Origin of the sequence: Globicatella sp. PHS-GS-PNBC-21-1553, assembly GCF_033564055.1 — a bacterium.
GTDB classification, from domain to species: domain Bacteria; phylum Bacillota; class Bacilli; order Lactobacillales; family Aerococcaceae; genus Globicatella; species Globicatella sulfidifaciens.
This window is the reverse complement of sequence record NZ_CP085470.1, coordinates 1,441,784-1,557,126: the sequence shown is the minus strand read 5'-3', so window position 1 is coordinate 1,557,126 and position 115,343 is coordinate 1,441,784. Positions and strand designations below refer to the sequence as shown.

Genomic DNA, 115,343 nt, shown 5'->3' with positions numbered 1-115,343 from the left:
ATTTAAACTATCACCAAAAGCCATCACTTCTTCCGGTTTAAGTTGGTAACGTTCTTTGAAAAATTGGATAGCACTTCCTTTGCCACCTTCGTAATGATAAGCATCAACCCAATCATCACCGCTCGTTACCACTGATAAATCTGCAAATTGATCACTTAACTCTTTCGCAATGACTTTATTGCGAGCTAATGAACGTGGACTAAAAATAGCAATTTTAGTTGCCACTTGTTCTTCAGGAATTTCTGAAAAATCTTGAACAATTTTATATTCATTGTTATATTTCAATATTTTTTCAAAACCGATTCCCTCTGAGACATTCATATAAGAAACCTCGCCAGTACTGATACAAATAAAGAAGTTATCTTTTCCTTCAAAGTAATCACAGAGCTTTAAAAATGTTTGACGTTCGATGCCGATTACTTGCTCAACTTCATGGTCACACATTATAAAGTTGCCATTATCACCCGCTAAATGAAGCTTTTCTAAAACGGATGCAGAGAAAAACTCCACAATCTTATGATAAGAATTGCCGGTGGCGATACAAACCATCACGCCTTGTTGGGTTAATTGTTCCACTACCGCTTCAAATCGTTCGACATTATAAGTCTTATCAGCTCTCAATAATGTTTGATCCAAATCAATTGCTACTAATTTAATCGACATTCATAATCCTACTTTCTTCTATGGTAATTCATTGCCAGCACTCAAATAAATATCATACCATTCTGGTCTAGATAACGCTACTTCGGTTCCGGCCGCCATCTTCGTAATTCTATCAGGGTTCATTGAACCAACAATCGGTTGCATATTAGCTGGATGACGTAAAATCCAGGCCATGACCATTGCTTCAAATGAAACCTCTTTTTGCTCTGCATACATTCCTAAAGTGGTCGTTAATTTTTGATATTTTGGATGTTTCATAAATAATCCTTGCCCCAAGTCCACTTGGAATGGTGACCACGGTTGAATTGTCATTTGTTGTAAACGACTGAATTCCAATAAGCCTCCTGTATGATTAACTGATGGTTCATTTAGCATATTGACATTGAGTCCTTCATCGATCAGCGGTGTATGGGCCGGCCCAAATTGTAATTGATTCACATCGAGCGCTTGATCGACATAATGTTGTAATAATTCAATTTGTGCACGATTTTGATTACTTACACCAAAATAACGGACCTTACCACTTTCATATAGATGATTAAACGCTTCAGCTACTTCTAATGGTTCCACTAATGTATCAGGACGATGTAATAATAAAAAGTCCAAATAATCAGTATCAAGACGTTTTAAAATGCCCTCGACTGATTCTAAAATATGTTCTTTCGAGAAGTCAAAGTACCCTTTACGAATCCCCACTTTTGATTGTAAGATAATATCCTCACGTTTAATGCCGGCAGCTTTTAATCCTGCAGCAAATACTTCTTCCGATTGTCCGCCACCATAAATATCAGCATGGTCAAAGAAATTGATTCCAACTTCATAAGCTGCCTTAATGACTGCGGCCGCTTCTTGTGTCGATAAACTTGCCATACGCATACATCCATGAGCTAATTGACTTGCCTCTAATGATGATGAGCCGATTTTAATCTTTTTCATAAACTTGTCTCCTCAATTAATCTGATAATATTAGTTTAACACATCATTTTTTAAATATCCTTAAATTAGCGTGAAAATCATGTCAAAAAATTAGGTGAACTGATACAGAAATATGAGGCTGGGCATAAACTTTAATAATTCACATTGGTTCCATTTTTTAGAGTGCAGTGGTGATTGGACTAAACCTGCGTCTTAATGGAGTAAGGCATCAATTTGATAAATTCAGTCGTGTTATTGCAACGAAGACTTCGTTTTTCTACTTCTTGCCCACTCTTTACTTCTCGCCACTCCCTAAACATTAAACTAAAGAATGGCCTATCCCCTGTGTCAAACAAGAAATAAGCCATTTAATTGAAAGTTCGGATTGATGGTGGCAGTACAGCCTCACGCTTTCTATTACCATAACTATTTTTAACAGTATGAAAGCAATTGTACACTTTTCAATACGTCAGATACCTTACTAGTTAATGTTATAAAATCCCCTAATTAACAATACTGTATCATTTATTGATGAGGTGGCCCATCAACTTAATTAATCCCTTCATCATAAGCAAAGTGATTGACTGCTATCAAACCGTGTTTAAAGATTCATATAGTACCTACTCCACTGTCTTGAGATGGACGTAAAAAACGAGGAACAGTTTTTTTAATGTTTGCCCTCCAACAACTTTTTAGTGGATTAGCAAACATAGCGGAAATTTATTCTTCTGCTCCTTGTCCACCAACAACTATATTTTTTCAAGAATGATTTTCCAATTGAAGCCATAGCCAATATTAAAGGCTTTAGAAAAACTATTTTGATTTAAGGCCACCCCAACATTTTGTAAAGAGTTCGCATAAAGAATGGCTTGATTTAAATTAACATCTTGGAAAGATTGTCCTACTGGCAATTCATTTTCATACATTAATTGCTCCTCTTTAAAAATCCGAATACGCACTTTAGCTTGAGAGGCATCCCATTGGTCAAAGGTATCGTAAGGGATATTGGTCCATAATGAGCCATATCGTTCATCATGGATAGCAACATGACCCTCTATCGAATTCTCTTTAATAGTTGGTTCTGGAATATCAATTAATTTTAAATCATCAATCGCTAATTCAGGCCCTACATTTTCTAAACTAATCTTCCCACTCGATAATCGCGCTGCAGTATATGCGTATAAATCTCGTCCATAAAAAGTATACGATTTATTGGTGCTTGGCAATAAGTTTTGCTGTTTATCAATTTCAAAAATGCGTTTAATACCTACATAGCGCTTCAAGTGAGAAACAGTCCCATTATCAGGTGTTACGACAAATTGACCCGTATTCAATTCTACAACTAATGATTTTTGGGAGAACCCTACCCCTGGATCGACAATCGAAACAAAAATAGTTCCTGCTGGCCAATAACTATAGGTTTGATATAAACGATATGATCCAAGATAAATATCATACGGTGGAATATCATGAGTTAAATGATGCATCCTTAATGTATCATCTACCGATACTACAACGCCAGTCATCGCTGCAACGGCACCATCTGCTACCCCAAAGTCACTTTGAAATACTAAATGTTTATTAAATACCGGATTCATTATTCACCTCTAAAAATTATTTTAACATGTGGTCCATATTCAATCGCATATTGATTAATTAAACTGCCTTGATTGACCGCAATGGCAGCATTCCCATATTCATTTTGATAAATCGTTATCTGGCCTTTAGCTACTTCACCAAAAGTTAGATTTAAAGGAATACTTTCATTAAAAATAGTCTCTTGCTCTTGATTGATAACAGAGACTTGAACCTGTTTGCCTTGCCACTGCTCCAACCAACTAATGGGTACATTACTCCATAAATTACCAAAATTCGGATCAATAATTTCCGCTACGCCTTCAATAGCATCGTCTAATTGTTTCGGTTCAAGCAAATCGAAGGTCACAATCTCCTCAACGGGATATTCGTTACCAAAGTCTTCAAATGCTACTTGACCGCTCGCTAATTTGGCGGCACAATATCCAAAAACATCACGCCCATGGAAGACTGAGATATTTTCAGTGCCGTATCCTTTTAAACGATGACGATCAATATCAATTTCAACTATTTTTTCAATACCATATTTGGCTTTAACATGCGTTAAAGTGCCATTGTCAGGGGTTACCACATAGTAACCATTTTTCGTTTTAGCAATCGAGGCACGGCGTGGTGTGCCTACTCCCGGGTCACAAACCGATACGAAGATCGTCCCTTTAGGCCAAAAAATAAACGGTTGAAACAAGCGATAAGACGCACTCCAAATATCATAATTCGGAATTTCATGGGTACTATCAAAAATCTCTAACTCGCGATCGACACTTTTCACCACCCCATACATAGAACTCACAGCGCCTTCTTTATAAGTAAAATCTGTTTGAAATACTAAAATTGGTTTCATATAATCTCCTTACCATACCCATACTGCCGGTACTTTGCCCATCACTAATGCTATTAAATAAACAACAAACACTACTAATTGAAAAAGTGCAAAGGTTGTGACCCAAGTATCTTTTGTCGTTGGATCAATGTCTGAATAATAACTACGTTTTTTACCATGTCCATACCCTCTTAAATCCATTGCACTGGCTATAATTTCGACTCGTTCAAAGGAGACTAATAGTAGCGGCAATAAAATCTGGACATTGGACTTAATTCGATGCATTAAGTTGGCTTTTTTTGCATCAAGTTCTAGCCCTCTCATTTGCATTGACTCTTTAATAGCTACGAAATCTCGATAGACGTCTGGTAAATATCGCAAACCTAACGAAATCATAGTGCAAATCTTATAGGGAACGCCAATTCCATTAAGTCCAGCTGCTAATTGCGAAGGGGTAATAATGGCGATAAACCACAAACTAATAAAGAGTGTGCCAAAAATTTTCATCAAACGCGCCAATATATAAATAATTGTCTCATAAGTAATCACAAAATAATCATTGAATTTAAATAGAACCGTCGTCCGTCTTGCCAAATCGGTTCCAATAACGGGATTAACCAAATAATACAACAGGATATTAATCAAGTTCATCACAATCACAAACTGAATGATCCCCTTTAATCCCGGCGTATGTTCATAAACACTAATAAAAATCACTAAATGAATTAAGAAAAAAGGCATAATAAAACGAATATCAAACGACACCATCATCGTTAAAATTGATGTCAAAAATAAAATGACTTTTGTACGTCCTGTCAATTGGTCAAAAAAACGATCGCCAATATGATATTTAATCAAGAATTGTTGATTCATATGCCGTCACCTCGTTTTCTTTTTCAATGAACGTTCTTACAAATGCTTCTACGGGTTGATTCAATCTTCTAGCAAAATCAAAAATAGAGGTTTTTCTTAAAGAGGCACGCTCTAATAAAGACTCATTATCTAACACCTCAAAGGTCGGTGCATCCGCAATAATTCGTCCCTTTTCCAATACTAATGCACGATCCGTATGCTCTAAAGCCAAATGCATATCATGAGTAATAAACAAAATGGTAATCTGATACTCTCGATTTAAAGTCTCAACGAAAGACATCATTTCACGATAATGCGCATAATCTTGACCTGCTGTTGGTTCATCTAAAATAATACAATCTGGTTGCAATACTAAAATAACGGCGACTGATAGTCGTTTCTTTTGCCCATAACTTAAAGCTGAAATTGGCCAATTACGCATTCGGTACAGCCCTGTAAGTTTTAAAATTTCAGTTGTTCTTTTTTCAATCTCTGTCTTTGAAACATTGCGATAATTTAATCCTAAAGAAACTTCTTCCAATAAAGTTGATGCTACTAACATCTGGTTGGGATTTTGCATCACATAGCCAATCTTTTCAGCAATTTCCTTAATGGTCAATGGATTCCCTACACGCTGTATCGTTCCTTGTTGAGGCTTCACAATTCCGGTTAATAAACGGGCTAAAGTTGTTTTACCCGAACCATTTTCTCCCAAAATCGCCACCTTTTCCCCTTTATAAAATGACAGTTTAGGAATCTTAATAAAAGGATCCTCAGTGTAACTAAAGGCTAAATTGTCGAGTGAAATAATAACTTCTTCTGAAACTTGATTAATATATGCTCTTTTCGTAAGAGTAATTTCTTGTTCCTTGAACGGCGCAATCTCAATCGTCTCTTGATTCGTTAAAGCTTTTGTTTGCGTAAAGCCACCATATAAACGTCGTAAAGCACTTATATATAAAGGCTCACGAATACCATAATGTTCTAATATTCCGCTAGCTAGCAATTGATCGGGTGTTTGAATGGTTACAATCTCGCCACGATTCATCAGCACGATGCGATCAATGGGACGATGCAATACTTCCTCAAGACGATGTTCAATTAAGACGATTGTTTTGTTATCAACTTGATTGAACTCATCAATAATCTCAATCATCGTTTGTCCCATTTGCGGATCTAAAGCCGCTAGAGGCTCATCTAATAATAAGATGTCGATATCTTCATGCAATACACCTGCAACCGAAACCCGTTGCTTTTGTCCACCAGATAATGCATAGGGTAATTGATCTAATTGATTGCCTACACCCAATTTATCAGCTGCTTTTTGGACCATTGTTTTCATTTGCGAACGTTCAATAGCCTGATTTTCTAAAGAAAAAGCAATATCTTCACCTACATTCAATCCAACAAATTGTGCATCGGAGTCTTGTAAAACCGCCCCAACATCCTTGGCTAAATCATAGATAGATGTTTGCTTGATCGAACGTCCATTTACTAAGCATTCTCCGGTTATTTTTCCTGGAAAACGATTCGGGATTAGACCATTAATACATTGGCCTAGTGTTGATTTTCCACTACCACTCGGACCCAGTATTAAGACTTTTTCACCAGGATAAATTTCTAAATTAATATTTTTTAATGTTGGGTTTTGTTGACTCTTATATTGGAATGTAAAATCTTTAAATTGAATAAGCGGTGTAACCATTAGTCTTCTTCCACTAAGTCCATTTGATTTTTATAGCGATTAGCCAATAAGAATAAGACCGGGATACCTACTAAAATAATAATCGATGCATTTGAAATCACTGCTGCCTGTGCCTGAAGAACGGTAATTTCTAATTCTCCACCGTAAAACAATTGGGTAAAGAGAGGCGTAATTAATCCAAAAGCAACAGCATTACCAACAATGGCAATAACCGCCAAAATAACGGCCTGTTTAATATTAAAAATACCTTCGCGAATTTTTACACCATACAATGGTAAAGTCCCAACTAGTAAACCTAAAATAAAATTACCAATAGACCAATCAAACCAATAACCCCATCCTCCGAGTAAATCGGCAAATATATTGCCAATAAATGCGACTAAAGCTGCTGGAAGTGGTCCGTAAAGCCCACCCACTATCACCGGAATTAAATAAGCAGGTGATAATTTAGTATTAGTGAAAACTGGAATCCCACCATAAACCATTAATACCGCAAACAAAGCTGCTCCAATCGCAATTGCGACAATCTGTTGTGTACCATAACTTTTTTTCATGTCTATTCCTCCTATTTTTTATAATCAACTAACAAAAAAAGCACGTCGAACTACTATCTATACAAATAGTAGGGACGACGTGTCGTGATACCACCCTTGTTCGTATTACTCTCACAAATAATACCTCATTGGTTATTAACCATACTTAACGCGTATTAACGGAAATAAAGCATGACTACCTTATTTCAACTCCGAGTTCATCTATAATGATGATTGCTTCTTTTCAGCTACCGAAGCTCTCTGTTGGTGGCCATCATTACTCTTCTCTTCAATGTTAATTGATTATTCAATTTATTTAGACAAGCTCAGTGTATCAAAGCCTTTTTATATAGTCAATAGTAGTTTCTGAAATATTAACACACTCTTTCAAATGGTTCGGGTTTTATTTGCTTTAAACTGATCAATAAAGAAGCCGTCCACTAGCCAGTAATCATAAGAATTTTTATGTTCTCATTGGTGAACAAAATTCGCTGACAACATCTTACATTAATCCTATATTTTATAAAAAGACAAAAACAATTACCAAACAAAAAAGAGCAAGACAATATAGCAGTCATTTGTGCTATACCGTCTTTGCTCTCGTTAAATTGTTTAAGTTACCTATCAATGAACTTACTTGAATATTTGCTGTTTTTTTAGTAAATTCAGCATTCATAAGCAAGTGTTATTGTATCTAAAATTTTACTGACAATGCTTATTCTGCTACTTCAAAAGCTGGAATTAAATGTCCTTCTTTAGATAATTCGTCAACAAAATCATAAACTTCTTGTGAAGTAAAAGCTTTAACTAATGCTTTAGTTGCATCAGAGTCTTTGGCTTCTTCACGGACAACCACTTGTAAAGCAAAGGTATTCTCTGGATCTTTTTCTAACATTAAAGCATCACTTGTTTTTAATCCAATTTTCGCAATATATGTTGGATAGTTGAAAACTAAATCTACTCCATCCTCGTAAGCTGCAGTTAAGTTTAATAAATCAATTTCAGTAAATGTTAGATTCTTTGGATTTTCTTCAATGTCATCAAGCGTTGCGGTATAATCAGTTCCTTCTTTTAGTTTGATAACGTCATAAGAATCTAAAATTAATAATGCACGTGCCATATTGGTTGCATCAGAAGGAATCGCAACTTCTGCTCCATCTTCAATGTCTTCAATCGATTGATACTCTGGCGCATAAAAACCTACAACTGGATTGTAAATGGTTTGGACCGCTACTAAATCACCATCATTAGCCTCATTATACATTTCCATAAAAGGGGCATGTTGCGCAAAGTTAGCATCCACTTCATCATGGAATAAAGCTTCATTGTATTGGATATTGTCTGACACTTCGACTAATTCAATTTTGTAAGGTGATTCAATAACTTCCCCTGCAATTTCGACAATATCAGTCATCGGTGGTAAGTGAGAAGCAACTTTAATAACCACTTCATCCTCAGCATTTACCGCTGGTAAATTAAATAAACTTAACGCACCCATTGTTGCTAAAAATAATTTGAACTGTTTTTTCATTTTTTATCCCCCTCTTAATTTGTACGCTTATCAAAATGCTTGGCTAATTTAAAACCAGCCCATTGAATTATTTGCACTAATAAAATCATGACTACAATCGCAATATACATAATATCAGTCTCATATCGTTGATAGCCATAACGAATCGCAAAATCTCCAATTCCACCACCACCAACCACTCCCATAATGGTTGAATACGAAAGAAAACTTACAAAAGCTGTCGTAAACCCAATCACTAGAGAACTCTTGGTTTCTGGTATTAAAAAATATCTTACTAATTGAAATGTCGTTGCTCCCATTGACTGAGCAGTCTCAATAATCTCTGGACCTAACTCCAATAATGATTGCTCGACAAAACGAGCATATAAGGCAACTGCAATTAACATTAATGGAAACGAAGCTGCAATGGGATCACCTGTTGCGCGTCCATACACTTTTCTAACAATCGGTTGTAAAGCGACAACAAGTAACAGAAATGGAAACGAACGGACAATATTAACAAAAGCGTTTAATATATTATTGATTAATTGATTTTCAAGTGGTTTACGTTTGGCAGTTAAATAAAGATAAATCCCCAAAGGTAAGCCTAAGACGATGGCGGCAGCACAAGCTAACAACATCATCGTTCCCGTCTCAAATAACGACTCAATAAGTTTGGGTAAATATTTCGTCATTCTCCTTAAAAATTCATCCATCTGCTAACACCTCTTTAACATATTGTAAATAGTTGGAATGAGGTGAAACTTCATTGTTCGGTTGATTTTCAATAATTTCTATCAATCGTCCCTTTTCCATGATACCAATACGTTGACAAATCGACTTCATGATGGATAATTGATGCGTCACTAAGACCATCGTAATGGCATATAGTTGATTAATCTCTTTTAAAATACGCACAATTTCCTGAGCCGTCATTTCATCCAATGCACTGGTAGGTTCATCAAGTAATAATATTTTAGGATTAATGATTAAGGCTCTAGCAATTCCTACTCGTTGCTTTTGTCCACCTGACAATTGACTTGGATAATGATGTTTTTTATCACTCAGCCCCACCGCTTCCAACACTTGATCGATGGTCAAAGGGTTGTCAAAAGTGTGAAGTTTTAACGGTAATAGAATATTTTCTTCTACTGTTAAATTATCCAGCAAATTGAATTGTTGAAAAACCATGGCGATATCTTTACGCGCCTTACGCAGTGAGGCCTCTGATAGCTGATTAATCCGATTACCATCGACCATCACTTGCCCTTCATCCGGTTGTAATAATCCATTAATAAATCGAAGCACAGTTGATTTACCTGCACCACTTTGCCCGATTAAACCAAAAATTTCGGATTGATTAATCGTTAAATTTAAATCAGACACCGCTGTAAGGGTCGTGTGGTTCGTATTAAAACGTTTCGTAACACCCTCTAATTGAATCAATTAATCACCCTATTTCTTTATTTTGAATTAGCTAACTCATTTGTTATTATAGCCCATTTATAACTAAAATACAAACCAAAAATATAACAGATTATAGTAATAATAAAACAGCATGATTTGTGAATCAATTCTTAAAATAAAACGTTTATCTAACTGACACATAGCAATTATGGTTACACTAAAATTCGTGAATTCAAAATAGTTTATAAACAGAACGTGGTCATCATTGATACAAATAACACAAAAGGTTAACCAGTAGCCACTGTTAATTATTTCGCCTTAATCCGCAGTGTTGATTCTCGCTCAAAATAACCTGTCGCTTGCTACAAAAGATAACTTCGCAGACACAACCTACAACATCCAATTGCGTAAACTCTTATTTAATGCACCCTTTAAATTGATTGTTTTTAACAATTATTCAGCTACTAATTGTTGAATTACCGGCTCAATCACATGATTCCAATAATCCCAATTATGATCGCCTTCTGCTTCATAAAAGTTAACTGTTGAACATTTTCGCTCTAACCAGAGGTAAAAATTTTTGTTATCTTGATAAAAATCGTCTTCTCTACCACAATATAATTCTATTTTAGGCCATTGTTTAACACGCTTTGCCAAAACGCACAAATCTAACTCTTGTTCAATTTCACTAGGTGTTTTACGAATAAAAATATTTTTGATCGTTGGTGGCAGTTGGTTATAATCTTGATAATCAAGACCGTCCATCCCTTTCGCAATAATACGACTCGACATGGCTGTAATTTTACTAAAGTTATGTGAGTATAAAAATCCTAATCGTAAAGCCCCATAACCTCCCATCGATAAACCAGCAATCCAAGTATCTTCTCGTTTATCGGAGAGATTAAATAATTGCCTAGTTTCAGCAACTAGGTCTTCAGCTACCATCTTACCGTATGATTCTGCATCACTAAAATCAACATAAAAACTATTTTCACCATTGGGAAAAATGATTGCGATATGATATTTTTCTGCTAACTCAAGCACTCGCGTGCGCTTAATCCAATCATCATGACTCCCACTCCAACCATGAAGAAGATATAATGTTCGCAATGGCTGCTGAGTAGTTGGAATCATCGCATTGTAATAAACCTGTCTATTTAAGTTTTTAGAAAAGAAACTCGCTTGAACTAACGTCATAAAATAACCCCTTTCAAAAGTTGTAATTCTGTTCCACTCTATTGTATAAAATCTCTCGTTAAATAGATACAAAAAGAGTCGACCTAGGGGATCGACTCTGGTAGTTTGCTACAACTTGTTATCACTAACGCTTGGATTAACTTTTTCAATTTCGATAGAATTCTGAATATTTGAGAATAACAACTTCTCCATGGGATTGGGGTCTCAACAACTTCTAGTGGGGAGTAAAATTCCCCACCAAATGTTGTGGTTTGAATAGACTATGGTTAAATAACCTCCTAAACTGATAATGATCGAATGTTCGTATTATCAGTAGGAGGTTATTATTATGGAAAAAATCGATGATATTAAATATATTCTGTCGCAACTACTAAATTTATCTTTACAAGATATTGGTGAAGTCGTCGCGATAGATAAAACAACCCTTTCATGTTCATTGGATAGTAAGATTCAAAAGTGTCCTTATTGTTGTTCCTCCCATCTTCACAGTAAGGGGTACTATAAAAAGAAGTATCGTTTACCTTTTAATCATAGTAACATCAAGATCGTTCTGCTTAAGATTAAACGTTTTAAGTGTCAAGAATGTCACGATTCTTTCTCGAATAGTATCGGGCTTACGCCTCGAAATTTCGCTATTCCGTATTCAACAATCGACAGTATTATGGAAAATCTGAAGAAGCCAAACGAAACGTTTAAATCGCCTGCCGAACATTTTTCTGTCTCAGAAACAACTGTAAAACGGTACTTTGATATATATTATCATCCGGATAAATTCAATTTACCTTCAGTTTTATGTTTTGACGAAGTCTATATTCCCAGCTTAAATATTAGCTCTAATTATTTGACTGTCCTATATGATTTTGAAAAAAACGATTAATTGAAGTCATCTCTTCTAGAAAGAAAGCGGATCTTCATCGTTATTTTTATTATTTAAATGAGAAAGGAAAAGAAAAAGTCCAATATGTCTGTATCGATATGTATCGTACATACTACGATATTCCACGAATACATTTTAAAAAAGCTATCATCTGCATTGACTCATTCCATCTCATCAAAAACTTAAATGATAGCTTAGACAAAATCAGAGTACTGGTTATGAACCAATACCATTCCGATTCTATTGAATATTATCTACTAAAAAACTGGAAATTTCTACTCTTTGATCGAAAAAGTAATTTTCATAATAAGCCCCAATACAACCGTAAATTAAAACGCTATATCAATAAGGCTCAGTAATTCGAACTGATACTTCAAATTCATCCTGATTTAGAAAAAGCTTATCGTTTAGTAGATGAATACATTCTTTTTAATTCTTACGATGACTTACCTGAAAGAAAGTTACTCGAAATTGATTATTATATCAATAATTTTCTTAAATCAGGCATTCCTGAATTAGTGCAATTTGGTAAATTACTAACAAGGTGGAAAATAGAAATTTGTAACTCATTAACTAGAATAGACGGCATACGAATGTCAAATGCTTTTACAGAAGCATCTAATGGAACGATAAAGGATATGATTCGAAACGCTAAAGGAATGCATTCCTTCGAACGTTGTCGAAACAGAATGATGTATGTTATTAATAAAGATAACTGGATATTAAGAGACTAATTTAACAATAAAATGTAAATCGATTACGAACATTCGAAAAAGAAATACAGGTTGAAATTCGTATTATCACAACGAATTTCAACCTGTATTTTTATCATTTCTCCCCACTAAATATTTAGTGGGTCCCCACAATAAATAGCCTATTTCTTGTGGGTCCACACAAAAAGTTGTAGAGCCAATATTTGTTAGGAGTTTGGCATTAAATTTCGCTAAAATAACGAAGCCAATTAAAACAAAAATAGAAAGCGAAATATAGAACCCTAAATAAGTCGTTACTGAAAGAAATAAGCATAAAACATTAATCAACTACTCTCTGTTAAAACAGAGAGTTTGTCCTAAACATGGTGGTTGTACAAACGATGTCATATCTCCAACCGTTTAAAGACACTAAGGGATGGTTGACTGGCACCCCATCAATAAGCGGTCTGTAGACACTTACTGAATATTGTTTTATGTTTAATAATTTTGTATTGGCACAACTTTTTCAAACCGTGGTTTTTTCTCACTCGACAGATATCGGTGACCCAATTCTTTAATATTGATTGCTGCCACACGGTCATCATTTGATTGATACCCACAATTCCGACAAGTAAACAAGTGCTTATCTTGTTGTCTATTAGCTTTATCAATTGATTCGCATTTTGGACAACGTTGGGACGTAAATTGTGCGGATACTTTTAAAACTTGCGAACCACTTTCTAAAGCTTTATACATTAACTTTTCTTCAAAATCGAAGAATCGCCAAGAATGGTGTTCATACCGTGCATCTTGCTTACGGTGGTGAGTCGTGTTAAAAGTAACGTTCGTAAGATCTTCCACCACAAATAAGGTATTGGCCCCGTATCGGTCAACGAGTGTCTTTGATAATTGATGGTTCACATCATTCATCCAGCGGTTCTCTCGTCTTTCAATTGTTTTAAGGCGTCTACGACTTGATTTGGTGTTCTTCGCTTGTAAGGACTGGCGCAATTTCATAAAATGCCGTCTTTTCTTCCTCAAGCTTTTACCCGAATAGAAGGTAGTATGAGCTGTATCATCCGCAATCGTTAGTATCTGTCTTAAACCACGGTCAATGCCTACAATCCGTTGAATATTAGCTTCATCTGGGGTGTCTATCTCTTTACTTGCGGACACGTGTAAGAACCACTTACCCTTACGACAGAGTAATTCAGCTTGACCAAACTTGTAAGCATTCTGGCTAAATTGTTGAAGATAAGCGATATGTTGCTTATCACAAGACACTTTAATTCGCCCTTGATTAGTCGTCAGTGAATAGGTGTCGTCTTGATGATAAGCGTAGTTACGATTACGTACGAACACAGCGACTGGTCGCTTAAACCCTAGTGGTTTCGTTAAATGGTAAAGGTCTTTATATAGCGTATGATAGTTACCTGTATGGATATCTTTATAACGCTTAGGTCTTTGTTTAAACTGTGTTTTTACGGTCTTATATCTCGCGATTACCGTACGCATCACGGACTGGGCCATTTGCGATTGCAGTCCAAAATCCTGACGTAACTGATGATACAAGGCGTTATGCAAAGTCGTTTGACCTAATTCAAAGTCATGGTCAAAGATATATGTCGAAACAAAATTACAAGCGTTTAAAAACTGTTGTTGGGTTTCTTCGAATTTTTCAATATCACTAGTACTTGGGTATAATTGCACTTTAATCGTTTTCGTTAACAGCATCTTGTCACCTCTTTCCTCTTAAATACATTATACTATCAATTTAGTAAAAACATAAACGATAACCTAGTAAAATCAACAAAAAGAGCTGTCTTTTGCTAATTCCTCCTAGGTATCAATACCGAGGTTTCCTTAGCTGACAGCTTGTAAATAAAAAGTAGAAATACTACTTTCAAAGGAAAATTTGTCATCAAAAAAAGAGAGACGCTCAATAAATCCTTATTCTCAAGTTGTAACTTTCCATTGGTTAATGGCATTAAAAGGATAAACATAACTTGAATAAAGTCTTTGATTTTAAGTCAAATCGTTTTAGTTTTTATGAATTTAAAATATAAATTAATTCAAACACTGCTGCTTTTAAATCTTCTGAATCGATGGATTGAATAATTGATAAGTATTGTAAGTCTGATTTATTCTCATGGAATTTAAACCATAATTTTTCTTTATCCCAATACTTTACTTGGGCTTGGTTCAAGATTTCAAATAGACGTTTCTCAATATCTTGCTTCTCAATTTTCTCAAATCCTAACAGTTCAATCTTTGCTGAATCTGTCATTGAAATAGTCACCGTATTCAGTTGTTCATCTGCTATCGCTGGATAACCTTCAACTTCAAATGCCTCTGTTGCTGAGAATACTAAATGATGTTGACGCCCTTCAGGTAAAATGTTTTCTGGATCATCAATCGTTAAACTTAAAACACCATCTTCTACCACAACAGTTGTAACAGCACGGTGATGATCTACTTCTTCAATAAGTTCAAATTGATTATTTGGTCCTGGGTAGATTTTCCAAGTAATATCTGTAGGTAAATCATTGCGCATATTCTCAACCGGTTCTAAATCCATTGGTATAATAGCCCCTGCTTTCGCAAACACTGGCATTTCAGACAATCCACGGTAAATATCTAATGAAGCGCCACCTTTATATCTTAAGTTTGTATGAACATCGTACCATTCACCTTCAGGGAAATAGATTTTTTCCTTACTCATTTTGACATCAGGTAATAATTTAGATGTAATAGGTAACACTAACAATTCTGTCCCAAAATAGTATTCATTGTCATATTGATAAACTTCAAGATTATCAGATTCCTCATAATACAATGGTCGAATTAAAGGAATGCCCTCTTCAGCCGTTAATACATTAAATGTATAGAGGTAGGGTAATAATTCATGACGTTTTCTTAAATAATCCGCAATAATCATCTCTTCCATTAATGGATAACTCCAAGGCTCTTTACCCGTAAATAGACTGTTTGAACTATGAAGACGATTAATGGGACTGAACACGCCATACTGTACCCAACGCACCATCAATTCATCATCACGGTAACCATTCATATGCCCACCAATGTCATGGCTCCACCAAGTATAGCCAATATTGGTTGCTGTTGAAGTCATATACGGTTGAAACTGTAATGAATCCCAAGTAATAAACGAATCACCTGAAAATCCTATTGGATAACGATGACTACCAGGTCCTGCATAACGCGATAAAATTAACGGTTCTTTTCCTCGATCTTCCAAATCTTTAAAATGATAATGATTCAATAGTAATAACGGATCTAAACCATTTATTTCAGTTCCTTGTTGCCAGTCAATCCAGAAGAAATCAACGCCTTGCTCTTCTAATGGATGCATCACATCTTTAAAGTATGCCTCTCTAAACGCCTCATCTGTAAAATCAAAAATAGCCGGTTCTTCAATCTCGGTATTTAAGTTTAATCTTTTAGCAACAGCGGGATAACAATCTTCATAAGCGCGTATCCCATCAGCCGGATGAAGATTAATGGAAATGGCTAGCCCTTCATCATGAAGCCACTTTAAGAATCGTTCGGGATTTGGGAAGTAGTCTTTATTCCAAGTATAGCCCGTCCAAGAACTGCCAAAGCGTTCCGGAATTTGTGTCAAATGCCAATCCATGTCAATGACAGCCACAGATAATGGAATATTCTTGGCTTTAAAAGTCTCGACCAATTCTTTGTAAGATTCCTCAGTATACTTCCAATAACGACTCCACCAGTTTCCTAATGCATAACGTGGTAATTTTGGTGAGAAACCTGTTAATTTAAAGTAGGTTTGCAGACCTTGATTATAATCATGCCCAAATGCCAACGCATAAATATCAATCGAGTCAAAGTCCTTACGAACAATATCCCCCACTTCATTAATAAATTGTGAGTTGGAATCATCTAAAATGGTAAATCCTTTAAAACTCATTACACCGTCTTCTAAAGGTATCGCACCATCCACTTCGTCTAAAGTACGGGTTGTGCCTTTTAAATTAATAAATTCATCGCCATAATACCAACGATTGCCATGTGGGTAGAAAGCAAAATTAAAGTCGATGTATAAAGATTTCTTAGAGAATGGCTGTTCTTTTTGGTAGTAAAGATGGAATTTAGGTGAGTAAATTTCCAAAATCTCCTCAGTTTCAACTACATCATATTCAATCTTATCTATCTGTTCGATTTCACGATTAATCACACTTTGAGTTTTTGAATCTACAAACGTTCCTGTTTCTGAATATTCTAAACGGACAACTTCATTACTTAATAATGAAATACGATATTTTTTGCCAATAAATTGCATTTTCAACCTCCTATATTTGTTTAACACTTTCTCTTACTTCTAATTCGCCATCCATAATAATGGTCTGTTGAATATTTTCTTTCGGTGTGCCTTTAATTGGCACCATAATTTGCCCAAGGGCAACCTCGCCTTTTACATTTTGAAAAAGATTCATCGTTGTTAACTTAGGTGAAATCAGTTCTGAAAATTGAATATTATCAAAACTAATGACCGAACAATCATCCGGTACAGAAAAGCCTTGTTCTTTTAATTTGGCTATTAATTCTATTGCTAAAATATCAGCACTTACCATAATGGCTGTAAATTTATCAATTGTTTCAATTACTGTATCAAATTGATTATTAAAGAAAATCAGTTTCTCATTAAATTCGATGCCATTTACAGACAACCCTTCTTTATAACCAGCTAAACGTTCTTGTATTACTCCATGGCCTTCTAAAGATACTGGATAACTTAAAAAAGCAATTTTTCTATGTCCATTCTCAACTAAATGATTCACTAATTCTCGAGCTAACTTTTTATCGTCAGTTCTAACAAAGAATAAGTTATCTTTATCTTTTAAATCCACTAATTCATTCTCATCAAAATATGTATCAATAAAAGTGATTGGTTCTTCGACAATCTTCATCGTGTCTATCATTGTTTTTTGATTGAACCCAACTCCAATAAACCCACTAAATTGCCAATTATTTCTAATTAGTCCAATGTCATCCACAGAATGAATGGTCTGTAATAATACAAAATAATTCTCGTCCTTAGCAATTGTTTCAATCCCTTCTAAAATTGCTCCTGCGAAAGGATTATTAAAATGATAAATTTTTTCCTCTGCAAAAAATAGTAAACCAATTAATTTTGACGATGAATTAACTAAAGCTTTTGCATTCATATTTGGTGTATAATTATATTCTTTAATAATATTATTAATTCTTTCAATTGTTTGTTGTGATACTTTATTTGTTCTGTTATTAATAACATTTGAAACTGTAGTAACACTTACATTAGCCAATTGTGCTATTTCCTTGATTGTTATCTTCACTTTTTTCACATCCTCAGTTAAGTTTAACGTTAAACCTTAATTTAATTATATGTTAACGATTAAATTTATCTTTGTCAATAATATTTTCTTCAAAGTAATTACTTATATTAGACATTCCGAAGAAAAAAGTTTGCCTAAGGGACTAAATTTTAAAAAAATCAAAAGAAAACAGACTACATTAGAATAAGAGAGTCGATCAATGACCGACTCTTAAATATTACAAGAATAGAGTTCTGACTAAAGTTTTAAAATATATCTTTCTTACTAAATTTAGATTTCGCTAAGCATTTTTAGTGTCGTCGTATTAACAATAATAATATTTTAGCATAATCTAATATCAGCATTATTAGAAATTTTTCCAAATTTTAGTTTAGGTAGCAGTTAGAAAATTTTTGTTAAATTAATATTTCAACATAATTTGTTCTTTAATTAATTCAACCGCTTCATTTGTTGCTTCTTCAGGTGTTTTATTTCCTGATCCAGCCTCAAACATCATAATTCCAGCTGGTTCCCATACTTCAGACATTTCAATAATATTAGGCATAGGAATTGAACTCTTATACTGTTCAATAACAGTCATTGATAAAACATTTTTGGCATCACTCGTTATTTTCTCTTTAGCAAATGCATTCGCTGGAACCCCTGCTGTAAATTCATTATGCATTAACAATTGATTCTCTTCGTTTGTTGCAAAGTCTAAGAATTTCACTGCCATTTCTTTTTGTTTAGAATAATTACTTACCACCAAAGCTTTACCACCTGCGAATGGAGAATATGGTTTACCATTTGGAAGACTCGGAATTGGAGCAACTTCAAAAGGAACTCCTGCCTCTTTATAATTCGCAAATTGCCATGGTCCATTAATAACTGCCGCAGCTGTCCCATTAATAAATTGTTCATTTAAGAAGTTTAATGAACTTGATGAGTCTTTCATTCCTTCTGGCCAAATCTCGTTATACCATTTTGCACCATATGTTACAGCTTCAATGGCACCTTCATTATTTAATCCAATATCTTCAGGATTAGTATTTTCTTCCCCGAAGATATATCCTCCAAAACCAGATATTAAGCCGAAAGCATGATAAAAATCAAGCCAGTTTGCTAAAAATGCTACACTTTTGCCTTCTTCTCCTGAAAAGGCAAACTTTTCATCTTTCGACAATGTTTCTAACTCTTCAAAAGTAGTTGGTGCTTTATCTAACAATTCTGTATTATAATACATTACTAATGTTTCGATAGCTAAAGGATAACCATAAATTTTATCTTGATAAGTAACTTGTTTTTTATCAGTATCATCAAAGCGACCATCTTCTGGTAAAGTTACCTCAGCACCATGACCTTGTATTCCAATTTTTACTGAGTCATTAAATGGAGCAATATAAACATCATGCCCTAGACCAGCTGGCCCATCAAGTGTCAAAGCTTCTAATGCTTGTGCTTCATCGACTTCAATGACTTTTACTTCAATACCATTTTCCTCTGCGAAGCGATTACCGATTTCAGTGAAAAACGGATAAAAATCTGGGGCAACTGCTACTTCTAACGGCCCCTCTTGTGCATGTCCTACACCTGTTAATGGGGAAATGGCAGAAAGTGTCAATATTGAAACAATAGCTTTTTTAATAAATTTTTTCATAATTCTTCTCCTTTAAAGATTTATTCACAAAACAACTAACAACCTCAAAAAAATACTTCAATATTTTTTTAGCCTTTTGTTCCTCCTTCCATTAAACCAGATACAAAGTCTCTTTGAAGATAGAAAAATAATAAACTGATCGGTATAGCAATTAATACAGCTCCTGCAGCAAATAAAGTCACTCTTTGTTCTCTAGGATTTGAGATAAATTGCTGCAAGCCTATTGCTACAGTGATATTCTCTCCTGATCTAAGTATAAATCTAGCTGTCATATATTCACCCCAAGGTGACATAAAGGCCCACAAAGCTTGTATTGCTATCATCGGTCTAACTAACGGTAAAATAATTTGCCAAAAACGTCTAAAATGACCTGCACCATCTATCATCGCTGATTCATCAAGCGCAAGTGGAACTGTATCAAAATATTGCTTCATAAGCCATGTATTCATAGGTACACCGCCACCAGCATATAGTAAAATAATAAACCATTGATGGTCTAATCCTCCTGAAATTAAAGCCATTACATAAAAGGCTGTTAAAGCTGCTGTTGTAGGTACCATTTGAATAATTAAGAAAAATTTTAGGCTTGTTTTCTTTCCGTAAAATCGGTATCTACTATAAGCAAAGCCAGAAAATACAATTAAAACTAACTGCAGAGCCATAGTACATACTGCAACTTTAAGTGTATTAATATACCATCTTCCATAAAAGGTCTCACCGAACAGTCTTCTGAAATTATCTAATGTCCAGGTTCGTGTTAAATCGAGTGTAAAGGCGATCACGTTACCTGGATTAAAAGCAGATAAGACCGTAATTAATAGCGGATATAAAATGATTACAGCAAATAAAAACAAATATACGTAAGAGAAAATATCTCCAATTAAGGTTGCTTTTTTCTTTCCCATTCTTTTAGCCCCCCATATCAAAAGCTTTTGTTTGTTTAAAAATGACCAAAGAAATACCAATAACTAAAATAGAAATAAATATGGTTAAAGCAGATGCAATATTGTATTGCGGAGCTCCTCCTGTAGTTAATTTATATATCCAAGAAATTAATATATCTGTTGTACCAGCACCATTTCCAACACTGCCTGGCCCACCTTCATTAAAGAGATAAATCATCCCAAAATTATTAAAATTACCCGTATATTGCGTAATTAACACTGGAGCCGCAACTGTAAAAATATAAGGTAGAGTGATTGTTTTTAATTTTTGTAATACATTTGCTCCATCAATCGATGCAGCCTCATAAAGCTCTGAAGGTATTGATTGTAATATACCTGTAGTTAAAACATAAATGTATGGATAACCAAGCCAGCCTTGAATTAAGATTATTGCAACCTTTGTCCAAAAAGGATCTGTTTTCCAAGGAATCATCCCAATATTAAGTAATGGAAATAGGTTATTTATGAAGGGTATCACTTGTGTATTAATAGCACCAATACTTGGATTGAAAATGTTCGAAAAAGTTAAAATAGTTATGAATCCAGGTACTGCCCAAGGTAATAAAAGAATTACCCCAATTAACCTTTTAAATTTTAACGTAGGTCTGTTCATTATCAATGCAGTGAAAATCCCCACGACAATTTGCAATGTAGTTCCACATATTGTCCAGATAATAGTCCAACTAAATACAGCAAAGAAGGTCTTTCTAAAAATACTTAGAGTAAATATTTTCTTAAATGTATCTAGCCCGGTCCAATCAATTAAACTTGCTGGAGGAATATGATTAAAATCATAATTAGTAAAAACTATTAGTATAGTTACAATTACTGGAAATAATATAAAAAACATCATTAATACGTAAGACAAGCTAATTAGTAAATACGGAAAACCGTATTCATAAGTATTCTTTAATACTTCTATGAAATTTTTCCCTACCTTATCAGGGGATTCTTTTAATAACCGAAACACTTTATTTGCATCATGAATTTGAGCTAAATAAAACATTAAAAAAAGTAGTATTAAAATAAATTGCAATACACCTGTTATCATTAAAAACAAAGAGTGGTCTTCCATTGGGGTTGAACCTAAGGTTATTAAGCCTCTAATTGCACTTATTCCATATTTTTTTAATTGATAAACAAATAACGCAAATAATGACATAAAGATTATCCCTTTGCCTATTTGTTTATTATACAATTGTCCTAATCCTGGTATTACAGAGAGTAAACCTGGCAATGTAAATGGACTTTTTTCTTCATTATCCATCTAATCTCTCCTTTCATTCGAATTTACTAATACAACAAAACCATTTTTTTGAATTGTTAATCTCTCTTCTTTTTGTAAAACAAGATTTTCTAACAAAATACTTTGATTTACTAAATCAATTTCATAATCATTTTCTGAATGATTAAAAATAAATTTTAATGAACTATTTTCAAATACCTTATTAAATAAAAGTACTAATGGATTAGAAGTTTTCTTAAAATTCAATTTGGCATAGTTAATTGGTCTTGAATAATTCTTTCTAAATTCAATTAGCTTTTTGGTAAAATCAAGCATTTGCAAATCTTGATTATCAGTAGTCCAAATCATACATCTTCTATTATCTGGGTCATGATCTCCTGTAAGTCCAATTTCAGTACCATAATAAATTGATGGTGAACCTCCTAAACTAAACATCAAAGTCATCGCTGCTTTAGCCAAATCTTTATTCTCTTTTGCAAAATGTAAAATTCTTGGAGTATCATGAGAATCGAGAAGATTAAATTGAACTCTATTCACTGGTTCTTTATATATCATAAGCTGATTGATGATACGATTTTGAAATTCTACCGCATCTATTTCATCATTGAATAAAAATTGTTTAATTGGGTCTGTTAATGGATAATTCATAACAGCGTGAAATTCATCTCCATTTAACCAACTTCTGGCAGAATGCCAAGCCTCACCCAACAAATAAACCTCAGGATTAATAGAAGTTAGTTTACTATGTACTTTCTTCCAGAATTGATGATCTACTTCATTCGCGACATCAAAACGCCAAGCATCAATATTAAATTCCTCGGTCCAATAGGTCAAAACTTCTAAAATAAAGCTCTGAACTTCGGTATTAGTTGTATTTAACTTAGGCATATTTGCCGCAAATGCAAAAGTATCATAATCTGTTGTTTGAATCGAGGGAATTTCATCAACATGTAGATGATTATAGTTAGGAACAGGTGTTTTATTTATATGGAACCAATCAAAATATTTAGATTTTTCTTGATTTATTAAAACATCCTGCCAAAATTTCGATTGATAACCAATGTGGTTAAAGACTCCGTCGAGCATTATTCTAATCCCAAGTTTATGCGCGCAGTCTACCAAATCTTTTAATGTCTCTTTATCACCAAAATTAGGATCAATTTCAAAATAATCCTCAGTATCATATTTATGATTGGTATTTGCTTTGAAAATAGGAGTCAAATAAATCCCATTGATTCCTAATTCTTTTAAATAATCTAAATTATCAATAATCCCTTGTAAGTCCCCACCAAAATAATCATGATATGATGGTAGATATCGGTGATCCCAATTTAATACGCCATCTGGGTCATTAGTTTTATTTCCATTGTAAAATCGTTCAGGAAATATCTGATACCATATGGTATTCTCAACCCATTTTGGTGCATTATACATATCAACAACATGAAAATAAGGTAATTTAAAATAATAATTTATATCTTTATAATATTTATCATTAAATTCGAAAATGCCCCTATCGGAATAAAATACTACCGTCTCATCGTATCCAGTTATTTTAAATGAATAAGCTAACCTTTTGTATTTTGCTTTAACTTGAATTTGCCAATAATCAAATAAATCAGTAGAATATAAAACTTCCATTTGCTTGAGCGAAGAAAAGTCGTATTTATGAACTAAATACGGATCAACACTAATCAACTCAACCATTTTTATATCTCTATGTTTTGTTCTCAATCTTATCGTCATTGAGTCAGGCGAATCTAGAAATGCATATTCAGATTCCGGTAAATGTAGTAAAGCACTTAATTCCATGTAAACCCTCCAAAAATTAAATATGGTTCAAATCTCTATAATCAATAAATTTCTATTGAGACTAACTATAAAACCCAAGCCACTAATTAAAACATTACTAATTCCTTTCAAATCACTACGTTTAACGTTAAACCTTTTGCTATAAAATATAGCACTTAATAAATATTAAGCACTTGTTCGATTCAGGTTTAACGTTAAACTTAAACTTTCAATTACATGATAACGTTTTATTTTGTCCTTGTCAATAGTTTTTCTAAATTTATTTGAAAACACTTACGAAATCTATAAAAAATAATGGTGTAAGAAAGCGAAAGTACGATACTCTCGCTTCTTACACCACTAATTTTGTTAATTATATTTTCTATTGGAACTATCGTAATAGGTTCGTTAGCCCTTCGATTACATTTCCTCCGGAGCTGCAATCCCTAATAAGTTTAAGGCATCTTTAATCACAATAGTCGTTGCTTTGACTAAGGCCATACGCGCTGGTCTTTGTGCGTCGTCATCTAATAAACGAGTATTGCCGTAATATTTATTAAATAATTGTGCTAATTGAACAGCGTATTTAGCAATAACAGAAGGCTCATATTTTTCCATCGCTTGAGTTACGACTTGTGGGTATGCTAATAACTTTTTAGCCACTTCCCAACTGTAGTCATCTTCTAATTGATAATCAACATCCGCATCGATCGCCTGACCAAATTTACGCATTAAGCTCATCGCTCTGGCATAAGTATATTGCACATATGGACCGGTTTCTCCTTCAAATTGAACGATTTCTTCTAATTTAAAATCAAAGCTATTCATGCGGTCTGTCTTCAAGTCATGAAATACAACCGCTCCAACCCCGACCTCTTTAGCGACGGCTTCTTTATTCGCTAATGTCGGATTTTTCTCATTAATTTGTTGGAAGGCTAAATTGATTGCATCATTTAGCACCACTTCTAATAAGATGATTTTGCCTTTACGTGTAGATAATTTTTTACCGTTTAAAGTGATTAAGCCAAATGGCACATGAATCATATCATCGGCCCAGTCGCGTCCCATGCGTTTTAAGACAGCACGTAATTGTTTAAAGTGACCAGACTGCTCATTACCAACGACATAAACATTCTTAGCAAAATCATAAGTATCTTTACGATATTGTGCCGCAGCTAAGTCGCGGGTAGCGTATAATGTGGCTCCGTCAGACTTTTTAATTAAAGCTGGTGGTAAATCTTCCTCGTCCAATTTTACAATTGTAGCACCATTATCAACGGTCGTAATCCCTTTTTCTTCTAATTCATCAATAATCGGTTGCATTTTATCGTTGTAAAAAGCTTCACCATTATAAGAGTCAAAAGTAATTCCCAATAAATCATAAACTTTATTGAATTCTTTCAATGATTCATCTTTGAACCAAGTCCATAAACGAATCATTTCTTCGTCACCATCTTCTAAAGCTTTAAAAGCGGCACGTGCTTGTTCTTCAAGTTCTGGTCTTGTTTCTGCTGCTTCATGGAAATCTACATATAATTTTACCAATTCTTTAACAGGATCCGCTTCAATTACCTTATCGTCGCCCCACATTTTATAGGCAACGATTAATTTACCAAATTGCGTTCCCCAATCCCCTAAGTGATTAATACGAATAGGTTGATAGTTAGTTTTTTTCGCAATGTTAGCAATCGCATTACCGATAACGGTTGAACGTAAATGCCCCATTGACATTGGTTTCGCGATATTAGGTGAAGACATGTCAACTGTCATTGTTGCGCCTTTTCCTAAATCAACTGCACCATATTGTTCCCCTTTTTCGATAACGTCTTTAACAATCTCTAAAGCAGTAGCTGAACGTTTTAAACGAATATTAATATAAGGTCCTACTGCCTCAACGGTTTGAAAAGCTGAAGTGTCCATTTGTGCCACAATCTCTTGGGCAATTTGAGGGGGTGCTTTTCTTAAAACTCTTGCTAATGTGAAAACAGGAAAAGCCAAATCTCCCATTGATGAATCTTTTGGGATTTCAATTAATGCTTTTACTTCATCGACTGTTAAATGTTCTGCTAAAACTTGTTGTAATTTTTCGGCAAATAATAATTTATTATCCATTTCTTCCTCCTAAATAGATTAAAAAAACCTCTAACAATGCCAAAATTAACATCGTTAGAGGCGAGTATTTATTAAAATATCGCGGTACCACTCTAATTCCACTATCAAATAGTGCTCTTCTAGTTGTTAACGAAGCCTGACTCCGAATTAGACAGTTAATCTAATTAAACTAGAAGTGCGGTTCGTTTTTGTGAAATCATTGGCTCTCAACAACCCAACTTGCTGTATCTTTCATTTAAAAACTACTCTCTTCTAGAGTTTGCTCTAAACCTAAAAGTATTTTACCAAAGACTAGAATATTTGTCTACATAAAGCTGAAAGTCATGGCGACTATTAAAACTCAGCTTATTAGTACCATATAAAAAACATTTTTTAGTGCTAAATGATAATGACGACATCACTAAGTCTATTATTACCATCATGCTGAAACGCGAACTTAACCTCTTGCTAAACGTTCACGGATACGGTTAGATAAGTATTCAACAATTAAAATTAAAACAACTAACCCAATTAAGATAGAACCGACTTCATTCCAACGATAAGCGGACATCGCAAAAACCAATGGTGCTCCGATACCGCCCGCGCCAACTAACCCTAAGATTGTAGCGTCACGTAGGTTCATATCAAAACGGAAAATCAACGTTGATAGTAAGCTTGAGCCCAATTGAGGTAAAATGCCACAACGGATTTTTTCAAACGTATTACATCCTGAAGCTTCCATTGCTTCTAAAATATTGGTATCGATATCATCAATTGTTTCATTGAATAATTTAGTTAACATCCCAATGGATGTCACTGATAAGGTCATTAAACCAGCAAACGCCCCTGGTCCGGTCACACGAATAAACATTAAACCATAAACAAAACTTGGTATCGTACGAATCGCCACGACGAATAAACGTACAATCACCACGATCGGCATTGGCATAATCTTTTGTGAAGCGAGAAACGCAATTGGTAATGAGAATACCGCTCCTACTAACGTTCCTAGAAAAGCAATTGCCATGGTTTCTAATAATAAATAAGGTACTGATTGTTTAGTTAAATTAAATAGAATTTCGGTATTAGGTGAAAAAATCCCTTTAATAATATTAGCAGCAATAGAGCTCCCATTTTTAGTTACAGAAACTTCACCTACGGTGGTAGAAGACCAAATTAATAAAGCAACCACTAATATCGTCCAAAAATATTGCGTTGCACGACTACGATTTCTACTCTCATACATTTCATTAATACGATCGATCATCTTGGCCCTCCTATGATAATTTCTTACGTAAGTAGCCACTAATAAATTCAATAATCGCTACTGTAATAAATAAACAAAGTAAAATCATCCCGACATTTTGGTATTCACGCCAAGAAAGGTTTTCATTTAAAATAATCCCAATCCCACCGGCACCAACATATCCTAAAATGGCTGCATGACGAACATTCCCTTCGAAGGTATACAAACTGGTCGATAAATAGGATGGTAAAACCTGCGGTTGAATGGCTGCCACAAAACTCTTGATTTTATTGGCTCCAGCCGCTTCCATCGCTTCATAAGGTAACATATCAACCGTTTCGATTGTTTCATATAATTGTTTTCCTACGAATGAGAAGGTAAAGAGTGCAATCGCTAATGTCCCTGAGAAGGTTCCTAGACCGAAAATGTAAGTTAAGATTAATGCAGATACTAAAGTCGGCATAGTACGAATCATACTGAGAATGAATTTCATAATACCCGATAATACTTTATTATGGGTTAGGTTAATGGAAGCTACCATCGCAAAAGGAATCGCTAAAAAGGCTCCGATAACAGTTCCTAATACTGACATCTTAATTGTATCGACTAAGGGTCCGAGAACGCCATTAAAAAAACTCCAATTCGGCGGCACCATCCGTCCTAAAATAACAAAGAATTGTTGACCTCGTTTCATTAAAGTCGACAAATTAAAACCTGTTAATTGCACTGAATAGTACATTGCGATTAACACCAAAACCACCACGAAAGGCGCTATTGAGCGAGGCTTTTTAACTACTTTCCCATTCGTTAAGGTGATTTCTTTAGGAGGTAAAATATTATCTCTTAAAGATTTAACCATTAGTTACCACCCATTTCTTCCGTTTGGCCTTTATAGATTAAATTCAATATTTCCGCATCTACATTGCTTGATGGTCCGTCATAAACAACTTCTCCATCACGAATCCCAATGATACGATCACAAAATTCTAATGCAAGCTCGACATGGTGAATATTAATCAAAACAGTAATATCAAACTCTTGATTAATACGTTGAAAGTCTTTCATCACTACATTAGCGGTCACTGGATCCAATGCTGCAACAGGTTCGTCCGCTAAAATAATACTTGGATCTTGTGCTAAAGTACGAGCTAAAGCTACACGCTGTTGTTGACCCCCAGATAATTGGTCCACACGTGTATATGCTTTATCTAAAATCCCCACACGGTCCAATGCTTCCAAAGCTTTTAACTCTTCTTCTTTTTTATAATGGCCCACTAAAACACGCCAAAAGGGAATATCCGGCACTAAAGCATTTAGTACATTCGTAATAACTTTGGCACGTGTTACTAAGTTAAATGATTGGAAAATCATCCCAATTTGACGTCTAAATTTACGTAGACTATCACCTTTTAACGTCGCTACTTCAACACCATTTACAGTTAAATTTCCTTCGCTAATAGGATGCATTTTATTGATTGTTCGAATTAAAGTTGACTTGCCGGCACCAGACAATCCGATTATCCCAACAAACTCACCTTGTTCGATTTTCAAGTTAATATCTTTTAGTGCCGTAACACCATTATCATAACGCTTATAAACGTTTTTGAATTCAATCATTCTAGAACCTCTTTCTTTATTTCACTTTCTCCATTGTACCGAATTTATTTTATTTTTTAAAGTGGTTTTTGTCTTTTCATGCAATCTTTACATAAAGTTAATTGAGCTGAATACGGTCTGTCCATGATAACGTTTAAATATAAATTATATAAATTAAATGATCGTTTACTACAATGCGAAGCGAACAGCCAAAACAAAATTCTTCTAACTTTTAAACTTTATTGTCCACTTCTATTGACCGACTATTAAAACCAATAAAAAATACCATGCATAATCATCATTACACATGGTATCTCATATTAAATTTTTACCTATCACCTTGACTCTTGACAGGTCATTCATTGGGATTGCGACTCGTGTTCCAAATACTGATGTATTTGTTAAAGACGGAGTCGGCTACAAGGAGATAGAGACGAAGCGAAATCGTTAGCTGCTTCTACCTTACCCACTTGTAATACTTTTTTCAAAAAATCGATTCATTAAACCAATGTTTGATTAGCGGTAATGATCGATACTTTATAAACATCTTCTTCTACACATCCACGTGATAAGTCAGATACAGGTTTGTTTAAACCTTGTAAGATTGGTCCAACCGCTTGGTAATTTCCTAAACGTTGCGCAATCTTATAACCGATATTACCTGATTGGATTTCTGGGAAGATATAAACCGTTGCTTGACCTGCTACTTTTGATTCAGGTGCTTTTTGATTGGCTACAACAGTTGAATAAGCAGCATCAAATTGTAATTCACCATCTATTTCTAATTCTGGTGCTAACTCATGAGCAATGCGTGTTGCTTCGATAACTTTATCGACGTCTTCTGATTTTGCTGAACCTTTAGTTGAGAAACTTAACATCGCCACACGTGGGTCAATGCCGAAGATTTTAGCTGTGTTAGCAGATTCAACAGCAATTTCAGCTAATGCTTGTGCGTCTGGATTAATGTTGATGGCACAGTCAGCAAAAACTAATTTTTGTCCAGCCATTTGCGGTGGAATCATGACAAACGCACCACTAGTACGGCTCACACCTGGTTTTGTTTTAATAATTTGTAAAGCTGGACGAACGGTATCACCTGTTGAGTAGACAGCACCACAAACTAGCGCATCCGCCTGTTCCATTTGCACTAACATTGTACCAAAATATGCTCTGTCTAATAAGATGGTGCGCGCTTGTTCTTCAGTTGCTTTACCTTTACGAACTTTGACAAATTCATCAACCATTGCATCAAATTCATCATAGTGATTAGGGTCTATAATGGTTAAGCCCTCAATATTCCACAAATTCTTTTTAGCTAATGCTTGAACTGCTGTTGGTTCACCTAATAATATCGGTTCAACTAAATTATCTGACTTTAGGCGGACCGCTGCACCTAATACACGTACATCATCAGCTTCTGGGAATACAATTCGAATGCCTTTACCTTCGATTTTATGACTTAATTCTGCAAACATATCCATGTTTTTACTCGCCTCCAAAATTTTTGCTGAACATTTGATTGTTTCATAACCAAATAGTTCTCTAACTACCATGTTACACTTTTTATAGCAAATAATAAACCCTTTTCATAAATTTTACGCACTATTAATTAATAACTATAGGTAAAATCCTCATGTTGACGGATGACGTCAACATATTTTTTTGCATAATAGCGGGCCATTGGTAAATTTTGGTCTAAGTAATTACCGCAATCACGAGCACTTGCTCCTGGAATTTCACCTTCATAATTGGCAATAAATTCAAAACAACGTAATAATAAATCTTTCACCGCTTCAGGTGCCACCTGTTCTGTTAAGATTAAATAAAAGCCAGTACGGCATCCCATTGGGCCAAAATAAATCACTTCTTGTTTATATTGGGCATCATTACGTAAAAAAGTTGCGGCTAAATGTTCAATGGTGTGAATTTCAGCGGTATTCATCACCGGTTCAAAATTTGGTGCTGTAAATCGTAAATCATAAGATTTTAAAGTAGTCCCACCTACTTGGTCCTCTCTTGATAAATAAATACCCGGTTTTAAATTTAAATGATCGACAGTAAAGCTAGGAATCTTTTCCATTTCCATCATCTTTTCCTCCTCTAGCATTATATTCTTGAATATTATAACAAACTCTTTAATATTTATATACTATTACGCAAGGTTATCGGTACCACATCAAAAAACAGTTGCTAGGCATAAACTTGATAAATTTAGTCAAGTTTATTATTCTTTAATTAATAGCGCAGTGGTTGAGTGGTCTCAAACTGCGTCTTAACGTAGCTGAGAACAAGCTTGAAAAATCCAGTCAAATTAGTGCTTATTCATTAAAAGCGCAGTGGTTGAGTGGCCTCAAACTGCGTCTTAACGTAGCTGAGAACAAGATTGAAAAATACAGTCAAATTAGTGCTTATTCATTAAAAGCGCAGTGGTTGAGTGGCCTCAAACTGCGTCTTTCGACTTGTTTGAGGCCTACTCAACTGTGCGGGGGTAGGCCGACGAAGCGAAAATCATTTGATTTTCTACTTCTGGTCTACTCCCAACTGTGCCGGGGTAGGCCGACGAAGCGAAAATCATTCGATTTTCTACTTCTGGTCTACTCCCAACTGTGCCGGGGTAGGCCAACGAAGCGAAAATCATTTGATTTTCTACTTCTGGTCTACTCCCAACTGTGCCGGGGTAGGCCGACGAAGCGAAAATCATTTGATTTTCTACTTCTGGTCTACTCCCAACTGTTCGGGGGTGAACCGACGAAGCGAAAATCATTCGATTTTCTACTTCTGGTCCACTCCCACTGTTGGTCTTCACGCTATTCATTTCGTTGCTTTAAATTTAGATAGAGATAAGTATACACTGAAAACAATGTTATGATAAATAAACGATAGGTAAAATAAGCATGATGAAAATTGTGATTTTTCAAAATAAACACCCATACAAATGGGACTAAAGCGACCATCAATAATGGGGTTGTGCTTAACCAATATTGATAACTCTTGACCCCTTTAAAAGACTGCACTAATAAAATGATAAGCCAAATGAATAAAATAATAATAGCGGTTTTAGGTAATAAAATTTTCCACATATTTTTAATAATCTCGATCGCATCTAATACTTCATCCGTTTTACCGCCTGTTCTTAAAGCGATTTGATTCGCAACATTAGCAAATGAATTATCTTTTAATATCACTGATCCGATGGCCCATTTACTAGCCCAAGTTAAGCCAAAACCCATTAACCAGGTCCATCCTAATATCACCGTTTCACTTAGATTATGCTTAAAATGACGCCGATGATGTTGATTCACTAATACAAAATAAATCATCCACGGAAGCGCAAAGGTCAACAATGGCACAGTCAATAAATCGAAAAAGTTCGTCACTGAACCGATAGTGAAAAATAACAGCACCATTTTGGAGAATCGATAAGCATAGCGTTGATGGACTTCTATCACTGCCACTATTCCCAATAAACTGATAATAAAAACCGGTGTATATTGAAGCGAAAGTGGAAAAATCCAAAAATGAATTAATAACAACATCGTCATCAAGAGATACGCATAAGTACGACTAATTGCTTTTTCAACTTTAGTCATTGAAAAATAGAAAACAATAAAAACTAAGAAAATGTTTAAATAACGAATATGCTTATAACTCATAAACATTAGCATAGGTCTTAAAACCGCAATATCACCGAGCCAATAACGTTCATAACCATTATTCCACATCGCAGCTTGGATGGCCGACAGTTCTTCTTGATTAGTTAACTTGTTAAAAATTAAATTATCGGTAAAAGTATCCAGTTTGGTACCTTTGAACTCTCCCATCACACTCCAACGCTTAGTTTCACTCGCAATTGTTTCCAATGAATAGCGTAAATTCACTTCAATTTTTTCAATTGGAATCGTATAACTTAATACCATTAAACTAAAATACAACGCCACTAATAAAACAAAAAGTAATGTTAATTGCCAGAGTATTTGACCTAAATTAGTATATTTATGCTTCATCTTTTAGCCCTCTTTGGCTCTTTTTATTTTTAAACTCCATTTCAAAGCGTTGTTGGAAATGATAACATTGAACATCTAAAATAATTCCTGCTATAAAGACAATCATAGCAGCTAAGAAAAAGAATCCCGATACAAACAGTGTTGGAAATCGTTCGACCGTCCCTGTTTGACGAAATTCAATCCAGACTGGCAAAAATAACAAAGCCGAAATTAAACTTAGCACAAACGCAATAGCAGTAAAATAGCGAAATGGACGATAATTCTTTATTAAGCGCCCAATCGTTTTAATCACTCTAAAACCATCCTTGTAGGTATTTAATTTTGAAACACTTCCTTCAGGCCGATCACGATAGGTCACAATCACATTTTTTATTGGTAAATGCTTATCTAAAGAATGAATCGTCATTTCTGTTTCAATTTCAAATCCAGTCGATTGAATAGAAAAAGTCTTAACAAAAGCATAACTAAAAGCACGGTACCCAGTCATAATATCACGAATATCACTATTAAACATTTGGTTAATGATTTGACGGACTAAGACATTGCCAAAATTATGGAAAGGACGTTTATTTTCTTCAAAATAAGTAGAACTTAGACGATCGCCAATCACCATTTCTGCTTCTCCACTTAAAATAGCTGCTACCATCTCTGGTGCATACTCTGCAGGATAAGTATCATCACCATCAATCATGACATAAGCCTCTGCTTCAATATCACGAAACATGGCACGAATCACATTACCTTTTCCTTGTTTCGTTACTCTACGAACAACTGCTCCAGCTTGACTAGCAATTTGGACGGTATCATCAGTTGAATTATTATCATAAACATAAATGGTCGCTTCAGGTAAAACCGTTCTAAAATCAGCAATGACCTTTCCAATTGTTACTGCTTCATTATAGCAAGGGATTAATACAGCTATTTTATCCATTATTTTCCTCTTTTCATTTTCAAGTAGCATTATCATACTACAAAAAATATTTCATTTCACTAAAAAAAGAGAGATGAAAACGTATTTTCTTGCGAAAATGTTTACTTCTCTCTAATATGATTGATTATGTTGTTCCTCAGGTCTTAATCCCAACAACTCATTAAGAATTATAGCCAAAGCATTGCCTTTAAAGCCACTGTTTGAAAATATACCAAGCTATTTGATGGCGTATCACTGCCAAACAGTTAGAAGCGCAACACTACCGAGCCACTTCGTTCCTCTTCAAAAACGCGCCGCTTCACTATCTCAATTTAACACTACTCATTCGCTGCTTCTTCACGATTAGCTAAACGTTCTAAGCGACGTTCTGCTTGTTTTGCTTCATGCATTTCAGCTACTTCTACAAAATCTAATAATAATTTTTTCACTGTATCTGATTCTTCGGTCTCATTAATCGCTACTTTGACTTTTGATGAACGTGGAATCCCTTTTAAATAATAATGTGCTTGTGAACGGAATTCCTTAGTGGCGGTTCTATCCCCTTTTAATGCTACTAAACGATCTAAATGATCAATCGCTGTATCGATTTTCTCCCGTGCATTCATTGGCGGTAAAATTTCACCGGTTTCTAAATAGTGTACCATTTGTTTAATTACCCATGGATTTCCTAGAGCAGATCGACCAACCATTACTCCGTCAACACCCGTTGTTTCTAATAGATGTTTGGCTTGTTCAGGGGTTCTAACATCACCATTCCCAACAAAAGGAATGGTTTTCAGCTCTTTTTTAACGGCTTTTAAAATATCCCAATTCGCTTTGCCTTCATACATTTGCACACGTGTACGGCCATGCATCGCGACCATTGAAGCACCCGCACGTTCAGCCGCTAAGGCATTTTCAATCGCATATAGATGTTCATCATCCCAACCGGTACGCATTTTTACTGTGACAGGCTTATCGACTGCATCCACTACAGATGATACCATTTCATAAACTTTGTTAGGGTCTAATAACCAACGAGCACCCGCTTCCGCTTTAATGACCTTATTAACCGGACAGCCCATGTTAATATCAATAATGGCACATTCCGTATTTTCAGCCACATATTTTGCTGCTTCAACCAATGTTTCGCGATTACCACCCATAATTTGAATACTTAAAGGATATTCATTTTCAGCGATATGCAACATACTTAAGGTCTTTTCATTACGGAATTGAATCCCTTTGTCACTAATCATTTCACAGACTACTAATCCAGCTCCGAATTGTTTGACAATCGTTCTAAATGCCGAATTTGATACTCCAGCCATCGGTGCCACCACAATTGGATTATCAATTTGTATATTTCCTATTTTAAACATAACTATCCCTCAACTACTAATGCCTTTAATTCATCTTCAGTAAATTGATAATGTTCATTACAATAATGACACACTAGTTCTGCTCCATGATCTTCTTCGATCATTGCATTAATCTCATCATTACCAATCATTTTTAAACTTTTAGCAAAACGTTCTTTACTACATGGACAGTAGAACGCAACTTCATGCTTGTCTAAAATTTTAGAATTATTTTCACCTACTAAGATATCTAATAATTCTTCTAATGGTTTCTTTTGATCTAACAAATCAGAGAAACGACCAATTGAATTAATACGCGCTTCTAAATTGTCGATTGTTTCTTCAGTCGCACCTGGCATCACTTGAATCATAAAACCACCCGCCGCTGCTACGGATTCATCAGGGTTCACTAACACACTTAGTCCAATCGAAGAAGGTGTTTGTTCTGATATCGCCATATAATAAGTGAAGTCTTCTGCTAATTCTCCACTAATTAATGGTACTTGACCCGAGAATGGTTCATCTGCACCGGTAATATACTTTCTAACAGTTAAGGTGCCCGGTAATCCTACCGCACCCGCTACATCTAATTTTCCTTTGTCATTTAATTCTAAAGCCACATGGGGATTTTGGATATACCCGCGTACATTACCAACGGAGTCGCCATCCGTGACAATACGCCCAGCGGGACCTTCGCCCAACACTTCCACACTGATACGGTCCTCTCCTTTTAAGTTGGATCCTAATAAACTAGTGGCTACCAATGTTCGTCCTAAAGCCGCAGTGGATGTATGCCATGTATCATGACGACGATGTGCTTCATCAACCGTTTCAGTAAAGTCTAATACAAACACACGTACTTGCCCATCATAGGCAACAGCTTTTAAAATTTGATCTGTCATATTCTTTTCCTTTCATCGAATCATTTTATTTACAATGTTATTTTCTATCTCAGTTGTTAATAACCTTTCATAGTTTAACAAAAAGTTTTTTAAATTGAAAGTTCTTTGACTCAAATAGACAATTGAATGTTTACCTTTTTAATCCACTCAATCGCTCCTTATAACGCATTTCATTTTCTAGGCATAATCTAAATTAAAAGAAAAATGGAGGCCGGGAAAATTTTAGCATTTACCCAGCCTCTTTGATACTAATTAATGATGATTATTCTTCGTCTAAAATAGTTTCGGTTGAATCTGATTCTGAAGATATTTCTTCAAATTCACCGTCGACTTCTGAATTCAGCTTGTTAGAATCCTTTGAACTATCAGTAGCATGTGGATGATGTTTGGCTACATCTTCAGCTAAATTAGTTTCTAAATCACGATCCGCTTTTTCTTTAGCTTCTTCAAAAGTGCTCACTTCTTCCTCTGGTTCTTCACCATTACTATAAGGTGTTGGCATTTCACCTGTTTCAAAAAGTGATTTAATTTGACGTTTATCTAAGGTTTCAACTTCTAATAATTTTTCAGCGATGACATTTAATTGTTCACGATGTTCGTTAATAATACGATGCGCTTCTTCATGGGCTTCATTCATAATACGACGAATTTCTAAGTCGATTTCGTAAGAAACCTGCTCTGAATAATGGGCACTTTGTCCGTATTGACGACCAACGAAAACAGATTCATTGCCTTCAAATTGAACCGTACCTAATTTATCTGACATTCCGTATTGGGTAACCATGGCACGGACAATGTTAGTCGCTTGTTCAAAATCATTACTTGCTCCAGTAGATTGTGAGTTAAAGACAATTTCTTCAGCCACACGTCCACCTAATAAGCCAACAACTTGTTCATATAATTCTTTCTTGGTCACGATAAAGCGATCTTCTTTAGGTAACATAATGGCATATCCACCTGCTCGACCACGTGGTACAATGGTTACTTTATGAACCACTCGTGCATCACTTAAGACCATTCCGACAACCGTATGACCTGCTTCATGATAAGCAATGGTTCTTCTTTGTACAGCAGAAATGACACGGTCTTGTTTAGCCGGTCCAGCTACCACACGGTCTTGCGCTTCATCTAAGTCACCCATCGTAATTTCTTTACGATTGAAGCGGGCTGCTATTAATGCGGCTTCGTTTAATAAGTTTTCTAACTCCGCCCCTGATGAACCTGGTGTTTGTTGGGCAATTACTTTTAAATCCACATCTGGTGCGAACTTCTTATTGCGGGCATGAACTTTCAGAATCGCTTCACGACCTTTTACATCTGGATTACCAACTAAAATTTGGCGGTCAAAACGTCCTGGACGTAATAAAGCCGGGTCTAACACATCTGAACGGTTCGTTGCAGCAATCACAATTACGGCTTCATTTCCTTCAAAACCATCCATCTCAACTAATAATTGGTTAAGGGTTTGTTCACGTTCATCATGGCCACCACCCATACCAGCTCCACGTTGACGACCTACAGCATCAATCTCATCAATAAAGATAATTGCAGGTGCTGCTTTTTTTGCATTTTCAAATAAATCACGTACACGGCTCGCTCCGACCCCAACGAACATCTCAACGAATTCTGACGCTGAAATACTAAAGAATGGGACGCCAGCTTCACCCGCTACGGCTTTTGCTAATAAGGTTTTACCTGTCCCTGGAGGACCTTCTAATAACACCCCTGAAGGAATACGTGCCCCTAATTCAGCATATTTTTTAGGATTTTTTAAGAAATCCACAATCTCAACTAATTCTTGTTTTTCTTCCTCAGCACCGGCAACATCAGAGAAGCGTACTTTGACTTTCTCTTTATTGACTTCACGTGATTTGGTTTTACCAAAGTTCATCACATTACGGCCACCGCCACCGCCACTTTGTTGGAAAATCGAAAACATTAAGAAGAAAGCCGGAATCATTAAAATCACAAATGGGATTATCGATATCCACATTTCTAAGTTCGATTCTGAAATCGTCTTAATTTCTGTTTCTGAGTTTTGTGCTAATTCGGTTATTTGTCTAATGGTTGAATCGTTACCCAACACTTTGGTGGTAAAACGATTCGAGGTACTCGAATTTTGTAAAACTTCAATAAAAGTATCTCGGTCAGTAGTTTGAGCTTCAGTGGTCGAATTAAATTGACCATTAATATTATAAACTCCAGCCCCTGCCTGAATTTCAAAGGACTTGATCTGTCCATCTTCTAATTTTTGTACAAATTCACTGGCACTTATTTCATTTGATTTATTACCTGAAAATAAATCACCCGTAAATAATTGGAAAATCCCCATAAACGCTAAGAAAAGCAATAAATAAAAGAATGGGCCTTTCATCATATTACGATTCGGTTTTTGATTATTGGGATTATTGGGATTATTACGTTTTGGATTTTTCATATAATCTTTTATCCTCCGATCCGATTTAATATCTTGACTATAATACCATATTAAATTCGAAAAGTCTTATTTTTTGCCTTTAGTATAGATTTCTGGTTTTAGGACTCCAATGTAAGGTAGGTTACGATATTTTTGTTCGTAATCCAAGCCATATCCTACTAAAAACTCATTAGGAACTTCAATCCCCACATAGTCCGCTTTGACATCTTTAACGACACGTCCTTCTGGTTTGTCAGTTAAAGCGCACACTTTGACTGAGGCTGCTTTACGATATTTTAATAAATCTATGATGTAACGTAGTGTACGACCTGTATCAATAATGTCTTCTACAATTAAAATATGACGCCCTTCAACGCGAGAGTCTAAGTCTTTAATAATCTTAACTTCACCTGATGAAGAAGTCCCACCATGATAACTTGAAACATCCATAAAATCCATTTCAAGATGGCAATCCATTTCTCTAATAATATCCATCATGAATAAAGCAGCGCCTCGTAAGATTCCTACAACCAGCACATCTTTACCTTGATAATCTTCTGTTAATTGTTTTCCTAATTTTTCACATGCAGCTTTTATTTCTTCACGACTGACTACTACACGTTCAATATCTTGTTCTAACATATAAGTCTCCTTTAACCATTCGATAACCTTCATTTTAACATAATCTTTTCTATTAGTCTTGCATTTTTCGGTATAAAAATAAGTAACTTTCAGCCGCAGGATGACGATGACGATAATTTCTTGATGATATATGACCGATAATCGCAATCACTTCTTCTTGTCGATCACACAGCAACCACATCTGATTACGATCATTCAAGGGAATTTTATTATCTATCATATAACGACTTACTTTTTTATGAAAAATATCGCCATGCCCATCATTTAGGGCTAAGCGGTCACCATCTTTGCGATGACGCACATAAAAGCCCCGCAACTGATCAGGCTTTAAATATAAGCGTAAAGAATAGTCCATCTCCAATACTTGAGAGGTTGAAAAATAACGTTCATCAAATAATCCAATTTGTTCGTTCTCACTGATTATATGCCAGTGATTGAGATGCTTTATTTGAACACTCAACTTTTGATCAATTTGATTTTCCTCTTCTTTCGGTTGGATATAGATAAAATCATATTCTCGTCGCACCACCCAATTTTCATTTAATTGAAAACTAGTATTCGGTAGCCGATCATTCATAATCACTTGTTCAACTCGATCAATCGCCTCTTTTGTATAGGTAGGAATATCTTCCACTAAACGTTCTTCAAAAAAGAGCGCTAAAAATACTTTTCGTTGACTTTCTTCTAATTCGACAAATGCTGGCACATATAAAACCCAACGCATTTTTTCTGAGTACATTAACAACATTGGCTCATGCTTTAAATAATTCGCGTAATGTACCGAATAACTTGCTTGTAGTTGCTCTTGAAGGGCTAACATATTTTCTAAAAAACTAGGATTTTCTTGTTCGAACACTGGCAAGACTTGATGACGAATTCGATTTCGGAAATATTTAGTATCTTGATTAGAAACATCTTCTACATACCCTAAGTCATTATCTGCTGCATAACCATATAGTTCTGTTTTGGGTATCGTTAATAACGGGCGCATCATTTGAACATAGACTGGTCTTTTGTCAACAGTCATTAACAAGCGACGATAATTTGCTTCGATACCTCGTAATCCTTTTAACGAAGTACCACGTGTTAAGCGCATCAGTACGGTCTCAGCTAAATCATTTAAATGATGTCCGGTTAATAAGATATCTACTGCTTCATTTTCAATTACTTCTGCAAAAAATTGGTATCGCGCGTCTCTTGCTGCTGCTTCGACATTTTTAGTTGCTGGATTATCCCAACTTTTTACATAATAAATAATTTGATGTTTTTCGGCTAATGTTTTAGCAAGATTCGCATCAATGTCACTTTCTGGTCGAAGGTGATGATTAAAATGAGCTAGGACGATTTTTTTAGGTTGCTCTAGTTTTTGGTTTAATTTATAAATGATATCAAATAACACGACTGAATCGACGCCACCTGAAACGGCTAGTAAGACCACTTTCGCTTGTTGCCATTCTCTCCAAGCATCGAGTTGATTTTCCACTTTCATAATCGTTTTTTCCATCTATACACACCTATCTTTCACATAAAACAAGCACTTGCTTATAACCTGCGGTCAAAAACAAGTGCTTTGTCTAAATGTTATTAGCTACGACGTCCGCCGCGCCCACCACGTTTACCTTCTGTATTACGTTTGATTGAAGTTAATCGTTCTTCACTATCTTTAAGGAAATTACTCATCAGTTGATCAAAATCACTTGTTTGACGATTGTTATTGTGATTCGTATTTTGGTTTCCAAATTTATTGGGGAAATTACGATTCTCATTACTTACGCCATCAAAGTTCTTTTTAAATCTTGGTTCTGATGACTGATTATCTGACCCTTTTCTAAAACCTTGACGTTGAGGTCTCTCCTCTGTTTTATTTTCATTAGCTTGACGGATTGATAAACTAATCTTTCCATCGTTGGCGATAGTCAATACCTTTACTTCCACTTCTTGTCCCACCGAAAGAACGGAATTGATATCTTTTACGAATCCATCGGATACCTCACTAATATGAACTAATCCAGATTGATTCTCTGGCAATTCGACGAAAGCACCAAAATGTGTAATTCCGGTTACTTTCCCTGTAACTTTCTGCCCCACTTCAACTGACATAAAATGATTTTTCCTCCTTAAAAATTGTCTTTAATAATAAGACATTGTAAAACATTAATTAAGTTATTCTGGAAGGATGGTTGTTTCCTCTGAAACAGTTTCCGTCTCTCCAAGGTCGAAAATAATTTCGCCTTCTTTTGAGTAATAGTAATCTCGGCGTGCGACTTGTTCTAAATATTCACTATCTTGTACTTGATTGTATTCTTGTTGCGCTTGTCGATTTTTTTCGACCGCTTGATTATGTTTTGCTTGGACTTGAGTCAATTGCTCAAGTGTCGCTTGCTTTTTTCCAATATTGTTCATTAAGGATAAGCAAGCTGCCCCAATCAAAAGTAAACAAACTACAGTAAAAAAGAAATTAAACTGCTTTTGGTATTTTCCTTTGATAGTTTTCTTAGATTTATTTCTATTATATTGAGCCATTGTCTCACCTCCAATACTCATACATCATGAGTATATCATTGAAAGAAAATAATTACCATAAAAGGCTAATTTTTTCTTTTAAAATTTTCTTAATTATTCGTCTGAAACTTTGGTTGCATGATGATTTAAGTTTAACTTAAAAATTCATCAATAATTGGAATCTCTTTTTCAATTCTTTCTTCTGAGATAATCTTATATAACTCGACTGCTTCATTTTTCTTCGTGGTATCCCGAATATCTAAAATCTCGACTGTCATAATACGATTACCAAAACGAATCTCTAAGGTATCACCAATCTTAACGGTTGAACTCGATTTAGCAACAGTATCGTTAATCTTAATACGTCCTTGGTCAGCTACTTCTTTCGCAACGGTACGGCGTTTAATCAATCGTGATACTTTTAAAAACTTATCTAATCTCATTTGCTATTGCTCCTTTACTTTTTTCTTTCAGCAATGGCTTGGGTTAAGTTTTTCAAATAACCTAACCATTGATAACTTGGTATACCTCGTACTTGCAAGGTTACCTTCAGCTGTTCTTTTTCAACTGCTACTTTAATTTTCACCGGAATATCTTGCAATAATTCGAAAATGGTTGCCCCTTGTAATTTCAGCGTCATGCGCGGATTAAAAGTCACTTCCACTTGATCATTTTTCTGCTTAATTTGTTCAACGCCAGCTAGTAAACCATAATGCTTAATTAAGGCAATCTCTAATAAATCACTCACTTCATCAGGAAATTCACCAAAACGGTCAATCAACTGATCTTGTAATTGTCGATAAGATTCTTCAGAATCCACTTGTTGAATCGATTTATAAATAGCAATTTTTTGACGTTCATCACTAATATAAGAAGAGGGTAAATAAGCATCGATCATTAAGTCCCACTCAATACTTTCTGAAGTTTCTTCTGAGACGGGTTTCTTCAAGCCACGTTTAACATCCACGGCTTCTTTTAACATTTGAGAATACATATCAAAACCGACAGAATCGATAAAGCCGGATTGTTGCTTCCCTAATAAATTACCAGCACCCCGAATCGATAAGTCACGCATTGCAATTTTAAAGCCACTCCCCAATTCAGTAAATTCTTGAATGGCTTGCAATCGTTTAGCACTGACTTCACTTAATTGTTTAAACGGCTCATACATTAAGTAGGCATAGGCCACCCGGTTCGTTCGACCTACCCGTCCTCTTAATTGATACAAGGTTGACAGCCCCATATGATCGGCCATGTCAACAAATAAAGTATTCGCATTGGGAATGTCCACACCGGTTTCAATAATCGTGGTTGTGACTAATATATCATACGCACCATTGATAAAATCGATTAAGATAGTCTCTAATTGCACTTCTGTCATTTGACCATGCGCAACAGCGACACGAGCTTCCGGTACTAATTCTTGTAATTCTTGGGCACGTTGATCAATAGTGGCGACCCGATTATATAAATAGAAACACTGTCCACCACGGGCCATTTCACGCTCAATGGCCGATTTAATCGCTGCTTCATTTCGCTCCATCACATAGGTTTGCACTGGAAAACGATCATTTGGTGGCGTCTCAATAACCGATAAGTCACGCACACCAATCATCGACATATGCAAGGTTCGTGGTATCGGCGTTGCCGTTAAAGTTAAGACATCGACTTGAGATTTTAATTGTTTCAAGCGTTCTTTATGTTTTACCCCAAAACGTTGCTCTTCATCGACGACTAATAGGCCTAAATCAGCAAATTCAATATCTTTCGATAAAACTCTATGCGTACCAACGACAATATCTATTTTACCTAAGGCTAATCCTGTTATCGTTTCTTTCTGTTGCTTTTGCGTAACAAAGCGACTTAAAAGACCTATATTAACAGGAAAGTCAACGAAACGTTCTATTAAAGAATTATAATGTTGTTGCGCTAAAATAGTAGTCGGCACCAGAAAGGCCACTTGTTTACCATCCATTACAGCCTTAAAGGCCGCTCGCATCGCGACTTCGGTCTTACCATAGCCTACATCTCCCACTAATAAGCGGTCCATTGGTCGTTCTTTTTCCATATCGGCTTTAATTTCAGCCGTAGAACGTAATTGATCATCTGTTTCCACATAACTAAAAGCATTTTCAAACGCTGCTTGCTCTGGGGTATCGGGTCCAAATGCAAACCCCTTTTGATTTTCACGTTTGGCATATAACTCAATCAATTCATCCGCAATGTCTTCAATTTTAGTCGCTATCTTGGCTTTGGTCTTCTGCCATTCTGCACCCCCTAATTTATTTAACTTAGGTACTTTGGACTCAGATGCAACATATTTTTGTAAAAGTTGAATTTGATCAACAGGTAATAAAATGCGCGAGTTGTCTTGGTATACGACCGATACCATATCGCGATGGACGCCATTAATTTCAATGGTTTCTACCCCGGTGTACTGCCCAATCCCATGGTTAATATGAACGACATAATCACCAATTTCAAGTTCTGAATAGCTTTTAATACGCTCAGCATTGGATAAAGTTTGCTTGCGTACGCTACGTCGCTTAACCTGATTGAATAATTCTTTACCAGTTAGCACTACCCATTTAGCAACCGGCAATTCAAATCCATTGGTTAAATTACCTACTACGATATTGACCGCTTGCGGGCTAAAGGTGGCTGTATCTTGAATGATAACCGGTTGAATGTCATATTCTTCAAAACGCGCCTGTGCTTTTCTAGCTTCTTCAAGTGTAGGTAAAACGACTTGTACAATATTTTCTTGTTTCAACCAATGATCTATTTCTGTTTTAACCAATGGCATTTGATTAAAGAATTGGTTCATACTGCGATAATGGATATGATGAATGGCTCTAAACGTTAATTTACCTAATCCACGTTGAATAACCGAACAATAAATTTTAGGCTGTTTGGCATTTTTAATTTGTTCTGTCGCTTCCACTTTAATAGAAAGACCGGGTAATAAATTCCCTTTAGTCATTTCTTGTTCAATCCAAAATAAATCTTCCTCAATCGATTGACGTTCACGATTTTGAATCCGATCTAATTCATTAATAATAAGAGTACCATCATCGGCTAAATAATCTACAAGGGTGGTTCCCTTGGTATCACGGTATTCTAAGTAAGCCAAATGATATTGCATCGGCTCCCCATGTTGAAGACGTTCAAGATGATCAGTCATCCCTTTCATAACTTGTTCTTGAGTCTCATCATCTTTGATTTTTTTCACTCTTTTTTCTAAATCAGCCTGAATTTGAGGTAAGACTGCTTGTTGCTCTTCTAAACTGAACAAAACATCTTTAACAGGTAATAATTGTATAGACTCAACATTGTCAATTGATTCTTGGGTTTCCGCATCAAAGAAACGGATGGAATCTAGTTCTGTATCAAAGAAATCTAAGCGAACTGGATATTCATAATTTAATGGATAGAAGTCAATAATACTTCCACGAATACTATATTCGCCCGGAGATTGTACCATTGACTCACGCGTATAGCCTAAGTAGTTTAAACGCTTTTCCAGTGCTAATCGTTCAATATCATCGCCTAAACTTAATGTTACTTGGGCATCTTTCCAAATAGATACCGGCGTTAATCTTTTTCTTAATGCCAACCCAGATGCGACAATCACACAAGGTTCACCACTGGCTAAAGCCGTTAAGGCTTCAACGCGCATCGCTTGATTATCAAATGAAGCCACTGAAAATTCAATCGGCATGGCTTCTTCTACCGGAAATAAATGAACCGGATAATCGGGTAATAACTGTTGTAAATCATCAACTAATTGTGTTAAATGAGTCGCAACGGGTTCAACGATTAATAATTGTCTTGGTTGTTCATTGAATAAATGTGCCCACAAAACAGCCCGAGCGCTGTCATCAACCCCCGTTACTAATTGTTGGCTTTCCGGAGCTTGAAACTTAATCAGCTCCTGAACAACCTTTGAAAATGGCTCTTTATTTAAATAATTTATCATTAATATAATTCTCCTAACAACACACAAAGGGGAGTGGGTAACAAGGAGAAAATAAGATTATCTCTGCTTCGTCTTCCACCCCCGCACCATTGAGTAGTTAATAAACAAGTCTGTATGGACGTTGTTTATTAGCTATTCAATCACTGCGCAAATACTAAAATTTTACTGGTTTGGAAAGAAGATTCTTATCTGTCCAAGTCAATTTTGATTTAAATTTTACTGGTTATTTTTGATTGTAAATATTCATGGTTGCTGAAAAATCATCATGTTCAATCCAATGTTCTATCGCTTCAACCACTCGATCAATGGTCGCGTCAATTGTCACTCGATCTTCTGGGGAAAATGGTGCTAAAACATGATCCACAACTTTCCAGCCACCTGATGGTCTACCAATTCCGACTTTGATACGGTTAAATTCTTGACTACCTAGCATCTCAATAATACTCTTCATCCCATTATGGCCGCCCGAACTCCCATTGCGACGTAAACGAATACGACCCGGTTCCAAATCTAAGTCATCATAAATAACCAAAATATCTTCCATACCAATCCCAAAATAACTCATTAGTGGAAGCACTGCTTCTCCTGATAAGTTCATATACGTATAAGGTTTCATAAAATAAATTCGCTCACCATTATGATGCCAGCTCGTATAATCAGCTCTAAACTTTTGATCCGTCATTGATAAAGAATGTTTGCCCAAAAATCGATCAACGACATCAAAACCAATATTATGACGTGTCCCATCATATTTACTTCCTGGGTTGCCTAATCCAATAATTAATTTCATTATGTACCACCTATTATTTATCTGTAGACTTATTATAGCATAACTATTTTGAAAAGTCGTTCTATATAAATCTGTATTAGTCCTGTTTGAAAACTGTTACATTACAAATAAAGCGTTAGCATTATTTTTCTTTGATAAAATACTTTTTTTAGCTTTAATTTTATATAATTATTTGTTATACTATAAAAAACAATATAATATAGGAGGTTTGCTAAATGTCACAAAAATCATCAAAAAGCAAAATTATCTTAGTTGGAGATGGCGCTGTTGGTTCAAGTTTTGCATTTGCAACTGTTACACAAAATATTGGTCGTGAGTTAGGTATTATCGATATTAACAGAGAAAAAACAGAAGGAGATGCCTTAGACTTATCGAGTGCATTAGCATTTACCTCGCCTAAAAAGATCTATGCTGCAACATACGCAGACTGTCATGATGCAGATATCGTCGTAATCACTGCTGGAGCTGCTCAAAAACCAGGTGAAACACGTTTAGACTTAGTACACAAAAACTTAAAAATCTTCAAAGGAATTATCGGTGAAATCGTTGCATCTGGTTTCGATGGCATCTTCTTAATCGCTTCAAACCCAGTTGATGTTTTAACTTATGCTACTTGGAAATTCAGTGGATTCCCTAAAGAACGTGTTATTGGATCAGGTACTTCATTAGATACAGCACGTTTCCGTCAACGTATTGCTGACTTGGTTAGCGTTGATGCGCGTAACGTTCACGGTTATATCTTAGGTGAACACGGTGATACAGAATTCCCTGTTTGGTCACACGCTAACATCGGTGGATTACAAATCGCTGACTGGGTTAAAATTCACCCAGAAGTTGATGAAGAAGAATTAGTTAACATCTTCTTTAAAGTACGTGATGCTGCTTATGAAATTATCGCTAAAAAAGGTGCAACTTACTATGGTATCGCGGTTGCCTTAGCAAGTATTTGTAAAGCTATCTTAGATGATAATAAAGCTGTCTTCCCATTATCAGTATATTTAAATGGTGAATATGGTCAAAAAGATATCTTTATCGGAGCTCCAGCCGTGATTGGTCGTCAAGGTATCGAGACTGTTATCGAAATCCCATTAAACGATGCTGAAACTGAAAAAATGAATTTATCAGCTACCACATTGAAAAATGTTATCGATGAAGGTTTTGCTTTATTAGAACAATAAGATAAATAATGAACACCACTCGTTTTCAAATGAGTGGTGTTTTTGTTTTATTTGCAGAAAATTGAAGCGACCAAAATCTACTGCGTAAGAGTTTTAACACGTACCTCTGTCAGTTTCATCAGTTTGTAAGATGCAACGCAAAAAATCTACTGCATGATAATTTTTAACTGTGTTGTAACAAGATGAAGTAAATTGCGCACCCTACTCTCTTCTTACCTACACACAATTTTTCGATTAATTACTTCACTTCACGTAGGGCAAAATAGTTTCCTACGTGATTGGTGTATTATAAACTCATTATGGCACAAGTTATAACTAGGTCAATCAAGTTTATGCTTTATTATATATATAAAATGGTTACCTGAATAGAGAGAACAAAAATAATTATTGACTAATATATTTGGTACCACGACCATTCCTTTTCTAATAACATAGCCGTTTTCCATTAAAATTCTGTTATTGTAATAAAACCCCACGCAAAATCAAACGATAATTTTTGCGTTTGGTTTTACGTGGGTTAATTCGTATGTACTTATTTTTGGTTTGGCAACACTACGGCAATTAGTCTTTTGCACTTTCAAATGCCGCTTGCATTGCAGCTAAATCTAATTTTTTCATTTTTAATACGGCTTGATTCACAGCTTTGATTCCTTCGAGGTTATCTGATTGATATAAAGTCATTAACCAGCTTGGTACTACTTGCCAAGAAACCCCAAATTGGTCTTTACACCAGCCACATTGAGCAGCTGCTGGTACGTGGTTTAATGCCTCCCAATAGGTATCCACTTCTTCTTGTGTGTCACAGTAAACCATTAATGAGACAGCTTGAGAAAACACCTTGTCTCCAGTATAACCATGGTCCATCGCAATAATGGCAGTATCCTCCATCACAATTTTTCCATAATTAATTTTGGCACGGTCATCATGTGCTTCCCCTGGTTGATATTCATTAACATCCAAAACTGGCGTATTAAATAATTGTCCATAATATTCAAGAGCTGGTTTGGCTAAGCCAACTAATTTATCTGCAAATAATAAGCAATATTCTAACTTATATGGTTGGCTTAGTGAGTCATCGGTAAATAATTGCCAGGTCATGCCATATTTATCTTTTACCCACGCATAATGTGGATTAAATGGATATTCGCCTAAGGGCATCATCACTTGGCCATCTGCTAAAAATGCTTCCGTTAAGCGACTAACCTCTTCTTTAGAGTCACAACTCAACATGAAGGAGATGCTTTCGTCTAATTGAAAATAGGGACCTCCTGAAATGGCCGCTATTGTTTTACCTGCAATTTCAAATTCTAATAAATCACAATCTCCTGTTGGTGTGTCGGTGATGGTATAAAGCCAATTAACTTTTGAGCCTTTAATTAAACTTGTATAAAATTCGACCGCTTCTTTTGCATTATCATCAAACCATAAATGGGGCACTATTTTTACCATACTAATCCTCTTCTTTCTTTTATTGACGATTAATTTGTAAGGTGATTCTTTCGAAATCAAACTATGATTTTACTATATAGGTCAATGCACTATTATGCAAGCCAATTAATACTTTTTAGCCAACCAATATGAATAAATACTCACACCAATTGCAAAGGTTAAAATCGTCACTAAAATAACAATTGGCATCCATTGAGCTTTTACAATAAATGACGAAATGATTAACATCAATCCTGCAATGACAGAAACATAACCGCTGACCATTTGTGTACGCCGCCATGTTTCTTCATTTTTCTTACTCCAAGGTGTTCTAAAACCAATATTGATCCAGCTATTTTTATTCAATTTGGCTTTAGGTGAAAGGTTACCAATAAAGATTAATAAAGAGCCTAATATAATACCTGTAAATCTGCCTAAAGGTACGGGAACATCATTTAAATCGGTAATGCCATTCACGGTCGTATAGAGGGTATAGCCAAACATTAAATTTAACAAAACTAAGGTCGCATAAGTCACTTTAACTGATAATTTTTGATTGTTGGTTCCGGTTTGCTCTTTCGCGGCTAATCTTTTGGTAATGTTTTGCATTGACAACCCTATTACCACTAGCAAAGCTGGAAATAGAAAGATTTCGTTTTTACTTCCCCAACGATCGACTTGATTATTCATCCCATAGTGCATGGGAATTTTCTCAGGTAAATTAGGATAAAAAATGATTGCTAATAATAGTGGCATAATCATTAAGATACCTAGTATTATTTTATTGGTTTTATTTATTTTCATTATGATTGCCTCCCATCAATTGATTCATCCACATAATCGCATCATCTAATACCGTTAAATTCAGCTCATAATAAATGAAATTTTTATATTTCGTTTCATATATTAAATCCGCCTCTCTTAATTTTTTCAAATGATAGGATAAGGCTTGCGGTGTCATTTCTAAATTTTCAGCAATCTCGCCTGAACTAATTTTTCCTTTACGTAACAACATTAAAATATTACGTCGTGTTTCGTCGGCCAACGCTGACAAGATTTGATTCACACCCAACACCATCACACCTTTCTATTTCAAATTATATTTAAATAGAGTATACTCCAATTTTCTGTCAAATACAATAGTTATTTAAAAATATTTTTAAATAGAATTCATTTTTTAAATATCTGATGTGGATGGGAGTAGACCAGAAGTAGAAAATTAAATAATTTTCGCTTCGTCGGCCCACCCTCGCATGTTGAATTAGCTTAAAACCTCTTTTGCTAAGATACTGTTTTAAGTCATTTAATTAGTTCAATTTCAATATTTTGTTGACGATACAGCAAAAGACACTCCTTTTGAATTGACTATTTTATAGTCTTATTCTCGAGTGTCTTTCCCCATTATTTATTTAATTCTTTCGTATAGTTTTCTAATTGGTCGATTAAGCGACCGATATAGGCAATCGTTGATTTTAATGGTTGATCAGTTGAAACATCTACATCGGCTGCTTTGGCTAATTCCAATGGCGATTTAGAACCGCCCATTTGCAACACTTTAATCCATTGTTCGGCAGCTGCTGCTCCTTGTTGACGAATATTGTTCGCTACTTGGGTTCCAATGGTTAAACCTGCTGAATAAGAGTATGAATACAGTCCCATATAATAATGAGGCTGACGCATCCAAGTGAGTTCTGCCCCTTCTGTTAGTACGACACTATCACCCCAGAATTTTTCTAAGGTTTCGCGATAAATACGATTCAATGTCTCCGCATCAACACTCTTTCCTTGATCCACTAAGCGATAAACTTCGCGTTGATAATAAGCCTCTAATAAATGAGTCACGAAATTATGATAATAGGTTTTTCCTACCATTTGCGAAATAATCCAACGCTTCATTCTGACATCATCGCCTGCTACATCTAATAAATGATTTTCTACTAATAATTCATTAGCAGTAGATGGCGCTTCTACAAAATACATCGAAGGACGCGCGTTTAAGATGTTTTGATATCGATACGCCATTTGAAAATGACCTGCATGACCTAATTCATGAGCCAGAGTCATCGTATCGGACATGTTTTCTGAAAAGAACATGAGGATGAAAGAATTGGTACCATAAGGTGAACTACAAAAAGCACCTGTTCTCTTACCACGTGTTTCGGCATAATCAATCCAACGATTATCAAAGGCCTCACGCATAATCGCTATATAATCTTCCCCTAATTGGGCTAAGCCATCCAACACATACTGTTGCGCTTCCTGATAGGTTACATTAGGCGAAAAAGTTGGGTCGATATCCAATTTTAAATCCTCATAACGAACTTCATCCAGTTGATAGATTTCACCAATCAACTGTGCATAACGACGCATATGAGGGGCCAACTCATCCATAATCACATCAATTTGACGGTTATATAAATCTACCGATACATCTTGTCGTTCAAGTAAATAATCAATGACTGAATCATAGCCACGTAAGGTCGCCATCGTTTTTTCCATTTGAACTTGAGCATTATAAACCGAGGCGGTTGAATGTTGATAACGCCTTAAAGTATCGGAAAAGTTACGAAAAGCCGCTCTTCTAAGATCAGTATCAGGAGTTGCTTCTTGGCGGCCTTCAAAACTGTTATAGGTCATTTCATGTACTTGTCCATTCACTTCAAAATCTGGGAACTGTAAATCTTTGAATTTAATGTCATTATAACCTTGATATGGATAGTCAAGTGTATTGGATAATGCAGCTAAGGTCGCTTCTGTTTCTGGCGATAATTGATGCGGTTTTTGTTTAATAATTTTAGTAATCGCTAATTGGTCTTCGGTATTTGTAGCTGCTTCTTTTAATATCGCATCTGCAATATTCGCTACTTCATTTTCAAAGAAAGATAATTGCGCCGATACATTCGCTAAAACGCGGCTAGCATGACTATAGCGATTTTGCGCTTCTTTATCTAAAGTGTTCGCATTTACGGGCAAACTAGCATAAGGGAGGATGCGCGCTCTTAGTTCTAAAATCGAGCGATAATGAGCAAAAGCAGCATTAATATCGGTAGCGGTTTGTATCTGACCTCGATACTGTTTAGTAAAGTTTTCTGTGTCCACCACTAATTTGTCGAGTGCTTCCTCATAGCTTTTTTCATCTTGAAATAATGTGGTTAAGTCCCAAGTTTGTTCAATTGGAGCTGTCTCACGATTGATCATATACTTCCACCTCTCATAATTTTCTAATAAATATATTATAACCCTATAGTTAACCTTGTCAATTAATCGACTCTTTTGAATATTTACTGCGCATACGCTAAAATGAAGAAAAGAAGCGTAATATAGGAGGTTTATATGAAAATTGCTGTTCTGCCTCAATTGAATGAGGCACAATTTAAATTATTACAGAGTAAAACACAAGCCAATTTGGTCGCAATCAATGAATCTGAAATAACAGCTGAAGATTTGGCACAATATGAAATCATCTTAGGTTGGAGTGATATGATTGTAGACGTGCTAACGATGGAGCATAAAATTAAATGGATTCAACTATGGATGGTTGGTGTCGATAGCATTCCCTTAGATAAATTAGCTGAACATGAAATTATAATCACGACCGCAAAAGGCGCGAACGCTCCTAATATTGCTCAACAAATTGTCGGTTACTTAATTATGTTTACACGTCATCTCCATACATCAAGAGATTATCAAATGAGACACCAATGGGAACGCCCCGCCGATTATGGTGAATTGACAGGAAAAAAGCTTTATCCGTTGGCACAGGTGAAATCGGTCAAGCTTTTGCTAAAATTGCTCAAGCATTTGATATGACGGTAGATGGAGTGAATCGTACTGGGCATGCTGTTGATTATTTCAACCATTGTTATGCCATAGCAGAATTGGATTCATTACTTGGGCAGTACGACTATATTATCAATAGTCTTCCGCATACGCCGGCAACCGATAAATTATTTTCTGAAAAACAATTTAACGCGATGGCTAAAGAGGCTATTTTTATCAATGTAGGCCGTGGCAAATCAGTCGATGAAAAAGCCATGATACAAGCACTTCAAAATAATGAGATTAAAGGAGCTGGCTTAGATGTCTTTGAAGTTGAACCTTTACCAGCAAATAGCCCCTTATGGGACATGAAAAACGTCATTATTACCCCACACCGAGCTGGGATTAGTGACTTTTACAGTCCGCGAATTATCGATATTTTCTTAGAAAACTTCCCACTTTACCAACAAGGCAAGATGCCAACCGTTAATTTACTCGATTATCAAAGAGGGTATTAAATGTAAAAAAAGCACCAGGGTAGGATTAGTTCACTCCCACTTTGGTGCTAAATTTAATTTAAAATAATTATCCCTGATACTCAAAGACGGTTGTTCCATCAGCTGAGGTACCACTCACCAATAAGCTTGTTGATTGACTTAAGTCCACTGTCATCAATGCTTTGGCACCATTATATTGCCATTCGATTGATAGATGAGTGTCTTTTACATCATAATGAATTGTTGCGTCCTCATTAAAGGCTTCAAATTGACTTCTAAATTTGATCAATGCCAGTTGATCTTTCACCACTTTTTTCATGAGGCCTGCTTCTATATCCTGCGCTGATAAATTGGTACGGTTAATTTCTTTATGACCACCTGCGCCCGCTTTAGCAACTGCTTCATGATTGTTTGTTCCAGCAAAAATATCTAAATACCAAATTTGTGGTTTTCCTGGCATAAAGAGTTGGATGGCACGGGCTAACATCATTTTGGTCTCATCTTCGCCTAATGCACTAAAGTAAGTCGCATTGACTTGATAATAAACATTTTTTTGTCCGTGAAGATTCTTCACATATCCACCACGTCCGACAACAGTGTCAATCAATTCTTGAATACGAGTTTCTGGTAATAAGCCTTTTAAGTCTAATAAAGGGATCCCATCATGACAACCCAACATGTTGACCGTTTTTAGGTCTTTCGTTAAAATATCGTCAATCCATGTTGCTAAGTGCTCAGCATTTTGTCCTTCAATCGTATCTAAAATTAAACCCGGTAAGAAGAAATCGTAAACTAAATAGCCTTCACTACCGATTTTTTCATGAATTTTCACTTCGTAACTTTCATGAATTTCAGGTAATAATGTCAAGTTACGTTCTTTTGCTAATTGACTTACTTTATCCAATAATTCCCAGGTTCCAGGATCATTTAAGAAATTACGCTCTCCTACTTCTTTCGGGCCATAAGCAAAAGCATCCAAACGCACGATACTAGCTCCATAGGCTTTTAATTGGTCTAAGGTTCGCGCATAAAATTCCCAAACTAAGGGAGATTTGATATTTAAATCCATTTGCCCTAAATATTCACAATGTGTTTCTAAATACTCTTTAACAGGGGTCAAATACGCGTTCAAAGCTCCTAAATCTAATTCAGACAATGGCGCATCCGCTTCAAGATGGGCTTGTACTTTTTCATGAATGCTTGCTGCTTGATCATATTGAATAGCCAATGCTTTCATCCATTGTTGCGTAGTCACTTGTGGGTACTTTTTTCTTGATAAAAGGTATTCCAAAAAGTCAATCGCTCATTATTTTTGGTTCTAATCGTTAAAATAGGTAAGCCTGGTTTACGGAAGAACATTTTGTTAGTAAATTCTGCAGTCGGTTGAATATACCCTTCTGCAGTCATTTCACCATGTCCTTGCCAAAATTTATTCCAATCGATAAAGAAATCATAGTAAGGTGAGTGACTGCCCTCTTCAACAATAGACTGAAATTGTGGTGATAAGACAGAAGCATGGTTCAAGATGAAGTCCAATTTCGTCTTTACGCCTAAAGTCGCTAAAGATTGAAGGTCCTGTTCACTCACTAAAGTTTGATTCAAGCCATAATCAATAACTGAAAAGCCACGGTCTAAATCAGAATGATAAAAGCTAGGAAGGATATAAACGGATTGAAACGCGCCTTTTACTTCAGGGCGCGCTAAAAAATCGACCGTCCCTTCTAATTTTTCAGCTAAACTATCGGGATATACATTTAACATTGGTTGAATATTCATCGGTTTACGCTCCTTCAATTAATGATAAATATTGATCATAATCTAACACGACGCCCTCTTTTGAGAAGATTAAATCGGCCATTGGACTTTGTTGGTGTAATTTCTCTTGTTCAATACCAAGAACCATCGTGACAAAAGCACTGTCCGCATGACCATCACGGGCTCTTAATTTACGATAGGCCATTGTTTCTGCTGGGGTGCTATTTAAAAACAGTCTAAAATCAATCCCTCTTAAATCGGCGTGATTACCATGGGTCCACTCTAAAATCATTATTTTTTTGTTTGAAAAATCGACCTGGTCATACCATAAAGCATCTGGTGTGCGTCCCATTCGTTTTAACCAAATGTGGTCATGGCCCTCTTTAAATTCTTTTAAGACACGATTAATCGCCGGGATATTTAATTCCTTATCAGTTCCCAAATAATCAGCTAAAGCTCTCTTTCCAGCTAAATGATAAGTTTGATACCAATCATACTGAGATAAATAGTCTAAACTGCCATCATTGAACACTTGATAAATATGTTCTAAAATTGCTTTTACATCCTCATTATAAAGACCTTCTTCGACCAAAGCTTTTTGGGCAGCATCTCGGTAAATTTGAACGCGTTCCGCATCATTATATTCAGGAATACGATGAGGATAATTATCTCCCGATAAAATATAAGTGCCGACACCTGCTTTTTCAAAATAAAATGCTAGAATAGATGCCAAGGTCGTTTTACCCGATCCAGATCCACCACTGACTGATATGATAATTTTATCTTCTGTTTCAAAATCAACCCTTGAGATTAATTCTTTATAAAGTGTTTGGGCTTTGTCGAATGAATCCTCTGAGTAAAAGATTTTATCACCCGGCATATCACCACGTGGCATCGGTTCTTCCATCGTTGGAAACCCTTGTTCAATTAACGATAACAATTGTTCTTTCATATACTGACCTCCTCAATTTTATAAAAAATTTGTAACGTTTCATTTCTATCTTTATTATAGAAAAACTGGTGTTATATTACAAACACCAGTTTCAATTTTTCAGACTTTTGAATGTTTTAGTCCATAAAATCTTGGAAATAAAACCACGTCATGGCTTTATTCCTAATTATTTAACTGCCCCATTACTCATACCCGCAATAATGTGTTTTTGGAAGACTAAGTAAACCAATGTGATGGTCACAATACCCACAATGTATGAGGCAAAGCTTGGACCAAAATCGTTGAAATACTGTCCGGTATAATTGTATTGGAACAATGGGAGTGACCACATTCTCGAATCTTTATTCAAGATTAATAATGGTAACATAAAGTCATTCCAGAACCATAAAGCATTAATAATCATGGTCGTCGCATGCATCGGTTTTAACATCGGAAAAATTATTTTACGATATGTTGTGAATTTATCCGCTCCATCAATCTCAGCTGCTTCATCCATACTTTCTGGTACACTCACTTTAATGTAGCCGACATATAAGAATAACGTTTGTGGGATCGCATAAGTTAAATATAACAAAATTAATCCCCACATATTGGCCATGCCAATACGGTTCATCATCACGGTAATCGGAATCATAATGACTTGAAACGGTACAAAGATTCCTAAAATTAACAAACTATACATTATCGCAAAAGCTTTTCTTTTACTCATATTACGTGCAATCGAGAAGGCTGCGGCTGGAATGACTAAAGTTACAGCTAACAGTGATACTACCGTAATAATAGTTGAGTTTAAGAAATAATCTTTAATACCATCGTCTAATAATGTCTGATAGTTATCTAAAATAAATGGTTTAGGCCAGCTAAAGAAATTATCGACGATATCTTTAGTGGTTTTAAATGAACTTAAGATGGTTACCAACAATGGAATAAGAATGAGAATTCCACCAATTATTAATAAGCCATATTGCCAAGTATTGCGTTTTGATGCTTCATTTTTCATTAGTGCTCACCCTTTCTATTGTACTTCATAACGTTTTGAGAGACGGATTTGTAATATTGAAATCAATCCGATCATCACAAATAAAACTAAAGCAATCGCATTAGCATAGCCATATTGATTACTCTTGAACGCATAATTATAAACTAATAACCCTAATGGTGTGGTCGCATCATTGGGTCCACCACCCGTTAAAGCAAAGATTTGATCAAAGGCGGTTAACCCTGCTTTTAAGGCCATAATAAATACCATCGTAATACTTGGAATTAAATAAGGTAATTCAATCGACCAGAAAATATGTTTGTGATCCGCCCCATCAACACGGGCTGCTTCAATAATTTCTTGAGGAATACTTTGCAAACCAGATAAGAAAATGATAATCGGCATCGCTACCCCTTGCCATAACATGACAAAGATAACGGCAAAAATCGCACCCCATTTAGTTCCTAAAAGACTGACTTGTAGCCACTCTATTCCTAAGGCATTGCCAATTGCAGGTAAACCATAGTTAAACACTTGTTTAAAAATTAATGAAACCGTCAAACCTGATAATACTGCCGGGAAGAAGAACCATGCTCTAAAGAAGGTTTGGCCTTTAATTTTGGAATTTAAGGCACGCGCCAATAAAATCCCTAAGATAATTTCACCGGCAATTAAGGCTATCGTTAAAATAATGGTAAACCCAATCGCTGACATAAATTTTGTATCGGTCATTAAGATTTTATAATTATTTAAACCCACAAATTCAAAATTATAGGTTAAGCCCGTCCAGTTGGTTAAACTGTAAAAAGCTCCTTGAATCATTGGAAAATAGAAAAATATAATTTGTAAGAGGATGGGAATCGCTAGAAAAGCCCAACCCCAATATTTAGATAAAAACTTTTTCATTGTACTCCTCCTACTTGACATCCGCTTTCATTGGATTAAAGAAAGCATTTAAATCTTGTGCCATACGCTCTAAATCACCGGTCGTTAAATAATTGGTGGTTAAAGTATAATAATCATTTTCACTCGTCCAATTTTGCGCTAACCAGACAATATGTTGATCGGTAAAAGCATATTGGGCTAAACCTGCTAATTCAGAATCTTCTTTCATTTTAACGCCTTTAACCGTTACGGGTGAGCCATCAACATCATAATATTTTTGCATCGCTTCCGGTGTCGTTAAGTATTCGACAAAGCGAAGTGCTTCTTCTTTATGTGGTGTCGTAGCAGAAATCGATAAAGCGAAGTCTCCCGAACCAATCGTTAAGCTTTCTCCTGGATTATTACCTGGGAATGGGAAGGTTGCCACTTCAAATTGAGGTTCTTGTTCATTAATCATCGTCAATGCCCATGAGCCATTAACGGTCATTAACGCATCACCTCTCGCAAAAGTTGCGAGGGCATCGGTATAAGAGGCTCCTTGCCAGTTTTGTTGCATTGCCCCTGGACGTCTTAATAAATCTAATCGCTGAGCATCCGCTTTTAAAATTTCATCATCGGCTGAGATTGAGTTAGGCTGAGAAAAACGTAAGTAATCATTCGCTGGCTGGAAACCACCGGTAACTGTCGCAATCGCTAGTTGATGATAGCCATTTAAAGTCCAGCCTTCACTACCCGCAATCGCAAAAGGCACTTGGCCATCCGCAATCATTTGATCCACTAAAGCTTCAAATTCTGCCCATGTCTCCGGTACTTCATATCCTAACTCTTTAAATTTAGTCGCATTATAATAAAAACCGTACATATTAGCACTAAGTGGTACATTATAAATACCACCTTCTACTTCATACTTTTCAGCATAACCCTCTTTTAAATTTTTCATAAAAGGTTGATCTTTAACATCTTCAAGGTAGCCTGCTTTGGCCCATTCTTGTAATTCCAAGCTTTGGGGGTAAGTATTCATTACATCCGGTAAATCACCTGCTAAGACACGCGTCTTCAATACATCGCCAGGTGAAGGAACATCGACGACTTTGATTTTAATATCTGGATTTTGCGCTTCAAAATCTTGCGCAATTTCTCTAATGGTATCTGTCATTTCTTTCTTTTGATTGAAGTATTCAATTTCAACTTTACCATCAGCTGTTAAGCCATCGTCTTTTCCGCATCCTACTAGGCTTAAACTCGCTAAGCATAAGATACCTGCTTTTAATAACTTACTTTTTCCTTTCATCTCATTCACTTCCTATTTTTTTATAAAATGGAGTTGTTTCGTTAAGAAATCTCCTTGAGGCATATCCATTGTTAGGCCGGCATACATTAACTCTGCCCCTGAATATACTGTATCACTGTCTACTAATTGATACAAACTATCCTCCTCGAGTCCGACTAATTTTAGCGTGGTTTCAATAGTTTCAATCGTTGATAAAATACGAACATAAGTGACCACCACTTGGTCTTGGTAATTAAATTGCACTGCTGCTTCATTAGAATCTGCTTCAGGATTAATCAAGCGATATTGTTTCCCTAATTGAATGATTGGACGAATCTTTTTATAAGCTGCCACTTGTTCTTTAATAACAGCTTTATCTGCTGCTGAAAGACTCGTTAAGTCCAATTCATAACCTAAATTCCCCATCATCGCAACATGTCCTCGTGTTTCAATCGGTGTGGTTCTGCCTAATTGATGGTTTGGTGAAACAGACACATGTGCTCCCATTGAAATTGTTGGATACAAGTATGATGAACCATATTGAATTGGTAAGCGCGCCATCGCATCCGTATCATCACTAGCCCAAACTTGTGGGAAATAGCGTAACATTCCTAAATCATTACGTCCGCCACCACCTGCACAACTTTCAAATAAAATATTGTCATGTTTTTCCGTTAAGTAAGACACCAAGTCATACAACCCTAACATATAAGCATGGGACTGCGATTTGGTTTCAAGATAGGTTGTACCATTACCAATTTTTGTGATATTACGGTTCATATCCCATTTAACATAATCAATCTCATGATTTTCTAGCAATTGATCGATTGTTGATTTTAAATACGCCACGACCTCTGGATTGGATAAATCTAAGACCAATTGATTACGTGAATAAGTATGACTGCGATTTGGTACTTGAATCGCCCAGTCTGGATGGTTGCGATATAAATCACTATCTTCAGAAATCATTTCTGGCTCAACCCAAATCCCAAATTTCAACCCACGCTGATGCACTTCATCAATGAGCTCTTTTAAGGTGCCACCTAATTTTTCTTCATTAACCCACCAATCGCCTAAAGCACGATTATCATCGAAACGATTGCCAAACCAGCCATCATCTAAGACAAATAGTTCGATACCTAAAGCCGCCGCTTCATCCGCTAATGCTAATAATTTCTCACCATTGAAATCAAAATAAGTCGCTTCCCAATTATTGACTAAAATCGGTCTTAATTCGTGGGCAAAAGTTGCGGGAATAATATGATTTTGAACGAAACGACGCGATTCATCTGATAAAGCATTCAACCCATTAGCACTATAGCTGAATAACGCGACCGGTGTTTCGAATTGTTCACCTGGATTTAATTGCCAACTAAAATTGTCATCGTTTAAACCAATCGCCACTCGCACTTCATTTAACTGATTTTGTTCCACAAAGGTTTGGAAATTACCTGAGTAGATGAGTTGTAATGCAAAAGCTTCACCCGCTTGTTCTGTTGTCTGGCTATCCGCCAAAATTAAAGCAGGCGTTTGACCATGTCCTGAAGCACCACGATTGGACCCAACTTTGTAGAATCCTTGCGTGACCGGTTGACGACGAACGGTCTTTTCTCTCGCATAAGCTCCTTGTAAAGTAATAACATCATACGCTTTAGCTGGTACATCGAACATGGCACTCAAAGCTCGATGCAACACCACCGGTGCTTCGCCCTTATTTTCGAATACTTGATGCACTAAAATGGTATCTGCGGTTGCTGAGGCGGTATAGATTAGTTTTAAGCTGACTTGAGCAACCTCGTCTACTAAAGTAAAAATAATCGACTCTGCATCATTGAAAGAGTGAACCGTTGGTAAGGTTGTGAGTGCCACATTCCCTTTCACAATTTCGTAGTCCGCTAATTTAAAATCAGTCACTTCATTTTGATGATGTTGCACTTTTAAAGAAGGTTGGCGGAAATCACCCAAACCATGTTGCCCAATCACTTGACGCTGAGTATCAAAACTAAAGGTACGATTGTGAGGTTCCGGGTTACCTGAAAAGGCATGATCTTTTTCAAAGACAGCATTTGCATTGTGATAGTGATTTACCCGACGTCCTACATGTCTTAATAATAAATACCCGTTAACATTTTCAATAATAATAGATGTGTTTTTGCCATGGATATAAAATAATGTTTCTTCCACTCGAATGCTCATTGTTTAGCCTCCTATTTGTTATTAACACTATCATAACGTTTGTATTCGTTTTCTAAAATAGAATTATGTTGGGTTGCGGTATGGAATAATGTTAGGTATAATTTAATGTGGTTAGGAGGGATTACGGGTGTTAAATAAGAAGATTGAAGGCGGTAGACTGGTTTATTATGAATTGCATCAAGGTTCAGTCGATTTAATGATGGACTTTTGCGGCTATGAAAAATGTACACCTAAATATGGTTTTGGCCCCGCTATTCGTGATAATTATGTACTCCATTATATTGAAGAAGGTAAAGGCCAATTTATCTATAATGGCAAAACCTATCATCTACAAGCTGGGGATTTATTTTTATTGAAAGAAAATGAGTTATTATATTATGAAGCCGATATTAATGATCCATGGTCTTATTATTGGTTGGGTCTTAGTGGCACCAAGGTTGCGGATTATTTTAAGTTGTCGACTTTAATGCAAGAGGGCTATGCTATTGCGAAGGATTTCGAAGCTACCCAATTAATTGGTGAAACAATTAAATTTATCGTTACCCAGAATATTACTAAAGACTATTATTCAATTGAAACTTTACAAATTTTATCCAAAATCTATGAAGTGTTATATTTAATCGCCCACCAATTTCCACTGAAAGAAGCTTCTAAGCAAAAATCAACTCATCAATTATATTTTGAAGCGAGAACGATCATAGATAAACAATATGGGAATGAAACATTAAATGTTAACTATATCGCTGAATTATTAGGAGTCAACCGCAGCTATCTTTCCACTATCTTTAAAGAACACGAGCAAATGACGCCAAAAGATTATTTAACGAAAGTGCGCATGAACAGAGCCAAACAGCTCTTAGAAAGTTCAGATTTAACCGTTAAAATCGTCGCCCTTTCTGTTGGCTACTCCGATCCCCTCTACTTTTCAAAATCATTCAAAAAATACTACGGCTATAATCCTAGCGAAGTGGAGAAAGTCACCCAGAATACAGAAATATAAAATAAGACCTCTCGCTATGCCTTATTAAGGGCTGGCGAGAGGGTGTTATTAAAATATTTTTTCTATAAATTAAACTTACACTTAAAAAATTATTTTCCCCTTTTTCTCAGTTCCAAATAATTAGGAAATAGCAATAACTCAAGAACAAGAAGTATAAGTGAAGTTATTAATTTCAAAATCAAATAATAATTTTCTTGAATTATTGTAAAGTAATAAGTATTTGGTATCAACAAATTTATTTCAGTATGAAAAGTAATTAAAGTAACTAAGATTACTATTATACTAGGAACTAATTTCATGGTAATTGAATCAAAAGTCAAACATATCATTTGTAATAAAAGGGCTACAGGTAAGAACATGATAAACGACCACATACTTGGTAAAATAATCAAATTAATTAATGAAGCCAATCCTTTTTCATTTAAAATAAATAAACAAATTAAAGTATAAACGATATAAACAATGAAGCATCGCATTATATTGATTAAAAATTTTACTCTAATCACCTTTGAAATTTTGACATTCATTTGCAACATCATGTCCCATCCGGAATTATTATCTTCTATTAAACTCTCTCTTAAATTTTGATATACAATCTGTATCGGTAATATCATTAAAAGATAAATCATTGAGAAAGTAACATACCAATAAGTACTTGGCGTTAAATCGGAGTATTCTACAGAAAAATCTATTACAAAATATTTTAATAAAGCACAAGTGATAACTGGGACTAAGAAATCAATTATATAAGTAGTTATTGTTTTGTTCTTAATAAATTCATTTTGAATTATTCGCATACTTTCACCTACTTAAAGCTAAATTCATAACTTCTATATTGGCATTTTTTTATCAATACACTCAATACAATTATGATTACAACATTGATTGCGACAATCGTATAGAACTCTGTTGAGCTTGCTCTAAATCCATGTGAAATATATGTAAAAGGCAAGAATAATCTAAACTCATTTCTAGGATAATATAAGGATATTGAAAGTATCATCATAGCAATGCCAATAGGAATTATTGAAGTAATCCTTTGACCTAGTAGTAAAATTATAAAGTAAAAAAAGGTAATAACAACCGCACTCAGATTCTGAATAATAAAAGATTTTGAAAACAACATGAAATCAAACGTTAATTGATTATCAATTAACTTTCCAACAAGCATTAAACTGAGGTAATCCGAAATCCAAAATAGTTGTGAATAAATAATAGAAACTATTATTTTATTTTTTAAAATTAATTGGTTACGAAAAGGTGAACAAACAAGTAGAAGCCAAGCTTCGTTTTTAAATTCTATAGAAAATATTTCATAGATAATTATGATTAAAAAGATGTAGTATAATTCTGAAAAATAAAAAATCGTTTGTTCTTTAAATATTAGTTGCCAATTTGTTAGTCCATACTCTGCTTGATGAATTAATAAATAGCCTTGATATCTAAACGTTAAATCTAAATATAGAAATGCATTCAAAAACAATGGAAAAACCAAACTCAATAGCCACAATCTGTTATTATGTTTAAAAAATTCACTTCTAATCATTAGTACCTCCAGTTAAACAAGCTAAATAAGCATCTTCTAATTCAGTACTTCTATATTTTTCGAGAAGATTGCTAACGGAACCGGAAAACTTAATTTCTCCATTACTTATTACAATTACATCTGAGATAACTTTGTCCAATTCACTTAAAATATGACTAGAAATAAGAAATGTAATATTTTTTTCTTTATGTAATGTTTGAATTAATTTTCTGATTTCAATCACACCTTGAGGATCTAGTCCATTAATAGGTTCATCCCAAATTAGTAACTCAGGATCTCCTAATAATGACTCTGCAATACAAAGTCTCTGTTTCATGCCCATTGAAAAATCTCTTACTTTTTTCTTTTTATCTACAGGTAATCCAACAAGTGATAATTTATTTCGAATACCCTCATCATCAATATCGATACCTTTCAAGTTGGAAACAATTTTCATGTTGTCGAAAGCATCTAGATGTCCATAATAAGATGGCCCTAAGACCACTCCTATTTTTGACAACACTTTATTTATTTCCATTGAATCTTTCTTATTAAAAACTTCGATAGTGCCTGAATCTGGTTGTGTAATCCCTAAAATCATCTTTATTATAGTTGTTTTTCCAGCACCGTTAGGACCAATAAAACCGTAAATTTTGCCTTTTTCAATAGTAAAAGTTGTATTAAAAATTGCCTGATGATTTTTAAAACTTTTTGTAATATTATCGACTTTAATGATTTTCACCACATCCTCTCAAAAGTTAATCAAATCGTTTTTTATAATAAATTACAGTTCCAATTAGCATTCCAACAAGAAAACCATAAGAAATTGTGTTTGCTGGTGAAATATTTTTTAGTCTTGAAATCACTAAACCAATCATCATCCCTAAAACTGAAAAAATCGGGATAATTGAACTCTTTGCTCTCATATATTTTCTCCTTCTTTTTCTTTTTTGGTATATAATTTATAATATTCATCACAATTACGCATTAATTCGTCATGTGTACCTGATTCAATAATACTGCCATTTTTCATGACATATATTTTGTCTGCATCAATAATTGTTGACATTCTATGTGCTATAATTATCTGAGTACAGCCTTGCTTTTTTAAATAATTTGTTATCTTATTTTCATTTATAGTATCTAACGAACTTGTAGCTTCGTCTAAAATTACAATCTTAGGTTTATTTATTAAAGCGCGTGCTAAAGCAATTCTTTGCCTTTGTCCTCCGGATATATTAGATCCCATTTCTGAAATAATAGTATTAAACTGCATTGGCATATCCATAATCTCATCATAAATTTGGACTGCTTTACAAACCTCTATGACCTCACTAAATGAAACATTTGAACTTAATTTTATGTTCTCTAAAATACTTCTATTTAATAAATAAACGTCTTGCGGAACTACACCAATATTTTTACTCAATGTTTTTTTACCAATATATCTCAAGTCTTGTCCATCAAAAAAACTCTTCCTTTTGAAGTGTGATATAATCCTGCTAGTATCTTAGCCAATGTACTTTTCCCAGAACCTGAATGTCCGACAAAAGCTACCTTCTTACCAGCCTTAATATCTAAATTTATATTATTAAGAATATTATTTGAATCTCTAGTATAAGAGAATGAAAGATTAGAAACTTTTATATTTCCCACTATATTAAAATCCTTGATTTCTTCATAATTTTTTCCTCTTTTGCACACCAAATATCATTAACTCTGTTTAAGTAACTTGAGGCCAAAATATACTGAGTATATGCGTTAAAAATTGATATTTCTGAACTAAATAATATTGATGTTACACTTTGATACGCAATAACTTCCCCAAAAGTATTATCACCTTTTAATGCGTTAAATAATCCGTAACTAATATAGTTAATTCCGAAAATTCTCCATAAAAACTTAAAATATTTTCTTTGTTTTTGGGAAATATTTTGCAAAAATATGTCATTCTCTCTTTAGAATTACTTCCAAACAATCTATTGTTTTTCTTTAATTGTGAAACATAATGTATTATAGTTTTATATATAAAATTGTTTACTCTATCAAAAATGCAATCTAATACATTAAACAAAAAGTAATCTCTTTCTACAAACTTTTCTACTCCTTGGAAATCTCTTGAAAATTCGTCAAATTGTTTTTCAATAAAGGGAAATATATATTCAGAGAACAAATACCTTTCTGATAACTGATCACGTAAATCTTTTGATATAACTTTACTTTCAAGAGAAATATAATCTAAAATTTTATTAGAATTAAAAGAAGCATACTTAGAATATTCTTTTTCCAATATCTCAATAAAATTATCTCCTCCTAATTTTTTTAATTCTTGCTCCATTTCTTGATATGTAAATTCAGAGAAAAAATTTAACCAATAATTAATGATGATATTTTTCATAAAATCTCCTTCATCGAACATAACATTATTTTTTTATAGTACTTTTATCCGCCCCCGCCACCAGCAACAATATAGATAAATAATTCCAAAATAACAAATATTATATTAATTATTTTCGCATCTATTTTTATTTTCATATTGATCTCCTTATGTTATTACTAAATTTAGTATATAATCAAAATAGCATACAAAAATTTTTGTTGTGAAAGTGGGAATTTTTATGAAATCTTCTTTAGGAAAAACGCTTAGGAAAGTACGTAAAGGAAAACAAATAACAATCGATTCTCTTGCTGATAATCTTTTATCAAAATCTCAGATTTCTCGCTTCGAACGAGGTGAATCGGAGGTTTCTTGTATCCGTTTAATTAATATCTTAGATAAATTAAATATGACTCTAGATGAATTTTTGGTACTACATAACAATAATTACGGAAAAACAAGGTCATTTCTGAACTTAGTTCAAACTATCCGTAAAGAAATCAGTCTACATAATATTGATATTTTGAAAAAAATGCTAACTGACGACTTAAACATTAATGCATTCGAAAAAACGATGATTAAATCCATGATATATTGTGTTGATAATTCCTTCCGTCCTTCAGAAGAAGAATTAATTAGTCTAACTGACTATTTATTTAAAGTTGAATGTTGGGGTTACTATGAAATCATTTTATTGGCTAATTGTGCACATACGATGAATTTTAACTCTTTTTTCCTTTTAACCAAGGAAATGGTAAAAAATTACATTTACTCTCACTCTAATAAGACTAACAAGATTTTAGTAATGCAACTATGTTTAAATTGTTTAATTTCAAGTATTGAAAAAGAAAAATTTTTAGAATCCGAATATCTGATAAATGAAATTAAATGTTTATTAGATAAAGAGCTAAATTTTTATGAGCGAACTGTTTTTCTCTATATCACTGGATATTATGAATATAAAAATAACATTGATTCAGGCATTCGAAAAATGAAGGAAGCAATTCAAATTTTTGATTTTTTAGAACAAAATGATTTAAAAGAATATTATTTGAAGCATTATACAGAAAAAGTCCAAACCGTTAACTAAATAAAACCTCTCGCTATACCTGATTAAGGGCTGGCGAGAGGTTGTTTGTATTTTTTTCAAAAGGAGTGTAAGCCTCGGTAAAAACTATTCGGTATAATCAAAGAAACGATTGGGTGCTGTTTTGGTTGGCGCTAACCATTCAATTAATAAGTCAATCCATTTACTTGCTTGATAATTTGAATTAGCGGTTTGGCGGCCCGTTAAGATATTCGCCAATGATAACCCATGTTTGCCTTTATCGAAAATATGTAATTCATAAGGGATTTTATACTCGTCTAGCGCTAAAGCGAATTCGATTGAATCGGTAACCGGCACAACATCATCTTCCCTGGTATGCCAAATGAAACTAGGTGGCGTCATATCATTAACAAAATTCGTCGGTTTTAAATCGGCCAATTCAATTTCAGTATTTTCTGCTTTACCGGTAATAGCATACATCATCGGATTTACCGGTTGCCCATATTCTGGTCTAACCGTTGAAGGAATCGTTAACGCTGGATAGATTAATACTAAATGAGTTGGTCGATATAATTCATTCGATTTGCCAACTAATTGTTCTAACCATTCTTCATGCCAATGAACACCTAATTGCGCCACTAAGTTACCACCCGCAGAAAAACCTCCAACAACAATATATTCTTCATTGATCGACCATTCCTCTGCGTTTTCTTTGAGGATCGTCATTGCACTTGCTAACTCCACTAATGGATTTGGATATTGGCTAACGGGAGGTTGTGGCCAATTTTCTAGATCAGTATTAAATGCCTGAACACCTTCGGTCGCATAATGAACCACCATTACTTGAAAACCTTTAGCAAAAAATTGCAACGCGACCATTTCGGACTCACGGTTTGAAGTAAACATATACCCTCCACCTGGACATAAAACCATCACTGGATACAAACGATCACCATCAATTTCAGGGGTTGCTTCATGTAAATAAAATTTAGCGACTGCTCCATTTTCACCTATTTGCTCTTCAAAATAACGCATAATTGCCTCCTTTATCTCATGCTCGATTAATAAGTTCCACGAATATGTTGATGTACTTTTTCCCAATAGAATTCAGACAATCGATTTAATTCTTCCGCTGAGAAATCAGGTACAGAAAGACTGGCTAAGTTTTGTGTGACTTGTTTTGGATTTTTAAATCCTGGTATAACCGTCGTGACCGCTTCTTGTTGTAAAATCCATTTTAACGCGGCTTGAGCTAATCCTCCACGTCCTTCTTTCACCCAATCTAACTGCTCAATTAATTCTAATGCTGTTTCAAATGGCAAACCACCAAAGGTTTCCCCACATTAAAGGCTTGCCCATCACGATTAAAGTGACGATGGTCATCTTGTGGGAATTGATAGCCTTTATGATACTTACCACTTAAAAGTCCACTTGCTAGCGGAACCCGTGCTAATATCCCGACACCGTTTGCTTGGGCGGTTGGGAATAATTCTTTCAATGGTTTTTGACGCAACATATTAAAAATAACTTGTAAACTAGTTGCATTGGTATGATTGATGACGAATAAACCCTCTTCATCATTTTCAACCGACACACCATAATAACGAATTTTCCCTTCTTGTTTTAAATCATCTAAAATCGGGAACACATCCGTCTCTTTTAAGATACTTAGTGGGGCACAGTGAATTTGGTATAAATCTAAAGCTTCACGATTTAATCGACTTAAGCTGTCTTCACAATATTGGGTAATCTTTGCTCGTGTATAATTTGATGGATCATCAAACTTGCCTTGACGACCAAACTTGGTAGCCACCATAAATTCATCACTGACTTCTTTTTGTAATTTCGCAAGCAGTTGCTCACTATGACCATCACCATAAACATCGGCAGTATCGAAAAAGTTGACTCCGCCTTCAACCGCCTTTAATAGACCAGCCATTGCTTCTTGATCACTACTTTCACCCCAACTACCGCCAATAGCCCATGTACCAAAACTTACCTGGCTAATCTTCAAATCCGATTTTCCTAATTGTTTGTACTGCATTATGTTTCCCTCCTCATCTTGTTAATTCTATTGTACGCGATTTCAAAAACGTTTCAAATGGAATATCTTGACTATGGACTGAAACCATTAAATTGATAGCATCGAAAACGATTAGCTGTCATATTTACAGTAAGATGACAGCATACAAAAAGTTTGTCACCCCATCCTAGTAGAAGAATGAATTAATTGAATTCATCCCAATATCTAGACTGTTCGTAACAAACAAGATTATATTTTCCATTGATGTGCTTTGAAATCAACATGACTCGCATCTTTAAAGGCAACACCTTCATCTAACAATAATTCTTTCTGTTCAACAAAATGCGGGGCTAATCTTCCGGCTGCATTTACCACACGATGACAAGGGTATTCTCCATAAATATCTGCTTGACTCAATATCTTCCCCACCAGTCGGGCATTTTTAGGGCGATTGATTAGTTGGGCGATTTGTCCGTAAGAAGCCACTTTGCCTTTGGGGATTTCTGACACGACCGATAACACTTCGTAAATTAATTCTTCAGATAAAACTTTGGCTGACATTTTATAGTACCTATCATCCGATTAATTCAACCGTGACATTTTCACTACCTTTTAACAGTTTCGCTACCGGACAACGTCTTAAACTAGTTTCTAATATTGATTCTGCTTCCGCTTTTTCTAGATGTGGCATTGCTACTTTTACCACGACAAAAAATTGATATCCTAGTTCATCTTGCGCTAAATCGATCTCTGCTTTCACTACCGCTTGATGGTCATACCCACGACGTTTTTCTTCTGCTTCAATGGTTGCATTTAAACAGGTAGTTAACGCTAGACCTAACAATTGTTCAGGATTGGTACCTGGCACATTTTTAGTCGGACTAGACACTTGTACTTTTAAGCCATCCGCTTCATTGACATAAGCAACGCCTTCAATCCCATCTTCGTTAATAACTTCAGTATGATACAGTGATTTATATTCCATTAAAATCCCTTCTTTCGTGATTTAGTTTAACACAGTTTAAGGGATTGCTGAATTAATTTTGCTTGAAAATGTTTAATATTCAAATACAAGCAATAATATTGTCTAATGGTACACTTATAACTTATACTGATAAATGAAAAGGAGGCTTATGCCATGTCAAAATTACTATCTCCCGCTAAAATCGGTGGGCTCGAATTATCTAACCGCGTCATCATGCCGCCCATGTGTATGTATGAAGCACATAATCAAGACGGAAAACCGACACCCTTCCATTTTGCCCATTACGGAATGCGTGCCATTAGTAAAATGGGCTTAATTATTCAAGAAGCAACTGCCATTGAGCCTGATGGTCGTATCACCAATCAAGATTTAGGTTTATGGAATGATGAACAAATGGAAGCAATGAAAAAATTGGTTGAGTCTGTCCATTATTTAGGTTCAAAAATGGGGATTCAAATTTCCCATGCCGGGCGTAAAGCAAGTGATGCCCAAGCACCACTAAGTCCTAGTGGCATTCCTTATGGCGAGCCCTATAATCCGCCAGTTGAAATGACTTTAGAACAAATTCAAGCAACGATTGATGGCTTTGTAGCTTCCAGTATCCGTTCTGAAAAAGCCGGTTATGATATGATTGAAATTCATGCAGCTCATGGCTATTTAATCAGCCAATTTTTATCACCATTAGCTAATCAACGGAATGACCAATATGGTGGCAGCTTAGAAAACCGTTATCGTATTTTAAGCGAAATTATCGACGGCATTAAAGCTCAAGTTGCTCTACCAATTTGGGTACGTATCTCGGCCGATGCATATGATGAAACAGGCCAACAAAATACAATTGAAGATTGGCAACAAATGGCTCGTTGGATGGAAGAACAGGGTGTTGTAGCTATCGATGTCTCCACTGGTGGCATCTTAAGTAAAAAACCTAATATTCCCGTTCATGCTGGTTTCCAAACACCTTATGCAACTAGAATTAAAGAAGCTGTTGCGATTGATGTAATTACCGTTGGCTTAATCGATGATCCAGGATTGGCTGAATTTATCTTACAAACCAATCAAGCCGATGCCGTGATGATTGGTCGTGCTATCTTACGAAACACCAACTGGTTAAACGATGCTGCCGTATCCCTACATGACCATGAGTTTAAACCATATAATAATTCTTATCTGAGAGGACAGAAGGGGTAATTAATGCTTTAATAAAAATTATTGTTGATAGATTAGAGCATAAAACTTTTTAGTTTGCACCATCATATAAAGAGGTGCATCAATTGACTTCCTTCCTAGTTATCTGATAACTTCTTTATTTCTACCAGAACTAAAAATAATGGGAATCATAAAACAACCTGTTCCTGACCATTTCAAGCCTATTGTTAGTGATGATGGTAGTGGATTTGAAACATTCTTATTTTCGGTGTACTAAGATATTTTCATTTACGTTTAATATACTTTAAAAAGAATTCAAAAATAATACTTTAACGTCTTTGGTTTTATGTTATAATCAATGAGTTGAAATTTTGTTAAATCATTTGAGGAGTTGGTTATGATAATAGTCATTGGTGGCATGATTGGCGCTGGTAAGACAAGCGTGGCCAAAGTTATTGGAGAGCAGTTAGATTCTGAAGTCTTTTATGAAAATGTCGAGAATAATGATATTTTGCCATTATTTTATACAGCTAGCCCGGAAGAACAGGATGCAAAACGTTATCCTTTCTTATTACAGTTAGAGTTTTTAAGTAGTCGTTATCAAGATATTAAACGTGCATTCCATAATCGTCATAATGTCTTAGACCGTTCAATTTATGAAGATTGGTATTTCTGTAAAGTTAATAATGATTTAGGTCGTATTTCTGATATGGAATTTAAAATATATGAAAAATTATTAAATAATATGATGGAAGAGTTAGAATCCTTACCACAAAAAGCACCAGATTTAATGGTCTACTTACACGGTTCATTTGAAACCATTATGGAACGCATTGGGCTTCGTGGACGAGAATTTGAACAAGATGAAAGTTTGCGTCATTACTATTATACTTTGTGGTCAGGTTATGATGCTTGGGTTAAAAATCACTATCATGCCTCTCAAGTGCTAATGGTGGATATTGACCAATTAGATGTTGTGAACCGTCCTGAAGACATCCCTGTCCTAATGAAAATGGTCAAAGACAAATTAAATACTTTAGATAATGAGGCTTAATTCATTGACTTATATGAAATGATCTATGCCTTACTCAATAATTGCTAGGAGACTTTCAGTCTTTTAAATATTTCAAGAGCGAGTAATAAGTAAAAATCAATTTACTTATTGCCCGCTCTTTTTTCACAATCTTTTTCCTAAAACAAACTATTTTACATTATAAAATAACATTACAATCTAAAAGGTTACACAATATTTTTGACACTACCAAAAGATACTCATAATTTCGATGTTGTATTAAAAAGTGTCAGAAAATTGTTAAAATTTAGATTACATAGCCGATAAATTGACACTGAAACTTATGGGGAAGTTTATTTTAGAAGTGATAATTGGACGAAAGGATAATTTAAAAACTCGGGGAGCGTAACATTTTTTTAATACTATTTGGCTTTGAAATTTTATAGGAGTATTAGGTTGTACTATTGTTTACTAACGGTGCATGAAGTTTAACTCCAAATGACAGCATTAGCGAATCGTTTAACAACACACTTTATTTAGCGTTAATATTTCTGCACAATGAAAAAGAGACTAAGGAAAAACAATAGACGTTTTCCTTAATCTCTCTTAAAATATTCAACCAGCATCGAACCCTTTAACTTTTAGTTCTAGCGGAAGTTTTAAGTGATTAACTGAAAAATGATAATCCCCTTTAAAACTCAAGTGTTTGAAGTAGAACCATCATCTTGATTATTTTTTAAGGGTAGAATGAAACGTGTACATGGTCCATATGGTTAGCGGTGATACTACCACGGTCTTCCATCATTTGCCAAGACATATTCCAATCTCCATAAATTTGTTGTTTCCAAATGACATATGAAATCTTACTTGATCCAATTTGATTAATCGCATATTGAGCTATCTCATCTCCTAATGCTGAACCAACTGGCACTATAAAGTCGACTGCTAATCCTTGACCATGATCTCCAGCATCACCTGGACGGTATGTACTAAATGAGGTAATGCCATAAGCATTCGCGACTTCATTTTTAAATTGCGCTACATGAGCTTGTAAGCCGTCATTGGTTGGATCATAGATTGGCGCTTCCGTTTCCTCTGGCACCCATTCTACTGTTGTTTCCTCTATGATTGGGACTTCAGTTTCTTCAGGTACCCATTCAACAGTTGTCTCTTCCACAATTGGTGCTTCGGTTTCTTCTACTATTTCTGCGGTTGTTTCTTCCACAATGGGCGCTTCGGTTTCTTCTACCACTTCTGCGGTTGTTTCTTCTACAACAGGTGCTTCGGTTTCTTCTACCATTTCGGCAGTTGTTTCTTCCACAACAGGTGCTTCGGTTTCTTCTACCATTTCGGCAGTTGTTTCTTCCACAACAGGTGCTTCGGTTTCTTCTACCACTTCGGCAGTTGTTTCCGCTTCGGTTGTTTCAGTTACCCACTCTGCTACCGTTGTTGCTTCAGTAGTAGTTTCAACTGGAGCTGCTGAAGGTTCTACTGCCGTCGTTTCTGTAACTGGGGCTTCAGTTTCCTCAACTTCTGTAGATTCTGCTTCAGTTGTTTCAGGAATCCACTCTTCAACTGGCTCCGTCACATAAACTGGCGCTGATGCCGTTTCGGCAATGTCTTCAGTCGCTGGTAATTCATACGTTTCTGTCATTAACGACTAATTCATTTTCAGCTAAATTTATCTCTGCTTCATTTTCAGAATCAGGCGTCTCGATTAAGACGGTTTCGGCGTTTTGATTGTCATCATAAGTAGTTGTTAAAACCGTGCTAGGATAAATTAAATCTAAATCCGCAATCGCGTTAATGCTTCCTAATACCTCTACATCAATCTCTAATGCTTCAGCGATGACTCCTAGAGTATCACCATATTGGATAGTATAGACCGTTTGATTATCTTCGTTAATTTTTAATGCTGCTTTAACTTGTTCAATTGTACGTGGTTGCCATTCTTCGGCCAACACATGATTAGCCATTGTTGAAATTGGCGTTGTCATTAAAGCAAAAGCTGTCGCAAGTAAAATTCGCTTTTGTAATTTCATTTATTCTCACCTTTTTCTTATCTCGCTAGATTGTATTCTAACATAACGTCCAAAAGAAAAAAGACCTTTTAAGCTTATTTAAATAAACTGTTCCCACATTGACACTTTCTTGTAACAGTATTTCAATTAGGTAAATATAAATAAAAATAAATATCATGTTCTCCTTGTTGAGGTGTAAAATCATAAACATTGGTATTGAGTCCGCCAAGTTCAATATGATTGGCTAAATAAAATTTACACGCAGCAAGATTATTATTAAGTTAGTACATATCAGTAGAATTGGTTGCATGACATTAAATTGTAATTGTGTGCATAAAAAAACCGACTTTTGCTACAATCATTCAAAGCAAAAATCGGTTAACGATTAGTTATTAATTTACTTCTAAATTGGATTTTAACGCTTCTTGAACGGTTGCTAATGATCCTTCGTCAATCATTTCATAATAGACGCCATCAATCATATCGCCTGTTCCTTGTAATGTCACTTCTTCTGATATTTTTCGCAATCTTATTCGCATTTAAAGCCAATGTTTGGATATCCTTAAATTGGATATTCGTTTCAACATAGTCTTCCATTACAGCCATTAATTCTGGTAAACTAGCGAAAGAATTAATATTAACCACCTTATCAGCTACTGCTTCAATTACTTGACGCGAACGTTGTTGACGACCGTAGTCACCTTCTTCAGTATAACGATTACGAACATATTGTAAAACTGTCGCACCATCCATATATTGGGAAACCCCTTGTTCAAAATAAGCCCCCTCTTGATTAAATGTTTCAGTCGGAACAATGGTTATACCGCCTAAGGCGTCTACAATTTGAACAAAGCTTCCCATATCAACTTTTACATAATAGTCAATTGGAATATCTAAAAAGTTTTGTACGGAGTTAATTGACATTGGGATGCCACCAAAAGCATAAGCATGGTTAATTTTATCTTGAGTGCCATAACCCACGATTTCAGTATAAGTATCACGAGGAATACTGGTCATAACAGTTTTATTGGTATTAGGGTTAATGGTTGCGACCATCATAATATCTGAACGCCCTACTTCGGTACGACCAAAATCGCCCGTATCAATCCCTAAAAATAAAATACTAATCGGATCTTCACCGACTTCAATTTCTTCTGTCGATTCACGTTTTTTAACAACATCTTTAACTACTGATTCCACGGCTTGTTTATTATATACCTTTTCAAATGATTTATTAAAGCGATAATAGGAATAGCCTAAAAAACCACCTACGACTAGTAAAGCCAGTAAAAATAATAAAGCAATGGCTTTTAAAATTGAATTGCCTTTTCTTCTTTTACGATGCATCGATCTACGTGACATCTTGTTTGACATTTTATTTCACCTTCAAATTTTCAATTTATGTTTCATTTTAGCTATTTTTTGCTTGAAATACAAGCTTTTTCTTTAATATATATTCTATACAACTACTCATTTAAAGTAAACATTTATTCTAATCCCTAAAGACTGTTCTATCACGATGAGTTCAGTCTTTAAGTTTATTAAAGTTTTAGCAAAGCATTTAGTTTAATCCTTAAATTCTTTTCTTACCGCATTCAATGCTTCATTAATGACCATATGCATATCATAATACTGATACATGCCTAATCGACCACCAAAGATTACTTTGGTCTGTGCTTGTGCCAGACGACGGTATTGTTTGAAGAGTTGCGTATTCTTTTCGTCATTAACAGGGTAATATGGCTCATCACCTAGTTCCCATTCTTTAGGATATTCTCTCGTGATGACTGTCTGTTCTTGCTTACCAAACTCAAAATGCTTATGTTCGATAATGCGTGTATAAGGAGTTTCACGGTCCGTGTAGTTAACGACCGCATTGCCTTGATAATTATCAGTATCTAACACTTCATGTTCAAACTGTAAAGATCGATATTCTAATACACCATACTGATAATCAAAGTATTGATCAATCATACCGGTATAGACTATTTTTGTAGCTTCCGCTTCAAACGCTTCTTTATTTTCGAAAAAGTCTGTATTTAAATGCACTTCAATATTCGGATGGTCTAACATTTTCTCTACAATTTGAGTATAACCACCTATCGGAATCCCTTGGTAAATATCATTAAAATAATTATTGTCATAGGTATAACGAACCGGTAGACGCTTAATGATGAAAGATGGCAAGTCCTTGGCATCACGGCCCCATTGCTTTTCCGTATAACCTTTAATTAATTTTTGATAGATATCCTTGCCTACTAAAGAAATCGCTTGAGTTTCCAGATTAGCTGGCTGTCTGCCGTGTTCTTGTTGGAATTCTTGAATTTGACGATCAATTTCTGCTTTTGCTTGGCTAGGAGTTATCACACCCCATAATTTATTGAAAGTATTCATATTAAAAGGTAGATTATAAATCTCACCTTTATAATTGGCTATCGGTGAGTTCACATAATGATTAAATTCAGCAAATTGATTAACATAATCCCATACTTCTTTGTTGTTAGTGTGGAAAATGTGGGCTCCATACTTATGCACTTGGATTCCAGCTATTTCTTCGGTATAGATATTACCTGCAATATGATTTCTTTTTTCAATTACCTTTACTTTTTAGCCACGTTTAGCAACTTCATAAGCAAAGACCGAGCCGAACAAACCCGATCCAACGACTAAATAATCAAACAAATTAAGGTACCTCCTTAGTTCTTTAAGGTTATTTTTATCCCTATCTATACTATCATAATTCCTCACAACATAAAAAGGCCTTAAGTCAGATATACTAGTTTGGGGCATAAAAAAGTGGGTATCGTATGAAAGTTTTTGGCATATTTCCTCTACGATTACCCACTGAATAATTTTTATTTTTTATTTCTGACGATAATTTTCATTTAAACGATACCAATATAATGGTCGAGAAGATGACCCTGTTCTGCCTTCAGTTTGACTACGTACAATACCGTCATAGAAATACTTATTATTATAAGTTGAGTGATAAATCTCTTTGTTATTAATTGCGACACCGGTATGTCCTGCAGCACCGGAAGAATTATATTTATAACCTGAAATAAAGATATCTCCTGCACGTACTTGGCTTTCCGGTATTGGTAATAATAACCCACCTTCCATTGCAAACATTGAATCCGTATTACCAATCCAAGTGTTACGATTTAGATAACCTGCATTAATTAAAGCGTAATACACTGCAGATGAACAGTCATAACTGTTTGGTCCATTACGGTCAGTCATTGAATAGAAAGTTTTATTTTCTCTTTCTTTAAACCAATCTAATACTTTTTGAACGCCTTCTGATGTAACTTTCTCAGACGCTTCATTAATCACTAGGTAATTTTTCGTTGCACGACCTAATTTAGCTGGATTACCGGCTTCTGGATCAGAAACAGCAATTTCTTGGTCTGCCAATAAATAATTACTAGTTAATAATGGATTCCATTGTTTTAATTGCGCTACTGTCACACCATAACGACTTGCAACCGTTGTTAGAGGCATTCTGTAACCTGTTTGATTCCAATAAGTCTTAATTAATGTTCCATCATAATCAGCATCAACTTCAACCACACGGTCTCCCGCTTTCTTTTGCGCTTCAGCAGCTAAACGTAATTTCTCATTTTCAGCGGCAATTTTTGCTTCTAACTCTGCTCTGGTTAAAGTAATACTGCTAGATGCTTTGCTTGGATCAGATACCTTAAGATTTTGTCCTGTACGAATCACCGTACTTGAAAGTTTATTCCAAGTCATAATTTGATTAACTGTAACGTTGTTTGCTTTAGCAATCTCATATAAAGTATCGCCGTATGAGACAGTATGTTTTTTCTCTTCGAAAGCTGGAATAGTCACTAATTCATCTTTCTTATCGTTTTCAACTGGTTTCGTTGGTTCAGTTGGTTTTTCCTCTGGTTTAGTTTCCGGCTTCGTTGGTTCAGTTGGTTTTTCCTCCGGTTTGGTCGTAGTCACTTTATTCACGATAATCTTTTGATTTGGGTGAATTAAACTACCTGAAATGTTATTCCACTGACGTAATTGAGCAACACTCACGCCATATTGTTGAGCAATTCTATTTAAAGTATCGCCTCGTTTAATAGTATAATGTGTTGTCTTCGTTTCTGGTTTTGTTTCTACTGGCTTTTCTTCAACTGGCTTCGTTGGTGTAGTCGGTTTCTCTTCCGGTTTAGTTGTTTCTACCGGTTGCGTTGTAGTCACTTTATTGACAATAATCTTTTGATTTGGATAGATTAAGTGACCTGAAATATTATTCCATTGACGTAATTGAGCAACGCTCACACCATGTTGAGCCGCAATTCTATTTAAAGTATCGCCTCGTTTAATAGTATAATTCGTTGTCTTCGTTACTGGTTTAGTTTCAACCGGTTTGGTCGTTTCCGCCGGCTTTTCTTCAACTGGCTTTGTTGGTGTAGTCGGTTTCTCTTCCGGCTTAGTCGTTTCTACCGGTTGCGTTGTTGTCACTTTATTGACAATAATCTTTTGATTTGGATAGATTAAGTGACCTGAAATATTATTCCATTGACGTAATTGAGCAACGCTCACACCATGTTGAGCCGCAATTCTATTTAAAGTATCGCCTCGTTTAATAGTATAATTCGTTGTCTTCGTTACTGGTTTAGTTTCAACCGGTTTGGTCGTTTCCGCCGGCTTTTCTTCAACTGGTTGTGTTGGTGTAGTTGGCTTGTCTACTGGTTGTGTTGACGGATTAGAAACGACTAATTTTTGATTGACTCTAATTAAATTACTCGTTAATTTATTCCAGTCCTTCAAGTTCGCTACACTTACCTTGTATTGATTCGCTATCTTCCATAATGTATCGCCTGAAACTGTTTGATATGTTTTGACTGTTGGCGAAACGGGCGATACAGTCGGTATGTTAAATTTGCGAACAACACTTTCTTCTGTTTTTTCTACTTGAACATCTTCTGCTTTAACCGATTCAGTCGTTGTTTCTTCTGTTACAACTTCCTCTGTTTCAGCGGGTAATGTTTCACCGCCAGACACTTCCACAGAAACTTCTGTCGACTCAACTTGCTCAGAATTCGCTTCAGTCGTTTCTGAAACTTCCACTGGCTCTGTCTCTTTCGCCGGTTCTGATTCTTGAACAGCTTCACTCTCTTCAACTATCGATACAGCTTCAACAGTTGGATCATTGTCTTCAACGACTTCTGCCTGATTGACGACAGTATCTCCGACTGCTTCAACGACAGTCTCTTCACTGACGGCCTCAACAACGACTTCATCATAATTAGTCGCTTCCTCAGCTTGTACTTGAGCACTTAATGCCATCGTTGCCAAAACAGATGCTGAAACGGCAATCCATTTACCTTTACTTTTCTTTAAAATTTTATTTCCCATTTTATTATTCGTCCCCCAAAATAAACACTAGCAACAAAACAATATACACCATCATTTTAGCATACTTAAAATATTTATGGTCGTTTACAATATTACAGTTTCATAACAAAAGACAGAGGGATATAAAAAAAGGACTTAGCATCTTTCTCGTCTAAGTCCTTTGGGGTTATAAATTAATTTTTAAATAAATATTGTTTCAACGATTCGCTTTTGGTGGTTGCATCGTTGACTCCTAATTGGTACATCGCTGTTAATGCTTGAGCATTTTTCTCTAACCGTCCAATCCGCATCTTTTTAGAAGGCTGGATTACAAAAACTTTGTCATCTTCTTCTAAATTATTTACTAACTCTAAACTCTGATTGTAATTCCTTGAGCGTTGTTTCCAAGTGGCCACAAAATTGGGATACCGACGATAAATCATTTCATATAATCGTGATGAAGTGGTTTCTTTGCGATAGCCCTTTGGTTGCGTTAAAACTACAATCACTTTGTCATACCCCATCGACAAAATCTTCTTAATGGGAATGGAATCAGCAATACCCCCATCTAAATAAGGCATACCATTAAGTTCAACGATTTGTGAGACTAATGGCATGGCAGATGAGGCACGCAGCACTTCCATTTGGTTTAAAGGATGCGTTATTTTAATATACTCCGCTTTACCAGAATAGAGATTAGTCACTGTCGCATAAAAATCAACACCGGATTGATAGAACGCTTTTTGATCAAAAGGATCCAAACGAAAGGGCACTTCATAATAGGCAAAATCTTTATTCACAATATTGCCAGTCTTTAATAAATTAGACAGCCCCATATATTGAGGGTGATTTAAATATTTTAAATTATAACGAAGAGTGCGTCCAATCTGATGAGATGGATAATTAACTCCAAACAAGGCGCCGGCTGAAACAGCCACTATACCATCGACTTTAATCTTTTGGCGCATCATCACATCTAAAACGCCAGCCGTATAGATGCCACGCATCGCACCACCTTCTAATAGTAATCCGACTTTCAATAAATTCTCCCCTCAACCTTTTGGTTATACCTTATTATCTCTATCCATACAATATTTTTTTCTGTCTTAATTCGTCATTTACCAGCACTCACTTTATGTGAAACTGGTATTTAACAGGCGCAATACGTTTATTGGCATTAATCTGCAATATTCTTTGAATCACAGTTCCAATATTACAATTCGCTTAAATATCCTTATACTCTACTGATAATGCTTTTTGTACAGCAGGTCTAGCTGCTATTCTTTCAGTCCAGTCTTTAACATTTTGATAGCTTTCCATATCTAAAAACTCATACGAACCATCATATAATTTATCTTGTGCTAAGCGTCCATACCATGACCAAATTATCATATCGGCTATGGTATATTCGTCACCGACCATATAAGCTTGTTGTGATAAATGTTGATCTAAGACATCCAATTGACGTTTTGTTTCCATCGTATAACGATTGATTGGATATTCTTGTGCAGTTGGTGCATAGTTATAAAAATGTCCGAAACCGCCACCTACAAAGGGTGCTGCTCCTGTTTGCCAAAATACCCAGTTCAAACATTCGGTTTTTTCCGCACGATTTTTAGGTAAGAAATGCCCGAATTTCTCAGCTAAGTATAATAAAATCGACCCAGATTCAAAAACACGAAGCGGTGTTGGTTCAGAATAATCTACCATGGCAGGAATTTTAGAATTAGGATTAATCTTGACAAAATCACTGCCAAATTGATCGCCTTTTCCAATATCAATTTTGAACAAATCATAATTAGCTTCCTCAATACCTAATGCTTTTAATTCTTCTAGCATAATCGCCACTTTAATTCCATTGGGTGTCCCTAATGAATAGACTTGTAAAGGAGCATCACCTTTAGGAAGTGTTTGTTCAAAACGAGCGCCAGCTGTTGGACGATTACCTGAACGATTGTCATTTTCATCTTCCCATTGCCATACTTTCGGTTTAATATAGTCCGTCATTTTGTTACCTCCATTATTAATTGTTATCTACAGTATAAGTCTTTTAACTTTTCACAACAAATAGAATGCTTTAAGCGCTATGGATTGTTAACCCAAAATAAACATCAAACTACCACATAATACGCCAATTAAGATGCCGACAATGACATCTTTAGGATAATGAACCCCAACTGCCACCCGACAAAAGGCTAATAAAAGGGTTAAAATTAAACAAACCAAACCCAATGATAGTTGCCATTTTAAAATACACATACTGATCATCGTGGATGAAAATACATGACGACTGGGGAATGACTCTCCAGTCTTGTCTCGCTTAAGTAAAGGTTGAATGGGCCACTCCTCATACGGTCTAGGGGCATTGATTACTTTTCTAAATAGGGACAACAAGACAAAACTAATGCCCGGCACAATCACCATCAGGCCCCACTCACTGATTGGTCTTTTGGTTAAATAAAAATACAATAATAAAGCTGGGTAAAGAATATACATAAAGGTCGTAATGGATTGATTTAAAAATAAAACCACTTGTTTTAATAGTGGATGAGTATTAAAAAAGCTGGCTATTCGCTGATAAAATGTCAAATAATTATTCATGATGCGCTCCTTATTAAGGTTATTTGCTTCTATTATAACTAATTCTAAACAAGATACGAATAATTTCTAATTTGTAATTAACAAAAATCAATCATCGTCTCCTTATTTAAAACAAATATTAACGAGTTGTAAATCAATAGAGACTACGATTGACTATGATAATCCCAACTTTTTTTATACTTACAATAAAAAAGAATGGACAAGAAGTAGAAAATTGAATGATTTCCACTTTTTTTGCCCACCTTCTCTAAGACGTCACTCAACTCATGCACTGACAATAAACGATCAATCAATTGATTGCAGTTATCAAATCTCGGTTGAGCCTTCACAATTTTACAGTTTATAATTATTTGGCTATTCTACGAAATGCGCCAATTCTTGGCATTTTAATATCATAATTGAGCCCCATTATCAGATTGGTCGCCCAGATTCCAAAAAGAATACTAAGATTGGTCCCACACAAGTCGTAATAATTAAAACAGCGGTAGAGTCAATCATATTGCCAAGACTTCGTTCAAATTTAGCCATTAAATCGGTCGCTGCGGTAGTCATTTGTTCAAATAGATTTTTATCTTGAGTGGCTTCTTTATTTACCGACTCAGCTTGTTCAAATGTTTGTTCAATTGATGATTGATAATTTTCTTCTATTTTATTTGAAATCCCCACACTAGCTGGGATAATGGTAAAAATCATAATCCCCATTAAGAAAACTCGCATACCTAAGCGTTTCAAACGGTCGCTTTTTATCGCGAGATTGAGAAGCAATGCACCACAAGCTAAGGGGATTAACCATTGCAACGCCACTAAAGGTGTCACCGATAAGAAATATTTTTGCAGCCAAATCCCCGCAAAAACAATTAATAAATAATCGGCAATATCGGCAATGTTTTGTGCGACTGGTCCACCAACATCACCAGGGATTAGCGTAATCGCAGTGGAGGTCGTACCCGCTAAAGCAGTTAGAGCTACTACTGTTTCTTTCTTTTCATCTAAGGTCTCAATCGTCTGTGTATTAACATTGGTTACCCAATCGGTATCGGCTGAAAAATAACTGGTAGTACCAATGGCAATGAATAAAATAGCTAATAACAAATTTTTAACATTAAAAATTGATTGATTCATTTTCTCACCTCTTAAATTAGATAATAAGGGGTGGGCAAGAAGTAGAAAATCGGTTGATTTTCGCTTCGTCTGTCCACCCCAAACCGTTGGGAGTGAATTGATATAGAAGATCAGTTGATTTCCGCTTCATCTGTCCACTCTCCGAACAATCAAGTTGGTCTCAAACTAGATATTAAGACGGAGCTGGAGAACACTCAACTTACGCGCTATAAAATAATAAGATGGCACCAAACTCAATTTATCAAGTTTTGCCCACTCTCACTAAGCCCATTTTATCGAACAAAAAAACTCAATACATCAGACTTACGACCTAATTTGCTTGTCTGAAATATTGAGCTTGTTTTTTGATAGTGCAAGCTTTTGACAATTGCTAATAAAGCACTTCTCTTCCGACAGCAAGTAACTAACGTGCGCCCATAATTTTATGAGGAATATAAGGTTCTTCTAAATATAATAAATCTTCTTCGCTTAATGTTACTTTTAAAGCCCCGACCGCATCGTCAATATGGCTCGTTTTGGTAGTTCCAATAACCGGCGATAACACCCCTCTAGCCCATTGCCAAGCTAAAGCAATCTGTTGCATTTTGACGCCATATTTTTCTGCAATCTCATGAACTCTTTTTACAATTTCATAATCTTGTGCTTCAGTCGAATCATATTTACGAACTGCAGTCGTATCCGTTTTACTTCTTAAAGTATCTGTATGCCAATCTAAACGCGTTAAACGTCCGGCCGCTAAGGGACTATATGGTGTTAATGATACATTAAATTGCTGACAAACCGGAATTAGCTCGCGTTCATCTTCACGATAGATTAAATTATAATGATTTTGCATCGATTGAAAGGGTGCCCAACCATTATCTTTCGCAATGTTTTGTAAATTATGAAATTGATAACCATACATCGCTGACGCACCCAGTGCACGCACTTTACCGTCTACTACTAATTGATTCAAAGCTTCCATCGTTTCTTCCATGGGCGTCTCATAATCGAATCGGTGAATAATATACAAATCTAAGTAGTCGGTGCTTAATCGTTTTAACGTTCCTTCAATTTCACGATTGATGGCTGCTCGTGATAATTTACCTGGATTAAAATAAACTTTAGATGCCAGAATCACGTCATCACGTTTTAAATTACGTTTTACAATATTCCCAACATATTCTTCACTCGTACCCTGGGAGTATCGATTAGCGGTGTCAAAGAAATTAATTCCTTGTTCAAAAGCATGTAACATAATCTTTTCGCTTTCAGGCTCTTCTAACGTCCATTCATGCATCGTACCTGGCTTACCAAAACTCATACAACCTAAACAAATCTTTGAAACTTCAATATCGGTATTACCTAATTTTCCGTATTCCATATTCACCCTCCATTTTAATCAAATTCTCATAATGATATTATAAAGGATAGTAGAATGTTTCTCCATTAATATGCGTCAACCCATGGATTAGATATATAAATTCTTCTCTTTAAATATTTTTACAGCTAGAGTAAATAATAGAAATGCGATAACCAAAGCCACTAACACTAAGATATATGCCATCGGCTCTCCAGCTAATAGTCCTTCACCGTTAAATAAACTAAACACTGTAAAATATTTTAAAAAAACAACTTTGTCGTCAATATTAGAAATCATTTTAAAAACAAACATGACGATAGGAATGGTCATACCAACTGCCAAACTTAAGCGAGCTTCGGAAAAATAAGTGGAGGCTAAAAAGCTAATGCTCGCAATTAATACCCACAAGCAATAAAGTCCAAAATTTAGTTTTAATAAGGAAACTAAATCGGCTTCGGTTGGAAACATCACCCGAATTGTTAAATATTGAATCATTGTCACATAAACAAATAATCCAAACAATGAACTTAACAAGACTGCAATTTGTGTCAGTATAACTTTTGTTCGTTTATTATGTCCGGTTAACAACACTACCATTGATCCACGATCAACATAACGTGCCACCAAGCCATGGGCGCGATTCAGTATGAAAATCATCGGAAAAATCATTAAAATAAAACCGTACAAATATGAAACTAAAAAGCCTAACAAGCTAGTGCTACCTGCTTTAAATCCGACCGCCGCCATTAAGCCTGGCATTGTTTTAAAAAATTGATCCATCATTTTCATCATGTTCGGATTATACATTCCGATAATAATGGTGACATACATGGTTAAAATTAAGCAAATTCCAATAAATAACCACCGACTAGACTTTAATTCTTTAACAAATAATGTACTATTCATCATCGTCACCTCCATAATAATGTAAGAAGATAGACTCTAGGCTAGCTGTCTTAGACACTTTCACTTGATTCCCTATTTGTTCGCCATGATAGTCCTTTGCAAAAGCTAATGCTTCCGCTTCTGTTGGTAAAGTGACTTGATAAGTACGTATATGCTGCGCTCTTAGGTTTTCAATATTGTCTTTAGCGACAATATGACCGGCACGAATAATCGCAACTTGATGACAAGTTCTTTCTACTTCTTCAAATAAATGACTTGAAATTAGTAGCGTCTTGCCTTTCTTTTGTTCTTGTTGAACTAAGTCGACAAAGCGATTTTGCATCAAGGGATCTAACCCACTGGTTGGTTCATCTAAAATCAATACTTGTGGATCATGCATAAACGCCGATACTAATCCTAGCTTTTGCTTAGTCCCTTTACTCATCTTTTTGATAACTGTTTTAGTATCTAACTCAAAACGATCGATTAATTCTTTTTGTAAGGTCACGTTTTTAAGGCCACGATATTTTTGAATGAATTTTAAAAATTCCGTGCCTGTCATTTCATCAAAAAAGGCTATTTCACCTGGAACATATCCTAGATAATCCTGAATCTCATCCGCTTGATACCAAGTATCTTTGCCTAAAATCTGTGTCGTACCACTGTGTGGACGAATATAGCCCAATAAATGACGGATGGTGGTCGTTTTTCCGGCGCCATTTGGTCCTAAAAACCCAAAACTTTCTCCTTCTTTTACCTGAATATCAATATCAAAAATGCCACTCGTCTCACTGAATTTGTGAGTCAAATGATCGATGTCAATTACTTTCATGACAACCCCTCCAATATTGAGTATAAGATAACTCTATTATATAGTGAAAACGGATAACTTTATAGCATAATTTTGCAAGAATATTGATTTACACAAATAAATTTCAGCAAGCAAAATGTAAAAAATCGGAGAAAATTCTATTCGTTTATACGCCCCCAAGGGTTAATTGAGAACCCACTAAAACAATTAAATAAAATCATAAATGGCACCATGCGCTTGAATAGTTTTTCAATGAAAATTATTGTAATGGGATAGTATCCTATATAATTTTCGAATGGCACTTTTCAGTGATGCTTATTCTGAACTTAACTTCAGTTTCTCAACCGTATCCTGATGAATTAGCTCCCTTAAGTGTGTTAAGTATGACGAAAAACTTACTCGGTCATTGGCATAAACCAAATTAAATTCCTTTTCATGTTCAGTCCAAGTAGTTAAATCAGACAAATTATGTTGAATCAAAGCTTCTAAACTATCAATAGCTTTATAAACCTTGGCTTCCAATGTCTCTTTCGCTTCCATTTCATTATAAAGTGCCCACATTTCCGTTTGATACGGTTCCGGAATTGTTGCAATCCATTGATGCAACAACTTTTCTTCAGATTCGCGATCTTGATCATTCTTTTCAAATGCCGGAATATCTCCTGTAAAACATTCACCTAAATCATGAATAATGATCATTAACATCACTTTTTGAAAGTCAACTTCGGGAAACTCATCTCTTAAAAAGAAAGCCATTAACGACATCATCCAGGTATGTTCCGCCACGCTCTCATGTCGCCCCTTAGAGGTATAACAATGGCGCGTCGTATCTTTTAAGCACTCAGCAACTGATAGAATTTCTAAAAACTTTCTTGCATCCATCTCATCCACTCCTTATGAATTACTTTTATTCTAACATAAAGACGCAATAAAACAGGACACAAATTAGATTCCGTCCAAATGACATACACAGGTTACATAAACACGCCACAAAAATTTTGAGCCTTTTTCAAAAAATAAAAAAAGCGTAAAACCACCAAAAAGTGATTTTACGCTATACTTTTTATGCTTGTTTAACACGACTTACTTCTACTTTCACCGTTGGAATTTCTACTTCAAATTGACCGATGATAAAGGATGAAATAAAGGTCGTTAATAGTGAAATTAAACCATTAACCATTGGCATATATAAGATAACCGACAATGTTAAAACCAATATATCGGCTAAGAAATAAGCTTTTCCTAATGAAATTGGCGTACGATTCGACACAATTAAGGCATAACAGTCATCGCCCCCTGCTACACACCCGCGTGATACTACCAGTCCACAACCAATTCCCAATAATAAACCGCCAAGAATGGCAGCCACTACCGGAAAATGTTCTAATGACGGCAACACTGGCCCGACTGCTTCCACTAAGGAATACATTAGGACATACATAAGTGTTGAAAAGATGGCTTTTTTAAAGAAACCTTCTTTTAATAAGAAGACACCCAAACCATATAATAAAATATCAATCGGCAGATTAATAATGCCGGGACTCAAATGAGTTAATTTTGATAGGACAATTGATAAGCCAATAACGCCCCCTTCGGTTATTTTAGCTGGAATATGAATATTGACAATCGCAAAACTCATAATCAAGTTTCCTAGCAAAATCATCCCAATATCACCCCAGGATAATTCTAACCATGCTACTAATCGCTTCAAAGTAAATGAATAGCTACGATGAGCCAGCTTTAAGCTTTGATTTGACAATGCTTGGATCTTGGTAAACAACGACTTATTTTTTCTTACTACTATTTTCATCTTTCCCTCTTTTTGTCTTATGACACAGAGGTTTGCATTTTTAGCCAAAAAAAGACTGCCTTGGCCGGAACACAAACTCCGTGCTGTACAATCTGATGGTTGTTGATGCTTTTTTTGTTTGAAAATTCTTTCTTGTAAGAACTCTGATTCATACAACTTCTTCAAATAGGTCCCACATCAGGCACCCTTCTACTTCGAAATTGCTGCTATCAGATAAGAACTACCATAACGTACAAGACTCTTTTTTATAGTGAGAATTATGGTAACCACCTGAGAATAGTTTCTCATCGTGATTCCATCATAGCACAATCCAAAGCTGCTTGACAAGTTATTTACAAAACATTTACAATACTCGCTTATGGTTTTCATGAAAAAATTGGAAAGGAGGCGAAGTCAAAATCACCAGACCTAGACTGCTATCGTCCTTTCCAATGTAAGAAAAATAAGACCCCCAACTAATATAAGATATTACTTACTAAAATCATCACGATTAAAGCAACTAAATGACAGCCTCCTACAATAAATACTTGATGGATAAAACCATCCTTAATGGTGGTGCCGGCTAAGTTATTAGCAGGTTGGCGCTTATAATTAACATATCATAAGCTAACTGAATTTATCGAGTTAATGCCTACTCTCTCAAACTTAATATTCGTTGCATTTAAGAGAAATCCTGTTCTTATTTTTTCAAGACAGCGGGTCTTATCGACCTTTGAAGCGACTCGCTCATTTTTTAGCACAGTGAATGATTACGAGCCGAAATAGGCAATATTATTGATACATCCTGCTCTTGCCAATCATCACCTGGAAACCCAGACGCGGTATCCATATCACATACTACTGTTTATCTACCGCACTTTTTAGATTGTTTGTAAAAAGTCCTCGATTAATTTCGTATAGGCTTTGATGCCAATCGTTTGTCTGGAACCGGCATGAGTTGCTCGGTCAATGAGGTGAACCACACTTTTGCCATGATTAGCCGCAGCTAAATGCTCACTATGTTCTGGCAAGATAAAGGTATCATTTTTACCGTGAATAAACATGATTGGTACTTCATTTTCTCTTAAAGCATCTACTGCACTGGTAGCTTTCATATCGAAACCTTGTGTTAATTTCATCATAAAACTGACTCCATAAATTAACGGCCCCACTTTATATTGACGGTATAAACTCGCAATCAACTCATATAAATTAGTAAACCCACAATCGGCCACCACAAATTGAATTTTAGGTCGATACGCTAAGACATTTAAGGAAATCGAGCTGCCCATCGATTCACCATGTAAGCCTAAATAAATATTATCGCCATAGCGCTGATAGGTATCTTCAATCAATGCCAGTAAATCTTTAGCCTCAAAATTCCCTAACGAAACAGGCGTTTTTTCATTGTCACCATGTCCGCGTATATCATAAATAATGACATTAAATCCTTGTGAACGGTATGCATCTAAATACTTTACCGCACCGTAGCGATTCGCTGTATAACCATGAGAAATAATCACATATTTATCCGACGGCATTGCCGCTTTCACTAAGACGACATGTAATGGATAATCTTGATACCCGTTAACCGTATAGGCCGTTTTATCATAATTATCAAAATTCCCCCACAAATGATGTTCCTTTTCCCAAGCCATTTCTTTTTCTAATGATGAGACTTTAGGTTGTGCAATATTTTTTGAAAAATGGAGCGAAATGATCCCATAGGCTATAATGAATAATACTAAAAAGACAATCACAATCCAAAAAAGCCACTCCATAAAATCCTCCTTAAGCTAATTCTTTAACAGCGTTGATAGCTGCCTCGTAATCAGGATGGCTATTAACATTATCTAAATACTCAACATAAGTAATTTCATTCTGTTCATTAGCTACAATAACCGCACGTGCTAATAAATGCCACTCTTCCATCAAAACACCATACGCTTTTCCGAATGATTGATCATAATAATCAGATAATAACAAAGCATTCTCAATGCCTGAAGCACCACACCAACGTTTTTGAGCAAAAGGCAAATCACAAGAAACCGTTAGCACCACTGTATTTTCCATATCAGATAAGGATTGGTTAAACTGTCTAGTTTGGGCATCACAAATCCCCGTATCGACCGAAGGAACAATACTTAAAACTTTTTCTTACCTTCAAAGTCAGCTAGAGATTGCTTTACTAGATCAGGATTTACAAGTGTAAAATTGGGTAACTGTTCTCCTACCTTTAATTGTTTACCGATGATGGTGACGAATTCACCTTTAAATGTTGTCATGTTAAGACCCCTACCTTTATTTCATTTTTCAGTAGCCTTATCATATCACAAAATAAGCTGATTCAATAACGATGTGTTTTGAAAGAAAATAAGGCTGGGCAAAAACTTTTTAAATTCTGTTCATGCATATCTATTTTATTCAAAGCGCAGTGGTTGAGTGACCTCAAACTGCGTCTTAAAGACTTGTTTGCGGCCTACTCAACTGTGCGGGGGTGGGCAGACGAAGCGAAAATTATTTAATTTTCTACTTCTTGCCCACTCCCAAGTTTATAGGCTAAAAGACTAGATAATTATTGCGTAAAGTACTATCATATTACTAGTAGTTTAGTAACTGAAAAAATAGAAAGGATATTATGAAAGATAAAGCCTATTATAAAACAGCCATTTCAATGGCTTGGCCTTCTGTGTTAGAAAGCTTCTTTATTTCATTGGCAGCGATGATCGATACGATGATGGTCGGTGAATTAGGAAGTTTTGCGATTGCAGCAGTCGGCTTAACAACACAACCAAAACTAATTGGATTAACCGTCTTTTTTGCTATAAACATCGCCGTATCATCATTAGTTGCAAGGAGACGTGGACAAGAAGATAAACGTGGGGCCAATGAGGTTTTCTTGACAGCATTATTTTTAACAGTAGTGGCTAGTTTAATCATTACCGCTATTTTCTTATATTTTGCTGATGATATTATGCATTTGACTGGAAGCAATCACGAAACCCACCAACCCTCTGTCAATTATTTACGGATTATTATGGGGGGATGATCTTTAATGTCATCGCCATGGTGATTAACGCCGCTCAACGCGGAAGTGGCAATACCCGAATTGCCTTCTTTACCAATGTCACCTCATCCATCGTTAATATTATTTTCAACTATTTACTAATTAATGGTAAATTGGGATTCCCCGCTTTAGGGATTGAAGGGGCCGCCATCGCCACCGTATTAGGTACCTTTGTGGCCATGTTGATGAGCATTCGCTCACTCTATAGTCCCGATAGTTTAATCCAAATTAAATATATTTTAAAATATAAAGTCAAAATGCAAATGAAGACTGTTAAAATGATTTTTGGCTTAGGCTCTAATATGGCAGTTGAAAATCTGATGATGCGTATTGGGTTTGTAGCCACCGCGGTCACAGCCGCAAAACTTGGCACAAATGCCTTTGCCATTCACAATGCCGGTATGAATTTACTGAGTCTTGGCTTTTCATTCGGAGATGGGATGCAAGTAGCTGCCGTTGCCTTAGCCGGTAGAGCTTTAGGTCGTCAAGACCATGATGAAGCCATTAAATTCGGTCATATTTGTCAACGGATTGGTTTAGTCATGTCACTGATACTATCATTATTCTTATTTGCTTTTGGTAAAAATTTAATGGGTCTCTATTTTAATGAAGCCTCCCTCATTGATGAAGGGGCTATTATCACCCGCTTTGTCATGATTATTGTGCTATTACAAATCTCCCAACTTGTTTATGGCGGATGCTTAAGGGCAGGAGGCGACGTTCGCTATACCCTTATTGCCGGCATTATATCGGTTACCATTATCCGTACAAGCGTTACAGTAATATTAGTTAATATCTTCAATTTGGGTCTTTACGGTATCTGGATTGGGATTTTATCCGACCAATTCTCGCGTTTTATTTTATTACGTCATCGCTTCAAACAAGGTAATTGGACTCGGATTGAAATCTAGTCTATTTATATAGCAAAATAAGTATCCTCAAACGTTGAGTCACACCAGATTACAGCTTCGTATTATCTTGGTATAGCTCAAACGAGAGGATACTTTTTATTTAAATACACGATGATTACTGAGGAACCTCGCAACCAACCCCGTCTTTATCACCATCAAATTGGGGTCGAAATCCAGGATCGCCCTCCCTAATCGGTGCCTTACCGGCTTGCCAAACTTCCTTACAGTTTCGATAATAAACTTCTTCCGCTTCATTGACAGAACCAGCTGAATGGTTGGCTTGAAGTTCATATTCAGCTTTGTTAATAAACTCCAAATCTCCATCTACCCACACCCTTAAGCCTTCATATTTGGCTTTTTCTTGCGCTTCATAAATGGCTTTGACATATTGACTATTAGGTAAATATTGATGGATGTATCGTGCAATAGCATAACCTTCTCTAATTAGAATTTCTGATAAGAGATGCCCATCAACCCAAACATGCACTAAATCACGTTGATATTTATCCTTTTTGGGACCTTCATATTCAATTTGAATTAATTCAGCTTCTTCAAATATTTGATTGACTCGCTTACGCGCCGCCTTACTATATGGTACGCCTCCTCTAATTTCAGGAGCATCCATTAATAAAAATCTTGCTTTAATACTTGGCTCCGTCGCACGATTCAAAATAAAATCTGCAGTATCCCCATCGTACACTTTAAAATCTTTAACGGTAATTAATTGATCCGGGCTAGCAGTCGTTTCCGCTAAAGTGTTATAGCCTAAAGCGGCCTCAGTGACTTCTGCTTTAATTACTGGAGGATGAAACATTAGTAGCAGTAACAGTCCTAATAAACAACCGATATAACGATGTTTATCTTGTCTCATATGTCTCTCCTCCAATCCTTCTATTCATCCTATTATAACAAATTTTGCGTCCTTTAACTGATTTATTTTTTGGCTATTATTAAATAAAAAACAATGCACATAAAATATATATAAATCCTTGAACAACAGACTTGCGTCCATTATTCAAGGATATCCTTTTAAACAGATTACTCGATATCAAGTTCAATGCCTTCATCTAAAGTTTCTGAGACATACTTGCCATCTTTTTTCCGTTGCTTTACACACTCCGTTAGGAGGTATTCAATTTGTCCATTAATTGAACGGAAATCATCTTCCGCCCAAGCCGCTATCTGTTCATAGAGCTTTGCAGAAACTCTAAGCGGGATTTGTTTTTTGGCACCCACTAATAAAGACTACCTGAGTTAACAATTGGTGAAACTTCACTGTTGCCGCATAAGACTACTAGTAAGTTCGACACCATTGCTGCTTTTCTTTCTTCATCCAATTCGACGACATTGTTTTCTTGAAGTTTATCTAAAGCCATTTCGACCATTCCTACCGCACCATCTACAATCATCGCTCGTGCATCAATTAAGGCAGAAGCTTGTTGTCTTTGTAACATCGCGGCTGCGATCTCAGGCGCATAAGATAGATGGGTAATTCGCGCTTCAATAATTTCAAGACCTGCAAATTCAACGCGTCTTTGGATTTCATCTTTAATACGACTTGCTACAACTTCACTTGAGCCACGTAATGAACCATCATCCGGTTCACCGTCTCCAGTCGTATCGATTTCAAAGTTTGGATTCACATCATAAGGGTATTGACGAATAATGTTTCGTAAGGCTGAGTCTGTTTGAAGTGATAAATATTCTTTAAAGTTATCAACATTAAAGACCGCTTTGGCTGTGTCGTTCACTTTCCACATGACCGCAATCCCAATTTCCACTGGATTCCCTAAATAGTCATTAATTTTTTGCTTGCTATTGTTCAAAGTCATGACTTTTAAGGAAATCTTTTTGTTTCCTAAGTCAACACTAACCCCTTCACTACCCGTCTTCAAAATGGAGCGATTTTCTTCTTTAACGTCGCCACTTTGACTTAATTTGGTATTGGCTGCTGGGTTGAACGATTGAGAGAATGGATTAACAAAGTAAAATCCTTCGCCTTTAAGTGTCCCAATATATTTACCAAATAATGTCAGCACTAATGATTCTTGAGGTTTCAATACTTTTAGCCCCAATAGCATAATCCATCCAAGCGCCCAGTATAAGATACTGATCACTAATAAAGCGATATTCAGCGCATTGCCATCTCCTTTATCAAGAACATTAACATTCACGATAAATAAAACAATCGAAACTAGTAGTAAAGCAAAATACAACCCTAGCACTAAGAAACCTTTATTTTTGCCTTTTAATTGAATTTCTTCAACGTTATCGCTCTGGCTGAGCTTTTTCTCAACTGTATTCATACGCTTTCCTCCCAAATCTATTTGATATCATTATGATATCAATAAAAATCTTCTTTGACAATCCCTAGAAGTTAATATTTGATTAAGAATCTGCCAATTAATATGAAAGTTTTAAGCTCTTTAAAATTCGAAATGGTATACATGGAATACAAAGAGAGCGATTAGACTGGCACCATGCTTACCTTGGAATTAAGCAAAAAACACCCTGCCGATTATACTCGATAAGGTGTAAGAACAGGAAGTGGATTTTCAAACAGAAATTACTTAAGGTTGATTGATTGACTGATATTGCTTAGAGGTAAACTCACGCTCTGTTAAATATTCACTCAAACTATAATAACAAACCTCCGCCACTGAGAATAATGCAAAAGTCACAATCGCACAAATGGCTAAATACAAACTATCTGGCAATCCATTTAAAAAAGCAAATGGTCGCATCACTAAATAAAAATAATTGCCATTAACCAATGGATTAATAAAATAAACAGTCATCATATAAACCATCAAAAAAATAAAAGGTAATTGCTTATCCGATTTTTGAATCCTAAAATCATAGGCTATCATCGCAAAGAATGGCAATAGCAGTGTAATGGTATGATTCACCAAAAAACTCACGCCTAATGGATGAGTAATCCCTTGAACACGGCTCGGATAGAGAAAACTTAATAAAGCAAAAAAACCAGTAAAAGATAAAATCTTAATGACCTGCTTATTTTTTGTCGCTAAATAAATAATCCCTAAAATACTATTGATCCGGCTGATATGTAATGGCATTGACTCCGATAAATCAAATTTAAAGAAAAGTAAGTAAGAACCATATAATATACATTGTTGTATTAAACTAATAATTAAAACAATCAAACTAATTTGATCACGGTATTTGCGCACAAATTTAATATTTGAAAACAGTAAAATCCCTATCACGATGACAATGCCAATATATAATAAGTGGTTTGGACCAAACGGTTGGATAAACTCGGTCATCTTATCCTCCTCTAATCATTCTAGTATAATTTTTCAACATTATTATAGCAAAAAGAGGCTGGGCAAAAACTTTTTAAATTCTGTTCAGGCATATCTATTTAATTCAAAGCGCAGTGGTTGAGTGGTCTCAAATGGCGTCTAAACGACTTGTTTGAGACCTACTCAACTGTGCGGGGGTGGGCAGACGAAGCGAAAATTATTTAATTTTCTACTTCTTGCCCACTCCCTCTCTCTGATTTACTTAATATTAACATGATTATTACAATCGCAATTGGAAAAACTACGATTTGACTGATTAATGTGTTATTAATGGTGTACTCTGCAGTGAAAAAAATTCGTTATTTAAACGACCGTTTCCAATGTTTGATGATACAGTTTAATCGTTTCATAAAAATTGGGAGCCGGATAATCCATTAATTGGCAGACTTCCTGTAATACCTCTTCAAAAAACACCATCATTTCATTTAAAACGATTTGCGTTTGTTCTAAGCTTTCTAAGCGATAGGTTTGATAAAGCCGTTGTGTTTCATCTGCTGACAATAACTGAGGCAGTCGCTTCATTTGTTTATTTAAATTAATTGGAAAGCCTACTCTTGCCCCTACTAAATAGCCTAACATTCGCAGTAACTCAGGTCTCAAAATTTGTTCTAATAACCCGTTCGCATATAATAATTCTTTTCTTAGTAGACCTTTTTTAACATAAGTACTGACAAAATAAAATTCATTGGCACAATCCTCAACATGTTGGGCAGAGGGTGCTTGTACCCAAAACATTTCATCAGTTGGTTCTAATGGGGTCTGAAACTGTCCATCTTTGTCAATCAAAATTTGAATTAAGGGATCTTGTTCAAAATAGAGTTGACTATCCGCAATCGGAACTAAAGTCAAATCTATTTTGATACCATCTGGAAATAACATTAAATAAGAAAACCAGCCATTGGGAAAGTCGGGAGGATACAAACTCATCCCTTCAGGTTTTTGCACAAAAATTCTTTCTCCAAATTTTTCTAACCATTTATCAGATGTCAAATAACTCTCAACATCTGTAACTAAAAATGTAATATCATAATCTTGCCATGGGTCTTGTTTTACATTAGGATTCACACGACTACCTTCCAGTGTCATTACTCTAATTCGTTCATCGGCAGTTACAATTTTAGTTAATAGGTCAAAAACTTGGTTTGAATTTCTCATTATATCATGGCTCCTTTATTTTTTGATTTGGTTCATAAAGATAACGACTGATTGGCGATTAAATTTTTATTCAAAAACGAGTATCGATTTTCTTGATGCTGTACAACTAAATTTGTTTAATCAGTTAACTTATTAAATGTCCTTCCAGTAACAACTCCCTTCTCTTATTGAAAGAGTAGACAAAAGCCTAAGACTCCTTCCTTACTTCCATTATACGACTCAAATCCAGTTAGTCGTCAAATAAAAGCTCCTTAATATTCAATTCTTTACTCAATATTTACGTGATTTCAATATTCATTCAAGACTTCATTTGTGTGGAATATTAAATTTCATGATGAAAGTTAAAAAATGCTACACTTTACGAATCGGATGTCTAACTAAGGTTTTTAATTTTTCTGGAGCGGTACGTCTGGGGTCACTATAATAGATTTCATGATGGTGACGTTGCTCGCTTAAGTCGAGGACATAACCTTCCGCTTCAGCATACTGATGCATTTTTTCGGCGGTTTCAGGTTCGGTATCATACGGTCCTATGTGAACTGCTTGTACGCACACGCCTTCTTCATAGGTTAATAATTCCACTTTCGAATAATCTTTTTGCTTCTTACTCGTTGCTTCTGTTTTAGCCCAATTCACAATTTCTTCCGTAACAAAATCGGGCATTCGGATTAAGGCATACCATTCAAATAATTCTTTTTTGGTTGCATCATAACCCTTTATATCCGTTTGCCACCAAAATCCCTCTAAAGGTGGCACCACAAAATCCTCATAATTCGGTAGGTCAACACTGCCTTTTTTACTCATTTTGATGGTATAAGCAATGCCATATAATTGCTCAATTGCTTTAGGATATTCGCCTTCCGGATCATTTGGATTACCACTACCCCTTACTGCTAAATATTGCATCTTTGGAATCGTAACAATGGTTGGTTGCTGTTTCGTTTGATAATATGCTTTTTCTACTTTTTTAAAATCAAAAACCATTTGAGCCCCTCCTTTATTAACTCTATTATATAACGCAGCAGAGGGACTTGAGAAGATAAAAAAATCCAGTTTAGAGCCGCACTGAGCTTTTCTAAACTGAATTAAATGATTATCTTAAATCAATTAATTGAGTATTTTTAATATCTTCAATTGTTTGTGTTCCAGCTAATTGCATCACACGTTTTAAATCTCTTTCAAAATATTCAAAAACAGATTGTACCCCTTGCCAACCGCCAAGTGCTAATCCAAATAACACTGGACGACCAATCGCAACGATATCTGCTCCACTAGCTAAGGCTTTAAAGATATGTTCACCACGACGGATACCTGAGTCAAACACAATCGGAACTCGTTTATCGACAACTTTAGCAATCGCAGGTAACATTTCAAATGATCCGGGTGCACCATCTAATTGACGACCACCATGAGTAGATACCCAAATACCGTCAACCCCCGCTTGAATGGCAGCTTCTGCATCTTCAGGTGCCTGAACACCTTTTAAGAAAACAGGTAAACCTGAATATTCTTTGATGAAACGAATGTCATCCATCGTAATTTTTTGTTTAGACTGTCCATAAATATTATTTAATGACATATCTTTCCCTGTACCTGTTAGGTAACGGGCAACAATCGGCATACTAAACGGATAGACGAAATGATTTTTCTCATCACGATGACGATTGCCCCCAACCGTCGCATCAGCCGTTAAAATAATAGCTGTCGCACCATCTGCTTTCGCTTCATCTAAAATGCTTTTATTTAATTGATCATCTTTAGACATATAAATTTGGAACCAACGAGGTGTGTCTTGTAATCCTTCATCGATTTCCTCAAAAGTTGCTCCTGAATATGCAGAAATCGACATTAAAGAGCCACCAAATTCACGGATTCCTCTTGCAGTACCCGCTTCTTTGGATTGATGTGCTAACCCATGAGCCGCGATTGGTGCCATTATATATGGTACTTTTAATTCATGTTCAAAGATTTTAGTATGAGTCTCTGGAAACTCAACGTTCGCAGCTACTCGTGGTACAATCCCTTTAAAATTAAAAGATTCCACATTACGTCTCAAGGTAAACTCATCACCAGATCCTCCTGCTAGGTAGTCAAAACCACCATGAGGTATGACTTCTTTGGCTAAATCTTCTAGCTCAATAGTGTTAAAAATTTCTAATTTTTTTACATGATCAGGTGCCCCATATTGTCCTTCTGTCATTTTACAAACTTCCTTCCAACTTACATTAAAATATTAACGGCATACTTTATGCCAATAGTAATATTATAACTCTCTTTGAGTAGTAATGTAAGGCTTTTCTAATCTTATAATAAAACTATATAAAGAACGCATCAAAACAAAAAAAGCAACGATTTTTCGCAATATAATTACGAATCGCCAATCATTGCTTGTTTAAAATACTAATCAATATGGAACATCGTCGCCATCATATCCACCAGTAAGACATCGTCTTGATTACGCACTTCCACTAAATAGATAGAAGTATTGCGCCCTTCTCTACGCGGAATTACTTTAGCTGTTAAAGTATCTCCCACTTTACCCGGCTTATAATAATTTATATTACTATCTAAAGTCACCGAATTTTGCTTAATATAAGCCATTCTAGCACCAGCTGCGACGTCACATAATGTAAATAGAAAGCCTCCATGAGCAATTCCTATGGGATTTGTATGTTTTTCTTCCATTTTAACTTGGACATAGACAAAATCATCCTCATCGACAAAGACTTGAGTTACACCAATTAATTTATGAAACTGACCTGAAATTTCAGTCATATCAAATGTTTGTTTAATATTCATGTTTTCACCTATCAATAATATTCGTTTTAGTAATAAATCTATTCTACCTAAATCTTATCAAATAGTAAATAAATTAACGTTTATTATGAGTTATTTGATTTAAAGTTATATACTAAGTATAATAAACTCATTCAAGGAGGATATCTATGAAAAAAATCTTCAAATACTGGTTAGTAACCCTAATAACTTTGTTACTCGTCGCTTGTGGCAATAACCCTAGTATCAATACGCCAGACAATGATCTTAATCATAACCCTGTTACTACTGAAGAAAGTCAAAAAAATAAACAGACGTCAACACATACCCAGACGGAATTCACCCCAGAAGATTTTGATACCGACAATTTAAAAGGGACCAACATTTTCGTAAAAAATGGGCTGGAACATATCTTCTTTGGTTCCATTAATCGTGATGGTAAAGCCACCGGCTATCATTACGAAGGCTTAGCTCCCGATGTTACAATTATAGAAAGCACACGCTCTAAATCAGACCGTCATGGTGTCTACCGTGCTAAAATAACAATTGATGGCGAACCGAAAAAAGCCTATTCTTCATTCTTTCCACAAAAGTGGACGCCACAAGAAGTCGTTGATGCAATCAATGAAGCCTATGAAAATAGTGAACATATAAGTGGTAATATTTTCGAAGGTGAGAGCCAAGGCATCAAGATTCAAATGTATCTCACTGATGATGACAAAATCATTTCCGCATTCCCTATATATGAAAGGTAGGATAAATTATGTACCATTTTGAAAAAAGAAAAGAGAGATACCATGTCGTCTTTGAAGATGATCCTCACTATTCATTGGTCGATCCCTTCCTTCAAGTTGAAGGTGCTAGTTTTGATGATATGATTACGCATACTATCATTGAGTTTCTCGATAACATTCACGATGAAAAAAGCTTTGCAGGTAATGTCTATCAAATAACGCTAAACCAAGACCACACGATTATTGAGGATACACTTGGCGAAATCAAAGAAACCATTCCAACCTCTTTATTTATCCAAATCTATATTCAATGGCTTGAGTACATTTACCCAGAATAAACGATAAACTCCTCACACAAATTGTGCGAGGAGTTTTTTTGTAGCATGTGGGTATTGTCTTTAGAAATCTGACTCATTTCATTGCGTACACTTACAACACCAACTCTAGTATCATTAAAACTGATATTAGCACTTTTCCTAGACAGGAAAAAGTTCATCAAAAAAACGGAATAGGACTCAAACTTTACTGGTCCACGCGTAACAACCTAAATAATTTACCAAAAAGGAATAGCTATTGGCCTATAAGATATTCTCCATATTGTACACACTCCTGCAAAAGGGACGTAATGGTTGAACTTATGCTACCTGTATTATTTAAGATTATAAACAGAGTTTCCCTTAATAATTAGCTCTATTTATGGTATTTTAGAAGAGTGAACATTATTTGCATAAGAAATGAGGAATTAACTTGAAACCTTTTACTAAACGAGACTATTTTCACTTATTTACCTCTACCTTTAAATTATCAGCCTTTACCTTTGGCGGAGGTTTTGTCATAATCCCTTTGATGCGCAAACGATTCGTTGAAGAATTACACTGGATTGAAGAAGAGGAAATGGTCGACTTAACGGTGATTGCACAATCTTCTCCGGGAGCCATTGCGGTTAATGCTGCTATCTTAGTTGGCTATCGTGTCGGTGGCCTTTTAGGAGCCTTGGTGTCCGTGATTGGAACCGTCCTTCCCCCTTTAATCATTATTTCGATTATTTCAATGTTTTACCAAGCTTTTCGTGATAACCTTTATGTAGGAATTATTATGAGAGGGATGCTAGCAGGAGTAGCCGCCGTCATTATTGACGTGGTTTGGCGCATGGGGCAACAGTTGATGAAAGAAAAACGTTTGTTACCTCTGATTGTGATGCTCTTAACCTTTATCGCTTCAAGGTATTTACGACTCAATATTCTGTTAATCATTGTGATGTGTGCCTTAATCGGAGCAATTGATAGTTGGTACCGTATGCGCAGACAGGTTGGTGATATTTGATGATTTTTTTAGAACTTTTTTGGTCATTTTTTCAAATTGGCTTATTTAGTATTGGCGGTGGCTATGCTGCGATGCCACTAATCCAAGATCAGACCGTTGAACTGCATCAATGGCTGACGATGACACAATTTGCTGATATTATGACGATTGCTGAAATGACACCTGGACCGATTGCGATTAATTCTGCCACCTTTGTCGGTATTCAAGTTGCAGGAATCCCAGGTGCACTTGTGGCCACCTTTGGATGCGTCTTGCCGTCCAGTATCATCGTGATGAGTTTAGCCTATTTATATTATCGCTATCGAGGGTTTTCTTTAGTCAATGGCGCCCTGGCAGGTTTACGACCAGCAGTGATTGCGATGATTGCTTCAGCTGGCTTATCATTATTTAATATGGCCATCTTTGGTCAACAAAGATTCCCCAAAGATAGCTTCAATCTCGATTGGATAGGCTTATTTCTATTTATCGCAGCACTGGCACTCTTACGCAAGTACAAAGCGAATCCAATCCATGTAATGATCATGGCTGGAGTGGTGCGTTTAGTGCTCTATTTGATAATGTGATCGATTAGCGTATAAAATCCATGAATAGAAAATAAAAAAACGCCTTAAAGACAAGTATCGGATTAGCCAACTTATCTTTAAGGCTTTTATAATGTATCAATGATTAAAACTATGTTGTTCTATTTTACTAGCACCTAAGCTTTAAACCCGTAAAACTCTTCCACTTTATGTTGTTGAATACCTTCTTTTAACTTCTCTACCGCCTCACGGCCTAATAAGGTTTCTACAATTTTAAAAGATTGATAGATAGCGATAGCTGCACCACGACCGGTAATAATATTACCATCTTCTACGACAATGTCATCCTCAACATATGCTTTAGCCGTCGTCAATTCCTCTTTAAAACTAGGGAAACTGGTCACATTTTTACCTTCAATAACCCCAGCTTTTTCTAAAACAATCGGAGCTGCACAAATTGCCGTAACCAATTTTTCTTCTTGATTAAATTGTTGCACAAGTTCAATGACCGCTTCATTATCTCGTAGATTAGTCGCTCCTGGCAATCCTCCTGGTAAATATAAACCTACATAATCATCTGGATTAATATCAGTTAACAATTTGTCGGCTAAAACAGGGATCTTATGAGAACCCGTTACCTTGAGGTCATCGGTAATCGAGACGGTATCTACTTCAATACCAGCTCTTCTTAAATAGTCAACGGGAGTCAATGCTTCAATTTCTTCAAATCCATCGGCTAAAAACACTAAAAATCTTTTCATTTTGTCCTCCTTATGTTGTCTTTTATCATACTACAAATTTAATATAACATAATGATAACGCATTATAAAACAATCCGACTATCTGTGGGAGTAGACCAGAAGTAGAAAATTGAATGATTTTCGCTTCGTCGGCCTACCCCCGCACAGTTGAGTAGGCCTCAAACAAGTCGAAAGATGCAGTTTGAGGCCACTCAACCACTGCGCTTTTAATTAACGAACAATAATCTTAACTATATTTATGAACTTTGATATTTAAACCGTAATTCATTGCTAACTCAACGATTGGAAATTGTTCCATCAAAGAAGAACCTGTAAACAACACCTGTCCTTTGGTTGCTATTAAATTTAAGTACTGATAATTTTTTAGTAAATCTTGTTGGTATTTTACAAACTCATCTAATTGTGTCATGTTCTCTTCAACCATCACTATGCCCCTCTCTCACTAACTCTATTATAATCCTTTTGAAAGCGTGAGCTAACCGAAAAGCCGTCCTAACTAAAGTCAGAACGACTATTATTTAGACTAAATCCTTCTCTTTATACCATTTTATTGCGGTTGTAATAGATACCAGATAGATTGCTAATAACATTGCGATTAGTAACAATATCATTAACATTTTATGATTCATTCCCCAGGTGATTAATTGAAATGTTTGTTCTTTAAAATAACTCGCTAAAAATCCAACTGCACCAAACAAAACAAAGGTTAAAGACATCATTAGTTTAGCTTTGGTATAGCCATATTTAAAATAAAACGGATATTGGATACAAACGATTAATTGGCTAATAATTAAATAGATTGGAATCACCGTGACGACCATCGACCAGATATTTTCGGTCTGGATAAATTGAGCAAGAACGAACGCTAGAAGGATTGTAGCCAACTGAATAATAATTGCCAGTACAAAATTGGAAACATATCTGCCAATCACAATCTCTTTTTCTTTAAAACCAAATACGCGATATAAACTATCAATTCCTGTTTTATCGCCAACTAAAAACGGGTACGTAGATAGAAGGCTTACAAATAATAAAGCGACACCAAAAATAATCATTAGATTACTCGTTACCATCGAATAAAATACGCCTAACCCAATGAATATTAGCGCATTTTTTAGCGTTAAATAGGGTTTAATCGATAACATGTCAATTTTGATAAATCTTATAATCTTACTCATTTTATCCTCCCATATAACATCATCACACGATCAATGGATGGTATTTGCACGTCAAATAATGAGGCATCCATTTGTTCAAGCCATTCGCTTTCAATCAAGACTTCGGTATTGACAAGGGAATCCTTGCGACCTAAAACGGCTTCACCATTAATTCTCTCAATGTCTCCACTTGAACCTACCAACACACGATATTGTTCCACAAAGTCGTCCTTACTACACGCTTTTAATAACTGACCTTGATCAATATACACAATATAATCGGCAATCATCTCCAAGTCTTGAGTGATATGTGTTGAAAATAAAACCGTATGATTTTCCTCACTCATAAAATCTTGAATTAGCGTAACAAATTCATCACGCATTTGCGGGTCCAAACCACTCGTTGGCTCATCTAAAATTAGAATATCTGCATTATGGGATAAAGCAATGGCTAACATTAACTTGATTTTCATCCCTTTTGATAACTCTTTAACTTTTAAATTTTCATGAATATCAAATTGCTTTAAATAGTTATAATATTTATCCATATCCCATTGCTGGTACCCTAAAGACATCACCTGATTAACCAGCTGCATATCCCAATCCTGTCCTAATAGAGGTTCATCCATTACGATGCCCACATTTTGTAAATAGTCATAATTTTGTGATATCGGTTGACCATTTTCCAAAATTTGACCTTCAAAATGGATTAATGACAACATCGATCGTATTGCGGTTGTTTTACCTGATCCATTACGGCCAATAAAGCCCGTCACATAGCCTTTAGGCACCTCAAAAGATAATTGATTCAACTTAAAATTTTTGAAACTTTTCGTTAAGTCGACTAACCCTATTCTATTGTCCATTTTATTCACCCTCATACATAAATTCGACTAATTCTAAAAATGTTTGTTTTTCAATAGCTAACGATTTTGCTAAAATAATAGCTTCTGATATGTTGTTCTCCATCTCTTTTTGTTTTTCTTCAACTTTTAACTCTTGATTATTTTCAGCAACAAATGTTCCTAGCCCTTGTCTTACCTCAATAAAGCCTTCTTTAGCTAATTCATCGTAAGCCTTTTTTACGGTTAAAATACTGACTTTCAATTCCTTGGATAAGACTCTCACCGATGGTAATTGCTCGCCATCATCCAATTGACCGGTCATGATATTCTCTTTGATAGCATTTTTAATTTGTTCAAATAACGGAATACTACTTCCATTTGAAAGAACGATTTTCAATGATTACCACCTCTTTGTATAACAGTATATAACACCCATTAACAGTTGTCAAATAAATAAAAAAGAGCAGCATCCCTTCAAGAAACACTACCCTTATTTTAAATTAACTCAATTCTTCTTTTAATGCTAATATATTTTTCTCAATTTTAGCGATAATCTCTTTGAAAAATGAATCATCATGGCCTGTTGGGTCTGCTAAATCCCAATCACCATCATATGATTTTCCGATAAAAGGACAACCTACTTCACACCCCATCGAAAATGCTATATCCGGCATTGGTATTTCATCGATAAGCTTAGAATGCTGAGTTGCTTCCATGTCAATATTATATAATTCTTTCATAATTCTGACAGCATCTTGATTAATTTGCGGTTTGGTTTCAGTCCCTGCTGAATAACTATCGAAAACTTCACTTGCGAAATGCTTTCCTAATGCTTCTGCTATTTGACTGCGACATGAATTATGAACACATATAAACGCTACTTTTTTCTTTTCCATTTTACACCCCTTTATGCCTGTTCACGGTTCATTATATACGCTCGCGAATTGTCTCTGCAAGTAAATCACCTTCGGTTTCAACTAATTATTAGTGAATGGTCTTTAACACGCGTTTACCATTTCTATTTGTTGGAATGCCTTGTTCAATTATAGTTGAATGACTCATAGTTCTAAATAAGATTTCGATTAACGTCGAAACATTCCTCATCAGTTAACCTATAGAAATCATAGTCAAAACGATTTTTTGACGCCTCCTAGATTAGCTAATAAAATTGTTGCAATTTCACATAGCACTCATTTCCATTTAATTCACAGTATCGAAGTTGCCACCCTGTCTTTTAAACAAATTTGCCATAGACCCATTCACTGCTAATCTAATGCTTAATGGCCCTTTAAACACATAAAAAATCGGACTCCTAAAGGAATCCGAGAATTGTTAAATACCTAATAAAAGGCTGGCAATTTCAAAATAAATAATTAAAGCGAAAGTATCAACAACCGTTGTAATCAATGGACCGGCCATGACCACTGGGTCTTGTTTAAAGAATAACCCAATAAATGGCAATACAGCCCCAACCAGTTTAGCCATTACGATAGTACACATTAAGCTAAGTGATACAGTTAAATTAACCATTAAACTAACATGATCCATCATTCCAATTCGAATAATGTTGATGATAGCTAAGCTTAGCCCGACCATCAAGGCAATTCTTAACTCTTTCCAAATAATTTTCAAAATATCGCCACTATCCAATTCACCTAAAGTAAGCGAACGAATAATAACCGTTGTGGTTTGACCACCAGCATTACCACCACTATCCATTAACATTGGAATATAAGCGGCCAGCACGACACTGGTTGAAATAATATCATCATATCTTTGAATAATATAACCAGTCATCGTCGCGGTAATCATTAATATCAAGAGCCATTTAATTCGTTTTAAAAAATGTGAATAGGCAGACTCTTCTAAATAGCCTTCATCAATATTAGCTACCCCTTGCATTTGGGCGATATCTTCAGAGAATTCTTCTTCAATAACATCTAAAACGGTCTCAGTTGAAATAACCCCTACTAAGCAACCTTCTTCATCAATAACGGGTAAAACAGACAAGTGATACTTATTCATTAATTTTGCCGCTTCTTCTTGGTCAGCTAATGTATTAATGGAGATGACATCGTGTTTGATTAATTCTGATAATGGTTGATCTTGATATCTTAAGAGATCCGCTACGTTAATAAAGCCCTGTAATTGTTGACTATGATTAACCACCCAAATAACTTGTAAAAATTCTGCATCAAATTGAGCGGTCTTTACTTTTTCAATAATTGTCTCTAACGTATCATTTTCATAACATTTAACTAACTCTACCCCCATAATAGAGCCAACACTTTCTTCTGGATAACCTAACACCTGATTAATTAATGGGCGTCTAGTACCATCTATATGGCGAATTAATCGTTTAACGATATTCGCAGGTACTTCACGCATGGTTTCAGCTAATTCAAATGAATCCAGATGTTGAATGACAGTCTCAAGCTCAGAATCACTTAAATGTTCAATCATTGCTTGTTTATAGTCAGTGCCCAACTCAGCAAAAGCTTCTGATAATTGTTCTTTTTTAATAAGACGACTGATAAATAAAATTTCTTCTGTATCAAGCTCTTCCATATAATGAGCCAAATCTACTTCATGCATTCTATTTAATTTTTCTGTTAGATCAAATAATTCTTTTTTGTTAAGTTCTAAAATTCCTTTCATACCAATACCTCAATTCATCATAAATTCGAGGTTTAGGTGAAGCTATTGATATGATACTATACCTTTGTCCCTGGGGATAATCATCACTCTTCAAATAAACCACTCCTCTATAATAAATTTTGGCGAAAAAAATAGTCTACCTCTATAAAGGCAGACCAAAAAAATACTTAAACAATAAAAAAACTAGTTCAAGCTTTAGCTCTGATAGGCGGTGAAATTACACTAGTCGTAACCTTAGCGATTACAACTGCTAACCAGCGAATAATGTCTCCATTTTTTTGCGGCGGTAACCCATATCCTATCAGTAGCCTCACCTACCTCTACCAAAGTATAACATAGCTAGATATTGTTTTCAACTAAATCTTTCACATAATCTAACACCGTTTAAGCTTATGATTTAAAGGTTTTTCTGAAAACGGTATGTGGTTTTCAATATCATAAGAACTTTAAGAAAATGCATCACTTTTTCATATATAAAAGAACCGGTCGTTGTTATTTGACAAAAACTCTCTACCAATCTCATCGCGTCAAATAACAGTAAACCTAAAACATTTCCTTTTTGCGAGATTAAAAACAATTTACGTACAAACTATTTTTTCGTATTCAAATATAATTTTCGAAGCAAACTCTTTTTCGCATTCAAGCGTGATTTTCAAACCAATTATTGTTCGCATTCAAGCGCAATGTTTATAAAAAATCTAGCCCCAAATACATGAGACTAGATGATAAAAGTGTATTTATTTTTCTGTTAATCCAAAGCTCACACGCGCACTAGCAACTTCGAATAATTTTTCAAGAAGCATTAACACAACAACCGCTACAGCTGTTGGCACTAACCAAGAAAGTCCATATTTTGCCATCGGGAATGACGCTGATAAATTGGCCAAGTAAGGCAACTTCAAGCCAAATGAAGCAAGTAAATCTACCAGTGGTAAACAAACTGATAAAAATGCTGCAACAACATAGGTTAAACGTGAGTAATGTACCCAATCATGAGTAGCCCCTAATACAATCAATACAAGAGCAACTGGATAGATGACAGTTAATAATGGCACTGAATAGGCTAATAAGTTATTTAATCCAAAGTTCGCCATGACAAATGAGAAAACTGTCCAAACCACTACCCAAGCATGATAAGATAATTTTTTACCGAAAAGCGTATGGAAATATTCACTACCACTCGTAATTAAACCAACACAAGTGGTTAAGCAAGCTAAAGTAAAGATAAAGGCTAATAACACTGCTCCAAACTCACCAAATACTAATCTTGTCGATTCAGATAAGATGAAGGCACCATTTTCAGCACCAGCAAATTGTGTAGAAGTTACCATACCAATTGTACTTAACATCGCATAAACTAAAAATAATACACACCCAGCGATAACACCAGCTTTTAAAGTATATCGTGTGACTTCGTTTCTATCTGTAATACCAAAGTTTTTAATAGCTAAACTCACCACGAAACCAAAGTTCAATGCCGCCACAGCATCCATGGTGTTATAGCCTTCTAAAAATCCTTGAACGACCGCTGCTTGTTGATAATTACCAACTGGAGCAGCCACTTCCTTCGGTAAGAAAATGACTCGTAAAAACATTAATAAGATTAAACTTAATAAGGTAGGTGTTAAATACTTCCCTACTCTTTCAACTAATTTCGTTGGTTTTAAGCAAATCCACATCGCGATGCCAAAGAAGACTGCCGTATATACTAAACGGGCAAATAGCGGATTAAAGCTCTCGGGTAAATATGGAGCAATCGCCATTTCAAAAGGGACACTTCCTGCTCTAGGAATTCCAAGTCCTGGTCCAATCGATACGTAAATAGCAGTGGTAAAAACTAACGAAAACAATGGACCTACACGATTGGCTAAATTCGATAACCCGTCGGTCTTACCAACAACAATAGCTCCTACTACCGGAAACACCACGGCTGTAATAGCAAAACTTAATAATGCGACTAGTGTCGTCGATCCTGCTTGGTTTCCCAATAGAGGTGGGAAAATTAAATTGCCTGCACCAAAAAACAATCCAAATAACATAATGCTAACTTGTAAAAACTGACTACGGGTTAATTTTTTCATTCTATTTCCTCCTAATTTTTCTTCCTAAAAATGAAAAAATCCTTTGTCACGAATGACAAAGGACGAAATTATCGCGGTACCACCTTTTTTCTTAACTAAATAAGCGCTCGAACATCAATCAATGTTGGGTAATGATAACGCCTACCACTGCGTCAACTCTTACTAAGTTTCAGAGTTGCAAAAGAAAAAGGATTTTCAACTTACTTCGATATAAGCTCACACCCACCGCTTACTCTCTGAAATACTCCACAAGTTTACTCGTTTTTTCATGTTTCTAAGATTAAAATTATTTTAATACAGTTATAATAGCACTCATTTTAGACAGTGTCAAGCATCGTTTTTTACTATCAGGAGAAAACTTTAACAAATCTTTAAATTTGAGTAGTTGCTTGGTTGAAATGATTGATTTTGATTGGTTTTGGAAACTATTCTACCTTCTCCCCTACTTTAATACACTTTTTATTTGTGCTCTCGCTACAAATTTTCACAGTTCTAATCAAGACACTGCTTATTTTTTTATAGAACCTTTGAGATAGAAACAATCTCTATCATCTATCCCGCTATTAACTAAAAACGCTCGTTAACTTTTAGGGACTGCAACAGTGAGAAATTAGCTCATATATGGTATCAACTCTTCTCTTAGTCAAAAAAAACAGAAGCAAAATCATTGCTTCTGTTTTCATTTAGGAGTTGGAATTAATTGAAACGCTAAGTTATGATAACGAATTATTCGTTAATGTTTTTCTTTAAGGTTCCTAAGATAAAGGCACTTGCGACTGCCCCTGCGATGACTGCTACTAAGTACATCACTGGATTTTCAACAACACCAATAACCCAGATACCACCATGTGGCGCACGTAAAGAACAGCCAAATAACATTGATAATAATCCAGCTAAGCCTGAACCGACAGCCATTGAAGGAATCACGCGTAATGGGTCAGCTGCTGCAAAAGGAATCGCCCCTTCAGTAATGAATGACATCCCCATAATAATATTTGTTGGAATGGCTTGACGATCTTTTTCAGTAAATTTATTTTTGAATAATAACATTGCTAATGAAATAGCTAACGGCGGTACCATACCACCAGCCATTACTGCGGCCATTACTGCTGAAGAACCTGACGCTAAAGAAGCTGTACCAAAGACATATGCTGCTTTGTTAACCGGTCCACCCATATCCACTGCCATCATAGCACCTAATAAAGCACCTAATAATAACTTAGAAGAATTGCCCATATTATTTAACCCATCTGTAATCATGGTATTTAATTGAGCTAATGGTGGATTTAATAATAATAGCATAATCGCACCAATACCTAAGATTCCAAATACTGGGAAAATTAACATCGGTTTGACCCCGTCCATTGAACGTGGAAGTGGTTCTGTCACTTTACGTAATAATAAGATTAAGTAACCCGCAATAAATCCGGCTGCTAAAGCTCCTAAGAAACCAGCACCACCAGTATTAGCTAGGTACCCTCCTACCATCCCGACCATTAAACCTGGACGGTCGGCGATTGACATCCCAATATAACCGGCTAAAACAGGCAACATAAAGCTGAAGGCTGCTCCCCCAATTTGATTAAAGAAAGCTGCTAATGGTGTATTAGAACCAAAGCTTGAAGGATCGATTGTATAATCATCTAGTAAGAAAGCTACCGCGATTAAAATTCCTCCACCAACTACGAATGGTAACATATGCGAAACACCATTCATTAAGTGTTTATAGAATTTTTGACCAACAGTTAGATGGCTATCCTCTTCAGTAGCTGCTGCTGCTTGACCTGTTGCTTGATAAACTGGACGTGATTCATCTAAGACACGGTTGATTAATTCTGCTGGTTTATTAATACCATCAGACACTTTGGTATCAACTAAACGTTTACCATTGAAACGTGATTTATCCACTGCCACATCCGCTGCAATAATAACCCCTTTAGCATTAGCAATTTCAGCTGTCGTTAAGGCATTCTCAATTCCAGTTGAACCATGAGTTTCAACTTTGACATTATAACCCATTTCTTTGGCTTTATTGATAATCCCTTCAGCTGCCATATAAGTATGGGCAATACCTGTCGGACAGCCTGTAACCGCTACAATATCATAGCCAGTGTTCGTTTCTTTGCCTAATACCCCTTGGAAGTCTTCAGGGAATTTTTCGGCTTCTTTTTGATTAATCGTATTTAAAAATGTCGTCTTGTCTGTTGCTTTTAATAATGATTTACGGAAGCTTTCATCCATTAACATGGTTGATAAACGTGATAATACTTTTAAGTGCTCATCGTTTGAATTTTCAGGCACCGCTATCATAAAGAATAAATTAGTAGGTGTGCCATCTAATGATTCATAGTCCGTGCCACTTGGTACGGTCATTGATACTAATTGTGGTTTTAAAACACCTTTCGACTTCGCATGAGGAATGGCAATCCCTTCACCGATTCCGGTCGTACCAGAAGCTTCACGAATTTTTAAATCTTCAATATATTGAGCTTTATCTGTTAAAGCACCGGTCTTTTCCATCAAATCTGCTAAACGATGAATGATTTCATCTTTGGTACCAGCTGCTTGTCCTAAGCTAATGCCGACTGGTTGCAATAATTCTGTAATTTTCATATTAAACCCCTTCTTATAATTTATTATATATCGCCATAATTTCATCTTTAGTGCCTAAGTTTTCTGAAAATGCTGTTGCACTACCACAGCTTACACCTAATTTGAACGCTTCAATTGGTGAATATTGATTTTTTAATCCATACATAAAACCAGCCACCATCGAGTCGCCTGACCCTACGGTATCAATCACTTCTCCTTTTGGAGCTGCTAAAAACAGACCTTCCCCTTGACTAGATAAGAAATAAGCACCATCGCCACCCATCGAAATAATAATATTTTTGGCGCCCATTTTTTGTAATTCTTTTGAATAGTGCTCAATTTGTTGCGGATCTTCAATCGTTACACCAAAGAAATCTTCTAGTTCTCGTAAATTGGGCTTTACCAAGGTTGGCCCATAAGGTAATGAGAGTTTTAACGCTTCTCCGGTCGTGTCAACCGCAATGGCCACCTCTTTATCTTTCAATAATTCCATAATTTCTGCATAAAACCCATTGCCTAGTGAATCAGGAATACTTCCTGATAAAAATAAATAATCGCCATTTTTTACGTCTTCTATTTTATTTATTAATTCTTGGCGATCTGCTTCATTGATGGTTAAACCTGGACCATTAATTTCTGTTTCGACATCCGCCTTGATCTTCGTATTAATGCGAGTAAATCCTTCTTTAACTAAAATAAAATCACTTAATATTTTATCCTCATCACGTAACACACGCTCGATTTCTTTACCTGTAAAACCGGCGATATAACCTAAGGCAATACTTCTTTCACCTAAATTTTTCAAAATTTTACTGACATTGATGCCTTTACCACCGGCGCTAACGCTTTCAGCATCCATCCGGTTTGTTTCACCTGCTTCTACTTTTTCCAATCTTACGATGTGGTCTAATGCAGGATTTAAAGTTAAAGTGTAAATCATAGTTCCTCCTCCAAAGTCGTTATAATGGCTTGTTCTGTCCCGTCAATTAATTGGTTAGTAATAATTTTCGCTTCAACATCATGACAAAACGTCACTTGAGATACTTTACCAACTTTACTATCATCCGCTAAAATCATCACTTCCTTGCATCGTTCAATCGCTGCTGTTTTGACCATCGCTTCATTAATATCAGGCGTTGTAAAACCAAACTCTTTATGCAAACCATTCGTTCCAAAAAAACCAACTGTAAAATTAAAGCGCCGTAAATATTCACTAGCTGCAATCCCGATAATCGAATCGGTGCTTAACTTAATTTCTCCTGGTAAAATAAAAACTTTATAATTTCGAGCTGACAAATCACGCGCAATTCCGATTGAATTGGTAACGAAAGTAACATTGGTAGTATCGATAAAAGCAACCATTGCTTCCACACTCGAACCCGCATCCATATAAACAAAATCATTTTCTTTAATATATTGTGCGGCTAATTGACCAATTAAAATCTTTTCTTGAATTTTAACGGTCATCTTAGTATCCATGGCATCTTCAGTTGTAACGTAATCGGCAATCACAATCGATTTTGCCCCACCAAAGATTTTCTTAATCTTTTTGGCCTCATCTAATTCATTTAAATCTCGGCGAACGGTCGCCAATGAAATATCTAAAGCTTCAGCTATTTGATCCGTTTTAAGTGTTTTATGTCGATTGATCAGTTCTACTATCTTCGCTAAACGATCATCTTTTAACATATTGTCACCTCATTCTTGTGCTCATAGTATCACGAATAAATCAATAAGTCAATCGTTTTCAATCAAAATAAATCAATTTGATTCATTTTAATCAAGTTGTATTCGCTTAAACAATCAAAAACAATCATTTACAGGCGAATTAAGATTTTTAAGTATGTGCAAAATATCGTTTTTGGGGACAAAAAAACCACCCGAAGGTGGTTTGCTTTTTATGATGTAAATAATATAGATGATATGACATACTTTGAACGGGAAAACGTAAGTTCTAAAATTAATTTAACCACTTATATTTTGAATCCTTAGCTTATAATGATTAAAATGTAGCTGCTTGTTACGATTGGGTGAGAGAACAATTTTATCGTTTAGATACATTACTTAATACAAATATCCGGTAAGCTAAATTGATTGACCAAAAATTAACCGCACTGCAATAAAGTCTAGGATTTCCCCCACACCTAATTCGTTAATTCCGTCAAGTGCTATGATATAGTCAAAGCATTACAAAAACATCTCAAGACGTTATTATTGTGGTGACTCAACCATAATAAAAGACATTTAAGATGTATCATCATTATAATTCTTTTATAGAATATACGAGTGTATCTTCTGCTAACAAATAATTTCGCTCCACTTGTGCCAAAATTGTTTTTAGTCCTACTTCGTAACCTTCTGCTTTGTCTAAAATCGACATATGCTTGGTCATTTTTATATTTGGACTTGCTGTATGTTTGATTTCAATAGGATATAGTACTCCAGAATCTTCAATAATTAAGTCAATTTCCTTTTTATCTTTATCGCGATAAAAATAAATTGGATAATGACTACTCCCTTGATTGCTATAAGACTTAATAATTTCGGATACACAATAGTTTTCTAATATTGCTCCTGCAAAAGCGCCATTTTGGAGCGTCTTGGCTGTGGTCCATCTTCCTAAATATGCGACTAAACCAGTATCAAAAAAATACAAAACAGGTGCTTTTGTAACACGCTTTAATTGATTGTTGGAAAAGGTTGGAATAATATATATCATTCCACTTGCTTCCAAGATACCAATCCATGCTTTTACTGTCTTTTGATCCACTCCTACTTCTTGTGCTATATTGGCATAATTCACTTCTTGACTGGTTCTTGCAGCTAAAATTGAAATAAATCGGTTAAAAAGATTTAAATCTTGAATGGCTGTCAATTGTCTAACGTCTCTTTGAATGAAGGTCGTCAAGTAACTCGAGTAATACATTTCCCAATCCATCTCTGGTCTGCGATAAAGTTCTGGTAAAGAACCACGATGAATAATTTCCCATAGTTGTGAGTAATTTAACTCAGAATGCGAATCGTGTATTAACGTCGTAGAGGGAACGAATGCATTGTTTTGACTATGTCCTATAATTTCCTGGGTCGATAGTGGCTTTAATTCCATTATTCCGACCCTACCAGCTAGACTTTCACTGACGTTTTGCATTAATGCAAATGTCTGTGACCCTGTTAAGATAAATTGTCCGACCTCATCCGTTGAATCGACAATCCGCTTTAATTCGGAAAAAATTTCAGGACATAACTGTACTTCGTCAATAATCAATTTACCTGGATGGTTGATGAAAAACAATTTGGGATCACTTGT

Annotated in this window: 107 protein-coding genes, 6 pseudogenes, 1 riboswitch and 2 other annotated features (2 of these 116 running past the window's edge); of the genes and pseudogenes, 17 read left to right on the top strand and 96 right to left on the bottom strand. The window is 35.5% G+C overall.

From position 1 onward, the window contains the following. The 11 genes from LB888_RS07420 to LB888_RS07370 all read right to left on the bottom strand — a co-directional run. Nucleotides 1-663 carry the 5' portion of an HAD family hydrolase gene (locus LB888_RS07420; RefSeq protein WP_318752447.1) on the bottom strand. 183 nt of this gene lie to the left of the window's left edge, so only the first 663 of its 846 coding nucleotides appear in the window; it begins with the start codon at nucleotides 661-663; its stop codon lies off the left edge, out of view. Between the two features lie 18 nt (nucleotides 664-681). Further along, nucleotides 682-1,599 (bottom strand): aldo/keto reductase, encoded by a 918-nt coding sequence (locus LB888_RS07415; protein ID WP_318752446.1) that lies wholly within the window; start codon nucleotides 1,597-1,599, stop codon nucleotides 682-684. 728 nt (nucleotides 1,600-2,327) lie between these two features. Continuing rightward, nucleotides 2,328-3,176, bottom strand: a complete 849-nt coding sequence (locus LB888_RS07410; protein ID WP_318752445.1) for an S-adenosyl-l-methionine hydroxide adenosyltransferase family protein — start codon at nucleotides 3,174-3,176, stop codon at nucleotides 2,328-2,330. Then, nucleotides 3,176-4,015, bottom strand: coding sequence for an S-adenosyl-l-methionine hydroxide adenosyltransferase family protein (locus tag LB888_RS07405; protein WP_318752444.1), 840 nt, complete (start codon nucleotides 4,013-4,015; stop codon nucleotides 3,176-3,178). The genes LB888_RS07410 and LB888_RS07405 overlap by 1 nt, the downstream gene beginning before the upstream one ends. 9 nt (nucleotides 4,016-4,024) lie before the next feature. Further along, nucleotides 4,025-4,867, bottom strand: a complete 843-nt coding sequence (locus LB888_RS07400) for an energy-coupling factor transporter transmembrane component T (protein WP_318752443.1) — start codon at nucleotides 4,865-4,867, stop codon at nucleotides 4,025-4,027. Then, nucleotides 4,845-6,551 carry an ABC transporter ATP-binding protein gene (locus LB888_RS07395; RefSeq protein ID WP_318752442.1) on the bottom strand — a complete coding sequence of 569 codons (1,707 nt, stop codon included), beginning with the start codon at nucleotides 6,549-6,551 and terminating at the stop codon, nucleotides 4,845-4,847. The genes LB888_RS07400 and LB888_RS07395 overlap by 23 nt, the downstream gene beginning before the upstream one ends. Next, nucleotides 6,551-7,105 (bottom strand): ECF-type riboflavin transporter substrate-binding protein, encoded by a 555-nt coding sequence (locus tag LB888_RS07390; RefSeq protein WP_276648481.1) that lies wholly within the window; start codon nucleotides 7,103-7,105, stop codon nucleotides 6,551-6,553. The genes LB888_RS07395 and LB888_RS07390 overlap by 1 nt, the downstream gene beginning before the upstream one ends. A 67-nt stretch (nucleotides 7,106-7,172) precedes the next feature. Next, nucleotides 7,173-7,386, bottom strand: a binding site (T-box leader). A gap of 413 nt (nucleotides 7,387-7,799) precedes the next feature. Continuing rightward, a complete protein-coding gene (locus LB888_RS07385; protein WP_318752441.1) occupies nucleotides 7,800-8,615 on the bottom strand; it encodes a MetQ/NlpA family ABC transporter substrate-binding protein in 816 nt (271 codons plus the stop codon). Nucleotides 8,616-8,629: 14 nt separating this feature from the next. Further along, nucleotides 8,630-9,310 (bottom strand): methionine ABC transporter permease, encoded by a 681-nt coding sequence (locus LB888_RS07380; RefSeq protein ID WP_318752440.1) that lies wholly within the window; start codon nucleotides 9,308-9,310, stop codon nucleotides 8,630-8,632. Further along, on the bottom strand, nucleotides 9,303-10,040 hold the full coding sequence (locus tag LB888_RS07375; RefSeq protein ID WP_318752439.1) for a methionine ABC transporter ATP-binding protein: 738 nt from the start codon (nucleotides 10,038-10,040) through the stop codon (nucleotides 9,303-9,305). The genes LB888_RS07380 and LB888_RS07375 overlap by 8 nt, the downstream gene beginning before the upstream one ends. Nucleotides 10,041-10,454: 414 nt before the next feature. After that, nucleotides 10,455-11,198 carry an alpha/beta hydrolase gene (locus tag LB888_RS07370; protein ID WP_318752438.1) on the bottom strand — a complete coding sequence of 248 codons (744 nt, stop codon included), beginning with the start codon at nucleotides 11,196-11,198 and terminating at the stop codon, nucleotides 10,455-10,457. Nucleotides 11,199-11,526: 328 nt separating this feature from the next. On the opposite strand from LB888_RS07370, the gene LB888_RS07365 reads away from it, so the two are divergent. Beyond that, nucleotides 11,527-12,075, top strand: coding sequence for a transposase family protein (locus LB888_RS07365; protein WP_318752437.1), 549 nt, complete (start codon nucleotides 11,527-11,529; stop codon nucleotides 12,073-12,075). After that, a pseudogene (locus LB888_RS07360) lies at nucleotides 12,075-12,809 on the top strand (ISL3 family transposase). Before LB888_RS07365 ends, LB888_RS07360 begins: the two are co-directional and overlap by 1 nt. A 456-nt stretch (nucleotides 12,810-13,265) precedes the next feature. Here the strand turns inward: LB888_RS07360 and LB888_RS07355 are convergent. The 26 genes from LB888_RS07355 to pth all read right to left on the bottom strand — a co-directional run bounded on the left by LB888_RS07355 (nucleotide 13,266) and on the right by pth (nucleotide 46,186). Further along, complete coding sequence (locus LB888_RS07355; RefSeq protein WP_318752436.1) at nucleotides 13,266-14,501, bottom strand: transposase; 1,236 nt, start codon at nucleotides 14,499-14,501, stop codon at nucleotides 13,266-13,268. Between the two features lie 313 nt (nucleotides 14,502-14,814). Then, the gene (locus LB888_RS07350; protein WP_318752435.1) at nucleotides 14,815-17,091 is read right to left on the bottom strand and encodes a glycoside hydrolase family 31 protein; all 2,277 of its coding nucleotides are present in this window, start codon (nucleotides 17,089-17,091) and stop codon (nucleotides 14,815-14,817) included. A 10-nt stretch (nucleotides 17,092-17,101) separates the two neighbouring features. Then, nucleotides 17,102-18,127: a LacI family DNA-binding transcriptional regulator gene (locus LB888_RS07345; protein WP_318752434.1), complete on the bottom strand. Its 1,026-nt coding sequence runs from the start codon at nucleotides 18,125-18,127 to the stop codon at nucleotides 17,102-17,104. Between the two features lie 400 nt (nucleotides 18,128-18,527). Next, complete coding sequence (locus LB888_RS07340) at nucleotides 18,528-19,763, bottom strand: extracellular solute-binding protein (protein ID WP_318752433.1); 1,236 nt, start codon at nucleotides 19,761-19,763, stop codon at nucleotides 18,528-18,530. 68 nt (nucleotides 19,764-19,831) lie between these two features. Next, the gene (locus LB888_RS07335; RefSeq protein WP_318752432.1) at nucleotides 19,832-20,668 is read right to left on the bottom strand and encodes a sugar ABC transporter permease; all 837 of its coding nucleotides are present in this window, start codon (nucleotides 20,666-20,668) and stop codon (nucleotides 19,832-19,834) included. Nucleotides 20,669-20,672: 4 nt separating this feature from the next. Continuing rightward, complete coding sequence (locus LB888_RS07330; protein ID WP_318752431.1) at nucleotides 20,673-21,974, bottom strand: sugar ABC transporter permease; 1,302 nt, start codon at nucleotides 21,972-21,974, stop codon at nucleotides 20,673-20,675. Beyond that, nucleotides 21,975-23,765 (bottom strand): glycoside hydrolase family 13 protein, encoded by a 1,791-nt coding sequence (locus tag LB888_RS07325; protein ID WP_318752430.1) that lies wholly within the window; start codon nucleotides 23,763-23,765, stop codon nucleotides 21,975-21,977. It abuts the gene before it with no gap. A 399-nt stretch (nucleotides 23,766-24,164) separates the two neighbouring features. Next, a complete protein-coding gene (argS, locus tag LB888_RS07320; RefSeq protein WP_318752429.1) occupies nucleotides 24,165-25,856 on the bottom strand; it encodes an arginine--tRNA ligase in 1,692 nt (563 codons plus the stop codon). A 436-nt stretch (nucleotides 25,857-26,292) separates the two neighbouring features. Then, nucleotides 26,293-27,102, bottom strand: a complete 810-nt coding sequence (gene phnE / locus LB888_RS07315; RefSeq protein ID WP_318752428.1) for a phosphonate ABC transporter, permease protein PhnE — start codon at nucleotides 27,100-27,102, stop codon at nucleotides 26,293-26,295. A 10-nt stretch (nucleotides 27,103-27,112) separates the two neighbouring features. Next, on the bottom strand, nucleotides 27,113-27,940 hold the full coding sequence (gene phnE, locus LB888_RS07310) for a phosphonate ABC transporter, permease protein PhnE (protein ID WP_318752427.1): 828 nt from the start codon (nucleotides 27,938-27,940) through the stop codon (nucleotides 27,113-27,115). After that, nucleotides 27,940-28,698, bottom strand: a complete 759-nt coding sequence (gene phnC / locus LB888_RS07305) for a phosphonate ABC transporter ATP-binding protein (protein WP_066123730.1) — start codon at nucleotides 28,696-28,698, stop codon at nucleotides 27,940-27,942. Before phnC ends, phnE (LB888_RS07310) begins: the two co-directional genes overlap by 1 nt. Before the next feature lie 479 nt (nucleotides 28,699-29,177). Next, nucleotides 29,178-30,158, bottom strand: coding sequence for a phosphate acetyltransferase (gene pta / locus LB888_RS07300; protein ID WP_318752426.1), 981 nt, complete (start codon nucleotides 30,156-30,158; stop codon nucleotides 29,178-29,180). Nucleotides 30,159-30,286: 128 nt separating this feature from the next. Further along, complete coding sequence (locus tag LB888_RS07295; protein WP_246829834.1) at nucleotides 30,287-30,763, bottom strand: S-ribosylhomocysteine lyase; 477 nt, start codon at nucleotides 30,761-30,763, stop codon at nucleotides 30,287-30,289. 384 nt (nucleotides 30,764-31,147) lie between these two features. Then, nucleotides 31,148-31,492 (bottom strand): hypothetical protein, encoded by a 345-nt coding sequence (locus LB888_RS07290; RefSeq protein WP_318752425.1) that lies wholly within the window; start codon nucleotides 31,490-31,492, stop codon nucleotides 31,148-31,150. Beyond that, nucleotides 31,485-32,681, bottom strand: coding sequence for a hypothetical protein (locus LB888_RS07285; protein ID WP_318752424.1), 1,197 nt, complete (start codon nucleotides 32,679-32,681; stop codon nucleotides 31,485-31,487). The genes LB888_RS07290 and LB888_RS07285 overlap by 8 nt, the downstream gene beginning before the upstream one ends. Beyond that, entirely contained in the window at nucleotides 32,671-33,612 is a 942-nt protein-coding gene (locus LB888_RS07280) for a glycosyltransferase family 2 protein (RefSeq protein ID WP_318752423.1), read from the bottom strand. The genes LB888_RS07285 and LB888_RS07280 overlap by 11 nt, the downstream gene beginning before the upstream one ends. A 317-nt stretch (nucleotides 33,613-33,929) precedes the next feature. Next, on the bottom strand, nucleotides 33,930-34,973 hold the full coding sequence (gene dusB / locus LB888_RS07275; protein ID WP_318752422.1) for a tRNA dihydrouridine synthase DusB: 1,044 nt from the start codon (nucleotides 34,971-34,973) through the stop codon (nucleotides 33,930-33,932). A gap of 2 nt (nucleotides 34,974-34,975) precedes the next feature. Further along, nucleotides 34,976-35,854, bottom strand: coding sequence for an Hsp33 family molecular chaperone HslO (gene hslO, locus LB888_RS07270; RefSeq protein ID WP_101813788.1), 879 nt, complete (start codon nucleotides 35,852-35,854; stop codon nucleotides 34,976-34,978). A gap of 262 nt (nucleotides 35,855-36,116) precedes the next feature. Further along, complete coding sequence (gene ftsH, locus LB888_RS07265) at nucleotides 36,117-38,291, bottom strand: ATP-dependent zinc metalloprotease FtsH (RefSeq protein WP_412927867.1); 2,175 nt, start codon at nucleotides 38,289-38,291, stop codon at nucleotides 36,117-36,119. A gap of 66 nt (nucleotides 38,292-38,357) precedes the next feature. After that, the gene (hpt, locus tag LB888_RS07260; protein ID WP_078754977.1) at nucleotides 38,358-38,912 is read right to left on the bottom strand and encodes a hypoxanthine phosphoribosyltransferase; all 555 of its coding nucleotides are present in this window, start codon (nucleotides 38,910-38,912) and stop codon (nucleotides 38,358-38,360) included. Nucleotides 38,913-38,964: 52 nt separating this feature from the next. Continuing rightward, nucleotides 38,965-40,416, bottom strand: coding sequence for a tRNA lysidine(34) synthetase TilS (gene tilS, locus LB888_RS07255; protein ID WP_318752421.1), 1,452 nt, complete (start codon nucleotides 40,414-40,416; stop codon nucleotides 38,965-38,967). 80 nt (nucleotides 40,417-40,496) lie between these two features. Further along, nucleotides 40,497-41,012, bottom strand: coding sequence for a S1 domain-containing RNA-binding protein (locus LB888_RS07250; RefSeq protein WP_078754979.1), 516 nt, complete (start codon nucleotides 41,010-41,012; stop codon nucleotides 40,497-40,499). 63 nt (nucleotides 41,013-41,075) lie between these two features. Then, nucleotides 41,076-41,435, bottom strand: coding sequence for a septum formation initiator family protein (locus LB888_RS07245; RefSeq protein WP_311920073.1), 360 nt, complete (start codon nucleotides 41,433-41,435; stop codon nucleotides 41,076-41,078). A gap of 131 nt (nucleotides 41,436-41,566) precedes the next feature. Next, nucleotides 41,567-41,857: an RNA-binding S4 domain-containing protein gene (locus LB888_RS07240; RefSeq protein ID WP_078754981.1), complete on the bottom strand. Its 291-nt coding sequence runs from the start codon at nucleotides 41,855-41,857 to the stop codon at nucleotides 41,567-41,569. A gap of 14 nt (nucleotides 41,858-41,871) precedes the next feature. Beyond that, nucleotides 41,872-45,393: a transcription-repair coupling factor gene (gene mfd, locus LB888_RS07235; protein WP_318752420.1), complete on the bottom strand. Its 3,522-nt coding sequence runs from the start codon at nucleotides 45,391-45,393 to the stop codon at nucleotides 41,872-41,874. Between the two features lie 223 nt (nucleotides 45,394-45,616). Next, on the bottom strand, nucleotides 45,617-46,186 hold the full coding sequence (gene pth / locus LB888_RS07230; protein WP_318753965.1) for an aminoacyl-tRNA hydrolase: 570 nt from the start codon (nucleotides 46,184-46,186) through the stop codon (nucleotides 45,617-45,619). Between the two features lie 212 nt (nucleotides 46,187-46,398). Between pth and LB888_RS07225 the strand changes: the two genes are divergently transcribed. Next, a complete protein-coding gene (locus tag LB888_RS07225) occupies nucleotides 46,399-47,361 on the top strand; it encodes an L-lactate dehydrogenase (RefSeq protein WP_276647510.1) in 963 nt (320 codons plus the stop codon). 561 nt (nucleotides 47,362-47,922) lie between these two features. Here LB888_RS07225 and LB888_RS07220 read toward each other — a convergent pair. From LB888_RS07220 to pepF, 4 genes are all read right to left on the bottom strand, one after another. Continuing rightward, entirely contained in the window at nucleotides 47,923-48,810 is an 888-nt protein-coding gene (locus LB888_RS07220) for a VOC family protein (protein WP_318752419.1), read from the bottom strand. Between the two features lie 105 nt (nucleotides 48,811-48,915). Continuing rightward, a complete protein-coding gene (locus LB888_RS07215; protein ID WP_318752417.1) occupies nucleotides 48,916-49,593 on the bottom strand; it encodes a DUF1648 domain-containing protein in 678 nt (225 codons plus the stop codon). Further along, complete coding sequence (locus tag LB888_RS07210) at nucleotides 49,580-49,861, bottom strand: autorepressor SdpR family transcription factor (protein WP_200802967.1); 282 nt, start codon at nucleotides 49,859-49,861, stop codon at nucleotides 49,580-49,582. Before LB888_RS07210 ends, LB888_RS07215 begins: the two co-directional genes overlap by 14 nt. A gap of 329 nt (nucleotides 49,862-50,190) precedes the next feature. Beyond that, complete coding sequence (gene pepF / locus LB888_RS07205) at nucleotides 50,191-51,987, bottom strand: oligoendopeptidase F (RefSeq protein ID WP_276649389.1); 1,797 nt, start codon at nucleotides 51,985-51,987, stop codon at nucleotides 50,191-50,193. Nucleotides 51,988-52,122: 135 nt separating this feature from the next. Between pepF and LB888_RS07200 the strand changes: the two genes are divergently transcribed. Both LB888_RS07200 and LB888_RS07195 read left to right on the top strand, forming a co-directional pair. Next, nucleotides 52,123-52,599, top strand: a complete 477-nt coding sequence (locus tag LB888_RS07200; RefSeq protein ID WP_318752416.1) for a hypothetical protein — start codon at nucleotides 52,123-52,125, stop codon at nucleotides 52,597-52,599. Further along, a complete protein-coding gene (locus LB888_RS07195; RefSeq protein WP_318753964.1) occupies nucleotides 52,518-53,066 on the top strand; it encodes a D-2-hydroxyacid dehydrogenase in 549 nt (182 codons plus the stop codon). The genes LB888_RS07200 and LB888_RS07195 overlap by 82 nt, the downstream gene beginning before the upstream one ends. 67 nt (nucleotides 53,067-53,133) lie before the next feature. On the opposite strand, the gene LB888_RS07190 is transcribed toward LB888_RS07195, so the two are convergent. From LB888_RS07190 to LB888_RS07160, 7 genes are all read right to left on the bottom strand, one after another. After that, the gene (locus LB888_RS07190) at nucleotides 53,134-54,300 is read right to left on the bottom strand and encodes a hypothetical protein (protein WP_318752415.1); all 1,167 of its coding nucleotides are present in this window, start codon (nucleotides 54,298-54,300) and stop codon (nucleotides 53,134-53,136) included. Further along, a complete protein-coding gene (locus LB888_RS07185; RefSeq protein ID WP_318752414.1) occupies nucleotides 54,297-54,821 on the bottom strand; it encodes a hypothetical protein in 525 nt (174 codons plus the stop codon). The genes LB888_RS07190 and LB888_RS07185 overlap by 4 nt, the downstream gene beginning before the upstream one ends. A 4-nt stretch (nucleotides 54,822-54,825) precedes the next feature. Further along, nucleotides 54,826-55,752, bottom strand: coding sequence for an adenylyl-sulfate kinase (locus LB888_RS07180; RefSeq protein WP_318752413.1), 927 nt, complete (start codon nucleotides 55,750-55,752; stop codon nucleotides 54,826-54,828). A 166-nt stretch (nucleotides 55,753-55,918) separates the two neighbouring features. Continuing rightward, the gene (locus LB888_RS07175) at nucleotides 55,919-56,752 is read right to left on the bottom strand and encodes a carbohydrate ABC transporter permease (RefSeq protein ID WP_276649395.1); all 834 of its coding nucleotides are present in this window, start codon (nucleotides 56,750-56,752) and stop codon (nucleotides 55,919-55,921) included. Nucleotides 56,753-56,767: 15 nt separating this feature from the next. Then, a complete protein-coding gene (locus LB888_RS07170) occupies nucleotides 56,768-57,637 on the bottom strand; it encodes a sugar ABC transporter permease (RefSeq protein WP_318752412.1) in 870 nt (289 codons plus the stop codon). Nucleotides 57,638-57,647: 10 nt separating this feature from the next. Beyond that, nucleotides 57,648-58,907 (bottom strand): extracellular solute-binding protein, encoded by a 1,260-nt coding sequence (locus LB888_RS07165; RefSeq protein WP_318752411.1) that lies wholly within the window; start codon nucleotides 58,905-58,907, stop codon nucleotides 57,648-57,650. A 12-nt stretch (nucleotides 58,908-58,919) separates the two neighbouring features. Further along, the gene (locus tag LB888_RS07160) at nucleotides 58,920-61,082 is read right to left on the bottom strand and encodes an alpha-galactosidase (RefSeq protein WP_318752410.1); all 2,163 of its coding nucleotides are present in this window, start codon (nucleotides 61,080-61,082) and stop codon (nucleotides 58,920-58,922) included. Nucleotides 61,083-61,209: 127 nt separating this feature from the next. On the opposite strand from LB888_RS07160, the gene LB888_RS07155 reads away from it, so the two are divergent. After that, nucleotides 61,210-62,082 (top strand): AraC family ligand binding domain-containing protein, encoded by an 873-nt coding sequence (locus LB888_RS07155; RefSeq protein WP_318752409.1) that lies wholly within the window; start codon nucleotides 61,210-61,212, stop codon nucleotides 62,080-62,082. 89 nt (nucleotides 62,083-62,171) lie between these two features. Here LB888_RS07155 and LB888_RS07150 read toward each other — a convergent pair whose 3' ends face one another. The 6 genes and pseudogenes from LB888_RS07150 to LB888_RS07125 all read right to left on the bottom strand — a co-directional run bounded on the left by LB888_RS07150 (nucleotide 62,172) and on the right by LB888_RS07125 (nucleotide 66,005). Further along, nucleotides 62,172-62,879, bottom strand: coding sequence for a hypothetical protein (locus tag LB888_RS07150; protein ID WP_318752408.1), 708 nt, complete (start codon nucleotides 62,877-62,879; stop codon nucleotides 62,172-62,174). Between the two features lie 8 nt (nucleotides 62,880-62,887). Then, complete coding sequence (locus tag LB888_RS07145; protein ID WP_318752407.1) at nucleotides 62,888-63,628, bottom strand: ABC transporter permease; 741 nt, start codon at nucleotides 63,626-63,628, stop codon at nucleotides 62,888-62,890. Continuing rightward, entirely contained in the window at nucleotides 63,621-64,349 is a 729-nt protein-coding gene (locus LB888_RS07140) for an ABC transporter ATP-binding protein (RefSeq protein WP_318752406.1), read from the bottom strand. The genes LB888_RS07145 and LB888_RS07140 overlap by 8 nt, the downstream gene beginning before the upstream one ends. A gap of 16 nt (nucleotides 64,350-64,365) precedes the next feature. Next, the gene (locus LB888_RS07135) at nucleotides 64,366-64,533 is read right to left on the bottom strand and encodes a hypothetical protein (RefSeq protein WP_318752405.1); all 168 of its coding nucleotides are present in this window, start codon (nucleotides 64,531-64,533) and stop codon (nucleotides 64,366-64,368) included. Next, nucleotides 64,530-65,263: pseudogene (locus LB888_RS07130) on the bottom strand (ATP-binding cassette domain-containing protein). The gene LB888_RS07135 and the pseudogene LB888_RS07130 overlap by 4 nt, the downstream one beginning before the upstream one ends. A gap of 187 nt (nucleotides 65,264-65,450) precedes the next feature. Then, nucleotides 65,451-66,005 (bottom strand): hypothetical protein, encoded by a 555-nt coding sequence (locus LB888_RS07125; RefSeq protein ID WP_318752404.1) that lies wholly within the window; start codon nucleotides 66,003-66,005, stop codon nucleotides 65,451-65,453. A 220-nt stretch (nucleotides 66,006-66,225) separates the two neighbouring features. Between LB888_RS07125 and LB888_RS07120 the strand changes: the two genes are divergently transcribed. Then, nucleotides 66,226-67,074: a helix-turn-helix domain-containing protein gene (locus LB888_RS07120; protein ID WP_318752403.1), complete on the top strand. Its 849-nt coding sequence runs from the start codon at nucleotides 66,226-66,228 to the stop codon at nucleotides 67,072-67,074. Between the two features lie 84 nt (nucleotides 67,075-67,158). On the opposite strand, the gene LB888_RS07115 is transcribed toward LB888_RS07120, so the two are convergent. The 5 genes from LB888_RS07115 to LB888_RS07095 all read right to left on the bottom strand — a co-directional run bounded on the left by LB888_RS07115 (nucleotide 67,159) and on the right by LB888_RS07095 (nucleotide 70,040). Next, nucleotides 67,159-68,067, bottom strand: a complete 909-nt coding sequence (locus tag LB888_RS07115) for an alpha/beta hydrolase (RefSeq protein ID WP_318752402.1) — start codon at nucleotides 68,065-68,067, stop codon at nucleotides 67,159-67,161. A gap of 26 nt (nucleotides 68,068-68,093) precedes the next feature. Further along, a complete protein-coding gene (locus LB888_RS07110; protein WP_318752401.1) occupies nucleotides 68,094-68,354 on the bottom strand; it encodes an aldo/keto reductase in 261 nt (86 codons plus the stop codon). Next, a complete protein-coding gene (locus LB888_RS07105) occupies nucleotides 68,333-69,076 on the bottom strand; it encodes an aldo/keto reductase (RefSeq protein ID WP_318752400.1) in 744 nt (247 codons plus the stop codon). Before LB888_RS07105 ends, LB888_RS07110 begins: the two co-directional genes overlap by 22 nt. A gap of 228 nt (nucleotides 69,077-69,304) precedes the next feature. Further along, a complete protein-coding gene (locus LB888_RS07100; protein WP_318752399.1) occupies nucleotides 69,305-69,616 on the bottom strand; it encodes a methylated-DNA--[protein]-cysteine S-methyltransferase in 312 nt (103 codons plus the stop codon). Nucleotides 69,617-69,629: 13 nt separating this feature from the next. Further along, nucleotides 69,630-70,040 carry an OsmC family protein gene (locus LB888_RS07095; protein ID WP_318752398.1) on the bottom strand — a complete coding sequence of 137 codons (411 nt, stop codon included), beginning with the start codon at nucleotides 70,038-70,040 and terminating at the stop codon, nucleotides 69,630-69,632. Between the two features lie 153 nt (nucleotides 70,041-70,193). Here LB888_RS07095 and LB888_RS07090 point away from each other — a divergent pair, with 153 nt between their 5' ends. Both LB888_RS07090 and LB888_RS07085 read left to right on the top strand, forming a co-directional pair. After that, nucleotides 70,194-71,231, top strand: a complete 1,038-nt coding sequence (locus LB888_RS07090) for an NADH:flavin oxidoreductase/NADH oxidase (protein WP_318752397.1) — start codon at nucleotides 70,194-70,196, stop codon at nucleotides 71,229-71,231. 355 nt (nucleotides 71,232-71,586) lie between these two features. Continuing rightward, entirely contained in the window at nucleotides 71,587-72,243 is a 657-nt protein-coding gene (locus tag LB888_RS07085) for a deoxynucleoside kinase (RefSeq protein ID WP_066127014.1), read from the top strand. 694 nt (nucleotides 72,244-72,937) lie between these two features. Here LB888_RS07085 and LB888_RS07080 read toward each other — a convergent pair. Both LB888_RS07080 and LB888_RS07075 read right to left on the bottom strand, forming a co-directional pair. Next, a complete protein-coding gene (locus LB888_RS07080; protein ID WP_318752396.1) occupies nucleotides 72,938-73,855 on the bottom strand; it encodes a peptidoglycan-binding protein LysM in 918 nt (305 codons plus the stop codon). Then, nucleotides 73,839-74,243: a LysM domain-containing protein gene (locus tag LB888_RS07075; protein WP_318752395.1), complete on the bottom strand. Its 405-nt coding sequence runs from the start codon at nucleotides 74,241-74,243 to the stop codon at nucleotides 73,839-73,841. Before LB888_RS07075 ends, LB888_RS07080 begins: the two co-directional genes overlap by 17 nt. Before the next feature lie 421 nt (nucleotides 74,244-74,664). Here LB888_RS07075 and LB888_RS12200 point away from each other — a divergent pair, with 421 nt between their 5' ends. Further along, the gene (locus tag LB888_RS12200) at nucleotides 74,665-74,811 is read left to right on the top strand and encodes a DUF6095 family protein (protein WP_412928329.1); all 147 of its coding nucleotides are present in this window, start codon (nucleotides 74,665-74,667) and stop codon (nucleotides 74,809-74,811) included. 62 nt (nucleotides 74,812-74,873) lie between these two features. Here the strand turns inward: LB888_RS12200 and LB888_RS07070 are convergent. The 15 genes and pseudogenes from LB888_RS07070 to tpx all read right to left on the bottom strand — a co-directional run. Next, nucleotides 74,874-75,569: pseudogene (locus tag LB888_RS07070) on the bottom strand (LCP family protein); the annotation flags it as partial. A 219-nt stretch (nucleotides 75,570-75,788) separates the two neighbouring features. Beyond that, a pseudogene (gene glf, locus LB888_RS07065) lies at nucleotides 75,789-76,904 on the bottom strand (UDP-galactopyranose mutase). Nucleotides 76,905-77,084: 180 nt separating this feature from the next. Next, the gene (locus LB888_RS12195) at nucleotides 77,085-78,272 is read right to left on the bottom strand and encodes a peptidoglycan amidohydrolase family protein (RefSeq protein ID WP_412928328.1); all 1,188 of its coding nucleotides are present in this window, start codon (nucleotides 78,270-78,272) and stop codon (nucleotides 77,085-77,087) included. 158 nt (nucleotides 78,273-78,430) lie between these two features. After that, a pseudogene (locus tag LB888_RS12190) lies at nucleotides 78,431-79,046 on the bottom strand (LysM peptidoglycan-binding domain-containing protein); the annotation flags it as partial. A gap of 725 nt (nucleotides 79,047-79,771) precedes the next feature. Beyond that, entirely contained in the window at nucleotides 79,772-80,617 is an 846-nt protein-coding gene (locus LB888_RS07055; RefSeq protein ID WP_318752392.1) for a patatin family protein, read from the bottom strand. Nucleotides 80,618-80,801: 184 nt separating this feature from the next. Beyond that, on the bottom strand, nucleotides 80,802-81,584 hold the full coding sequence (gene yghU / locus LB888_RS07050) for a glutathione-dependent disulfide-bond oxidoreductase (RefSeq protein WP_078755008.1): 783 nt from the start codon (nucleotides 81,582-81,584) through the stop codon (nucleotides 80,802-80,804). Between the two features lie 87 nt (nucleotides 81,585-81,671). Then, entirely contained in the window at nucleotides 81,672-82,178 is a 507-nt protein-coding gene (locus tag LB888_RS07045; RefSeq protein WP_318752391.1) for a phosphatase PAP2 family protein, read from the bottom strand. A 411-nt stretch (nucleotides 82,179-82,589) separates the two neighbouring features. Beyond that, entirely contained in the window at nucleotides 82,590-83,300 is a 711-nt protein-coding gene (locus LB888_RS07040; RefSeq protein ID WP_318752390.1) for a hypothetical protein, read from the bottom strand. Between the two features lie 403 nt (nucleotides 83,301-83,703). Continuing rightward, nucleotides 83,704-84,663: an aldo/keto reductase gene (locus LB888_RS07035; RefSeq protein ID WP_318752389.1), complete on the bottom strand. Its 960-nt coding sequence runs from the start codon at nucleotides 84,661-84,663 to the stop codon at nucleotides 83,704-83,706. Between the two features lie 87 nt (nucleotides 84,664-84,750). Then, nucleotides 84,751-85,551 (bottom strand): ABC transporter permease, encoded by an 801-nt coding sequence (locus LB888_RS07030; RefSeq protein WP_318752388.1) that lies wholly within the window; start codon nucleotides 85,549-85,551, stop codon nucleotides 84,751-84,753. Further along, nucleotides 85,541-86,359 carry an ABC transporter ATP-binding protein gene (locus LB888_RS07025; protein WP_318752387.1) on the bottom strand — a complete coding sequence of 273 codons (819 nt, stop codon included), beginning with the start codon at nucleotides 86,357-86,359 and terminating at the stop codon, nucleotides 85,541-85,543. The genes LB888_RS07030 and LB888_RS07025 overlap by 11 nt, the downstream gene beginning before the upstream one ends. Nucleotides 86,360-86,653: 294 nt before the next feature. Further along, nucleotides 86,654-87,220: an HD domain-containing protein gene (locus LB888_RS07020; RefSeq protein ID WP_318752386.1), complete on the bottom strand. Its 567-nt coding sequence runs from the start codon at nucleotides 87,218-87,220 to the stop codon at nucleotides 86,654-86,656. 181 nt (nucleotides 87,221-87,401) lie between these two features. Continuing rightward, nucleotides 87,402-88,148 carry a YitT family protein gene (locus LB888_RS07015; RefSeq protein ID WP_318752385.1) on the bottom strand — a complete coding sequence of 249 codons (747 nt, stop codon included), beginning with the start codon at nucleotides 88,146-88,148 and terminating at the stop codon, nucleotides 87,402-87,404. Between the two features lie 860 nt (nucleotides 88,149-89,008). Beyond that, on the bottom strand, nucleotides 89,009-89,908 hold the full coding sequence (locus LB888_RS07010) for an alpha/beta hydrolase (protein ID WP_318752384.1): 900 nt from the start codon (nucleotides 89,906-89,908) through the stop codon (nucleotides 89,009-89,011). Between the two features lie 10 nt (nucleotides 89,909-89,918). Continuing rightward, nucleotides 89,919-90,412: pseudogene (tpx, locus tag LB888_RS07005) on the bottom strand (thiol peroxidase). A gap of 78 nt (nucleotides 90,413-90,490) precedes the next feature. Between tpx and LB888_RS07000 the strand changes: the two are divergent. The 3 genes from LB888_RS07000 (at nucleotide 90,491) to LB888_RS06990 (ending at nucleotide 92,105) form a co-directional block, all read left to right on the top strand. After that, on the top strand, nucleotides 90,491-90,652 hold the full coding sequence (locus tag LB888_RS07000) for a hypothetical protein (protein WP_318752383.1): 162 nt from the start codon (nucleotides 90,491-90,493) through the stop codon (nucleotides 90,650-90,652). Between the two features lie 113 nt (nucleotides 90,653-90,765). Next, nucleotides 90,766-91,176, top strand: a complete 411-nt coding sequence (locus LB888_RS06995) for an MATE family efflux transporter (RefSeq protein WP_276933209.1) — start codon at nucleotides 90,766-90,768, stop codon at nucleotides 91,174-91,176. After that, nucleotides 91,173-92,105: an MATE family efflux transporter gene (locus LB888_RS06990; RefSeq protein ID WP_318752382.1), complete on the top strand. Its 933-nt coding sequence runs from the start codon at nucleotides 91,173-91,175 to the stop codon at nucleotides 92,103-92,105. The genes LB888_RS06995 and LB888_RS06990 overlap by 4 nt, the downstream gene beginning before the upstream one ends. A gap of 115 nt (nucleotides 92,106-92,220) precedes the next feature. Here the strand turns inward: LB888_RS06990 and LB888_RS06985 are convergent, their stop codons facing one another. From LB888_RS06985 to LB888_RS06950, 8 genes are all read right to left on the bottom strand, one after another. After that, complete coding sequence (locus LB888_RS06985; protein WP_318752381.1) at nucleotides 92,221-92,976, bottom strand: thermonuclease family protein; 756 nt, start codon at nucleotides 92,974-92,976, stop codon at nucleotides 92,221-92,223. A gap of 167 nt (nucleotides 92,977-93,143) precedes the next feature. Then, nucleotides 93,144-93,341 carry a PTS ascorbate transporter subunit IIC gene (locus tag LB888_RS06980; RefSeq protein ID WP_078755021.1) on the bottom strand — a complete coding sequence of 66 codons (198 nt, stop codon included), beginning with the start codon at nucleotides 93,339-93,341 and terminating at the stop codon, nucleotides 93,144-93,146. Then, complete coding sequence (locus LB888_RS06975) at nucleotides 93,341-94,411, bottom strand: SPFH domain-containing protein (protein WP_318752380.1); 1,071 nt, start codon at nucleotides 94,409-94,411, stop codon at nucleotides 93,341-93,343. Before LB888_RS06975 ends, LB888_RS06980 begins: the two co-directional genes overlap by 1 nt. Before the next feature lie 264 nt (nucleotides 94,412-94,675). Beyond that, on the bottom strand, nucleotides 94,676-95,395 hold the full coding sequence (locus LB888_RS06970; protein WP_318752379.1) for a TIGR02206 family membrane protein: 720 nt from the start codon (nucleotides 95,393-95,395) through the stop codon (nucleotides 94,676-94,678). A gap of 342 nt (nucleotides 95,396-95,737) precedes the next feature. Beyond that, on the bottom strand, nucleotides 95,738-96,589 hold the full coding sequence (locus tag LB888_RS06965; RefSeq protein ID WP_276647325.1) for an aminoglycoside 6-adenylyltransferase: 852 nt from the start codon (nucleotides 96,587-96,589) through the stop codon (nucleotides 95,738-95,740). A 351-nt stretch (nucleotides 96,590-96,940) separates the two neighbouring features. Continuing rightward, complete coding sequence (locus tag LB888_RS06960; RefSeq protein WP_276647327.1) at nucleotides 96,941-97,573, bottom strand: GyrI-like domain-containing protein; 633 nt, start codon at nucleotides 97,571-97,573, stop codon at nucleotides 96,941-96,943. A gap of 109 nt (nucleotides 97,574-97,682) precedes the next feature. Then, nucleotides 97,683-98,789 (bottom strand): lactate oxidase, encoded by a 1,107-nt coding sequence (locus LB888_RS06955; protein WP_318752378.1) that lies wholly within the window; start codon nucleotides 98,787-98,789, stop codon nucleotides 97,683-97,685. Between the two features lie 200 nt (nucleotides 98,790-98,989). After that, nucleotides 98,990-99,388, bottom strand: a complete 399-nt coding sequence (locus tag LB888_RS06950; protein ID WP_318752377.1) for a PaaI family thioesterase — start codon at nucleotides 99,386-99,388, stop codon at nucleotides 98,990-98,992. Nucleotides 99,389-99,534: 146 nt separating this feature from the next. Here LB888_RS06950 and LB888_RS06945 point away from each other — a divergent pair, with 146 nt between their 5' ends. The 4 genes from LB888_RS06945 (at nucleotide 99,535) to LB888_RS06930 (ending at nucleotide 101,984) form a co-directional block, all read left to right on the top strand. Continuing rightward, nucleotides 99,535-100,119, top strand: coding sequence for an EndoU domain-containing protein (locus tag LB888_RS06945; protein ID WP_318752376.1), 585 nt, complete (start codon nucleotides 99,535-99,537; stop codon nucleotides 100,117-100,119). Nucleotides 100,120-100,127: 8 nt separating this feature from the next. After that, nucleotides 100,128-100,436 carry a hypothetical protein gene (locus LB888_RS06940; protein ID WP_318752375.1) on the top strand — a complete coding sequence of 103 codons (309 nt, stop codon included), beginning with the start codon at nucleotides 100,128-100,130 and terminating at the stop codon, nucleotides 100,434-100,436. Nucleotides 100,437-100,845: 409 nt separating this feature from the next. Continuing rightward, nucleotides 100,846-101,421, top strand: coding sequence for a chromate transporter (locus LB888_RS06935; protein ID WP_318752374.1), 576 nt, complete (start codon nucleotides 100,846-100,848; stop codon nucleotides 101,419-101,421). Further along, complete coding sequence (locus LB888_RS06930; RefSeq protein ID WP_318752373.1) at nucleotides 101,421-101,984, top strand: chromate transporter; 564 nt, start codon at nucleotides 101,421-101,423, stop codon at nucleotides 101,982-101,984. The genes LB888_RS06935 and LB888_RS06930 overlap by 1 nt, the downstream gene beginning before the upstream one ends. Nucleotides 101,985-102,118: 134 nt before the next feature. On the opposite strand, the gene LB888_RS06925 is transcribed toward LB888_RS06930, so the two are convergent. From LB888_RS06925 to LB888_RS06870, 12 genes are all read right to left on the bottom strand, one after another. After that, nucleotides 102,119-102,703 (bottom strand): DJ-1 family glyoxalase III, encoded by a 585-nt coding sequence (locus LB888_RS06925; RefSeq protein ID WP_318752372.1) that lies wholly within the window; start codon nucleotides 102,701-102,703, stop codon nucleotides 102,119-102,121. 226 nt (nucleotides 102,704-102,929) lie between these two features. After that, entirely contained in the window at nucleotides 102,930-103,127 is a 198-nt protein-coding gene (locus LB888_RS06920; protein ID WP_318752371.1) for a hypothetical protein, read from the bottom strand. Between the two features lie 94 nt (nucleotides 103,128-103,221). Beyond that, nucleotides 103,222-103,881 (bottom strand): ABC-2 transporter permease, encoded by a 660-nt coding sequence (locus LB888_RS06915; RefSeq protein ID WP_318752370.1) that lies wholly within the window; start codon nucleotides 103,879-103,881, stop codon nucleotides 103,222-103,224. After that, nucleotides 103,878-104,726 carry an ABC transporter ATP-binding protein gene (locus LB888_RS06910; RefSeq protein ID WP_318752369.1) on the bottom strand — a complete coding sequence of 283 codons (849 nt, stop codon included), beginning with the start codon at nucleotides 104,724-104,726 and terminating at the stop codon, nucleotides 103,878-103,880. The genes LB888_RS06915 and LB888_RS06910 overlap by 4 nt, the downstream gene beginning before the upstream one ends. Nucleotide 104,727: 1 nt before the next feature. Next, on the bottom strand, nucleotides 104,728-105,102 hold the full coding sequence (locus LB888_RS06905) for a GntR family transcriptional regulator (RefSeq protein WP_078755040.1): 375 nt from the start codon (nucleotides 105,100-105,102) through the stop codon (nucleotides 104,728-104,730). 103 nt (nucleotides 105,103-105,205) lie between these two features. Further along, on the bottom strand, nucleotides 105,206-105,601 hold the full coding sequence (locus LB888_RS06900) for an arsenate reductase ArsC (protein WP_318752368.1): 396 nt from the start codon (nucleotides 105,599-105,601) through the stop codon (nucleotides 105,206-105,208). Between the two features lie 436 nt (nucleotides 105,602-106,037). Continuing rightward, the gene (gene mgtE, locus LB888_RS06895; RefSeq protein ID WP_276649257.1) at nucleotides 106,038-107,363 is read right to left on the bottom strand and encodes a magnesium transporter; all 1,326 of its coding nucleotides are present in this window, start codon (nucleotides 107,361-107,363) and stop codon (nucleotides 106,038-106,040) included. Nucleotides 107,364-107,535: 172 nt separating this feature from the next. Beyond that, nucleotides 107,536-107,692: riboswitch (M-box (ykoK) riboswitch) on the bottom strand. Between the two features lie 408 nt (nucleotides 107,693-108,100). Further along, entirely contained in the window at nucleotides 108,101-109,444 is a 1,344-nt protein-coding gene (gene brnQ / locus LB888_RS06890) for a branched-chain amino acid transport system II carrier protein (RefSeq protein ID WP_318752367.1), read from the bottom strand. Nucleotides 109,445-109,499: 55 nt separating this feature from the next. After that, nucleotides 109,500-109,723, bottom strand: a binding site (T-box leader). Nucleotides 109,724-110,170: 447 nt separating this feature from the next. Further along, nucleotides 110,171-112,057: a fructose-specific PTS transporter subunit EIIC gene (locus LB888_RS06885; RefSeq protein WP_276649124.1), complete on the bottom strand. Its 1,887-nt coding sequence runs from the start codon at nucleotides 112,055-112,057 to the stop codon at nucleotides 110,171-110,173. Between the two features lie 13 nt (nucleotides 112,058-112,070). After that, complete coding sequence (gene pfkB, locus LB888_RS06880) at nucleotides 112,071-112,976, bottom strand: 1-phosphofructokinase (protein WP_318752366.1); 906 nt, start codon at nucleotides 112,974-112,976, stop codon at nucleotides 112,071-112,073. After that, nucleotides 112,973-113,725 carry a DeoR/GlpR family DNA-binding transcription regulator gene (locus LB888_RS06875; protein ID WP_318752365.1) on the bottom strand — a complete coding sequence of 251 codons (753 nt, stop codon included), beginning with the start codon at nucleotides 113,723-113,725 and terminating at the stop codon, nucleotides 112,973-112,975. Before LB888_RS06875 ends, pfkB begins: the two co-directional genes overlap by 4 nt. A gap of 571 nt (nucleotides 113,726-114,296) precedes the next feature. Then, a protein-coding gene (locus tag LB888_RS06870) for an ATP-binding protein (protein WP_078755047.1) crosses the window boundary here: on the bottom strand, nucleotides 114,297-115,343 show its 3' portion. Its footprint extends 174 nt past the window's final position; the window shows 1,047 of its 1,221 coding nt (coding positions 175-1,221); its start codon lies beyond the right edge, outside the window — the gene reads right to left on this strand; it ends in the stop codon at nucleotides 114,297-114,299.

What these genes read in the sequence shown, in the direction of transcription:
- LB888_RS07415 (WP_318752446.1), bottom strand. Translation starts at nt 1,599, where the DNA reads ATGAAAAAGATTAAAATCGGCTCATCATCATTAGAGGCAAGTCAATTA.
- LB888_RS07410 (WP_318752445.1), bottom strand. Translation starts at nt 3,176, where the DNA reads ATGAATCCGGTATTTAATAAACATTTAGTATTTCAAAGTGACTTTGGG.
- LB888_RS07405 (WP_318752444.1), bottom strand. Translation starts at nt 4,015, where the DNA reads ATGAAACCAATTTTAGTATTTCAAACAGATTTTACTTATAAAGAAGGC.
- LB888_RS07400 (WP_318752443.1), bottom strand. Translation starts at nt 4,867, where the DNA reads ATGAATCAACAATTCTTGATTAAATATCATATTGGCGATCGTTTTTTT.
- LB888_RS07395 (WP_318752442.1), bottom strand. Translation starts at nt 6,551, where the DNA reads ATGGTTACACCGCTTATTCAATTTAAAGATTTTACATTCCAATATAAG.
- LB888_RS07390 (WP_276648481.1), bottom strand. Translation starts at nt 7,105, where the DNA reads ATGAAAAAAAGTTATGGTACACAACAGATTGTCGCAATTGCGATTGGA.
- LB888_RS07385 (WP_318752441.1), bottom strand. Translation starts at nt 8,615, where the DNA reads ATGAAAAAACAGTTCAAATTATTTTTAGCAACAATGGGTGCGTTAAGT.
- LB888_RS07380 (WP_318752440.1), bottom strand. Translation starts at nt 9,310, where the DNA reads ATGGATGAATTTTTAAGGAGAATGACGAAATATTTACCCAAACTTATT.
- LB888_RS07370 (WP_318752438.1), bottom strand. Translation starts at nt 11,198, where the DNA reads ATGACGTTAGTTCAAGCGAGTTTCTTTTCTAAAAACTTAAATAGACAG.
- LB888_RS07365 (WP_318752437.1), top strand. Translation starts at nt 11,527, where the DNA reads ATGGAAAAAATCGATGATATTAAATATATTCTGTCGCAACTACTAAAT.
- LB888_RS07355 (WP_318752436.1), bottom strand. Translation starts at nt 14,501, where the DNA reads ATGCTGTTAACGAAAACGATTAAAGTGCAATTATACCCAAGTACTAGT.
- LB888_RS07350 (WP_318752435.1), bottom strand. Translation starts at nt 17,091, where the DNA reads ATGCAATTTATTGGCAAAAAATATCGTATTTCATTATTAAGTAATGAA.
- LB888_RS07340 (WP_318752433.1), bottom strand. Translation starts at nt 19,763, where the DNA reads ATGAAAAAATTTATTAAAAAAGCTATTGTTTCAATATTGACACTTTCT.
- LB888_RS07335 (WP_318752432.1), bottom strand. Translation starts at nt 20,668, where the DNA reads ATGGGAAAGAAAAAAGCAACCTTAATTGGAGATATTTTCTCTTACGTA.
- LB888_RS07330 (WP_318752431.1), bottom strand. Translation starts at nt 21,974, where the DNA reads ATGGATAATGAAGAAAAAAGTCCATTTACATTGCCAGGTTTACTCTCT.
- LB888_RS07325 (WP_318752430.1), bottom strand. Translation starts at nt 23,765, where the DNA reads ATGGAATTAAGTGCTTTACTACATTTACCGGAATCTGAATATGCATTT.
- argS (WP_318752429.1), bottom strand. Translation starts at nt 25,856, where the DNA reads ATGGATAATAAATTATTATTTGCCGAAAAATTACAACAAGTTTTAGCA.
- phnE (WP_318752428.1), bottom strand. Translation starts at nt 27,102, where the DNA reads ATGATCGATCGTATTAATGAAATGTATGAGAGTAGAAATCGTAGTCGT.
- phnE (WP_318752427.1), bottom strand. Translation starts at nt 27,940, where the DNA reads ATGGTTAAATCTTTAAGAGATAATATTTTACCTCCTAAAGAAATCACC.
- phnC (WP_066123730.1), bottom strand. Translation starts at nt 28,698, where the DNA reads ATGATTGAATTCAAAAACGTTTATAAGCGTTATGATAATGGTGTTACG.
- pta (WP_318752426.1), bottom strand. Translation starts at nt 30,158, where the DNA reads ATGGATATGTTTGCAGAATTAAGTCATAAAATCGAAGGTAAAGGCATT.
- LB888_RS07295 (WP_246829834.1), bottom strand. Translation starts at nt 30,763, where the DNA reads ATGGAAATGGAAAAGATTCCTAGCTTTACTGTCGATCATTTAAATTTA.
- LB888_RS07290 (WP_318752425.1), bottom strand. Translation starts at nt 31,492, where the DNA reads ATGAATAGCGTGAAGACCAACAGTGGGAGTGGACCAGAAGTAGAAAAT.
- LB888_RS07285 (WP_318752424.1), bottom strand. Translation starts at nt 32,681, where the DNA reads ATGAAGCATAAATATACTAATTTAGGTCAAATACTCTGGCAATTAACA.
- LB888_RS07280 (WP_318752423.1), bottom strand. Translation starts at nt 33,612, where the DNA reads ATGGATAAAATAGCTGTATTAATCCCTTGCTATAATGAAGCAGTAACA.
- dusB (WP_318752422.1), bottom strand. Translation starts at nt 34,973, where the DNA reads ATGTTTAAAATAGGAAATATACAAATTGATAATCCAATTGTGGTGGCA.
- hslO (WP_101813788.1), bottom strand. Translation starts at nt 35,854, where the DNA reads ATGACAGATCAAATTTTAAAAGCTGTTGCCTATGATGGGCAAGTACGT.
- ftsH (WP_412927867.1), bottom strand. Translation starts at nt 38,291, where the DNA reads ATGAAAAATCCAAAACGTAATAATCCCAATAATCCCAATAATCAAAAA.
- hpt (WP_078754977.1), bottom strand. Translation starts at nt 38,912, where the DNA reads ATGTTAGAACAAGATATTGAACGTGTAGTAGTCAGTCGTGAAGAAATA.
- tilS (WP_318752421.1), bottom strand. Translation starts at nt 40,416, where the DNA reads ATGGAAAAAACGATTATGAAAGTGGAAAATCAACTCGATGCTTGGAGA.
- LB888_RS07250 (WP_078754979.1), bottom strand. Translation starts at nt 41,012, where the DNA reads ATGTCAGTTGAAGTGGGGCAGAAAGTTACAGGGAAAGTAACCGGAATT.
- LB888_RS07245 (WP_311920073.1), bottom strand. Translation starts at nt 41,435, where the DNA reads ATGGCTCAATATAATAGAAATAAATCTAAGAAAACTATCAAAGGAAAA.
- LB888_RS07240 (WP_078754981.1), bottom strand. Translation starts at nt 41,857, where the DNA reads ATGAGATTAGATAAGTTTTTAAAAGTATCACGATTGATTAAACGCCGT.
- mfd (WP_318752420.1), bottom strand. Translation starts at nt 45,393, where the DNA reads ATGATAAATTATTTAAATAAAGAGCCATTTTCAAAGGTTGTTCAGGAG.
- LB888_RS07225 (WP_276647510.1), top strand. Translation starts at nt 46,399, where the DNA reads ATGTCACAAAAATCATCAAAAAGCAAAATTATCTTAGTTGGAGATGGC.
- LB888_RS07220 (WP_318752419.1), bottom strand. Translation starts at nt 48,810, where the DNA reads ATGGTAAAAATAGTGCCCCATTTATGGTTTGATGATAATGCAAAAGAA.
- LB888_RS07215 (WP_318752417.1), bottom strand. Translation starts at nt 49,593, where the DNA reads ATGAAAATAAATAAAACCAATAAAATAATACTAGGTATCTTAATGATT.
- pepF (WP_276649389.1), bottom strand. Translation starts at nt 51,987, where the DNA reads ATGATCAATCGTGAGACAGCTCCAATTGAACAAACTTGGGACTTAACC.
- LB888_RS07200 (WP_318752416.1), top strand. Translation starts at nt 52,123, where the DNA reads ATGAAAATTGCTGTTCTGCCTCAATTGAATGAGGCACAATTTAAATTA.
- LB888_RS07185 (WP_318752414.1), bottom strand. Translation starts at nt 54,821, where the DNA reads ATGAATATTCAACCAATGTTAAATGTATATCCCGATAGTTTAGCTGAA.
- LB888_RS07180 (WP_318752413.1), bottom strand. Translation starts at nt 55,752, where the DNA reads ATGAAAGAACAATTGTTATCGTTAATTGAACAAGGGTTTCCAACGATG.
- LB888_RS07175 (WP_276649395.1), bottom strand. Translation starts at nt 56,752, where the DNA reads ATGAAAAATGAAGCATCAAAACGCAATACTTGGCAATATGGCTTATTA.
- LB888_RS07170 (WP_318752412.1), bottom strand. Translation starts at nt 57,637, where the DNA reads ATGAAAAAGTTTTTATCTAAATATTGGGGTTGGGCTTTTCTAGCGATT.
- LB888_RS07165 (WP_318752411.1), bottom strand. Translation starts at nt 58,907, where the DNA reads ATGAAAGGAAAAAGTAAGTTATTAAAAGCAGGTATCTTATGCTTAGCG.
- LB888_RS07160 (WP_318752410.1), bottom strand. Translation starts at nt 61,082, where the DNA reads ATGAGCATTCGAGTGGAAGAAACATTATTTTATATCCATGGCAAAAAC.
- LB888_RS07150 (WP_318752408.1), bottom strand. Translation starts at nt 62,879, where the DNA reads ATGCGAATAATTCAAAATGAATTTATTAAGAACAAAACAATAACTACT.
- LB888_RS07145 (WP_318752407.1), bottom strand. Translation starts at nt 63,628, where the DNA reads ATGATTAGAAGTGAATTTTTTAAACATAATAACAGATTGTGGCTATTG.
- LB888_RS07135 (WP_318752405.1), bottom strand. Translation starts at nt 64,533, where the DNA reads ATGAGAGCAAAGAGTTCAATTATCCCGATTTTTTCAGTTTTAGGGATG.
- LB888_RS07125 (WP_318752404.1), bottom strand. Translation starts at nt 66,005, where the DNA reads ATGAAAAATATCATCATTAATTATTGGTTAAATTTTTTCTCTGAATTT.
- LB888_RS07120 (WP_318752403.1), top strand. Translation starts at nt 66,226, where the DNA reads ATGAAATCTTCTTTAGGAAAAACGCTTAGGAAAGTACGTAAAGGAAAA.
- LB888_RS07115 (WP_318752402.1), bottom strand. Translation starts at nt 68,067, where the DNA reads ATGCGTTATTTTGAAGAGCAAATAGGTGAAAATGGAGCAGTCGCTAAA.
- LB888_RS07105 (WP_318752400.1), bottom strand. Translation starts at nt 69,076, where the DNA reads ATGCAGTACAAACAATTAGGAAAATCGGATTTGAAGATTAGCCAGGTA.
- LB888_RS07100 (WP_318752399.1), bottom strand. Translation starts at nt 69,616, where the DNA reads ATGTCAGCCAAAGTTTTATCTGAAGAATTAATTTACGAAGTGTTATCG.
- LB888_RS07095 (WP_318752398.1), bottom strand. Translation starts at nt 70,040, where the DNA reads ATGGAATATAAATCACTGTATCATACTGAAGTTATTAACGAAGATGGG.
- LB888_RS07090 (WP_318752397.1), top strand. Translation starts at nt 70,194, where the DNA reads ATGTCAAAATTACTATCTCCCGCTAAAATCGGTGGGCTCGAATTATCT.
- LB888_RS07085 (WP_066127014.1), top strand. Translation starts at nt 71,587, where the DNA reads ATGATAATAGTCATTGGTGGCATGATTGGCGCTGGTAAGACAAGCGTG.
- LB888_RS07080 (WP_318752396.1), bottom strand. Translation starts at nt 73,855, where the DNA reads ATGACAGAAACGTATGAATTACCAGCGACTGAAGACATTGCCGAAACG.
- LB888_RS07075 (WP_318752395.1), bottom strand. Translation starts at nt 74,243, where the DNA reads ATGAAATTACAAAAGCGAATTTTACTTGCGACAGCTTTTGCTTTAATG.
- yghU (WP_078755008.1), bottom strand. Translation starts at nt 81,584, where the DNA reads ATGACGGACTATATTAAACCGAAAGTATGGCAATGGGAAGATGAAAAT.
- LB888_RS07045 (WP_318752391.1), bottom strand. Translation starts at nt 82,178, where the DNA reads ATGAATAATTATTTGACATTTTATCAGCGAATAGCCAGCTTTTTTAAT.
- LB888_RS07040 (WP_318752390.1), bottom strand. Translation starts at nt 83,300, where the DNA reads ATGAATCAATCAATTTTTAATGTTAAAAATTTGTTATTAGCTATTTTA.
- LB888_RS07035 (WP_318752389.1), bottom strand. Translation starts at nt 84,663, where the DNA reads ATGGAATACGGAAAATTAGGTAATACCGATATTGAAGTTTCAAAGATT.
- LB888_RS07030 (WP_318752388.1), bottom strand. Translation starts at nt 85,551, where the DNA reads ATGATGAATAGTACATTATTTGTTAAAGAATTAAAGTCTAGTCGGTGG.
- LB888_RS07025 (WP_318752387.1), bottom strand. Translation starts at nt 86,359, where the DNA reads ATGAAAGTAATTGACATCGATCATTTGACTCACAAATTCAGTGAGACG.
- LB888_RS07020 (WP_318752386.1), bottom strand. Translation starts at nt 87,220, where the DNA reads ATGGATGCAAGAAAGTTTTTAGAAATTCTATCAGTTGCTGAGTGCTTA.
- LB888_RS07015 (WP_318752385.1), bottom strand. Translation starts at nt 88,148, where the DNA reads ATGAAAATAGTAGTAAGAAAAAATAAGTCGTTGTTTACCAAGATCCAA.
- LB888_RS07010 (WP_318752384.1), bottom strand. Translation starts at nt 89,908, where the DNA reads ATGGAGTGGCTTTTTTGGATTGTGATTGTCTTTTTAGTATTATTCATT.
- LB888_RS06995 (WP_276933209.1), top strand. Translation starts at nt 90,766, where the DNA reads ATGAAAGATAAAGCCTATTATAAAACAGCCATTTCAATGGCTTGGCCT.
- LB888_RS06990 (WP_318752382.1), top strand. Translation starts at nt 91,173, where the DNA reads ATGATCTTTAATGTCATCGCCATGGTGATTAACGCCGCTCAACGCGGA.
- LB888_RS06985 (WP_318752381.1), bottom strand. Translation starts at nt 92,976, where the DNA reads ATGAGACAAGATAAACATCGTTATATCGGTTGTTTATTAGGACTGTTA.
- LB888_RS06975 (WP_318752380.1), bottom strand. Translation starts at nt 94,411, where the DNA reads ATGAATACAGTTGAGAAAAAGCTCAGCCAGAGCGATAACGTTGAAGAA.
- LB888_RS06970 (WP_318752379.1), bottom strand. Translation starts at nt 95,395, where the DNA reads ATGACCGAGTTTATCCAACCGTTTGGTCCAAACCACTTATTATATATT.
- LB888_RS06965 (WP_276647325.1), bottom strand. Translation starts at nt 96,589, where the DNA reads ATGAGAAATTCAAACCAAGTTTTTGACCTATTAACTAAAATTGTAACT.
- LB888_RS06960 (WP_276647327.1), bottom strand. Translation starts at nt 97,573, where the DNA reads ATGGTTTTTGATTTTAAAAAAGTAGAAAAAGCATATTATCAAACGAAA.
- LB888_RS06955 (WP_318752378.1), bottom strand. Translation starts at nt 98,789, where the DNA reads ATGACAGAAGGACAATATGGGGCACCTGATCATGTAAAAAAATTAGAA.
- LB888_RS06950 (WP_318752377.1), bottom strand. Translation starts at nt 99,388, where the DNA reads ATGAATATTAAACAAACATTTGATATGACTGAAATTTCAGGTCAGTTT.
- LB888_RS06945 (WP_318752376.1), top strand. Translation starts at nt 99,535, where the DNA reads ATGAAAAAAATCTTCAAATACTGGTTAGTAACCCTAATAACTTTGTTA.
- LB888_RS06940 (WP_318752375.1), top strand. Translation starts at nt 100,128, where the DNA reads ATGTACCATTTTGAAAAAAGAAAAGAGAGATACCATGTCGTCTTTGAA.
- LB888_RS06930 (WP_318752373.1), top strand. Translation starts at nt 101,421, where the DNA reads ATGATTTTTTTAGAACTTTTTTGGTCATTTTTTCAAATTGGCTTATTT.
- LB888_RS06925 (WP_318752372.1), bottom strand. Translation starts at nt 102,703, where the DNA reads ATGAAAAGATTTTTAGTGTTTTTAGCCGATGGATTTGAAGAAATTGAA.
- LB888_RS06920 (WP_318752371.1), bottom strand. Translation starts at nt 103,127, where the DNA reads ATGGTTGAAGAGAACATGACACAATTAGATGAGTTTGTAAAATACCAA.
- LB888_RS06915 (WP_318752370.1), bottom strand. Translation starts at nt 103,881, where the DNA reads ATGAGTAAGATTATAAGATTTATCAAAATTGACATGTTATCGATTAAA.
- LB888_RS06910 (WP_318752369.1), bottom strand. Translation starts at nt 104,726, where the DNA reads ATGGACAATAGAATAGGGTTAGTCGACTTAACGAAAAGTTTCAAAAAT.
- LB888_RS06900 (WP_318752368.1), bottom strand. Translation starts at nt 105,601, where the DNA reads ATGGAAAAGAAAAAAGTAGCGTTTATATGTGTTCATAATTCATGTCGC.
- mgtE (WP_276649257.1), bottom strand. Translation starts at nt 107,363, where the DNA reads ATGAAAGGAATTTTAGAACTTAACAAAAAAGAATTATTTGATCTAACA.
- brnQ (WP_318752367.1), bottom strand. Translation starts at nt 109,444, where the DNA reads ATGAAAAAATTAACCCGTAGTCAGTTTTTACAAGTTAGCATTATGTTA.
- LB888_RS06885 (WP_276649124.1), bottom strand. Translation starts at nt 112,057, where the DNA reads ATGAAAATTACAGAATTATTGCAACCAGTCGGCATTAGCTTAGGACAA.
- pfkB (WP_318752366.1), bottom strand. Translation starts at nt 112,976, where the DNA reads ATGATTTACACTTTAACTTTAAATCCTGCATTAGACCACATCGTAAGA.
- LB888_RS06875 (WP_318752365.1), bottom strand. Translation starts at nt 113,725, where the DNA reads ATGTTAAAAGATGATCGTTTAGCGAAGATAGTAGAACTGATCAATCGA.